97 protein-coding genes, 1 tRNA gene and 2 pseudogenes (1 of these 100 running past the window's edge) are annotated in these 115,343 nt (G+C 34.7%); 32 read left to right on the top strand and 68 right to left on the bottom strand.

All coding sequences use genetic code 11. The features are described 5' to 3' along the window. The 9 genes from thrA to rpsU form a co-directional block, all read right to left on the bottom strand. Positions 1-1,606, bottom strand: the 5' portion of a protein-coding gene (gene thrA, locus J3U59_RS05285) for a bifunctional aspartate kinase/homoserine dehydrogenase I (RefSeq protein WP_267333567.1). It extends 851 nt beyond the left edge of the window; only the first 1,606 of its 2,457 coding nucleotides appear in the window; the start codon lies at positions 1,604-1,606; its stop codon lies off the left edge, out of view. 346 nt (positions 1,607-1,952) lie between these two features. Then, positions 1,953-2,282, bottom strand: coding sequence for a hypothetical protein (locus J3U59_RS05280; protein ID WP_065633901.1), 330 nt, complete (start codon positions 2,280-2,282; stop codon positions 1,953-1,955). Between the two features lie 140 nt (positions 2,283-2,422). Continuing rightward, positions 2,423-3,178, bottom strand: a complete 756-nt coding sequence (locus tag J3U59_RS05275; RefSeq protein ID WP_267333568.1) for an SDR family oxidoreductase — start codon at positions 3,176-3,178, stop codon at positions 2,423-2,425. 183 nt (positions 3,179-3,361) lie between these two features. Further along, positions 3,362-3,814 carry a universal stress protein UspA gene (uspA, locus tag J3U59_RS05270; protein ID WP_267333569.1) on the bottom strand — a complete coding sequence of 151 codons (453 nt, stop codon included), beginning with the start codon at positions 3,812-3,814 and terminating at the stop codon, positions 3,362-3,364. A gap of 65 nt (positions 3,815-3,879) precedes the next feature. Next, positions 3,880-5,394: an inorganic phosphate transporter PitA gene (gene pitA, locus J3U59_RS05265; RefSeq protein ID WP_267333570.1), complete on the bottom strand. Its 1,515-nt coding sequence runs from the start codon at positions 5,392-5,394 to the stop codon at positions 3,880-3,882. 68 nt (positions 5,395-5,462) lie between these two features. Continuing rightward, positions 5,463-6,434, bottom strand: a complete 972-nt coding sequence (locus tag J3U59_RS05260) for a bile acid:sodium symporter family protein (protein WP_267333571.1) — start codon at positions 6,432-6,434, stop codon at positions 5,463-5,465. Positions 6,435-6,499: 65 nt separating this feature from the next. After that, positions 6,500-8,341 (bottom strand): RNA polymerase sigma factor RpoD, encoded by a 1,842-nt coding sequence (gene rpoD, locus J3U59_RS05255; protein ID WP_267333572.1) that lies wholly within the window; start codon positions 8,339-8,341, stop codon positions 6,500-6,502. An 85-nt stretch (positions 8,342-8,426) separates the two neighbouring features. After that, a complete protein-coding gene (dnaG, locus tag J3U59_RS05250; RefSeq protein WP_267333573.1) occupies positions 8,427-10,208 on the bottom strand; it encodes a DNA primase in 1,782 nt (593 codons plus the stop codon). A 141-nt stretch (positions 10,209-10,349) separates the two neighbouring features. Beyond that, positions 10,350-10,565 carry a 30S ribosomal protein S21 gene (gene rpsU / locus J3U59_RS05245; RefSeq protein WP_024495180.1) on the bottom strand — a complete coding sequence of 72 codons (216 nt, stop codon included), beginning with the start codon at positions 10,563-10,565 and terminating at the stop codon, positions 10,350-10,352. A gap of 185 nt (positions 10,566-10,750) precedes the next feature. Between rpsU and hemB the strand changes: the two genes are divergently transcribed. The 3 genes from hemB (at position 10,751) to J3U59_RS05230 (ending at position 13,890) form a co-directional block, all read left to right on the top strand. Next, positions 10,751-11,761, top strand: a complete 1,011-nt coding sequence (gene hemB, locus J3U59_RS05240) for a porphobilinogen synthase (protein ID WP_267333574.1) — start codon at positions 10,751-10,753, stop codon at positions 11,759-11,761. 301 nt (positions 11,762-12,062) lie between these two features. Continuing rightward, a complete protein-coding gene (locus J3U59_RS05235; RefSeq protein ID WP_267333575.1) occupies positions 12,063-12,833 on the top strand; it encodes a hypothetical protein in 771 nt (256 codons plus the stop codon). A gap of 91 nt (positions 12,834-12,924) precedes the next feature. Continuing rightward, positions 12,925-13,890 (top strand): hypothetical protein, encoded by a 966-nt coding sequence (locus J3U59_RS05230; RefSeq protein ID WP_267333576.1) that lies wholly within the window; start codon positions 12,925-12,927, stop codon positions 13,888-13,890. Positions 13,891-13,923: 33 nt separating this feature from the next. Here J3U59_RS05230 and nudC read toward each other — a convergent pair whose 3' ends face one another. The 6 genes from nudC to epmB form a co-directional block, all read right to left on the bottom strand. Further along, positions 13,924-14,727: an NAD(+) diphosphatase gene (nudC, locus tag J3U59_RS05225; RefSeq protein ID WP_267333577.1), complete on the bottom strand. Its 804-nt coding sequence runs from the start codon at positions 14,725-14,727 to the stop codon at positions 13,924-13,926. A 60-nt stretch (positions 14,728-14,787) separates the two neighbouring features. Continuing rightward, entirely contained in the window at positions 14,788-16,416 is a 1,629-nt protein-coding gene (gene yidC / locus J3U59_RS05220; RefSeq protein WP_267333578.1) for a membrane protein insertase YidC, read from the bottom strand. After that, positions 16,416-16,739, bottom strand: a complete 324-nt coding sequence (gene yidD, locus J3U59_RS05215) for a membrane protein insertion efficiency factor YidD (RefSeq protein ID WP_323849495.1) — start codon at positions 16,737-16,739, stop codon at positions 16,416-16,418. The genes yidC and yidD overlap by 1 nt, the downstream gene beginning before the upstream one ends. Next, positions 16,706-17,062: a ribonuclease P protein component gene (gene rnpA, locus J3U59_RS05210; protein ID WP_267333579.1), complete on the bottom strand. Its 357-nt coding sequence runs from the start codon at positions 17,060-17,062 to the stop codon at positions 16,706-16,708. The genes yidD and rnpA overlap by 34 nt, the downstream gene beginning before the upstream one ends. An 11-nt stretch (positions 17,063-17,073) precedes the next feature. Continuing rightward, positions 17,074-17,214: a 50S ribosomal protein L34 gene (gene rpmH / locus J3U59_RS05205; protein WP_025314679.1), complete on the bottom strand. Its 141-nt coding sequence runs from the start codon at positions 17,212-17,214 to the stop codon at positions 17,074-17,076. Between the two features lie 343 nt (positions 17,215-17,557). Then, on the bottom strand, positions 17,558-18,583 hold the full coding sequence (epmB, locus tag J3U59_RS05200) for an EF-P beta-lysylation protein EpmB (RefSeq protein ID WP_267333580.1): 1,026 nt from the start codon (positions 18,581-18,583) through the stop codon (positions 17,558-17,560). 33 nt (positions 18,584-18,616) lie between these two features. Between epmB and efp the strand changes: the two genes are divergently transcribed. After that, a complete protein-coding gene (gene efp / locus J3U59_RS05195; RefSeq protein WP_065633915.1) occupies positions 18,617-19,183 on the top strand; it encodes an elongation factor P in 567 nt (188 codons plus the stop codon). A 138-nt stretch (positions 19,184-19,321) separates the two neighbouring features. Here the strand turns inward: efp and trmL are convergent, their stop codons facing one another. From trmL to thiI, 4 genes are all read right to left on the bottom strand, one after another. After that, positions 19,322-19,807 carry a tRNA (uridine(34)/cytosine(34)/5-carboxymethylaminomethyluridine(34)-2'-O)-methyltransferase TrmL gene (gene trmL, locus J3U59_RS05190; RefSeq protein WP_065633916.1) on the bottom strand — a complete coding sequence of 162 codons (486 nt, stop codon included), beginning with the start codon at positions 19,805-19,807 and terminating at the stop codon, positions 19,322-19,324. Positions 19,808-19,819: 12 nt separating this feature from the next. After that, positions 19,820-21,199: an envelope stress sensor histidine kinase CpxA gene (gene cpxA, locus J3U59_RS05185; RefSeq protein WP_267333650.1), complete on the bottom strand. Its 1,380-nt coding sequence runs from the start codon at positions 21,197-21,199 to the stop codon at positions 19,820-19,822. Positions 21,200-21,234: 35 nt separating this feature from the next. Beyond that, complete coding sequence (locus tag J3U59_RS05180; protein WP_267333581.1) at positions 21,235-21,954, bottom strand: response regulator; 720 nt, start codon at positions 21,952-21,954, stop codon at positions 21,235-21,237. A gap of 122 nt (positions 21,955-22,076) precedes the next feature. Beyond that, positions 22,077-23,531 (bottom strand): tRNA uracil 4-sulfurtransferase ThiI, encoded by a 1,455-nt coding sequence (gene thiI / locus J3U59_RS05175; RefSeq protein WP_267333582.1) that lies wholly within the window; start codon positions 23,529-23,531, stop codon positions 22,077-22,079. 384 nt (positions 23,532-23,915) lie between these two features. Between thiI and secG the strand changes: the two genes are divergently transcribed. The 7 genes from secG to J3U59_RS05140 all read left to right on the top strand — a co-directional run bounded on the left by secG (position 23,916) and on the right by J3U59_RS05140 (position 27,391). Continuing rightward, complete coding sequence (gene secG, locus J3U59_RS05170) at positions 23,916-24,287, top strand: preprotein translocase subunit SecG (RefSeq protein ID WP_267333583.1); 372 nt, start codon at positions 23,916-23,918, stop codon at positions 24,285-24,287. 7 nt (positions 24,288-24,294) lie between these two features. Then, a tRNA-Leu gene (locus J3U59_RS05165) sits at positions 24,295-24,380 on the top strand. Between the two features lie 457 nt (positions 24,381-24,837). Continuing rightward, on the top strand, positions 24,838-25,158 hold the full coding sequence (locus J3U59_RS05160) for a chorismate mutase (RefSeq protein WP_267333584.1): 321 nt from the start codon (positions 24,838-24,840) through the stop codon (positions 25,156-25,158). A gap of 7 nt (positions 25,159-25,165) precedes the next feature. Beyond that, the gene (locus J3U59_RS05155) at positions 25,166-25,681 is read left to right on the top strand and encodes a ClbS/DfsB family four-helix bundle protein (RefSeq protein ID WP_267333585.1); all 516 of its coding nucleotides are present in this window, start codon (positions 25,166-25,168) and stop codon (positions 25,679-25,681) included. A gap of 50 nt (positions 25,682-25,731) precedes the next feature. Then, entirely contained in the window at positions 25,732-25,974 is a 243-nt protein-coding gene (locus J3U59_RS05150) for a hypothetical protein (RefSeq protein ID WP_267333586.1), read from the top strand. A 155-nt stretch (positions 25,975-26,129) separates the two neighbouring features. Beyond that, positions 26,130-26,651 (top strand): low molecular weight protein arginine phosphatase, encoded by a 522-nt coding sequence (locus J3U59_RS05145; protein ID WP_267333587.1) that lies wholly within the window; start codon positions 26,130-26,132, stop codon positions 26,649-26,651. A gap of 224 nt (positions 26,652-26,875) precedes the next feature. Beyond that, positions 26,876-27,391, top strand: coding sequence for an O-acetyl-ADP-ribose deacetylase (locus J3U59_RS05140; protein ID WP_065633924.1), 516 nt, complete (start codon positions 26,876-26,878; stop codon positions 27,389-27,391). A gap of 196 nt (positions 27,392-27,587) precedes the next feature. Here the strand turns inward: J3U59_RS05140 and mukB are convergent, their stop codons facing one another. From mukB to mukF, 3 genes are read right to left on the bottom strand one after another with little or no spacing between them, the layout of a single operon-like run. Then, positions 27,588-32,006, bottom strand: coding sequence for a chromosome partition protein MukB (gene mukB / locus J3U59_RS05135; protein WP_267333588.1), 4,419 nt, complete (start codon positions 32,004-32,006; stop codon positions 27,588-27,590). Between the two features lie 2 nt (positions 32,007-32,008). Beyond that, a complete protein-coding gene (gene mukE, locus J3U59_RS05130) occupies positions 32,009-32,794 on the bottom strand; it encodes a chromosome partition protein MukE (RefSeq protein WP_267333589.1) in 786 nt (261 codons plus the stop codon). Further along, positions 32,775-34,097, bottom strand: coding sequence for a chromosome partition protein MukF (mukF, locus tag J3U59_RS05125; protein ID WP_267333590.1), 1,323 nt, complete (start codon positions 34,095-34,097; stop codon positions 32,775-32,777). Before mukF ends, mukE begins: the two co-directional genes overlap by 20 nt. 405 nt (positions 34,098-34,502) lie before the next feature. Here mukF and J3U59_RS05120 point away from each other — a divergent pair, with 405 nt between their 5' ends. After that, entirely contained in the window at positions 34,503-34,664 is a 162-nt protein-coding gene (locus J3U59_RS05120) for a hypothetical protein (protein ID WP_267333591.1), read from the top strand. A 121-nt stretch (positions 34,665-34,785) separates the two neighbouring features. Beyond that, a complete protein-coding gene (locus J3U59_RS05115) occupies positions 34,786-34,908 on the top strand; it encodes a hypothetical protein (protein ID WP_267333592.1) in 123 nt (40 codons plus the stop codon). 324 nt (positions 34,909-35,232) lie between these two features. On the opposite strand, the gene J3U59_RS05110 is transcribed toward J3U59_RS05115, so the two are convergent. The 3 genes from J3U59_RS05110 to J3U59_RS05100 are packed head-to-tail and all read right to left on the bottom strand — an operon-like array spanning position 35,233 to position 38,141. Then, positions 35,233-36,627, bottom strand: a complete 1,395-nt coding sequence (locus tag J3U59_RS05110) for an MFS transporter (protein WP_267333593.1) — start codon at positions 36,625-36,627, stop codon at positions 35,233-35,235. Continuing rightward, entirely contained in the window at positions 36,624-37,580 is a 957-nt protein-coding gene (locus tag J3U59_RS05105; protein ID WP_267333594.1) for a nucleoside hydrolase, read from the bottom strand. Before J3U59_RS05105 ends, J3U59_RS05110 begins: the two co-directional genes overlap by 4 nt. 24 nt (positions 37,581-37,604) lie before the next feature. Then, positions 37,605-38,141 (bottom strand): hypothetical protein, encoded by a 537-nt coding sequence (locus J3U59_RS05100; RefSeq protein ID WP_267333595.1) that lies wholly within the window; start codon positions 38,139-38,141, stop codon positions 37,605-37,607. A 739-nt stretch (positions 38,142-38,880) separates the two neighbouring features. On the opposite strand from J3U59_RS05100, the gene pntA reads away from it, so the two are divergent. Beyond that, entirely contained in the window at positions 38,881-40,413 is a 1,533-nt protein-coding gene (pntA, locus tag J3U59_RS05095; protein ID WP_267333596.1) for a Re/Si-specific NAD(P)(+) transhydrogenase subunit alpha, read from the top strand. A gap of 15 nt (positions 40,414-40,428) precedes the next feature. Next, on the top strand, positions 40,429-41,823 hold the full coding sequence (pntB, locus tag J3U59_RS05090; RefSeq protein ID WP_267333597.1) for a Re/Si-specific NAD(P)(+) transhydrogenase subunit beta: 1,395 nt from the start codon (positions 40,429-40,431) through the stop codon (positions 41,821-41,823). A gap of 65 nt (positions 41,824-41,888) precedes the next feature. Here pntB and J3U59_RS05085 read toward each other — a convergent pair whose 3' ends face one another. From J3U59_RS05085 to oxyR, 3 genes are all read right to left on the bottom strand, one after another. After that, the gene (locus tag J3U59_RS05085) at positions 41,889-42,917 is read right to left on the bottom strand and encodes an alpha/beta hydrolase family protein (RefSeq protein WP_267333598.1); all 1,029 of its coding nucleotides are present in this window, start codon (positions 42,915-42,917) and stop codon (positions 41,889-41,891) included. Between the two features lie 192 nt (positions 42,918-43,109). Next, positions 43,110-43,754: an HTH-type transcriptional repressor FabR gene (gene fabR, locus J3U59_RS05080; protein ID WP_267333599.1), complete on the bottom strand. Its 645-nt coding sequence runs from the start codon at positions 43,752-43,754 to the stop codon at positions 43,110-43,112. Positions 43,755-43,793: 39 nt separating this feature from the next. Next, entirely contained in the window at positions 43,794-44,720 is a 927-nt protein-coding gene (gene oxyR / locus J3U59_RS05075; RefSeq protein WP_065633934.1) for a DNA-binding transcriptional regulator OxyR, read from the bottom strand. Positions 44,721-45,204: 484 nt separating this feature from the next. Between oxyR and pcnB the strand changes: the two genes are divergently transcribed. The 6 genes from pcnB to sppA all read left to right on the top strand — a co-directional run bounded on the left by pcnB (position 45,205) and on the right by sppA (position 53,799). Continuing rightward, positions 45,205-46,506: a polynucleotide adenylyltransferase PcnB gene (gene pcnB / locus J3U59_RS05070; RefSeq protein ID WP_267372816.1), complete on the top strand. Its 1,302-nt coding sequence runs from the start codon at positions 45,205-45,207 to the stop codon at positions 46,504-46,506. Between the two features lie 74 nt (positions 46,507-46,580). Beyond that, entirely contained in the window at positions 46,581-48,944 is a 2,364-nt protein-coding gene (gene lptD, locus J3U59_RS05065; RefSeq protein WP_267333601.1) for an LPS assembly protein LptD, read from the top strand. 81 nt (positions 48,945-49,025) lie between these two features. Then, a complete protein-coding gene (gene surA / locus J3U59_RS05060) occupies positions 49,026-50,339 on the top strand; it encodes a peptidylprolyl isomerase SurA (RefSeq protein ID WP_267333602.1) in 1,314 nt (437 codons plus the stop codon). After that, positions 50,332-51,129 carry a 16S rRNA (adenine(1518)-N(6)/adenine(1519)-N(6))-dimethyltransferase RsmA gene (gene rsmA / locus J3U59_RS05055; protein WP_267333603.1) on the top strand — a complete coding sequence of 266 codons (798 nt, stop codon included), beginning with the start codon at positions 50,332-50,334 and terminating at the stop codon, positions 51,127-51,129. The genes surA and rsmA overlap by 8 nt, the downstream gene beginning before the upstream one ends. 4 nt (positions 51,130-51,133) lie before the next feature. Then, complete coding sequence (gene apaH / locus J3U59_RS05050) at positions 51,134-51,952, top strand: bis(5'-nucleosyl)-tetraphosphatase (symmetrical) ApaH (protein WP_267333604.1); 819 nt, start codon at positions 51,134-51,136, stop codon at positions 51,950-51,952. A 23-nt stretch (positions 51,953-51,975) separates the two neighbouring features. After that, positions 51,976-53,799: a signal peptide peptidase SppA gene (gene sppA / locus J3U59_RS05045; RefSeq protein ID WP_267333605.1), complete on the top strand. Its 1,824-nt coding sequence runs from the start codon at positions 51,976-51,978 to the stop codon at positions 53,797-53,799. A gap of 43 nt (positions 53,800-53,842) precedes the next feature. Here sppA and J3U59_RS05040 read toward each other — a convergent pair whose 3' ends face one another. The 5 genes from J3U59_RS05040 to moaC all read right to left on the bottom strand — a co-directional run bounded on the left by J3U59_RS05040 (position 53,843) and on the right by moaC (position 57,789). Next, complete coding sequence (locus J3U59_RS05040; protein WP_267333606.1) at positions 53,843-55,663, bottom strand: sulfatase-like hydrolase/transferase; 1,821 nt, start codon at positions 55,661-55,663, stop codon at positions 53,843-53,845. Between the two features lie 179 nt (positions 55,664-55,842). Continuing rightward, entirely contained in the window at positions 55,843-56,541 is a 699-nt protein-coding gene (locus J3U59_RS05035; protein ID WP_267333607.1) for a Bax inhibitor-1 family protein, read from the bottom strand. A 59-nt stretch (positions 56,542-56,600) separates the two neighbouring features. After that, positions 56,601-57,044 carry a molybdopterin synthase catalytic subunit MoaE gene (gene moaE, locus J3U59_RS05030; protein WP_267333608.1) on the bottom strand — a complete coding sequence of 148 codons (444 nt, stop codon included), beginning with the start codon at positions 57,042-57,044 and terminating at the stop codon, positions 56,601-56,603. A 4-nt stretch (positions 57,045-57,048) separates the two neighbouring features. Beyond that, positions 57,049-57,294 (bottom strand): molybdopterin synthase sulfur carrier subunit, encoded by a 246-nt coding sequence (moaD, locus tag J3U59_RS05025; RefSeq protein WP_065633944.1) that lies wholly within the window; start codon positions 57,292-57,294, stop codon positions 57,049-57,051. Between the two features lie 18 nt (positions 57,295-57,312). Next, the gene (gene moaC / locus J3U59_RS05020; RefSeq protein ID WP_267333609.1) at positions 57,313-57,789 is read right to left on the bottom strand and encodes a cyclic pyranopterin monophosphate synthase MoaC; all 477 of its coding nucleotides are present in this window, start codon (positions 57,787-57,789) and stop codon (positions 57,313-57,315) included. Positions 57,790-58,013: 224 nt separating this feature from the next. On the opposite strand from moaC, the gene priA reads away from it, so the two are divergent. Next, a complete protein-coding gene (gene priA, locus J3U59_RS05015; RefSeq protein WP_267333610.1) occupies positions 58,014-60,185 on the top strand; it encodes a primosomal protein N' in 2,172 nt (723 codons plus the stop codon). Positions 60,186-60,240: 55 nt separating this feature from the next. Here priA and J3U59_RS05010 read toward each other — a convergent pair whose 3' ends face one another. From J3U59_RS05010 to accD, 21 genes are all read right to left on the bottom strand, one after another. Then, positions 60,241-60,546, bottom strand: coding sequence for a ComEA family DNA-binding protein (locus tag J3U59_RS05010; RefSeq protein WP_267333611.1), 306 nt, complete (start codon positions 60,544-60,546; stop codon positions 60,241-60,243). 154 nt (positions 60,547-60,700) lie between these two features. Continuing rightward, positions 60,701-62,557: a SurA N-terminal domain-containing protein gene (locus J3U59_RS05005; protein WP_267333612.1), complete on the bottom strand. Its 1,857-nt coding sequence runs from the start codon at positions 62,555-62,557 to the stop codon at positions 60,701-60,703. A 134-nt stretch (positions 62,558-62,691) separates the two neighbouring features. After that, positions 62,692-65,127 (bottom strand): endopeptidase La, encoded by a 2,436-nt coding sequence (lon, locus tag J3U59_RS05000; RefSeq protein WP_267333613.1) that lies wholly within the window; start codon positions 65,125-65,127, stop codon positions 62,692-62,694. Positions 65,128-65,322: 195 nt separating this feature from the next. Next, a complete protein-coding gene (clpX, locus tag J3U59_RS04995; protein ID WP_267333614.1) occupies positions 65,323-66,588 on the bottom strand; it encodes an ATP-dependent protease ATP-binding subunit ClpX in 1,266 nt (421 codons plus the stop codon). Between the two features lie 21 nt (positions 66,589-66,609). Then, positions 66,610-67,212, bottom strand: a complete 603-nt coding sequence (gene clpP / locus J3U59_RS04990; RefSeq protein WP_304364024.1) for an ATP-dependent Clp endopeptidase proteolytic subunit ClpP — start codon at positions 67,210-67,212, stop codon at positions 66,610-66,612. Positions 67,213-67,309: 97 nt separating this feature from the next. Then, positions 67,310-68,611 (bottom strand): trigger factor, encoded by a 1,302-nt coding sequence (tig, locus tag J3U59_RS04985; protein WP_267333615.1) that lies wholly within the window; start codon positions 68,609-68,611, stop codon positions 67,310-67,312. A 108-nt stretch (positions 68,612-68,719) separates the two neighbouring features. Further along, complete coding sequence (lpxD, locus tag J3U59_RS04980; protein WP_267333616.1) at positions 68,720-69,748, bottom strand: UDP-3-O-(3-hydroxymyristoyl)glucosamine N-acyltransferase; 1,029 nt, start codon at positions 69,746-69,748, stop codon at positions 68,720-68,722. Beyond that, positions 69,748-70,236 carry an OmpH family outer membrane protein gene (locus tag J3U59_RS04975; protein ID WP_267333617.1) on the bottom strand — a complete coding sequence of 163 codons (489 nt, stop codon included), beginning with the start codon at positions 70,234-70,236 and terminating at the stop codon, positions 69,748-69,750. Before J3U59_RS04975 ends, lpxD begins: the two co-directional genes overlap by 1 nt. Before the next feature lie 39 nt (positions 70,237-70,275). Next, entirely contained in the window at positions 70,276-72,699 is a 2,424-nt protein-coding gene (gene bamA, locus J3U59_RS04970) for an outer membrane protein assembly factor BamA (protein ID WP_267333618.1), read from the bottom strand. A gap of 25 nt (positions 72,700-72,724) precedes the next feature. Further along, positions 72,725-74,041, bottom strand: coding sequence for an RIP metalloprotease RseP (gene rseP / locus J3U59_RS04965; protein WP_323849497.1), 1,317 nt, complete (start codon positions 74,039-74,041; stop codon positions 72,725-72,727). A 14-nt stretch (positions 74,042-74,055) separates the two neighbouring features. Then, positions 74,056-74,898 (bottom strand): phosphatidate cytidylyltransferase, encoded by an 843-nt coding sequence (locus J3U59_RS04960; protein ID WP_267333619.1) that lies wholly within the window; start codon positions 74,896-74,898, stop codon positions 74,056-74,058. Beyond that, the gene (locus J3U59_RS04955) at positions 74,892-75,623 is read right to left on the bottom strand and encodes an isoprenyl transferase (protein ID WP_267333620.1); all 732 of its coding nucleotides are present in this window, start codon (positions 75,621-75,623) and stop codon (positions 74,892-74,894) included. The genes J3U59_RS04960 and J3U59_RS04955 overlap by 7 nt, the downstream gene beginning before the upstream one ends. A 62-nt stretch (positions 75,624-75,685) precedes the next feature. Continuing rightward, positions 75,686-76,315 carry a cAMP-activated global transcriptional regulator CRP gene (gene crp / locus J3U59_RS04950; protein ID WP_416379580.1) on the bottom strand — a complete coding sequence of 210 codons (630 nt, stop codon included), beginning with the start codon at positions 76,313-76,315 and terminating at the stop codon, positions 75,686-75,688. An 89-nt stretch (positions 76,316-76,404) separates the two neighbouring features. After that, on the bottom strand, positions 76,405-76,611 hold the full coding sequence (locus tag J3U59_RS04945; protein WP_065634209.1) for a YheU family protein: 207 nt from the start codon (positions 76,609-76,611) through the stop codon (positions 76,405-76,407). 155 nt (positions 76,612-76,766) lie between these two features. After that, the gene (locus J3U59_RS04940; protein WP_267333621.1) at positions 76,767-77,828 is read right to left on the bottom strand and encodes a hypothetical protein; all 1,062 of its coding nucleotides are present in this window, start codon (positions 77,826-77,828) and stop codon (positions 76,767-76,769) included. A gap of 116 nt (positions 77,829-77,944) precedes the next feature. Next, positions 77,945-80,644 carry an inverse autotransporter beta domain-containing protein gene (locus J3U59_RS04935; protein WP_267333622.1) on the bottom strand — a complete coding sequence of 900 codons (2,700 nt, stop codon included), beginning with the start codon at positions 80,642-80,644 and terminating at the stop codon, positions 77,945-77,947. Positions 80,645-81,098: 454 nt separating this feature from the next. Further along, positions 81,099-82,625, bottom strand: coding sequence for an amidophosphoribosyltransferase (gene purF / locus J3U59_RS04930; protein ID WP_267333623.1), 1,527 nt, complete (start codon positions 82,623-82,625; stop codon positions 81,099-81,101). An 18-nt stretch (positions 82,626-82,643) separates the two neighbouring features. Beyond that, entirely contained in the window at positions 82,644-83,129 is a 486-nt protein-coding gene (locus J3U59_RS04925) for a CvpA family protein (RefSeq protein ID WP_065634277.1), read from the bottom strand. 56 nt (positions 83,130-83,185) lie between these two features. Beyond that, positions 83,186-83,779 carry an SPOR domain-containing protein gene (locus J3U59_RS04920; protein WP_267333624.1) on the bottom strand — a complete coding sequence of 198 codons (594 nt, stop codon included), beginning with the start codon at positions 83,777-83,779 and terminating at the stop codon, positions 83,186-83,188. A gap of 4 nt (positions 83,780-83,783) precedes the next feature. Continuing rightward, positions 83,784-85,055, bottom strand: coding sequence for a bifunctional tetrahydrofolate synthase/dihydrofolate synthase (gene folC, locus J3U59_RS04915; RefSeq protein WP_416379584.1), 1,272 nt, complete (start codon positions 85,053-85,055; stop codon positions 83,784-83,786). 6 nt (positions 85,056-85,061) lie between these two features. Next, positions 85,062-85,952 (bottom strand): acetyl-CoA carboxylase, carboxyltransferase subunit beta, encoded by an 891-nt coding sequence (gene accD / locus J3U59_RS04910; protein ID WP_065634214.1) that lies wholly within the window; start codon positions 85,950-85,952, stop codon positions 85,062-85,064. Between the two features lie 311 nt (positions 85,953-86,263). Here accD and tmaR point away from each other — a divergent pair, with 311 nt between their 5' ends. Then, a complete protein-coding gene (gene tmaR, locus J3U59_RS04905) occupies positions 86,264-86,584 on the top strand; it encodes a PTS system regulator TmaR (RefSeq protein ID WP_065634215.1) in 321 nt (106 codons plus the stop codon). Between the two features lie 50 nt (positions 86,585-86,634). Here the strand turns inward: tmaR and yciH are convergent, their stop codons facing one another. The 8 genes from yciH to J3U59_RS04865 form a co-directional block, all read right to left on the bottom strand. Then, a complete protein-coding gene (yciH, locus tag J3U59_RS04900) occupies positions 86,635-86,955 on the bottom strand; it encodes a stress response translation initiation inhibitor YciH (RefSeq protein ID WP_267333626.1) in 321 nt (106 codons plus the stop codon). A gap of 7 nt (positions 86,956-86,962) precedes the next feature. Continuing rightward, the gene (gene pyrF, locus J3U59_RS04895; protein WP_065634217.1) at positions 86,963-87,667 is read right to left on the bottom strand and encodes an orotidine-5'-phosphate decarboxylase; all 705 of its coding nucleotides are present in this window, start codon (positions 87,665-87,667) and stop codon (positions 86,963-86,965) included. 34 nt (positions 87,668-87,701) lie between these two features. Further along, positions 87,702-88,877, bottom strand: coding sequence for a GDSL-type esterase/lipase family protein (locus J3U59_RS04890; RefSeq protein WP_267333627.1), 1,176 nt, complete (start codon positions 88,875-88,877; stop codon positions 87,702-87,704). Continuing rightward, positions 88,870-90,129, bottom strand: coding sequence for a DUF459 domain-containing protein (locus tag J3U59_RS04885; protein ID WP_267333628.1), 1,260 nt, complete (start codon positions 90,127-90,129; stop codon positions 88,870-88,872). The genes J3U59_RS04890 and J3U59_RS04885 overlap by 8 nt, the downstream gene beginning before the upstream one ends. A 69-nt stretch (positions 90,130-90,198) precedes the next feature. Further along, complete coding sequence (locus J3U59_RS04880; protein WP_267333629.1) at positions 90,199-91,599, bottom strand: MBOAT family O-acyltransferase; 1,401 nt, start codon at positions 91,597-91,599, stop codon at positions 90,199-90,201. Positions 91,600-91,662: 63 nt separating this feature from the next. After that, positions 91,663-92,649 carry a DNA polymerase III subunit delta' gene (holB, locus tag J3U59_RS04875; protein WP_267333630.1) on the bottom strand — a complete coding sequence of 329 codons (987 nt, stop codon included), beginning with the start codon at positions 92,647-92,649 and terminating at the stop codon, positions 91,663-91,665. Positions 92,650-92,656: 7 nt separating this feature from the next. After that, positions 92,657-93,289: a dTMP kinase gene (gene tmk / locus J3U59_RS04870; protein ID WP_065634222.1), complete on the bottom strand. Its 633-nt coding sequence runs from the start codon at positions 93,287-93,289 to the stop codon at positions 92,657-92,659. A gap of 75 nt (positions 93,290-93,364) precedes the next feature. Beyond that, positions 93,365-95,383, bottom strand: coding sequence for a KUP/HAK/KT family potassium transporter (locus J3U59_RS04865; RefSeq protein WP_267333631.1), 2,019 nt, complete (start codon positions 95,381-95,383; stop codon positions 93,365-93,367). Positions 95,384-96,003: 620 nt separating this feature from the next. Between J3U59_RS04865 and J3U59_RS04860 the strand changes: the two genes are divergently transcribed. Together J3U59_RS04860 and frdD are read left to right on the top strand one after the other, a co-directional pair. Continuing rightward, positions 96,004-96,408 carry a hypothetical protein gene (locus J3U59_RS04860; protein WP_267333632.1) on the top strand — a complete coding sequence of 135 codons (405 nt, stop codon included), beginning with the start codon at positions 96,004-96,006 and terminating at the stop codon, positions 96,406-96,408. Positions 96,409-96,422: 14 nt separating this feature from the next. Further along, complete coding sequence (frdD, locus tag J3U59_RS04855; RefSeq protein WP_267333633.1) at positions 96,423-96,791, top strand: fumarate reductase subunit FrdD; 369 nt, start codon at positions 96,423-96,425, stop codon at positions 96,789-96,791. Positions 96,792-96,861: 70 nt separating this feature from the next. Here the strand turns inward: frdD and J3U59_RS04850 are convergent, their stop codons facing one another. The 6 genes and pseudogenes from J3U59_RS04850 to J3U59_RS04825 form a co-directional block, all read right to left on the bottom strand. Further along, a complete protein-coding gene (locus J3U59_RS04850) occupies positions 96,862-97,725 on the bottom strand; it encodes a hypothetical protein (RefSeq protein ID WP_267333634.1) in 864 nt (287 codons plus the stop codon). A 207-nt stretch (positions 97,726-97,932) separates the two neighbouring features. Continuing rightward, positions 97,933-99,507 (bottom strand): annotated as a pseudogene (yejF, locus tag J3U59_RS04845) (microcin C ABC transporter ATP-binding protein YejF); the annotation flags it as partial. Further along, the gene (locus tag J3U59_RS04840) at positions 99,504-100,535 is read right to left on the bottom strand and encodes an ABC transporter permease (RefSeq protein WP_267333636.1); all 1,032 of its coding nucleotides are present in this window, start codon (positions 100,533-100,535) and stop codon (positions 99,504-99,506) included. The pseudogene yejF and the gene J3U59_RS04840, both read right to left, overlap by 4 nt. Further along, entirely contained in the window at positions 100,535-101,623 is a 1,089-nt protein-coding gene (locus J3U59_RS04835; RefSeq protein WP_267333637.1) for a microcin C ABC transporter permease YejB, read from the bottom strand. Before J3U59_RS04835 ends, J3U59_RS04840 begins: the two co-directional genes overlap by 1 nt. Position 101,624: 1 nt before the next feature. Beyond that, entirely contained in the window at positions 101,625-103,580 is a 1,956-nt protein-coding gene (locus tag J3U59_RS04830) for an extracellular solute-binding protein (protein ID WP_267333638.1), read from the bottom strand. A gap of 723 nt (positions 103,581-104,303) precedes the next feature. Continuing rightward, positions 104,304-104,792 carry a hypothetical protein gene (locus tag J3U59_RS04825; protein WP_267333639.1) on the bottom strand — a complete coding sequence of 163 codons (489 nt, stop codon included), beginning with the start codon at positions 104,790-104,792 and terminating at the stop codon, positions 104,304-104,306. A 510-nt stretch (positions 104,793-105,302) separates the two neighbouring features. Here J3U59_RS04825 and J3U59_RS04820 point away from each other — a divergent pair. From J3U59_RS04820 to J3U59_RS04790, 7 genes and pseudogenes are all read left to right on the top strand, one after another. Further along, entirely contained in the window at positions 105,303-107,774 is a 2,472-nt protein-coding gene (locus J3U59_RS04820; RefSeq protein WP_267333640.1) for a type VI secretion system Vgr family protein, read from the top strand. Continuing rightward, a complete protein-coding gene (locus tag J3U59_RS04815; RefSeq protein WP_267333641.1) occupies positions 107,774-108,631 on the top strand; it encodes a DUF4123 domain-containing protein in 858 nt (285 codons plus the stop codon). Before J3U59_RS04820 ends, J3U59_RS04815 begins: the two co-directional genes overlap by 1 nt. After that, positions 108,618-111,305, top strand: coding sequence for a T6SS effector BTH_I2691 family protein (locus J3U59_RS04810; protein WP_267333642.1), 2,688 nt, complete (start codon positions 108,618-108,620; stop codon positions 111,303-111,305). Before J3U59_RS04815 ends, J3U59_RS04810 begins: the two co-directional genes overlap by 14 nt. A gap of 1 nt (position 111,306) precedes the next feature. Continuing rightward, entirely contained in the window at positions 111,307-112,404 is a 1,098-nt protein-coding gene (locus J3U59_RS04805; RefSeq protein ID WP_267333643.1) for a DUF6708 domain-containing protein, read from the top strand. Between the two features lie 24 nt (positions 112,405-112,428). Continuing rightward, the gene (locus J3U59_RS04800; protein WP_267333644.1) at positions 112,429-113,526 is read left to right on the top strand and encodes a DUF6708 domain-containing protein; all 1,098 of its coding nucleotides are present in this window, start codon (positions 112,429-112,431) and stop codon (positions 113,524-113,526) included. Positions 113,527-113,570: 44 nt separating this feature from the next. Further along, positions 113,571-114,668, top strand: coding sequence for a DUF6708 domain-containing protein (locus J3U59_RS04795; protein ID WP_267333645.1), 1,098 nt, complete (start codon positions 113,571-113,573; stop codon positions 114,666-114,668). Between the two features lie 44 nt (positions 114,669-114,712). Further along, positions 114,713-115,343: pseudogene (locus J3U59_RS04790) on the top strand (hypothetical protein); the annotation flags it as partial.

The following is a 115,343-nucleotide window of genomic DNA, read 5'->3' as shown; positions in this document are numbered from 1 at the left end:
TATCTAAAGTATAGCTTGTTTCACTCTGTTTTATTTGCTCTCGCCAATTTGTCAGATTGATGCCATCTCGATTAAGTACACCGTGCTTAGAGTTAAATAACCCGCAAACATGCAGATCAACTTGTTTATTTTTGAGCCACTTTTGTTGTCGCTCAATTTGATCAATAAGCGCACCACCCACGCCGCCAACACCAATTACAAAAACATCCAGCATTTTATCGGTACCAAATAACATTTGATGAGTAACTCTTACGCCCATCACTGCAACATCATTATCAACTACAACCGAAATTGAGCGCTCGGATGAACCTTGAGCAATGGCAACAATATTAATATTGGCGCGAGCCAATGCTGTAAAGAAATTAGCAGAAAGTCCACGTAAAGTGCGCATTCCATCACCCACAACTGAAATAATCGCTAGTTTTTCGATGACTTCAATTGGCTCTAATAATCCATCTTTTAATTCTAAATAAAATTCATCACCTAATGCTTCTTCTGCTCGATAGAGCTCTGCTTGTGGTACACAAAAGCTAATACTATATTCTGAGGAAGATTGAGTAATGAGAACAACAGAAATACCCGCGTAAGACATAGCGGAAAAAACACGCGCCGACATACCAACCATACCTTTTAAGCCTGGGCCTGATACGTTAATCATCGCCATATTATTTAAGTTAGTGATGCCTTTTACTGGGGTTGTTGAATCAACAACATTTGCACCGATGAGTGTGCCGGGTGCATCTGGGTTATTGGTATTTTTAATTAAACATGGGATTTGGAATTGTGCAATCGGCAAAATGGTTCTAGGGTGAAGCACTTTAGCACCAAAATAAGACAGTTCCATCGCTTCTTGATAAGACATGGTTTTAAGCAATTTAGCATCTGGCACAATTCGCGGATCACAGGTATAGACGCCATCTACATCGGTCCAAATTTCACAACAACTTGCACGCAAACAGGCGGCTAATACTGATGCGGAATAATCTGAACCATTACGACCAAGCACAACAAGTTCGCCTTTATCATTTCCAGCGGTAAAACCTGGCATTAAAATAATATGATCTTGTGGAATATGCATTTCGCTAATGCGATGTGAGGATTCTGCTATATCGACGGTAGATTCTAGATAACCGCCTTCAGCAATGAGCATTGCGACAGGATTAATTACTGTGACTAAGTGCCCTTTTGCCTTGAGCAACTCTTGCATGATAGCAATTGATAGTTTTTCGCCTCGGCAAATAATTGAAGCGTTAATGCTATCTGGACATTGCCCTAATAAACGAATGCCTTCTAATAATTGCTTGATATTATTTAATTCATCTAAAGCAAAACTTTTCATTTTATCGTAGGCAAAATTAGGGTGTTCTTTTGCGATACCGGCTAATAGATCAGCAAATATTTTTTCAGCATCATAAATATTATTCTGTATATCTTGCCCTGCTACGGTTTTTTCAACCATCGCAACCAGATGATTAGTAATCTTAGCTGGTGCAGATAAAACTGTTGCAGTTTGTTCTTGCTTAGCATTATTTTCAATAATTTCTGCAACTCGCAAAAAACGTTCTGCGTTAGCGACAGAGGTCCCGCCAAATTTCAAAACTTTCATATCACACCTTTACTTATTATCCTAATTTATGCCAATTAAAATTCAAAATACCCGTTTACCTAAACCACTGAATAGTTTTTGAAAACAGGCGTATCATTTTGAGCTATATTATTTTTTTCAAATGCCTATTTTTAAGGTTCTTGAACATGTTTTATATAAACTAAAAACCCGCTTTTTTCAGCGGGTTTTTTATATTTTTTTAAGGAAAAATCAACCCGCCCTATAGTGAATAATAGTGCCTAAGGTGCCAATAATGCCTGAAATGATCATTAACATTGTCATCATTTTTCCTAATTAGTTTTTACTCTAAACAAAACAGCCCGACACTTTCATGTCAGGCTGTTATTTAAAATACTTTTTTGCTATTTTCGTACTCATTAACTACCTTATTCAAAGCTTGATAAAGAGTTTTAGCGTCTTGTTTTTTTAACGCTTCATCAAGAATATTAAGATAAGATAGCATAACTTTTTGATTCTCTTCGGCGAATTTTGGTGAAACTTCCTGATCTTCATATAACATGACATAAGTACGCGCAAAACCAAAGATCAAAAAATAAACTGAAGCATTGTTTGGATCTTCTTGAATCAATGTACGCATAGCTTTACGCAGTTTTACATAACTATCTGTACCCGGCAAGCTTGTCGCAAATGTTTTCGTTACTTCAGTAAATGTCATTACCATTAACCTCAATCAAAATTACAAGGGAAAAGGATAGCAATCCATTGACAGAAGTGCAAGTCTATTTTGTTAACCATATCTATTTTTTTAACATTAAACCGCGTCGATATTGTTTATCCAATATCGACGTCAATTATCTATTTAGTTTCTTTATAAACGGCTAATCCAGCAGAAGCTTGAGCAACTGGCATAATTTCGAGTGCATTGACATTAAAATGTGTTGGTGTGTTAACCAGCCATGAAACAGTGTTAGCAATATCTTCAGGTGTTATATAGTCAACCCCTTCATACACGGCTGCTGCTTGTTCATTATTACCATGAAATCTGACATTAGAAAATTCAGTCCCACCACACAATCCAGGCTCTATATTTGTGACTCTAATTTTTTTGCCTAACAAATCTGTACGTAAATTCGCACTAAATTGTTTAACAAAGGCTTTTGTTGCGCCATAGACATTTCCACCTTTGTAAGCATAAGTCCCTGCGACAGAGCCAAGATTAATTATGTAACCAAAGTTTCGTTCAACCATGCCAGGTAAAAGATGGTGAGTCAAATGAATTAAGCCAACTATGTTAGTTTGAACCATTGTTTCCCAATCTTCATAATTAGCTTGATAAGCGGGTTCTAATCCCAAGGCTAATCCTGCATTATTTATTAAAATATCGATAGGTTGAAACTCTTTAGGCAATTGTAACAAGATTGATTCTACGGCATCTTTTTTAGTGACATCTAAAGGCAATGCACAAAAATTAGCACCTAATTCTTCTGCTAACTTTTGTAATTTATCTGCGCGCCTTGCCACACCAATGACTTTATATCCATCATCAATCAATTTACGACAAATAGCCTGACCAAATCCAGAAGAGGCACCGGTAACTAATGCGATATTCATAATAAATCTCCTTATATTCTAAATATTAAATCTGAGTATATTCTTTAAATTATTAAATGAATAGACAAAAAGTGGCAATTAAATAAATAGATTAAGCCGTATTTTTAAAAAAATTTGTTTAAGATAAAAGGATTGTTAAAATATAAAAAAACCCGCTAGTTAAGCGGGTTGATATTTAGCGGTTCATTTGGCTGTTTCTTCAGAAGGCTCTTCATCTTTTAGAGGAACTATCAATGTATCAATATGGGTATTGTTGATAAGCTGACGAGCAGAAGACATTAACTTGCTCCAAAAGTCTTGGTGGTGACCACAAACGACCAAATCAATACTATATTCATGAATAGCTTCAATTAAGACTTGACCAAACTCGCCATTTCCAGAAAGAGTATGTGCAATCGGGTATCCAGCATCATCGGCTAATTTATTCAATGCAAGATGCGCATCTTCAGTAATACGATCTTTCATATCATTCATATTGATATCAACTAAACCAGTGTAAAGATCTGAATAGTTAATACCAACATGAATTAAGGATACTTGAGCATTATATGGTCTAGCCATAGAGACTGCTTTTTCGACAAGAACCTCACTTTCAGGTGATAAGTCAACTGCGACTAATATATGTTTATAAGCCATGATACTTTACTCCTTCTTATTGTTAACGTCCTAGTTAAGTTAAAATCAGTACTCTATTTTTACTACTAAATTAATTTTTGAGCAAGCCAAAAAAGTGAGCCAGATAACAAAATCGATATTGGTAGGGTTAATATCCAAGTTAACGCAATATTTTTAATCGTTTTACTTTGCACACCACCACCATCAACGATCATTGTACCTGCAACAGAGGAAGAAAGTACTTGAGTAGTTGAAACTGGCATACCGGTATAACTCGCAATACCAATAGATAATGCGGTAGTAATTTGTGCTGATACGCCTTGTGCGTAAGTCATACCTTTTTTACCAATTTTTTCACCAATAGTAATAGCGACACGTCGCCAACCAATCATTGTTCCAACCGCTAATGCAGACGCTACAGCAATAATTATCCAAATTGGTGCGTATTCAATAGTTTTAAGTAAATCATCATTTAATGATTTTAAATATTGTTTATCTTGTGAAGAGACATTCGGTTGCTTAGCCACGTGAGAAACCGTATCAGATAAGCATAATAATATACGTCGGGTTTGTGAACGTTGCTCGACGGTTAAGGATTCATAATCATTAATTTTATTGAATAAATTATTAGCAATACCTAAAGTGATAAATGAACGGGAATAATCACAATGGTACTTATTCAGGTCGCCTTCAGGAATACTAGTATCTAAAGCGGGTTGTTTACCAATAACATTCATCAGATCATCATTATGTGTTACAAAGTACTCTTGAATATTATGAATCGCATTACGGGTATTGGTAATTTCATAAGTAGATGCGCCCATATTAACAATAAACCCAGCAGGAGCAATGCCCATTAAGACCAGCATTAATAAACCAATACCTTTTTGCCCATCGTTAGCGCCATGTGAAAAACTTACACCAGCGGCAGATATAATAAGCATTATGCGGATCCAGAATGGTGGTTTTTTCTTACCGTAAAGTTTTTCACGTTGTTCTGGCGTCATAAAGATACGTTCACGTTTTTTACTGCTTTTTTTACTTTGGCTTTTACGAGTCCAATACTTTCGCAGTAAAAAAATCATTAATCCTGCAAGCACAAGCCCAACAACAGGAGAAATAATTAAAGACAAGAAGATTTGTAGCATTTTCGGAATATTTAATGCATCAATAATTGAGGTATCCATAATAAATGCATTTGCAATTGCCACACCAATAATTGAGCCTATCAGCGTATGTGAACTCGATGCTGGAAGCCCAACATACCAGGTACCTAAATTCCAAAGGATAGCGGCAAATAGAATAGAAAACACCATCGCAAGCCCATGTAATGAACTTACATTAAGCAATAAATCAGTTGGTAATAGGTGCACTATAGCATAAGCGACACTAAGACCACCGAGCAAAACACCAAAAAAATTAAACATACCTGCCATAAAAACGGCAAGCTGTTCTTTTAATGCTCTAGTATAAATGACTGTTGCAACCGCATTAGCTGTATCATGAAAGCCATTAATTGCTTCATAAAAAAGCACAAAAAATAGCGCCAAAACTAGTAATACAATGGTGGAAAATTCTAAATCAGCAAATAGATGTAACATAATATATCTTTCTGTTGTTAATAGCGCTTATATTATCCTTGAGAATTAAGCAATGAGCAAAACAATTTTTATATTTTTCGTTTGGCATAGCGAGCAGCTAATACTGCACAAATCATTAATTGAACTTGGTGAAAAATCATCAATGGTAAAATCATTATTCCCATAACAGAAATAGGAAAGATAACGCTTGCCATAGGAATACCACTTGCTAGACTTTTTTTTGAACCACAAAACACAATGGTGATTTCATCTTCTTTATTAAAACCAAGCAACCGTGAACCATACGTAGTAATAAGTAATACAATGGTTAATAACACAATTGAATAGAAAATTATTTGTACCAGTGATAGTAAGCTAATTTCTGACCAAATACCATTTGCCACCGCATCACTAAAAGCAACATAAACCACCAATAAAATCGAAATACGATCAGTTTTAGAAATGACACTTTTATATTTATCTACCCATTTACCAATAAAACGTCTGGATAAATGACCAAGAATAAAAGGTAACATTAGCTTTAACATGATAGATGAAATTGCATCAAGCATACTCATAGAGCCTGATGATTGTGTATTCATTAATAAACCCACTAATATTGGAGTAATAAATACACCCAATAATGTCGATGCCGATGCACTACAAATGGCAGCAGCGACATTACCTCTTGCGATTGAAGTAAACGCAATTGCAGATTGCACAGTTGCAGGTAATACACAAAGGTAAACAAATCCTTGATAAAGTTCTTGTGATAAAAAAGTGGGGACTAAAAAATGCATCATTATTCCCAGTACAGGAAAAATGATAAAAGTAGTGCTAAAAATGAATAGATGTAAACGCCAATTTTTTATGCCAGTTATGATGGCATCTAATGAAAGTTTTGCGCCATGCATAAAAAAAAGCAAACCAATTGCAAAGGTGGTCAAGTATTGAAACACAACTTTTGTTTGCCCTTCACAAGGAAAAAAGCTAGCTGTGATAACAACACAAATCAGTGTTAGCAAAAAAGGATCAATTTTAAAACGTTGTAGTATATTCATGGCGTTGAGTATAACAAGTCAAAAAAAATCGCCACAAAAGTGGCGATATAAATGGGTAAAAATAATTATTCTAAGAAGCTACGAAGTACGTCAGAACGACTAGGGTGACGTAGTTTACGTAAAGCTTTAGCTTCAATTTGACGAATACGTTCACGTGTTACATCAAATTGTTTACCAACTTCTTCAAGCGTATGATCGGTATTCATATCAATACCAAATCGCATACGTAATACTTTCGCTTCTCTTGGCGTTAATCCAGATAAGATATCACGTGTTGCACTTCGTAAACTTTCAGAAGTTGCCGCATCCAATGGTTGCTCAAGTGCAGTATCCTCGATAAAGTCACCTAAATGTGAATCTTCATCATCACCAACTGGTGTTTCCATCGAAATTGGCTCTTTAGCAATTTTGAGTACTTTACGGATTTTATCTTCCGGCATTTGCATACGCTCTGATAACTCTTCCGGTGTTGGTTCACGCCCTATTTCTTGTAACATTTGACGTGAAATACGATTCAATTTATTAATGGTTTCGATCATATGAACCGGAATACGAATTGTTCTTGCTTGGTCAGCAATTGAACGAGTGATTGCTTGTCTAATCCACCATGTTGCATAGGTTGAAAATTTATAACCACGTCGATATTCGAACTTATCAACTGCCTTCATCAAACCAATATTACCTTCTTGAATAAGATCCAAGAATTGTAATCCACGATTGGTATATTTTTTCGCAATAGAAATTACCAAACGTAAATTGGCTTCTACCATCTCTTTTTTAGCACGACGAGCTTTCGCTTCACCAATCGACATTCGTCGATTAATATCTTTAATTTGCTCTATCGAAAGATTGGTTTCAATTTCGATTTGCTGTAATAAGTTAATTTCAGCTTGGATGGGTTCTTCAAACTCTTTTAAGCTTGCCGCAAAAGCACCTTTAGCAGTTAATGCTTTATTGAACCAGCTCATATTATTTTCATTGCCAGTAAAATGCGTCATAAATTGCTTTTTCGGCATTTTGCATTGCTCAACACAGATCTTCATAATCGCACGTTCATGCGCTCTGACACGATCCATCATACTTCTCATATTGTTAACAAGAATATCAAATTGCTTGCCAACTAAACGGAATTGTTTAAATATTTCAGATAGATTTTCGATCTCTTGTTGTGCTTTTTTATGCGCACGACCATACTTTTTGATCGCTTCAGATGTTTTATCATGCTGTTCTTTTAATTCAGCAAATTTAGCTCTAGCAACTTCAGGATCGATAGATACATCATCATCGGCTGAAGAGTCTCCCTCTTCTTCTTCGTTTTCATCATCGCTATCATCAAGCTCAATTTCTGCTTCACTGTCTTCAAGTTCTTCAGGTAACTCTTCTGTTGACTCTTCAGCATTAGGATCCACAAAACCGGTAATGAGGTCAGATAAACGAACTTCACCACTTTCAATTAGATTATATTGTTCTAAAAGATAAGTGATAGCTTCTGGATATTCTGATACCGAAGTTTGAACTTGGTTAATCCCATCTTCAATGCGTTTTGCTATGTCAATTTCGCCTTCGCGAGTTAATAGTTCAACCGCACCCATTTCACGCATATACATACGCACAGGATCAGTTGTTCGACCTATTTCTGACTCAACATTTGATAATACTAATGCTGTTGCCGCTTCTACCGCTTCTTCATCAGGGACATTATCTGAAAGTAACAACTCATCAGAATCTGGGGCTTCTTCTAATACCTGAATCCCCATGTCATTAATCATTTGGATAATATCTTCAATCTGATCTGAATCAATAATTTCTTCTGGCAAGTGATCGTTGACATCAGCATAGGTCAAGTATCCTAGCTCCTTACCTCGGATGATCAGGAGTTTTAACTGTGATTGAGAATTTTGCTCCATAAAAGGTGTCCACATTTAGTTATTCGGTCATGTATATTGTATAGGTATAACTTAAAAAGTTTTATATTACCTATACCCAGTATATTTAGTCTTTTTTTGATAAAACAAGTATAAGCGTCGCTAATTCTTTTTTCTCTGCAGTACTTAAGCCTGAGACTCTCTCTTTTGCGATAAGTTCATCTTGTCTTTGGGTGAGTATATTATCATACAACTCTTTTAAAGTATGAGAAAAAATTGAGCTTACTTCCTCATCTTGATAATGGTACTCAAATGTTGCCAACCGGTTTAATTGCTTATAAAACGGTCTATTAATACATTCAGTCAATATCTGTGCAGTAGTTATATTTGGGTAACGCTGACATAATTCAAGCAATTCAATAAAAATATCAATACCAGCTAATTTAACTTGGCGCATAACTGCAATATCAGTCACTTGTTTGGCAAGATTCGGATATTGAATCAATAAACCAATCAAAATACGCATAGTGGTTAATTTCATCTGAGATGCAGGTGCTATCTCAGTCACTTTATCTTCGCCTTTTTGACGACTTGTCGACATTAATTGCTCTATTTGAGTTACATCAAGTAACCCCAAATAACGCCCAAGTTGTTGCAATAAATTTAATCGAAACGCTTTGGCTTTAATTTGATCTAACAAAGGAATCGCTAAAGAACTTAATTTTGCTTTTCCCTCTGCTGTTTTCAAATCAACTTGTTTAAGCAATTCATCAAATAAGAATTCAGATAAAGTTGGCGCAGTTTTCAGATAATCTTCAAATCCATCTTTACCAACTTTACGTACAAAACTATCAGGATCTTCATCCTGAGGTAAAAAAACAAAGGTAATTTTTTTACCATCAATCAGGCAAGGTAATAAAACATTCAATGCCCGCCAAGCAGCACTGCGTCCGGCATTATCACCATCATAACAAAATATGACTGAATCGCTTGCTCTAAACAATAATTTGATATGCTCTTCCGACGTCGAAGTACCTAACGCAGCTACCGCATAATCTATACCATATTGTGCTAGCGAAACCACATCCATATACCCTTCAACAACAATAAGTTTTTCAGGATTTCGGTTGACTTCTTGCGCTTCATAAAGTCCATAGAGTTGAAAACCTTTATGAAAGATTGGTGTTTCGGGTGAATTAATGTACTTCGCCGAATCATTAATGATTGTTCGCCCACCAAATGCAATTACATTACCTTGCCTATCACGAATAGGAAACATAATGCGTCCTCGAAAACGATCATATTGGTTGCCATTATCATTAGTAACTAACATTCCGGCCTGATTATACAATGTTGACTCGGCATTGCTTTTCACTACATTTTGCGAAGTTAAACGCCATTCATTAGGTGCATAGCCAATTTTATATCTAGCGATAATTTCATGATTCAGGCCTCGTTGCTCAAGATAATGTTGTGCATCAATCGAGGTAGGTAATGCTAACTGCTGTTGGTAAAAATGAGTGATTTTTGCCATCAGTGTATACAGGTCTTTACGGACATTACGTGATTCAATATGTTTCGCTTGATCATCTTGCTTATTATCCGTATCAGTATAAGGAACACGAATTCCTTGCATACTGGCTAACTCTTCTATCGCTTCAGGAAACGATAAACGATCATATTGCATTAAAAAATTAACAACAGAGCCAGATGCACCACAGCCAAAACAATAGTAAATCTGTTTTTTTTCACTGAGTGAAAAAGAGGCCGTTTTTTCATCATGGAAAGGGCAACAACCAAAGTAGTTATTTCCTTTCTTTTTCATTTTGACGCGTTTGCCGATCACATCAAGAATATTGGTGCGAGCAATCAAATCTAAAATAAAATCGCGAGGAATAAGACCTTTCATGATAAAAATTCAACCGATATCAATGTTGGCATTACACAAAGACAACAAGCCGTATCTATGGGTACGGCTTGTTAAAAATTCTTTATATCAAAAATAGATAAAATTGATTTTTTATATCAATGATAATTTTCTGTATAAATATTAGTATAGACGAGTGCGACGAGCGTTTTCTCTTTCTAATTTTTTAGCATGGCGTTTAACAGCTGCTGCTTTAGCGCGTTTACGAATTGTCGTCGGTTTTTCATAAAACTCGCGGTTACGAACTTCAGCTAAAATTCCTGCTTTTTCACAAGAACGTTTAAAACGACGTAAAGCTACATCGAAAGGTTCATTTTCACGTACTTTAATTACTGGCATGTGCCTCTCACCTCAAATTTGTTTAATATCACAAAGGACTAAAAATTAGTGCGCAATTTTACCTCTAATATAACTATGTTGTAAAGTAAAATATCGAATTATTACGCCATAACAAATTAATTTGCTAATCTCGTAACACAGTCCGATAATAAAGCAATTCTTTACAAAGATAGTTAGGTAGTGTTATGTCATTATTTTTTACTGGTCAATATCCGCAACGACGTTTACGTCGCAATCGTTATCAGGATTTTAGTCGACGTTTAGTTGCTGAAAATCAACTGACAGTTAACGATTTAATTTATCCTGTTTTTATTGTGGAAGGGAAAAACATTACACAGCCCGTTTCATCAATGCCTAAAGTGAATCGTATGAGTATTGACGTCTTATTAAAAGAAGCGCAAGAAATTGCTAAATTAGGTATTCCTGTTGTTTCACTTTTTCCAGCCATTGACCCTGCGCAAAAATCCTTACTGGCTGAAGAAGCTTATAATGAAAATGGATTAGTGCCAAGAGCGATACAGGCACTAAAAAAGGAAATACCAGAACTTGGCATATTAACAGATGTCGCGTTAGATCCTTATACAACTCATGGTCAAGATGGCATCATTGATGAACAAGGTTATGTACAAAATGACATCTCGGTTGAAACTTTAGTTAAACAGGCATTAATGCAGGCACAAGCAGGTGCAGATATTATAGCACCAAGCGATATGATGGATGGGCGTATCGGCGCTATACGTGATGCATTAGAACAACAGCAATTAGTTAATACACAAATAATGGCCTATTCCGCCAAATATGCATCTAGCTTTTACGGGCCTTTTCGCGATGCGGTTGGTTCTGCCAAAAATATCAAAGGTGGCAATAAAAAAACGTATCAACTTGATCCTGCAAATAGTGATGAAGCACTACAAGAAATCTATCAAGATATTAGTGAAGGGGCTGATATGGTTATGGTAAAACCCGGTATGCCTTATCTTGATATTGTACGGAGAGTAAAAGACAATTTTGCCGTACCGACTTTTGCTTATCAAGTATCCGGAGAGTATGCCATGTTAAGAGCAGCTATTGACAATGGCTGGTTAGATGAAAGAGCGGCCATAATGGAATCGTTACTTTGCTTTAAACGCGCAGGCGCTGATGGCATATTAACGTATTTTGCTAAACAAGTCGCAGAATGGTTAAATCATCAATAATTTTTCAAATTAACTAAAATCGACAATTAGCATTCAAACGTTAATGTCGATTTTACTTGCCGTTATAGGGGTTAAATTAAAGCAACTTACCATTATCAGTACTCAACTACCTTTTTATTTACTTACCAATCTAATATGCTGTGCATAGGCTCAATTTATTTCTTTGATTACTTGCTCAAGCTATTTATAACTTTCGTGCATCAGCGAGTTAAATAATGTAAAAAAGTTTAAGGAAAGCTATATGTTTATGTAAAAATCTGATAATATTTAGGCAGATAAGGGATAAGGGAGTAAACAATGAATGATCGATGAACTCATACCACTAGAATTGCATGAGCAGCTAAATGCTTTTCGTCACGATCTAGAAAAAATAACATCTCAACATATTGATGCTTGTCCATTTTGTGGCAAAAATGAATTTTATTTGATTCGCTCCAACCCCACCACAACTTATCGATGTAAAGCGTGTTATAAATATTTTACTGTAGCAGTCAATACACCTTTTAGTCGGCTAACGCCCTTTAATTGGTTAGAAATTATTTTTATTAACCGTATTCAAAATCAAAGCTATAATACCATAGCTAACAATTTAGGATGCTCAGTTGAGAAAGTGATGCGACGAGATCACGCGATGATTGATTATTTAAAATCGCATTATCACGCATTGTATCAATGGTATACCAAAAAACAACAGAGCTGCTTAAATCCGGTTTTGATTAAACAACATAAAGTCGTGAGTGAAAAAATAACAGCTTTGCTCAATGTACAAAACCCAACGTGTATACACTGTGGTTCAACCGATACCACCAAAGTTGGGAGTCGTACTTGTTATCGTTGCAAGCGATGCCGGCATAGTTTTAATATTTTAAACGGCACCAAATTAAATCGTTTGCCTAAACCCGAATTATGGTTGCAGTTTATCGATTTACTTGTTGCTGGCGAAACTAATGCACAACTTGAGAAAAAACTAAAATTAACCGATAACACAATAAGGAGCTGGCGATCAACCTGGTGCACCATGATGAAACAATGGAACTGTGATGCTCTGGCGATCTGGTGTCAAAGCCATTAAAAAGAATAGATGAATTGATGATTTGAAATATTAACAATTGAAACTAAAGAAATAATATCTTTTAAATATTAACATAAATAGAGCCAATAATATGAAAAATTACATAACTTATATCTCCATTTGTTTATTAGGCACCGCATTATTAATAGGCTGTGATGATAAAAAAAATGGCACAACAACCGACACAACAACCAATAAAAGTGTTGAGACTAACAACAATAGCAAAAGTAATACCGATCAAAACACATCTGCTGATACCACAAATACCGTAACGACATCTAATGCGCCTTCAACGGTAAACTCAGATGAACAAATAACCAAACCATCACAACAATCTACCCCAAAATTAACACTCAGTATTATTAATAGCTATCTTTTTCATACTGAACCAGAATTATTACCCAATAATAAACTGATTAAACAACAAAAAATCCAAAGTTCAGCAAAGAGTAATAAAATCATTAACTATAATGCACAAGGTTATGTAGCTAATTACAATTTAGAAGGTCTTCATGGTGAAGTCAATTATGATACAGCTAAATACATTTATGGCATGAACAATACCAAAAATGAATATGATATTACTTTTGATTCAGAAAAAAATATTTTGGGTATGAAAAACAATGATGGTGATATTGTTGCCAGTTCTGAATTTGATGAACAAGGGCATCTGATTGAAACAAATCTATCACATTTCGCCGAAAATAACGTTATTTTCAATAGTAAAATTGTTTATGAAAACGATCGTGTCGAACTCGTGTTGTATAATGCCTATGTACCTGTTGATAACAAAACAAGATTTCCTGTTTTAGCACAAGAAAAAGACATCGTGTACAACGCCAACAATCAACTTGAAAAAACGATTACCAAAACATTTAAATTAGCATCAAATGGTGACATCATTATTAATGATAAGAACCAACAGGAAGTAGAATTAACTGAAACATGTACTTACTCTGATTATAATGAAAACAGCGACTGGACCAAAGCGGTGTGCGTTACTTCAGGTGAAGAATCCAAAACCATTAACTTAACAAGAACAATTGAATATCAATAGACAATATGCCTATTGATATTAACGTGAATATGATTAATTTTCACCAAATTCGTCATATTCACGGCAAAGTACGATAGTATCTTCAATCAACCTTCTTGCTATGGTGCCATATTCCGGAATTTTAGGTAACTCGGTATAGTGATACCAATTAGCATCGACAAGCTCATTTTTATCAATAGTAATATCACCACTTTGATAATCAGCTAAATAAGCCATCATAAGTGAATTAGGAAAAGGCCAAGGTTGCGATCCGACATAACGAATATTCTTTATTTTGATTTGTGATTCTTCAAATACTTCACGCTCAACGGCCATTTCCATCGTTTCACCAACTTCTGTAAAACCAGCTAATACCGTATATAAATTATCTTGATTATGTCTGACATGCTTAGCTAATAAAATTTTATTTTTATCGCGAATAGCGACAATAATAGAGGGTGAGATTTGTGGGTAATAGCGCTCTTTACAATTCGCACACATACAGCACCACTCTGTTTTACTGATATACATTTCATGCCCACAATAACCACAAAATTTATGTGAACGATAAAATTCAGATAATTGTACAGCACGACCCGCCATGTTAAATAATGTCTGATCACTATTGCCCAGCAATGGTCTGATTGAACTCATTGAATGGCTCATTTCTTGGCAAATTAACCATGCAGTTTGTCCTTGCCATTGCCCTATCGGCTGAGCAAGTAAATCATTAAAACAGAAATCGTTTGCACGACCGACTGGTACTTCACCATTAGGTAACCATAGTCGTCCATTTTTACTCACAAACCAATAACCGCTTTCGTTACCAGTTAACTTAAATTGTTGCTGAATGTTCATATCAATTACACCAAAAATAACAATTAAAAAGGAGGGTTTTACCCCTCCTTACAATTAATATTATTTCTTTTTCTTTTCATGAAGTCCCTTTTTCTCAAGTTCCCAGTAAATTATACGTTGCTGAGCAATCGTAAATAAGTTACTTACGATATAGTATAAAACTAAACCTGACGGGAACCATAAGAAGAATACTGTAAAGATTAATGGCATATAAGTCATTAATTTTTGTTGCAATGGATCAGTCACGGGTGTTGGTGACATTTTTTGAATTAAGAACATAGTTCCGCCCATTAACAACGGTAAAATATAGTATGGATCTTGTGCGGATAAGTCATAAATCCAAAGCGCAAACGGTGCATGACGCAGTTCAACAGTATTACCTAACATATAGAACAATGACAAGAAAATCGGCATTTGGATAATTAAAGGTAAACACCCTCCTAATGGATTCACTTTTTCTTGCTTATAAAGTGCCATGGTTTCCATGCTCATTTTTTGTCTATCATCACCATAACGCTCTTTTAAAGCTTGTAAGCGAGGTTGCAGTAACTTCATTTTTGCCATAGAACGATATTGAGCACGCGTTAATGGGAATAAAATACCACGTACAATAAAGGTGATAACAATAATTGAAAAGCCCCAATTACCAATAAAACTATGAATAAATTTTAGTAGATAAAATAGTGGTTGTGATAAGAACCATAACCAACCATAATCGACAACTAAATCTAAGTGATTTGCCGTTTGTTTCAATTGGCTTTGAATTTCTGGACCTAACCATAATTTAGCTGCAATCGATTCTGAGCTACCCGCTTGAATCACTGTCGATTGCCCTTTAAAACCAATTGTTGCTTGTGAATTTTTAGCTGTAGCACGTGAATAAAAAAGATTGCTTTGATCTTGAGCCGGCACCCAAGCTGACGCAAAGTAGTGTTGCAACATTGCAACCCAACCTGTTTGAGTCTCGACCGCTAATGCTTTATCTTTAATATCATCAAAACTGTATTTGCTATAGTTGGTACTAGAGCTTGAGTAAGCAGTACCACGGAACGCACTTAACCCTAAGCCGCCGCCACCTTCAGTTGTTGCATCGTCAGGTAATTTTATAGTTTGTTTTAATTGACCGTACATTGAAACTTCAACAGGTGAACCACTTTGGTTGTTAATGTCGTATTGAACGTCGATAGCATAATTACCGCGATGTAAGATGTAGTACTTGGTATAAGTCACACCATTGACTTGATAAGTAAGTGGTACACGTAATTCATCTTGTCCATCAGCTAAAACATATTCTGTTTGCTCAGTTTGATATATCGGACGTTTTGAACCTTGAGAGGCATTATCTGGACCATCTTTACCGGTTAAGCCACTTTCAGCGATATAAATAAAATCAGGTCGTGAAGTCAGTAATTGAAAAGGCGTACCTGAATGTAAAGTCTGCTCATATTTTAATAATTGAGCCGCCTGCACATCACCACCATAGGTATTAATAGTTAGTGACAGCACATCAGATTTTACAGTAATTGTCTTACCTAATGTAAAATCTGTATTGGAATCTTCTTCACTTACCTGCTGAGTTAATTGATTCGTAATCGGCGGTTTAGGTGCATGATCATCTTCCCATGCTCGCCAAATTAAAAAAGATACAAAAAGTAAAACAATGACTAAAATATTACGTTGAGATCCCATTAGTGTTTTTCTCTATTGGTTTTAGTTTTTGGAGGAACAAGATCTTCTCCTCCTTCATGTAAAGGGTGACATTTTAATACACGTTTGACCGTTAGCCAACCACCTTTTATCACTCCAAAGCGTCTTAGTGCAATTATTGCATATTGTGAACATGTTGGCGTAAAGCGGCATTTAGGACCAAATAGTGGGCTTATAATACGCTGATAAAAACGAATAAATAAAATAAAAATGTTAACTATCAAAGTTTTACATGCAATAATGTGCTGTTTTATAATTAATACAATTTTATCTATACGCTTTGTTTTTCGATAATTCGTTGACATAGTTTCTCTAACGTCGCAACAAGTTTTTGATTATCTAATTCTATCGCTGGCGATTTAGCCATCAAAATAAAATCAATATTAGGAAACTGGTGTTGATGGTGACGAAAATACTCTTTCGCTAACCGCTTAATGCGATTACGTTCATGCGATCGTTTGATCTGCTTTTTAGCTATGGCAAAACCTAAACGACAATGGTTTAAAGTATTCTTTCGTGCAACTAAAGTAAGAAATGGCGAACCCGCTCGAACAGATTCTTGGAATACATAATTGAAATCAAAGGGAGTTAGTAAACGTAACTCCCGAGGAAAAGTGAATTTAATCACTCAACTTTAAATCAGCTAGCAACAGTTAAACGAACACGGCCTTTAGCACGACGGCGAGCAAGAACTTGACGACCATTTTTTGTTGCCATACGAGCACGGAAACCGTGAGTTCTATTGCGTTTTAATACTGATGGTTGAAATGTGCGTTTCATGACGATTTATATCCAAATCTAATTTATCAACAAGTTGTAGAGTTTAAACCCTACAGCATTAATTAAAGAGGTCGGAATTATAGAATCTATTTTAGATATCGTCAATGAGATTTTCATAGAGAATTTCATAGATGATACATTATCGTAATATTTTTATCACAATCGTTGGTGGTAAAAAAGATAGCTATTTGCTATAGCGTAAAACAACATTCAAGCCTTATCCATTTTACACATAATATATTATGTCAATATTAGCCTGTTAATAACATAGACAATATGGTTTGGATTAATAACATTTAGCCTAAAAGGTATTTAATCATGATTAAATACCAATAGGAAAACACTAATCATCAACAGCAAGTACGCGCTTACTTTTTTCACCACCAATTTCACGCGCTAACTTAGGTACTAAATAACCCGAGACTTTTTCAGCTAATTGTTTCATTATTTTTTTGGCTTGTTTATCTTCAACTAAAAAATGCGCCGCACCTTGCACTTTATCGAGTAAATGAATGTAATAAGGTAAAATACCGATATCAAAAAGTTTATTACTCAGCTCGGCTAAAATGTCTGCATTATCATTAATTTTTTTTAGTAACACACTTTGATTAAGTACTGTAACCCTATTTTGTTTTAACTGTTTGATTGCATCAGCAACATTATCATCAATTTCATTTGGATGATTGATGTGAGTAACCACGATTATTTGTAAGCGACTTTGCATAAACAATTGACAAAGCGTGGTAGTGATTCTGGAAGGAATAACCACAGCTAACCGAGTATGGATACGTAATCGTTTGATATGGGGAATTTTCGATAACGCATCAATTAAATTAGCCAGTTCGTGATCTTTTGCCATTAATGGATCACCGCCTGAAAGAATAATTTCGTCAAGTTCAGGATGATTAGCGATATAGTCTAGTGCTGCACTAACATTTTTTTTAGTACTTTGGTTATCATAGTAAGGAAAATGTCGTCTAAAACAGTAACGACAATTAATAGCACATGCCGTTTTAGTGATTAAAAGCGCACGATTATGATATTTGTGTAAGAGTCCAGCAATGTCATTATTTTGCTCTTGTAAAGGATCTTCACTATATCCATCAACTTTTAACATTTCGCTGTCACTACAAAGCACTTGCAATAAAAGAGGATCGTCGTTATCACCTTTTTTCATTCTATGAATAAATGCCATGGGGACACGCAGCGGAAATTGTTTTTTCGCCTGTAACATTGATAACGAAATAGCATTAGGATCCAAATCAAGATAACGATAAAGCTTTTGGATATCGGTTACGACATTAGCAAGATCAAAAATCCAGTCATCTTTGTTTGGTAGTTCAACTTTTTGCTGTATAATATGGCTCATTTTTTGTAATTCAGAATGATAGTTGGAGCTTTTATGGCATCTTATAGTACTAATGAGTTTAAAGCCGGTCTTAAAATAATGCAAGATGGCGAGCCTTGTGTAATAGTTGAAAATGAGTTTTATAAACCCGGTAAAGGACAAGCAATTAACCGCGTTAAAATTAAAAAATTACTTTCTGGTAAAACTGTCGATAAAACATTTAAATCAGGCGAATCAGTTGAAGGCGCTGATGTTGTCGATATGAACTTAACTTATCTATACACTGATGGTGAGTTTTGGCATTTTATGAATAATGAAACATTCGAACAACTATCTGCCGATGCTAAAGCGGTAGGCGATAATGCAAAATGGTTAGTTGATCAAGCAGAATGTATTTTAACTTTATGGAATGGTCAACCTATCGCTGTCACACCACCAAACTTTGTTGAACTCGAAGTTGTTGAAACCGATCCAGGTTTAAAAGGTGATACAGCAGGAACAGGCGGTAAACCAGCGACATTATCAACTGGCGCAGTAGTACGTGTACCACTATTTGTACAGATTGGTGAAGTTCTTAAAATAGACACACGTTCTGGCGAATACGTTTCACGTGTTAAATAATACGGATTTACTTAAACATAAAACTTGTTTTTGTAACATCAATGAATAAAGAGGTCTAATTAAGACCTCTTTATTTTAAATACACTAACTAATCTCAAATATTCAATTAACTACAACATTTAATCAAACTTTCACTGATTATTTAGCACCAATATAATTCAGCTGACGCCAAGATTCATAAACCACCACCGCAACAGAATTAGATAGATTCATACTACGGCTATTCGCTAACATCGGAATACGAATTTTTTTATCTTGCGGTAAAACATCAAGAATAGTTGCTGGCAAACCGCGTGTTTCAGGCCCAAACATTAAAAAATCATTGGGTTTATAACTCACATCACTATGTGGTTTTTGCCCTTTAGTTGTCAAAGCATAAATCTGAGTAAGCAAATCAATTTGATTACTATCTAAAAAATGATTCAAATTTTTATAACGCTTAACATCAACAAACTCTTGATAATCCAGTCCGGCTCGTCTCAATTTTTTATCATCCCAAAAAAAGCCCATAGGCTCTATAATATGTAAATTGAAGCCGGTATTAGCACAAAGTCGAATAATATTCCCAGTATTAGCTGGAATTTCGGGCTCAAATAAAACAATATTTAATGCAACATTAGACACAACAATATCTCTTTAGTGTTTTTGTTTTTGAATTGGCAATACTATCACAATTCTTAATCCACCTAAGTGACTTTTTTCAGCTTTAATTGTGCCGTTATCTCGTGTAATGGCATTAGAAGCAATAGATAGACCTAAACCAGTCCCGCCCGATTCTCGATCACGGGCCTCGCTTGTTCGATAAAATGGTCTAAAAATTTGTTGTAGCTCATTGTCGGCAACCCCTGGACCATCATCATCAATAGTAATGATGATGTCAGCCTGCTGAACAGTAAAACTGACTATAATTTGATGATGAGAATAACGAAAAGCATTACGAATCACGTTTTCAACGGCACTACATAATGCGATGGGATAACATAAAATACCCACATCAGGAAGCGCTTTAGCAATAGAAAAAGTCTTACCAATTTGTTCAGCTTCAAAAGTGGCATTTTCTAACACTGGCTTAAATAATAGATTAATTTGTTTATATTCTCGCACTTCATTATTTTTATATTGTTGCCTTGATAAAGATAATAAATCACCAATCATTGCATCAAGTTTAATCGCTTCATTATTAATTCGATTCACTTCATTACTTTCACCTTGTTTACGACGTAATAAAGAAACAGCTAGCTGTAATCGAGTTAATGGTGTACGTAATTCATGAGAAATATCGGAAAACAAACGTTGCTGTAATTCCTGCATTCGTTTTAACTCTCTTAACATATGGTTAAAACTTGCACCTGTTGCTTTATATTCCGAAGAACCTATCGTTTCAAGTTCTGGCCATTGTTGCAAGTTTCCTTTAGCAACTTCGTCTGCTGCTTGCTTTAAGCGTCTTGCTGGTTTTGCAATACTCCAAGATAACCATAGTAAAAATGGCGAACTTATTAACATCATGAGAGTTAATAGCAAAAGAGGATGATCAAAAATCAGATTAACAAATTGTGACTGCGCATCCGAGGAAGGTTGTAAAACATACAATCGATATTGATCATTAGCATAGTTAATCAAAAAAGGGCCAATGATTTCTTGTGAGTCATAAATTTTTTTAGCCGGATCTGCAATATTATGTGATATTTCACTAAAGTTTTTAACTAAATCAATATTTTTAGTATCCGCAGTTATAAATTGGTCATTGGGCGTAAGAATGAATAAAAATTGCCCAGGCTTCTGATAATTATCCATCACAACAATAAAACGCATCCACCAACGAAAGCTATCCTTGGGGATATGAGTAAATTCTTGTTCAATTTGATTAGCAAGTATATTACCTGTTTCTCTTTCTCTATTTGCTAAATAAGTCAAATTTCTCGAATCTAAACTCGGCAATAATACAATCAGCGCTAAAAAAAATGCGATAGTGAGTAGGAAGATAGTGAAAATCCGAATAGTTAAACGATCAAAAATCCACATATCACCAACACCTAAATTAAAATATTACGTCAATTTTGTAACAAATCATCATGACTATCAATAACAAACAAATATCCTTTTGAACGTAGCGTTTTGATCCAAGGCAATCCATCGCTACGCGGTGGAAGTTTTTTACGCAAATTAGATACATGTACATCAATCGAACGAGCTAGTGGAATAAACTCTTTACCTAACACAGTTTCGCTCAGCGTATCTCGGGATATTATTTTACCACCATTCTCAAGGAGCTTAAGTAAAACTTGAAACTCAGTGCCCGTTAAATCGATATATTGATCATCATAATAGGCTGATTGCTGTTTACGATTTACGGTAAGTTTATCAACAGTATATTGTAAAGGTAAATTACTATCATCATTTACAATATTATCCCAGCGCGTTCTTCGCAATAATGCATTTATTCTTGCAATGAGTTCCCGATCGTTAAACGGCTTTAAAATATAATCATCAGCACCCAGTTCAAGACCAATAATTTTATCCATTTCATCGTCTTTTGCTGTTAAAAATATAACTGGAACAGTACACTTGCTTCTAAGTTGGGATAACACATTAAGACCATTCAGTTCTGGCATCATTATATCAAGTAGAATCAGATCAAAAGTTGAATCAAACTTTTCTAAAGCTTCTTTACCATTATTTGCTGTTTCAACTTGAAAACCTTCTAATTCTAGTAGTTCGCATAATAATGAGGCGATTTCTGGATCATCATCAACTACAAGCAATTTACTCATTACAATCCTCTTTTATTCATTTATCGCATTTATTTTTTGGATTAAATATAAAATTTGTATTTTCACTCAATTATTATATATGCAAAAAATGATAGTCTGGTTAATAATATGGTAAATAATTGTTAATTTGCATAATTTAACACCTTTACATTATGAAAACCTTGTTCAATTAAATACAGTGCTTGTAATTTGCTCATGACACCCCTTGCACAATAAAGCAAATATTGTTTATTTTGATCCAAATCACCGAATTGCGTTGCCAATTTATAAAAAGGAATTAACTTAATTTCAACATCGGCTAACTGTAAAGGATTGTCTTCTTGCTCTTCAGATGAACGAATATCAATAACAACATGATTATTGTGCAAGGTAGAAACGGTCTCAACTTGCTCAATTGAAGTATCTGATTGCTTAGCTATTTCTCGAATATCAATATTTTCAGCTTGTTCGACGGCCTTATCAAGTATTGAAAAATCGAAATTTAGCTCTTCTGCTTCAATTTTCTCTTTCACGGCTTTTACTGTTGGGCTTTTTGAAATTACGCCACAGAATTCGGGCATGGTTTTAGCAATATCTTCTGTGCCAATTTGCCGCGCTAAGTTAATAATTGTTTCTTTATCATGGGTTATCAATGGTCTTAAAATTAATCTATCGCTAACATTATCAATTAAACGTAAGTTTGTTAATGTTTGACTTGATACTTGCCCTAACGCCTCGCCGGTAACAAGCGCTTCAACGTTATAACGCTGAGCTATTTTTGCTGCAGCACGGATCATCATCCTTTTTAAGATAACGCCCATTTGACCATCATCAATTTTTTCTAGAATCTCACCCACAACGTTAGAAAAATCAATGGCAATAAAGCGAACTTTATGAGATGAACCAAACCGTTCCCATAAATAGTGAGCCATCTGTTTAACCCCAATTTCGTGAGTTTTTCCCCCTAGATTGAAAAAGCAATAATGCACTCTACAGCCACGCCTAATTAACATATAACTGGAAACACCTGAATCAAATCCTCCTGAAATAAGTGATAAGACATCTTCTTGAGTTCCAGTTGGAAAGCCACCTATTCCACAGTATCGGCCTTTAACTAATAATAATTTATCTTTATCAATTTCAAGGTTCACCGTGATATCAGGTCGAGTTAATTTAACTTTGGCTGAGGCAACATGTTGATTTAATCCGCCACCAACATAACGCTCTACATCAATTGAAGTAAAATCATGTTTTCCTCGACGTTTAACTCGAACACAAAACGTTTTGTTTTCAATAAGAGGAGCATAGTAATTTAATGCTTTTTCGTAAATGTCATGGACGTCAACATAAGTGAGCTCTTCAACGGCTAAGATATGATGAATACCAGGAATACGCATTAGATATTCTAAAATTTGATTTTCACTATCGACAATTTTTGGGCGAACTTCAATATAATCCCAGTGACGAATAACCGCCACTTCTTTAATATGATTTTTGAGAATATTGCGAATATTACTGGTTAATATTTTAATAAAACGTAAACGTACAGAATCACTTTTGATGGTAATTTCAGGGAAAAGCTTAACAATAAATTTCATAAAACGAGCATGGACTATAAATAAAAATGGCGTCTATTATACTGATTTTCACAAAAAACACACAACCGAATATCGCGATATCAATTTAAACGGGTCGGCAATATCATTAAATTAGACTTAGCCATAATATAAAATTGTTTTGAAAACTGTTTACTATATTGATTATATGAAAAATATGAAGATTAATTTAAATTTTTAGTAAAAAAAGATTTTTATTAATTTTAATACCAACGCTAAAAAATATTAGTAGTCATCGATTTAAACACTTAAATCTTAAATTATACCAACAATAACTTAAATTTTACTTGCTTGTTGGCGAGTCTTTCGCTAATATTTCGCAAAATTAAATTCTGTTGTATAACACATAAAAATTGACAGGTTGAAATGTACGAACTTTTGATTATCAGTTATTTGATTATCGCAGTTGCGATCATCGTTTTAGTTTTAATCCAGCGAGGAAAAGGCGCCGATATGGGTTCGTCTTTTGGTGCTGGTGCATCTGCAACGTTGTTTGGCTCATCTGGAAGCGGTAATTTTTTAACTCGCACAACAACGTTACTCGGTGTTTTATTTTTTATACTAAGTATTATTTTATCTAATTTGGGCAGTCGCAGCCATATCACTTCTAGTGGTGAGTTCAATAATATTGAAGATAATGCTCCTGTAACCACGCAACAAACTACAGGTCAAGCACCGACAGTAGATCCTGTTATTCAATCTGAGAATAAAAATCCAACATCAGATATTCCAGAATAAAAACGGCGCCGTGGTGGTGAAATTGGTAGACACGCTATCTTGAGGGGGTAGTGCTCTAAGGGCATGCGGGTTCAAGTCCCGCCCACGGCACCAATTCAATATTCAGTAACATTCTTTAAAATTCTTTAAACCACATCAAAACCTGTATAAACAAGGCTTAAAGCCTGTTTTACTATTTCGTAAGCATCAGTAAGACACATTTACAACCACATTTTTTAGTTATATGTTTAGTTATACAAATCTCGTATAACTACCGTTTTAACAAATACTCAAATAAAAACAATCAAGCCTAGCGATAAAATTACTCATTGTTTGACAGTATAATAGATATTTACAAGTTAAAACGAGTTATAGTAAAAATAATCCCCCCAAAAAGCTACAAAGATATAATTCAAATATCCCGCTAACAATATAAAAAATAGATAAAATCGAGTAATTTTGGCGGGTTGCAGTTAAATATAATTCAAAATTAAAAATTATGATTAATAGTTTCATATAAAACAGCATAATGCTAGGATAGTCATTAATAAATTTTAACAGGCTAAATATCATGCAATATAATCCTAAGTTAACACCCCAAAAATGCTGTAATATGGACGATATTCGTTCAGAGATAGATCAGATTGATCACACTGTTATTAAGCTATTTGCAGCTCGCTTTGAATATGTTAAAGCTGCTAGTGAATTTAAAAAAAGTGCTAGTGCTGTAGAAGCCAAAGCCCGTTTTGACACTATGCTTGAGCAACGAAAGCTTTGGGCCAATGAGTTAGGACTAAATGGTGATATTATTAAAGCCTTATATGCTAATTTGGTTCGTTATTTTATTGATGAAGAATTAAAGCAATTTAAAAATAAAGCAAAAAAAGGATAGTTTGTCTATGGCTTATACCAGTAAACAACAGTTATTGAATGAAATAAACAAAACCGCTAAATTGTTTATTGAAGAATTTAATACATTAACAGAATCGCAAAAAGATCAGTTAATTCATGGTGTCGATCGTACTCCTGCGCAAATGATTGCTTATCAGTTAGGATGGTTGGATCTTGTTAAGTCTTGGGATGATGATGAACTTGCAGGACAAACCCCAACATTACCAGCAGAAGGCTACAAATGGAATCAGTTAGGCAAATTATATCAACACTTTTATGAGATTTATCAGGATTATTCATTACAAGAACTAATTACATTATTTAACCAGAAACTTGTTATCTGGAATAATTGGATTGAATCTTTGGATGATGATACGTTATTTATTAAAGATAGACGTAATTGGACTAAACCTTTCCCTGAATCTTGGACCGTAGCGCGCTTTATTCATATTAATTCTGTGGCACCGTTTAAATCATTTCGAACCAAAATCAGAAAGTGGAAAAAGTTAAGTGAACAAGTTTAAATATAAATATAAATTAAAATTAATATTAATGTAATCCAAATAGGAATGATATGGCTTTTTCAGAAACAGAGCGACAACAATTGTTACAGCTAAAATTTGTGGGTGGCAAAATTATTGACAGACTTGAACAAATGGAACTTGATTCTTTTGATAAATTACGCCACGCCACTTTAGATGAAATTCTAAGCAAAGGCGCATTATTAACAGGCTCAACTTGCTGGAAAAACAGCCATCAAGCTAAAACCGCCATAAATAATATTTTGTATTTAGTTAAACAAAACGACAACAGGTAAACATAATCGGCTTCTTGTTTTTTTATCATATTGTTATTTGATAAATCGAAAGCTAATGAGTTATAACACTATGATAAACATTGTATTTAATGTTATTTAGTATAAAATTTGCTTAAAATTGTAATAAGCCATTGATAAAGGATAAAGGAAATAGAATGTCTATGTTAAAAAAATTTTTAGTTTGTTTATTTGTATTTTTTAGTAGTTCTTGCTTTGCATTAGATCATATTGTTACATTTGTTTGTACTGGTAATACGGGACGTAGTCCAATGGCTGAAGCCTTGGCAAATGATTATGTAAAAAAACATAATCTAAATATTATCGTGCAATCAAGAGGTGTGAATGTTGATCCTAAAGAAACCGCACCAGAACAAGGGACAGTGACGGTATTAAAACAACATGGTATTGATATCTCATCACATAAAGCAACACAATTAACAAAAGCGGATATTGATAAATCAGAATATTTGCTGACTATGACACAAAAACACAAAGCAAAAATTTTAGAACAATATCCGCAAGCAAAAGGTAAGGTTTTTACATTATCTGAGTTTTCTACAGGTAAAAATGAAGATCTTTCAGATCCCTATCAAAAACCTTTAGAGGCTTATATCAAAGTAGAAAGTCAATTAAATGAATTTTTGCCATTGGCTTTAAACAAAATAGCTGACAAATAATCAATTAATCCCTTATTAACATAAGGTGCCTTGCTGCTTTAGAATAGCAAGGCAAAATTTTCTATATAAAATACCATAAAGTTCAAATAGCAATATCAAATTTCATTCATGTTTTAGAAGTTATAGCGATTGATAGATATTACTTGTTGACAGATAAGTGTAAATCTCAAACTCTAAAATTTAAGAATCTACCTATGTGAAAAATCAGAATTGGCGTTCATACCGTGAAGAATAAAATTGAATTACTGCAAGCTGACATTACTAAAATTTCGACAGATGCTATTGTTAATGCTGCTAATACCTCATTGCTAGGTGGGGGTGGCGTAGATGGAGCAATACACCGAGCTGGCGGTAAAACCATCCTTGAAGAATGTATAAAAATCAGAGAAAAACAAGGCGGTTGTAAAGTTGGTGAGGCCGTTATCACAACGGCTGGTAACCTTCCAGCTAAATATGTTATACATACCGTTGGTCCATGCTGGAATGGAGGTAAAAATAATGAAGAAGAATTATTAAAACAAGCTTATCTAAATAGTTTTAAGTTGGCATCTCAGTATCCAATTACCTGTATATCTTTTCCTAATATTAGTACTGGTATTTATCGTTTTCCTAAACCAAAAGCAGCACAAATAGCATTATCAACAATAAATCAGTGTTTAATGCAATATTCAATAATCACAAAAGTGAATATTGTCTGCTTTGATATTGAAAATTATCATATCTATCAAGCTATGATTTAGCATTAACTTTGTTAAAAAACAAAGAAAAAAGTTAATTATCACTGATTAAATATCAGTTATCCAAAAATAAGAGTAGAACACTTTTTAAAATGATAGATATTGACAAGGATTTATTACTAGTTAATTAACTAATAGAAAATTAGAAATAACATCTTCGTCGATTAAAATCGACGAAGATGTTAACCTTAAAAAATAGTTACGCAAAGCCTTTTAAACCAACCACATGTACATGTTCTTGGTTATTCATTACTTTACGCACCAGTTTATAAGTAGTCCCTTTTTCTGGGCTGATATTTTCTGGTGCTGCTATAATCAGTTGCATTTCGAGTCGTTCACACAGCTCAAATAACGTGGCAATCGATTTAGCATCTAGGCGAGCAGCTTCGTCTAAGAATAATAAGCGACATGGTAAAATATCTTTATTACGTAGACGTTTTGATTCTTCTTCCCAACTTTGAATGACCATCAAGAGAATTGACATACCGGTACCAATGGCTTCACCAGTTGATAATGCGCCACTTTCCGCACGCAACCAACCATCAGCACCACGATTGACTTCTACATCCAGCTCGAGATAATTGCGATAATCTAACAGCTCTTCCCCAATATTTTGTGCAGTTCGTTGCCCCATATCAATATGTGGATTCAAACGTTGATAAAGTTTAGCTAACGCTTCCGAGAAGGTAATACGATTATTACTAAACAGATCTTGATGCTCATTTTGATCATCGGCTAATGCTGCTAATAATGATGAGTGCGCTTCACGAATGGTAACATTCAAGCGTACACCATTAACTTGTCCAAATGCCACCGCCTGTAGACCTTGGTTGAGCATACGAATACGATTTTGTTCACGTTGGATAGTTTTTCGAATAATGTTTGCCACACTTTTCGAACTTATTGCTAACTGTTGCTCACGTGAGGTTAATTCTTCAGTTAAACGTGATAATTCAATTTCCATTTGCTCAATTGCTTCAATTGGATCATCTGTTTTGACAATATCTTGACGAATTCGTTCACGAAGATGTTTATAAACCGCAATATAAAATTGAATTTTGCGTTCCGGACGTTTTGGATCTTCAGATAATCGTAAAACATCACGTAAATGTTCATTATCATTCACAGCCAGACGTAATGAGCCCAGCGCCTTATCTGACATTGAGCGCAGTTCATCAGCACTTAAATAAGCTAATTCTCGACGATGTAATCGTCGTTCAACGCTATTTTCTTTGACGAGTCGTAAAACTAAGCACCAACCAGCTTTGGCTTCAACAACCTGTTCGCGTAATTGTTTATAATCACGGAGTGTTTGAGCTAAACGTTTTTGCATTTGCGTCATTTCGCTTTCACACATAATTAGTTGTTTTTCTAGCGAACTACAGTGCTGACGGTTACTGTTTAATTTTTGATGGATCTCATCACGACGTACCCTAGCCCTCTCTTCGGTGATGGCATCGGCTTTAACACCAATTTGTTCAATCTCTTTATGCAGTTCATTAAGCATGTCACGTTTAGTTTCAAATGCACTTTTTAATGAAGCTAATGTTTGATTGTACTGGTTATACTTATCTTGATACTGCTGCATTTGACGACGAGCATCGGTTCGCTGTGCTTCTACAATATCTAACCGAGCACGTAACTTTTCGTTCAAATCAGCATTTTCATTCAACATGCCGGCTGAATCTTCATAACTAAAATGGGCTCGGCGTTGCATCACTTCAGTAAGCGCAAACACCTGTTGACGAATCGTTTGTTGTTGCGACTTAACGGTATTATATTGCTCACGTAACGCTTCGTTCTGTTCTGGATCACTTTGTAAAACGGCCACAATAGGCTCAAGCTCAGAAACCGTGTGACGATTGCGACCAACATATTGTGCAGCATCTTGTGCTTCGGCAACTTGTTCGCGTAGATCATCAACTCGATCTGCTAAATCTTCATCAGCTAATAAATGCATTTGCGCAACTAAACGATTAACCGTTGTTAACTGCTCTTTGCAATTAGCTACCTGCTGTTGATTCTGCTTATCTATTGCTTCTTGCGAGGATAATTGACGCTCAATCTCATTGCGTCTTGTCGCTAATTTTTGAGCTTCAGCTTCGGGATCGATATCAAAGGCAACCGATAAATATTCACCAATAAATTGACCCACATTTTGTTCTATACGTTGTAATTTTTGTAAATCAAACGAGATAGTGGCATAACGTTCATGAAGTTCATCACGCTCTGCCGATAATTTTTCCAGATGAACTTCACGAGCAGCTCGGCCAAATAATGGTACCGTTGGAAAGCTGGAAAAGCGCCATTGACGATCACCAGTTTTAACCAATACCGCTTTATTCATCTCTTCACAATCAAATACACTGTCGTCAAATGAAGAAGGATCGCCTTCAATAAAATAGATATCTTCTGGGTAATCTTCTTCGCTAGCTGTAAGATTTTCGAGCTGGGTTTTGACTAACGACAAATCAGGTACCACAATCGCTTGTCTTGAAGGACCATATAATGCCGAGAAATAAGGCGCATCGTCAATAGTCACATCTTCATAAATTTCTGAAAGAAGAACACCATTAAACCGCTCAGCTAATGCCGATAAACGGCCGTCATCAACACCACTAGGTTGATTGAGTTGTTCTATTTGTGTATCTAATTGAGTTCGTTTAAAGGTTATCTGATCGCGCTCTGTAACCAATGTTCGTTCTTGCTCAAGCAGCTGCTGCATATGTTGCGTGACAGCTTGACTGTGGGTAAAACTTTGTCCGGTTTGTTCTTGTAAGGCAATTAAAGCATCTTGTGCTTTTATCCACATTGGTGCTTTTTGTCGATAATCGGCTATTTTAGATTGAATTTGTTCAAGTTCTTGTCTAAATTCAATGCGTTTTTCACTAGATTGATTAGCAAGCTCCGCATTTTCATCTAACTGAACTTCAAGTTCCTGTTTTAGTTCATCAAGTTCATCATAATTAACATGTCGACCAATACGTTTGCAAAATTGGTTTAATAATGATTCTGCTTCTTTTTGTTCAAAAAAGCGTTGTTCAAGCTCATCAAGCTGTAATTGTAAATGTTCAGCTTGTTCAGCTTGATAACATTGTGAAGGCCATTGTCTTAGTGCTTCTTTAGCAGCAGTAAATGCTTCACTACGAACAACATCACCAACCAGTTTTATTACAAGTTGATAAGCACGATCAAACTGATTAATTGCGGCATCAGAAACACTTAATCTTTGTTCAAGTTCTAAAACTTGCTCTGTAATCTCTTTTTGTTTTTCAGCAAAAACGTCAAAGTGATTTTCAATATTACTGATCCCCAATTTTGGTAATTGGCATAAAGACTGTGCATTTTTCAAAGCTTGCAAAGCTTGTTGATACTGAATTGCCCGTGTTTGCTGCACATCAAGAGCTTGTTGATAATCAGCTAATTGCGTTTTTATTTCATCCACTTCTTGTTCAGTTTGTTCAGCCTGATCACGGTAGCTTTGGTACTGTTCATTCGCTTCAATGACAACTTCATTTTGTTCTTCAAGTTTTAGATTAAGATCATCTAAGTCCGCTTGATAGCGATCAATTTTTTCTTGTTGGCGTAAAGCTGTTTGCGCTAGATTAAGATGGTCATTTGCCGCTTGTAAATCAGTTTCTAGGTCATTTTGCGCATCTTGAAACTCTTTGAGCTCTTTTGCCATTTCAACTTGACGATATTGATGACTGATTAACAAATCTTGCGTTTTAAACATATCTCGACGCAAACCAAGTACCGATTCAATATGAACACGACGCTCATTAGCATGGCGCATATAATCCGCTGCCACATAATTTGTTGATTCAGTAATCAGGTGTTTAAATAGATCGCGATCAGATTGCGTAACGCGAATCGCTTCTAATGTCATGCGATTTTCACGTAGTGCTGCTTCCATATCCTGAAAAGCTTTACGTACACCACTGTTTTCAGGTAATAAGTAATCACGAAGTGAGCGGGTAATGGCACTTGAAATCCCACCATAAAGTGACGCTTCAATTAATCGGTAATATTTACTACGATCAGATGAGGTACGTAATCGTTTTGGTAATATACCAAAATCAAACATCACTGAGTGATAATCAGTAATAGAGTTAAACTGTTTAAAAATCACGCCCTCTATTGATTCAATTTTATCTTTTAACTCAGGCAGTGATAAGATTCGTGCTTGTTTATCATTTACTCTTTCTGTCACAAATTCGGTTGGTTTGATTTCAACAGGTAAACCTTGTATTAAAAAAGGTTTAATATCGACTTTTTTATCACGACCCGCAACTTGCTGTAATCGAACACCACATATAATCCGTTGGTGACGTGAATTAATCACATCAAGCATCGAATAACAAACCCCGGGTTTTAATTTACCATGTAGACCTTTATCACGAGAGCCTGATGTTGCACCAGCTTCGGTAGTATTACGAAAATGTAATAAGGTTAAATCTGGAATCAATGCAGTAACAAAAGCTGCCATGGTGGTTGATTTACCAGCCCCATTCCCCCCAGAAAGTGTGGTGACAAGTTGATCTAATTCAAATGTTCTGGCAAAAAAGCCGTTCCAGTTAATTAAGGTTAAGGAGTGAAATTTTCCGTGTTCAATCATAATTATTCAATCTCCTCGTTAACTTCATCATCTTGTTCATCATTATTATCATCTAAGATAAGTGACGATTCAATTTTGATCGCTTCACCATCCCGAATTAAGCGTAATTGTGCTTCTTGCGCATCGTCACTACTGCGCACATCGGCGCCAAAACGGAAAATAGATTCATTAATTCGAAAACGGCTGCTGTCATTACCGACAATAAAAAAGATCATACCTAATCTACGCAGACGGTTTAGGGCTGTTTTAACTTTATCAAAAAGTTTTTGCCGATCTAAATCCGATCCGGTTGAACGTTGGTTGACTAATTTAAGTAATTTACTTTCGTCGGCTAACGAAACAAGCTCATCAAAGAGTTCTTGTAAAGTAAAAATGCCTTCATGCGCAAGTCGTTCGGGACTTAAATAGAGGTAACAAAGTACTTTACCAACAAGCATATCTAACTCTGATAGAACAGAACGAGGAATTAATGTTGTTGATCGAGGACGAAGATAGAAAAACCCTTCAGGTGCACGTATTAGCTCAACATTATAGCGTTGATAAAATTGTTCAAGTTCAAGTTGAAAATCCATTAAAAAGGCATGTTGATCGAGTTCATCAATACCTATATGACGCCCAGAACGAAGCAAACTATCCAACTCAGGAAAAATAGGATTAGCAATCGCTTGAGCTAATTTTACCGGCATGTATTTATCGATTGACGCTTGAGAGCTCGCTGCAATACGCCCTATAACCTCATCAATATGATGAGCGGTTTGTTCTAATTCTTTAATATCTGTTGATGACATGTGCTTGTACCTTAGCTCCATAATCGTTGATAGGTTTCCATTCGGCAGGAATACCGAGCAAATCATCTTCGGCAATACCTAGACGAATAGCTTGATCGATAAATAATCTTGCAATATCAAAATGTTGTTCACGTGGGAACTGTGCTAAATAGCTACGAATGGCAACACTTATATCAAGTGGTTTATTTTGTTGTTTAAAAACCAATAAATTTTGTTCAATATGCGCAATAATGTGTTCTTGAAGTTCTTCAATCATTTCATATTCAAGTTCTGATGGTAATTCACCTGTAACTTCAGCTTCATGTAAAGCAAGTTCTTCATCACGCATATCAAGTAGACGGTCGGCATTAGCAAAAGTCAGGGACCAGGGTAAATCAAAATAGCTCTGAATCGATTTACGTAATCGTTGAGAAAAGACGCGATTTTTATCTAAATCAATTGCTGTACGGATAAATTTATGAACGTGTCGGTCATAACCTATCCAAAGATCTATCGCTTTTTGCCCCCAACCAATAATTCGATCTAGCTTACCTTGTAGATCAATTACCACGTTATTAATTTTATCTAAATCAGGATTATCTAATGTCGCATCTTGAATTAACAATAAACTGGCTTGAAGTTTATCACCCGCCGCTGCCAGCGTATCTTGCAATTCGCGTAATGTTTGCGAAGTTTCGGTTAATAGCCCTTCACAACTGGTAATGGCAGCTTGCCAGTCTTGACTTAATAATGCCGAGATATTTTGTTTTACATCGGCTTGCTGCTCATCCATCACACGTTGAGTAATATCAATACTATCAAATATTTCAGCAACTGAATATTTTAGTGGAGCAAACACATTTCGATGCCAGTGTAAGTCATCACCACCTTCAAGTGCTGCATCAGCAGCTCGTTTTAACTCTTGAGCAACAATGGATAATTGGATAGACAAACGTAACGTTGAAAACTCCCGCTGACGAATATAGTAATCAGAAATACCAATACCTAATGGTGTCAAACGATAAATAGAATATCCATCAGTCATTTCGCTAGCAAAACGCGTAATTAGGCGCTGACGCACTAAGTCATTAATGGCATTATTTGCTCGAACAGTGATGGTGTCTTCACTCTGTTCAAAAATTTGTGAAACATGCCTGAAAGCATCAATTAATTCAGATTCGGTCATTTCACCATCAAAACGCTCGCTGTTTAATACGGCAATCGCCAATAAAAATGCAAGCCGTTCCACTGGCAAATTAATTGAAAAATCATTCTTTTTTGCCCAAGAGACCAATTCTGGCACTGATTGGGAAAAATCCATCATAGCGGTTCCTTAATTAAAGACACTCAATTTTTAAACGTATCTTAGAAATAATATGAGAAACACAATATATTGTGCTAAAGACAAAATATTATCGATTATATAACAATTTGTAGTAGTTAAAAATAACTAAGTTTGAGATTTATCATTTAACTTAATTAAAAAGCAACAAAGTCAATTTAATTAAAAATTACCTATAATAATTACGATTTTCTGTTTTTTATTTTCGCTCAATCCCATTTTTTGTCGTTAAAAATATCAATGACAACAAAAAAATAATTATCATAATTGAATTTTAATCTTAAATAATCTTGATATGTTATGGAATTAATTGTTTAATTATTGTACCATTTTTAACTTATAGTTATATTAATAATAATGGTTATTTTTTTATAAGGGAGAAAACAAATGAAAAGTCTATTATACATACTTTTAGCTGGATTTGTCGCATATGTTGTGTCAAAAGCCGTTTCTGCAAATGAAATCGATACAGTACACCGTGTTGTTCAGCAGCAGGGAGTTTTAAGTGAAAATCATTTAGAGAGTGGAGATAAACCAAATAGTCTCTGACAGTTCAGTCATTACTTTCATGATTAGTTAGGATTGTTGATCTTGTAACGCCTGCACGTTAATTTTGTCACAATTGGCGTGTTAATAATGCTGCTGCTTGTTGTAGTAGTTGAGTTTAATTGTGCATATTGATTTAATGGGCACGCAAGGTAAGACTGTTGTTTACCGCGTGTCAATAAATAAACCCAAAATCACCGAAGATATTGCACTCCCACTAGCTGAACAATCCATTCCACAAAATTAAAACTTACCGATGCTTTCTTAATTATAATCTTAAAAGAGAATGATCTAATCAGCAATATGCTTGCTATTATTGACGTTGTGAATAATGTCGATAAAGCAAATAATCAAATGATAAAAATCAAGTCATAATCGCGCTATTTAATTGAGTGTTAACTATCATTATTGTTATAAGTAGTTTTCAATTTGAAAAAACCACTCAGCCATTTGAGACAAGTTTTTAACAGCATAGTGTCTACACTTATGCACAACACAAAACTCATAAAATTGAATTTGATTTTGGTATTTTTAAAAAGGTAAAAACGGGATGGGTTATCCCGTTTTTTAATTAATGCGTTACTTCTGCATTGATTGGTCGAGGAATTAAGAAACTACTAAATAACGCTAAAATAGTAATCACTAATCCTACTAAAATACCATTAAAATACCCCGTCATTGTATTACCATTTATCATCTGAACTGCGGGTAACAACGCAAAACTTAATCCTGCACCTAAGTTAAACGCACCGGCATTCATTCCAGGTAAAAATCCTTGATTGTCGGCAGGTGATAAAACAACACCTAAACCATTTAAAATAATATTGGCCATGCCTGCGTAAAAAACACCTAGTGCAATTACACCGATTGATAAGATAGGTAAGGAATGCACACCATAAAATAAGATCACTAAGATACCAACAATACAACCAATCAAACCCAATTTGAGGACATTGTTATATCCGATCGTTGGTGCTAAGCGACCAGAAAATGGTCCAACAAACCAACCAATTAAAGCATAAGGTGTCAGCAAAATTAATGACGCCCAATCAGGATTTAGACCAAATCCTATATCATGATTTTGCGCAAGTGACATAACTAAACCATTGACTATGGCAAAAATACCTGTCATGGTTAAGGTTGTTGTTAACAATAAAGCCCAAGTAGCACGTTTTTTCAAATGCGTTGTTGTCACCAAAGGTTGCTTATTTCGTTTTTCGACATTCCAAAATAAAATAAAACAAACAATGGCAAACACGGTTAAGCCAGTAACAATTAACCAATTTGCATTAGCTAAATTACCCGCTTCATTAAGTGCCAATAATAATGCAGCAAGCGTTAGGACAATTAATATAACGCCTAACCAATCCATTTTAGTTCCTGCTGAAGGCTTGGATTCTGGAGCAAAACGATAGACAAGATAAGTCGAAATAGCTGCAACCACAGCAATTACCCAAAATACAGAACGAAAGCCCCAATAAGTAGCAAGTAAACCACCTGCTATCGCATCTACACCAGCAATACCACCGTTTACTGCGGTGATAATGCCCATTAACATGCCATATTGTTTGACATCTTTTACTTCGTAACTCAGCATAAGTAAGCAAAGTGGAACAACAGGACCAGATACGCCTTGAATAATACGCGCTGCATATAATACTTCAATATTAGGTGCAACAGCAGCCAATATTGTTCCTATTGTCATAATCAACAACATAACCGTTAATACTTTTTTACGACCTTTGATATCACTCAAACGAGGAAGAAAGAGTGAAAACAGTGCTGCCGCAGTAAAAAAAGAAGTTTGTGAAAATCCAACAGCTGCATCATTGGTGCCTAACTCTTTGGCTATAGTCACTAATACAGGACTTAACATACTTGCATTGAGCTGAAAAGCAACACAAGCTGCAAGTAAAGCAACCATTAATGTTAAAATACTTTTTTTATTGTTGCTTTGTGCAATCATACATTTACCTCACCAATTCGCTGTAACGCATCAACGATTAAATCCCAAAAACCTGCATGATCAAGTTTTGTCGCCACTTGTGTATGGCAAGTTTCATCGACTGGAAAACGAAAATCAGCAACAGTCATGCCTAAAGTTAATGTTCCTGTGAGCTCTATATCAACAGGAACTCGTCGAGTTTTAATTAAATCCGGATTAATAACATAAGCTACAGCACAAGGGTCATGTACTGGTGGATAAGTAAAACCTTGTGCTTGCTTATACATTTTTCCGAAGAATTCAAGCATTTCAAGTACAAATGTTGCTGGTTTTGTTTTGATTGCTGAGATTTTTTCAATTACTTCAGGCGTTGCGAGAGCTTGATGAGTCAAATCTAATCCCACCATAGTCACAGGCCATTTTTCATTAAATACTATATGGGCGGCTTCTGGATCGATTTTTATATTAAATTCAGCAACTGCACTCCAGTTACCAACATGATAGCCACCGCCCATCAAAACCACTTCTTTCACTCTTTCGACAATTTTGGGTTCTTTGCGCGCAGCCATCGCAATATTGGTTAACCCACCAGTTGGGACCAAGGTAATGGTTTTGGGTGGATGAGCCATAATCGTATCGATAATTAAATCAATAGCATGTCTAGAGTCCAATTGTATAGCAGGTTCGGGTAATACAGGGCCATCCAGACCTGAATCACCATGAATATCTGGTGCAATTTCAACATTCCTCACTAATGGTCGAACAGCACCAGCGGCAAAAGGAATATGAGTTATGTTAGCAATACGAGCAACTGATAACGCATTACGGGTCACTTTTTCTAATGTTTGGTTCCCGACTACAGTTGTTACCGCTAATAATTCAATATTAGGATTCCCATGCGCCAATAACATGGCAATAGCGTCATCATGACCTGGATCACAATCAAGAATGATTTTTTTAGGTTGATTTGTCATTAAGCGTTTTCCTCTAGTAAATTTTTAATTTGCCATTCTATCAAGTACATTTTGACAAGATGACATAGTTGATGTTCCTTCACGTTCAACCACTGAAAATGCAATAGCACCATCGGCTATCGGGTAAAAAAACTCTCCGTCAGCTTGTGATAAACTTAAAGCATAAATAAAATTGTTGGCCATGTTGAATATGCTAAGTAGGACAAATCCATAAATTTGAATATACCTATAATTTTTAACATAAAAAGCGAGAGGCCCATTACTATTGAATAGAATAATAATGGTTTGAATATCAAAGGAATGAATTTTAGTAACAATTAGTTTGAACGTATCAAAACGATTTACGTTAATGCCAAACATTAAACTTGTTTGAGTTTTATTAGATGTAATTTGATTGATATAAAGTAATAGTTGTATCATCTTGTTAAAATACGCATTAGGATTAACAATGACTTCAATGCCCAAAGCTTTAGCTAATGTTATTACATTAAAAACAGCATCACTAGTTTTTGCAAGTTGCGTTAATAAGATATCAGATTTTTTTAAGTTCGTTTCTAACATTACAATTTTTTATCAATCCTTGATTAAATTAGCCACTTAATTTGATTATTATTTTTACCAAAGTTAATTAAAGTATCTTTGGTTGCTTTATTATCATAATGATATAAAGAAAAAAATTCATACTTGATAGCAAATAATAAGGACGCTAACCCAATGATTCTTTGTACATCAAGTAATCAAATCCAATTAATTTTTGGCTACATTATTAATACTTTTTTACCTATACTTTTATATACTCAATCTAGTTAATTAGGTCGCGATAACAATATTCATATAACACAAAATACCGATATTACTCTGTAATTTTCTTTTCGCTTTTAGTATTTTATCTTTGCTATTTTTCCATTCATTATAACAATATGAAATACAACGATTTTTTATTATTCATGTTCATCTAAATATCCCAGAATAACCTTATTTTTTTCGAAAAAATAGACTCATTTTTTGCGTGTTATTTGATCAGTATAGCGCAGGTAAATGATAAAAAGAGTGACGAACATCATAACTTAGAAAATAAAAACAAAACTTAAATAATGGATGAAATCAATATATAACAACCATAAATCGGCAAACAATAAATTGATTATTGCTTCATTTAAGAAAGAATCGACAACCAACTTATTAGTTACAATAATAATGTGACTTGGAAGATAAAAAATAAATTCCTTACTCGCACTGCCGCTAATTTATGCTAAAATCGAAAATCATTAATAAACACTAAACATAAGGATGTAACGAAATGCATATCGGTATACCAAAAGAGCGGTTAGCCAATGAAGCTAGAGTTGCAGCAACTCCACAAACAGTTGGACAACTGTTAAAACTTGGATTTACAGTCTCTGTAGAACAGGGTGCAGGGCATGCTGCTCACTTTGAAGATCAAGCATTTATCGATGCTGGAGCAACAATTCAAAATACTCATGATATTTGGCAAAATGACTTAATTTTAAAATTTCATGCCCCAACAGATGATGAAATCGCATTAATGAAAGAGGGTTTAACCCTTATCAGTTATATTTATCCAGCTCAACATAAAGAACTATTAGAAAAATTAGCAGCCAAAAATATTACAGTCATGGCGATGGATTGTGTGCCACGTATTTCTCGTGCGCAATCGTTAGATGCACTAAGTTCTATGTCAAATATTGCTGGCTATCGTTCTGTGATTGAAGCTGCCAACCAGTTTGGTCGATTCTTTACAGGTCAAGTCACTGCCGCAGGTAAAGTGCCACCGGCAAAAGTGTTAGTCATTGGTGCTGGTGTTGCTGGCCTTGCAGCAATTGGCGCAGCAGTAAGCCTTGGTGCAATTGTTCGAGCCTTCGATACTCGCCCTGAAGTTGCTGAACAAATTAATAGTATGGGTGCTGACTTTTTAGAGTTAGATTTCGAAGAAGAAGCCGGCTCTGGAGATGGTTATGCAAAACAAATGTCTGCTGCCTTTATTGAAGCTGAAATGGCATTATTTGCAGAACAAGCTAAAGATGTTGATATCATTATTACTACAGCATTAATTCCAGGTAAACCAGCACCAAAACTGATTTCGAAAGAGATGGTTGAATCTATGAAACCTGGTAGTGTGATTGTTGATTTAGCTGCATTAACGGGTGGTAACTGTGAATTAACTAAACCCGGTGAAGTTTATGAAACAGATAACAATGTAAAAATTGTTGGCTATACTGATTTGGCAAATCGCATGCCAGCTCAAGCCTCTCAACTTTATGGTACCAATATCGTTAACTTATTAAAGTTACTGACTAAACAAAAAGATGGCAATATTGATATCAATTTTGACGATGTGGTTATCCGCGGAGTGACCGTTGTTAAAGATAAAGAAATCACTTGGCCTGCACCGCCAATTCAAGTATCAGCACAACCGCAGAAAAAAGTTGCAGCGCCGGTTGCTAAACCTGAACCTAAACCAATGGATCCACGCAAAAAATATGGCATTTTAGCGTTAATAATCATTGCTTTCTTCTGGTTGGCTAATTCTGTTCCTGAAAGCTTTTTAGGTCACTTTACCGTATTTGCTCTATCATGTGTAGTTGGTTATTACGTAGTATGGAATGTAACTCATTCTTTACATACACCGCTCATGTCAGTCACTAATGCCATTTCAGGCATCATTTTAGTTGGTGCAATATTACAAGTTGGTGATGATAATGGCTTAACTACGGCAATTGCCTTTGTTGCTATTTTAATTGCTAGTATCAATATTTTTGGTGGATTCTTTGTTACCCAAAGAATGCTAAAAATGTTCCAACGTGGCAAATAAAGGAGAGTATCAATAATGTTAAGTAATGGAATTATTCAAGCAGCTTATGTAATTGCTGCCTTACTGTTTATATTCAGTCTACGTGGTCTTTCCAATCAAGAATCCGCTAAATCGGGTAATATCTATGGCATGATCGGTATGGCAATTGCCCTTATTGCCGCGATTGCGAGTATCAATGGTGGATTACATTGGGTCATCATTGCGATGATTATTGGGGCGGCTATTGGTTTATATTTAGCCAAAAAAGTAGAAATGACACAAATGCCAGAACTCGTTGCACTACTTCATAGCTTTGTTGGTATGGCTGCGGTACTCGTTGGTTTTAATAGCTTTTTAGACTCACATATTTTTACCTTCTCATCGAGTGAAATTACCGTTCATTTGGTCGAAATATTTGTTGGTGTTTTTATTGGTGCGGTTACATTCTCTGGTTCGATTGTCGCGTTTGGCAAACTAAATGGTCGCATTAGTTCAAAACCATTATCTATTCCAAATAAACACTATTGGAACCTTGCTGCTATTGTAGTATCTGTAATACTCATGTTTACATTTGTCAATCTGCAAACAGGAGCTGGCGCGCTATTTTGTTTACTCATTATGACACTTATAGCATTAGTCTTTGGTTTCCATCTTGTTGCATCAATTGGTGGTGCAGACATGCCCGTTGTTATTTCGATGCTTAACTCCTATTCTGGATGGGCGGCTGCTGCGGCAGGATTTATGTTAGGTAATGATTTACTCATTGTAACTGGTGCTTTAGTTGGTTCTTCAGGCGCAATTCTTTCTTACATTATGTGTAAAGCAATGAATCGCTCATTTATTAGCGTAATTGCCGGTGGTTTTGGTAGCGATGGCAGTTCATCAAGCTCTTCAGAAGAAGAACAAGGTGAATATCGCGAAATCCAACCTGCTGAAGTTGCACAAACTTTAAAAGAAGCACGCTCAGTTATTATTGTTCCAGGTTATGGTATGGCGGTTGCACAAGCGCAAGGTGCAGTCAGTAACATTACTGAAAAACTACGAGCTATGGGAATTGAAGTGAGATTTGGTATCCACCCTGTTGCCGGGCGTTTACCGGGGCATATGAATGTATTATTAGCCGAAGCTAAGGTACCTTACGATATCGTACTTGAAATGGACGAAATCAATGACGACTTCCCTGATACTGATGTTGTATGGGTCATTGGTGCAAATGATACGGTTAACCCAGCGGCAGAAGAAGATCCAAATAGCCCTATCGCAGGTATGCCAGTTCTTGAAGTTTGGAAAGCTAAAACGGTTATCATTTCTAAACGTTCAATGAATACCGGTTATGCCGGCGTTCAAAATCCACTATTCTTCAAAGAAAATAGTTATATGCTATTTGGTGATGCCAAAGATAGTGTTGAAAAAGTGTTACAAAATCTTTAATGACAATTAGTCTTATAGAGAATACAAAATATTACTGCGGCCTAGCCGCAGTAATTTTATAAGCGTTAAGGGTTCAAATTTATTTGCGCTAAGAAAGTAGTAATTTCTTTAATTATTTCACGATGAATCTCGGCTCGAGTTCGTTTCCCACCATCCTTACAAATAATACCTTCACCTTGAGCTTCTTGCTCTAATATTTCTATTGCCTTAGGTTTACAAACTTGTATAAAACTAAAATGCATCGCATCTGGTATCACCGTATAAGTAGATAGTGATTTTGACAGGAACTGCATTAAATAGCCTGATTCAAGCTCTGCATCCATATCACCTACATCAACTCCTGCACCAATAATTAAAGAAGGGATGTTAATATCTTTTAAACTTTTTGACGTAAAACCTCTGACTAATCCTGCATCTAAAGAGATAAATGATTTTATTCTTGGATCGAATAAACTTTGATTTAATTTTGGATTATCAAGACCGAGTTCAGTCACTAATTGGCACGCTTTTAAATGGGAATGAATTGTACAGTCTTGCTTAAAAAGCTCTGTATCAAATTTTGCTCCAGCAAGTGCAATTACCGTCCAACCGCCAAGGGAATGCCCAATGGCTGATATATTATTCATATCAATAGAGTTTGCTAAAGTCTTATCCTCTATCAAACAATCAATTGTTTTACTCAAGTCTTGTGGGCGCAACCATAATTTAGAAGATTGATCAATATCTTTATTAAACAGTGTAGTCCCTGGATGATTTGGTGCGGCAACAATATATCCTTTTTCGGCCAGCGCATAAGCAAGCCAACTTAAATTTTGCTGGCTGCCCCCATAACCATGTGAGAGAACAATTAAGGGATGCTTACGATAATCTAAAACAGGGGGTGCATTGAATAGAACTTTATAACCATAAAAAATAGCACTATCGCCAACCATTACGTTATCTTGTTGATTATTTGCTTTATACCATATTGCGATATTCAACGGTCGGTTACTTTGTTTATCGTGATAGATTTGTTTAAACCCTACAGCTGAATAAGCATGATTGCTAAAGGTGAAGATTAAATAAACAATCAAGCCAATGTAGAATTTAGTCATTCAATTTATCTCTATTAAAAAAATTGCCTATTTGCAGCTGGAATGAATATGAAGACTTAACAATAGAATAAATAATACAATTTGTTAATCAATAATTAAATTTATCAGATTAAATATTTAACAAATAATATGACACATTAATTTATTAAAACACGTTAGATTCACTATACATGTCAGTATAAAAATTTAAAATCAGTGATTTTCTTGCTTAATCAATTCTTTGTGATAAAGGTAATAGGCACCGCGCGAAACCATACGAAGTTGAAATATAAGATTTTCGATCAATTTTTGGCGTTGTATTAGGTCAAAATCTAAAGCCTCGGCTCCTGCATTAAAAGCAATGGTAACCATTGCTTCAGCTTGAGCTTCATTATATTGATGAGGCATGTCATTAGCATTATCTAAATAATCAACCAATTCAACAATAAAATGTTGAATTTCTCGAGCAATAGCAGAACGAAAAGCCGATGATGTCCCCGCTTTTTCACGCAGTAATAATAAAAAAACTTTAGGATTTTTATCAATAAATTCAATAAAGGTTGTAACAGAGGTTCGTAACACACTTCCGCCCTTTTCAATACGTTTCCGTGCTTGTCGCAAAAGTTGGCGAAGGGTTAAACCACTTTCATCAACCATCGCCAAACCTAATTCATCCATGTCACGAAAGTGCCGATAGAAAGAAGTAGCGGCAATACCAGCTTCACGTGCAACTTCACGCAAACTTAGACTAGCAAAACCTTGTTCGGCATTAAGTTGATTAAATGCAGCTTCTATTAATGTGCGACGAGTTCGCTCTTTTTGCTGAGCTCGAACCCCCGAAGTTTTGGCATTTTTCATTATTTCAATCGATTTTGGTAATTTTAACTTAGTCAATCATTAATTCGCTTTTTCTAACAAACGCTCTTTTTCAGCAAATACTTTTGGCATGTGATCTCGAATTGTTTTAGCAATGGTTTCATAACGGGAACGTAATGGCGATCCCGGACGATATATCAGGGCAATGCTTCGCACTGGAACAGGATCAGTACAAGGAATATAGCAAATATTATCACGAATACGTTCATTTGGTGCCGCTAATTCAGGAAACAACGTAATACCGCGCCCAGCAGAAATCATACTGCGTAATGTCTCAAGACTTGTCGCTTTAAATTGTTTGTCTTCGTCAATTCCGACTTGAAAACAATATCCCATTGCATGTTCACGTAAACAATGACCATCTTCCAACATTAAAAACTTATGTCCTTTTAAACTAGAAAGTTTAATTGTCCTTTTGCTGGCTAGTTCGTCCGTCGCCGGAACCGCTAAAAACATCGGCTCATCAAATAATGGCAATTCTATAAATTGTGATGTTTCTTTAACCTGTGCAACAATGGCGCAATCAAGCTTGCCACTCTCAAGTTGGGCAACTATATTGGCAGTTTGCGCTTCATGTAGATAGAGTTCAAGTTGTGGAAAAGATTCGTGTAATACTGTTATTACATGTGGTAACAGATAAGGTGCAATTGTTGGTATCAAACCAATATGCATTGGGCCGGACATCTCTTCACCTTGACGACTGGCCATCTCTTTTAAAATTTGGATATTGCGTAAGATCTCTTTAGCCTGTTCAACAAGCATCATACCTGTTTGTGTAAATAGTACTTTGCGACTAGTACGTTCCAGCAACATTACACCAAGTTCATCTTCCAATTTTCTGATTTGTCCACTTAATGTTGGTTGACTCACATTGCAAGCATCAGCGGCTTTACGAAAATGACGAAATTCAGCTAACGAAACAAAATATTCCAAATCACGAATATTCATAATGTCCCCCAATAAGTTATCAGTTAATGTTATATACTCAATTGACTTTTTGTCAGAGCGATCTATTAAACGACTATTACTCACATTACTCAAAAAATTAAGCAAAATGTTTAATATGCTTCCTATATCTATTGTGTTCTACAATGAATTAAAAAAGACGTTTTGAGCATAGGTTGTAGTAAAACCTTAATCAGCTTGTTAAATAATGCATGAAATATGTATAAACAGGTATTGATGCCTTTTAAAGCTATATGACTAATTCTACTCTATAAACTGCTATTGTTGATAATTATTGCCAAAAAATCAAATAGAATATTCATTTAAAATTAGAAAATACCTGCTTTTCATCGAATTAAAATTCAGATAATAAGAAAAATGGAAAGTTATAAGCAATTATTATATAATCGCGCGCTATATTGCCATTTTGGTTCATACACGTTTGAGGTGCACTATTTTTAAACAAGTCTCTCGCTTTTATCGCAAAATGTTTCGCCATGAAGAACAAAAACAATCTCGCTATATTTCTATTTCTCGTAATGAACATAATATTTCTCGTAAAAATATCAGTGAAAATGCATTAAAAGTTCTTTATCGTTTAAACAAACAAGGATATGAAGCTTATTTAGTCGGTGGTTGTATTCGCGATCTTTTATTAGGAAAAATACCAAAAGATTTTGATATCGCCACGAATGCGACACCTGAACAAGTGCAAAAAACATTTCGAAATTGCCGTTTAGTCGGTCGTCGTTTTCGTCTTGCACACATTATGTTTGGTAAAGAGATTATCGAAGTTGCTACCTTCCGTGGCGAACATAGTTTTCAAGATGAACAAAGTAATGTTGCCAAACGATCGCAAACCGGTATGTTATTACGTGATAATGTCTATGGTACGATTGAACAAGATGCTTTGCGACGTGATTTTACAATGAACGCGCTTTATTACAGTGTTAAAGATTTTACACTGCGCGATTATTGTGGAGGCATAAAAGATTTACAAAATGGTATTATTCGCTTAATTGGTGATCCGCAAACTCGCTATCGAGAAGATCCTGTGCGAATGTTAAGAACCATTCGCTTTGCAGCAAAACTCAATATGACAATTGAGCAAGCAACGGTTGAACCAATTAAAGAGCTTGCACCATTATTAAAAAATATTCCTGCTGCTCGTTTATTTGATGAATCATTAAAGTTACTGCAATCAGGTCATGGATACAAAACCTATCTATTATTAAAAGAGTATCACCTGTTTGAACAATTATTTCCAGTCATTCAACGATTGTTTACCGGAAATAACAATAGCTATTTAGAAAAGATGATTGAACAGGTGTTAAAAAATACTGACTACCGAATTGCTCATAATCAACGTATTAATCCAGCATTTTTATTTGCTGCTTTCTTCTGGTATCCGATTATGGAACAAACACAATTAACGTGTGTTGAAAGTGGCTTACAATTCCATGATGCTTTTTCAATGGCTATCAATGATATTTTAAGTGAACAATGTCAAATTATTGCTATTCCAAAACGTTTAACATCAATAATGGGTGATATTTGGCGACTACAATTACGTATGAAAAAGCGTGAAGGTAAACGTGCATTTGCCATTTTAGAACATCCTAAATTCCGAGCGGCTTATGATTTATTAGAAATGCGGGCATCTATTGAAAAAGGGGAGTTATTGGATTTAGCAAAATGGTGGGATGAGTTCCAACATACCTCAATTGAGAAAAGAATTAGCATGGTTAACCAGTTGAGTAAAAGAAATAAACGCAGGGCTAAACATTAATTTTTCATTCGCACTTTTATAAATAACCGCTATAATGCTTAAATTAAAATAATCATCATTACTTTTAATCATTAATGAAAAAATTAGCGCCTTCATTTATCGCAATAACCGTTACTCTATGTCTCTATAATAGTAGCAGTTATGCTATCGGATTACCTAAAGCTATTATTAATAATCCACAATGCCTCATCGATGTGCCTAAATTCGATCGCCCATTAGTTGAGGGTGATATCCAAACACTGCCTGTTGATGCTGAAGCAAACCAGTTTGAAGCACTTTATCCAAACAAAATAATTTATCAAGGTGATGTAGTTGTCGAACAAGGCAATCGTACCGTACAAGCAGATAGAGTAACGATTGATTCTCATGATAAAAATAATCGACTTGTTACTTTGCAAGGCGATATTACTTATCAAGATAATTTGATAAGAATTAAAGGCAATGATGCCTTGATGAATCTTGATAATAATGATGCTAATATTACACCGAGTGATTATCATCTGGTTAACCGACTAGGCCGTGGTAACGCCGACGAGATGAAGCTTGAAAAAAATCGCTATGTTATTTTGAAAAATGGTAGTTTTACATCTTGTCCTGTCGATGACAGCACATGGAGTGTAAAAGGTAGCACAGTGATTCATGATAATGAAGAGCAATTACTTGAAGTATGGAATGCAGTATTTCGTATTGGGAAAGTACCGGTTTTATATTCACCTTATTTACAGTTACCAACTGGTGATAAACGCCGTTCAGGCTTGCTAATGCCTAATTTAAATTATGATAGTGTCGATGGTATTGATTTTTCGTTACCAATTTATTGGAATATTGCACCTAACTATGATGCAACATTTACCCCAAGAATATTACAGCGTAGAGGCGTTCAGTTACAAACAGAGTTCCGCTATTTAAATCAATTAGGTTTAGGTACTGTAGCTTTTGACTGGCTACAACATGATAACAAATATGATGATGATCGAGATAGATTATTAAATGGTCAAAATTATGATGATAACCGCCATCGTTGGTTATTCTACTGGAAAAACGATGAGTTAATTAATTACAATTGGCGTTTTAAGGCAGATACTACAAGAGTAAGCGATAATCAATATCTAACAGATTTGAACTCTAAATATGCGTCACAAACAGCTGGATATTTAACTCAATTTTATAAAATTGGCTACAATGATCCTAGTTGGGATATTACTCTGGGTTATAGACACTTCCAAGCATTCCATGATGGAGTTAGAGATTCACTATACCAAACTCAACCACAATTAAATATGAACTATTATAATTATGATTTTGGTCCATTTAAATTCAAAACCTTTTCACAAGTATCACGCTTTTTAAGTTCAGGCAAAAATAATCCGAAAGCTTGGCGTGCACATATTGAACCTACTCTTGATTATACTATCACCAATACATGGGCTTCATTAAGTGCGTCTGGTGGTTTAATGGCAACGCACTACAACCAAGATAATATAAAAAAATCTATTGAAAGATACCAAAACTTAGACAAGAGTGTTAATCGTTTTATGCCTAAATTTAGTATCGATGGAAAAGTCATTTTTGAGCGTGATTTTGATCTGATTGAGGGTTATACCCAAACTTTAGAGCCACGAGTAAAATATACATATATTCCATATCGCAATCAGTCAAATATTGGCAGCTATGATTCTACTTTCTTACAATACGATTATATCGGTCTATTTAGAGATCTCCCTTATAGTGGGTTAGATCGCATTGCATCAGCTAATAATATCGCGACAGGTGTGACGACTCGTTTTTACGATGAAAGCAAGGTAGAAAAATTTAATTTATCAATCGGACAAATAACCTATTTTACTAAATCAAAAACCAGTGAACACAATACCGAAATAGACAAAAATTCTGATACAGGTAGTATTACTTGGGCATCGGATAATTTCTGGCGTATTACTGACGATGTGATTTTTAGAAGTGGTGTACAATACGATACCCGTATTGATACTATTTCTTTAGCCAACACGATACTTGAGTATCGTCCTTCAAGTGAGAAATTACTACAGCTATCTTATCGTTATGCTAATCATAACTATATTAATACGGTAGATAAAAGTTCGTTATATAGAGGCTATAAACAAGATATTTCCCAAGCAGGTATTGTGACTACTTGGCCATTATCTCAAACTATAGATGCTGTTGGTTCTTATTATTATGATATTAAATTGGGGCAAACCGCAGATGGTTCAGTTGGATTACATTATAGTGACTGCTGTTGGGGTATGACTGTTCAATATGGACGTAAATTGACAGATTGGGATTGGATATCCCATGATAGTAAATATGAAAATAAACTTTCAGTTAATTTTGAGTTAATGGGCTTAGGCCATAATCGTGATGTAAAAGCAAAAATGTTGAATTTTGGTAAACTACCTTATACAACAGCGTTTGAATAATTATATTAGTAACGCACAACATAACTAATTAACTTAATTACAGTTATTGTCAACTGTAGCAAATAAAATGAGTTGAATAATATGAAAATATCTAAATTACTTATCGCTTTAAACTTAAGTTTAAGTATAGCAGTGATTAATCCTTTATCAGCTAATGCTGCCGCTAAAGTCGTTGAGCAAGTTGCTGCAGTAGTTAATAACAATGTCATATTAGAAAGTGACGTTAATGATATGTTAAAAACTATAAAAGCAAGCACCGATCCACGTAATTTACCGAATGATAACGTACTGAGGCAACAAATTCTTGATCGTTTAATTGTTGAAAATCTAATCTTGCAAAAAGCCGCTAAAGCTAAAATTACAGTGAGTGATGATCAAGTGAGCAATGCGATTGCTAAAATTGCAGAAGAAAATGGTATGACAATCGATCAACTTAGAAGCAAACTTTCAACAATGGGGATAAGTTATAGCGCTTATCGTGAACGTATACATAACGATATGTTAATAGACCAAGCCCGAATGAACGAAGTCAGACCTAGAATTAAAATCTCTGAAAAAGAGGTTGAAAACTTAGCTAAAAATATGTCTCAACAAACCTCTAACAATATAGATGTTAAAGTAAGCCATATTCTTATATCCGTTCCAGAAAAAGCCTCTAAACAACAAATAGATGATGCGACTAACAAAGCAACCGACATTATCCGTCGAGCCGAAAAAGGTGAAAGTTTTGCGAAATTAGCTACCTCATATTCAAATGATGATCTTGCTTTAAAAGGTGGTGATATGGGCTGGCATAAACTCAATGAACTGCCTACCATTTTTGAAGAAAGATTAATTCGAGCACCAAAAGGAAGTATTATTGGCCCAATTCGATCGGGAGTTGGATTACATATTTTAAAAGTTGATGATACACGTTCTGAAGCACCGAAAAAATTCACCATTGATGAATTTAATGCTCGCCATATCTTAATTAAAACTAATGTGCTTGTAACAGACCAAATTGCCAAACAAAAACTGTCTGATATCCGTAAATCCATAGTAAGTGGAGCGACAACCTTTGAAGCAGCAGCTAAAGCTAATTCTCAAGACCCTGGCTCTGCTGAAAATGGCGGTAATTTAGGTTGGAGTCGAGCCGATGTTTATGACGCTGGTTTTAGAAATGCATTAGTTCAATTAAAGAAAGGCGAAATTAGTCAACCAATCAAATCATCGTTTGGATGGCATTTGATTCAATTAATCGATACTAAACAGACTGATGGTACAAATGCAGTGAAACAAGATCAAGCCTATCGATTAATTTTCAACCGTAAATTTGGTGAAGAAGCGCAAGTATGGATCCAAGAATTAAAAGGCGATGCTTATATCAAAATCACAGGTGAAGAAAAACATGACTAACCGTGTACACCAAGGTCATTTTGCCCGTAAACGATTCGGGCAAAACTTTTTACATGATGATTATATTATTGAAAGTATTGTCGCTGCTATTCAACCTAAATCAGATCAGGCTCTTGTAGAGATCGGTCCTGGTCTAGCTGCATTAACAGTGCCAGTCAGTAAATATGTTGACCATCTAACAGTTATAGAAATTGATAGAGATTTAGCCAGTAGATTGATTGATAATCCTTTTTTAAAAACTAAATTAACTGTTATTGAACAAGATGCTCTAACCTTTAACTTTAATGAGTTAAATCAACAATTAGGTAAACCATTAAGAGTATTTGGTAACCTTCCCTATAACATATCTACACCGTTAATGTTCCATTTATTTGAATATGCCAATATCATTGATGATATGCATTTTATGCTACAAAAAGAAGTAGTCACGCGACTTGTCGCGGCACCAAATAGTAAAGATTATGGAAGATTAAGTGTAATGGCACAATATTATTGCCAAATTATTCCTGTGTTAGAAGTTCCGCCTACCGCGTTCAAACCGGCACCTAAAGTTAACTCTGCTGTTGTCAAGTTAATTCCCTACAAACAAAAACCTTATTTAGTTGATGATGTTAAAATACTTTCTCGCATCACTACAGAAGCCTTTAATCAAAGGCGCAAAACGATTCGCAATAGTTTAAGTAATATGTTTACAACAGACCAATTAATTGAATTAGATATTGATCCTAATTTACGTGCTGAAAATTTGTCAGTTCAACAATATTGTAAACTCGCAAACGCATGGAAATAATACTATGGCAAACCTGATCATTGGTGATATTCATGGTTGTTATGATGAGTTCATGCGTTTGCTTGATAAAGCGAGTTTTTCATCATCTGATACTTTGTGGTTAACCGGTGATTTGGTTGCCAGAGGACCAAAATCGTTAGACGTACTCAGATTTGTAAAAAATTTAAGTAGTCAAATTCGCTTAGTTTTAGGTAATCATGATTTACATTTATTATCGATTTATGCCAATGTAACATTAGCAAAAAAGAAAGATAATCTTGACAGTGTGATCAATGCGCCTGATTACGATGAATTAATGAATTGGTTACGTAAACAACCATTAGTTCAAATAGATGAAAAGTTAAAACTCATTATGACTCATGCGGGTATTTCACCTCAATGGGATCTCGATACATTAAAAAAATGTGCTAATGATTTAAATGTTATGTTATCGAGTGATTCATATCCACTTTTTCTCGATAAAATGTACGGTAATTTCCCTGATGAATGGTCTTGTGATTTACAAGGTTTAGATCGGTTACGTTACATTGCTAATGCACTCACACGAATGCGGTTTTGTTATGAAGATGGCCGACTTGATTTTTATTTCAAAAAATCACCAGATCAAGCGCCTTCAAAACTAAAACCTTGGTTTTTATTACCTTCAAAAATTCCAGCTCAATACAGTATCGCTTTTGGCCATTGGGCCGCTTTAAATGGTAAAGGTACTCCAGATAATATTTATGCTCTCGATACTGGCTGTTGTTGGGGCGGTAAATTAACATGCTTGCGTTTTGAAGATAAAAAATATTTCAAAAAACGAAATATAGAAGCGAAAAGCTAACATTACGACTAAAAGGGCTAATTATGATATCTGTATTATCAGTCATAAAATTAATTTGGAAAACCATCAACGTTTTTAGACAAATTTTTCTAAATATAATATTTTTTATTGCTATTATTCTTATTTTTAGTGGTATTGAACTGATAAAAGATTTGAAAAAACAGGATGTGGTTCCACAATATGGCACGCTTGTACTTGATTTAGAAGGTGTTATTGTTGATAGTACGCGATATGACGATGAAATTTATGCGTTACAAAATAAAATATATGGCAAAAAAGTAAATACTTCTCGTGAAAATAGTTTATTTGAATTAACACAAAAAATAGCGCAAGCAACAACAGATCCTAATATTGATGGTATGGTTTTAAAATTGGATAATTTTGTTGGGGCAGATATGAGCTCATTACAATATGTGGGTAAATATTTATCCAAATTTAGAGAAGCCAATAAGCCAATTTATGCAATTGGTTCCAATTTTAATCAAAGCCAATATTATCTAGCCAGTTATGCCAATAAAATTTATTTAACACCATTAGGTGCAGTCAGTGTATACGGGTTATCAGCCAATAATCTGTATTATAAAACCTTATTAGATAATTTAAAAATTAATACTCATGTTTTCCGAGTAGGCACATACAAATCTGCAATTGAACCATTCATTCGAGACGATATGTCAGATGCAGCAAAAAGCAATACGACGCGCTGGCTTTCAGCCATGTGGGAAAATTATCTTAATGATATTTCGGTACAACGTAAAAAAGCCCCTAGTCAATTAGTTCCCAATCCTGATGATATGTTATCAGAGTTAAAAGCATCTAAAGGAAGTATGAGTCAATATGCGTTATCTACTGGTTTAGTAGACGTTGTTGCATCCAATTATCAATATGATCTCGATATTGTTCAGAATCAACATCAATTAAGTATTTATGACTATAAATTGACAGAAAAAGATGAACAAACTGACGATAAACCATTAATCGCTGTTGTTTTTGTCAATGGTACGATAACTGACAGTGAAAATAATACTGATATAGCTGGCAGCCTAGATATTGTTGAACAGCTTAGAAATATCCGTAACAACTTGGATAATCAAAATGTTCAAGCTGTTATATTACGAGTTAATAGTCCTGGCGGAAGTGTTGACGCCTCAGAGGCCATTCGCAGTGAATTAGAAGCACTACGCAGTTATCAAATTCCTGTAGTAGTTTCAATGGGCGGAATGGCCGCATCTGGTGGATATTGGATATCGACAGCATCAGATTACATTATTGCTAGCCCGAATACAATTACCGGCTCTATCGGTATTTTTGGTATTATTCCAACTTTTGAAAAATCATTATCTCACATTGGTGTTTACAATGATGGAGTTGCGACATCACCACTTGCGAATAATAGTGTTACTCGAAATCTACCGGATGAAATGAGCCAACTTATACAAATGAATATTGATAATGGATACAATACCTTTATTTCATTGGTTGCTAAAGCAAGAAATATGTCAACAGAACAAGTGGATAAAATAGCCCAAGGTCAAGTTTGGTTAGGTTCAGAAGCAAGTAACATTGGTTTAGTTGATAAACTTGGTGATTTTGATGATGCTATCGAAACAGCCGCTACATTGGCCAATTTAACGGATTACAAAATTGACTGGCTTAAACCAGATGTCAGTTGGTTCAATAGTTTTTATTCTGAAATGCTAACAATGCTGCCAAAATCAACTGCCGAAATATTTTTTGATCAATTACCACAAGCTAAACAGTTAAAACAACAAGTGTCTTTATGGAATAAATTTCACGATAGCCAAAACCGCTATATTTATTGTTTAAACTGCGCTGATGTTCGTTAAGAATATCTTCTCTATCCTTTTGAATAAAAGGATAGAGAAATAACTAGTTCGAAGGTTGATAAAAATAACGCATATTGCCTATTGCCGCTTGGATATAGCTATAGTTAGGCGTTGCATCAATCTCATGATTGTGCGAATCCATATAATGACTAATACCTAGTCTGTTAACAAGATAAATATTATCCGGTGTGCGAACAGCATAGGAACTATAATTTGACATCAATAACCAGTTACGATTAGTGATTGGGTTAAATAAATCATACCCTGTTGAATAATCACTTATATCATTTTCCACATATAAATAATGTTTCATTAATGACGGTACTACATCTTCGTGACTAGTCAGTTTAGCGGCATTATCTTTTAACTGCTCTAAATTTTTAGCGCCAATAATGATAAACGGAACTTTGGTTTGAGCATCGGTATAATTACCATTGTGCCCCCAAAAACCAAGCTTATTATCATTCATTTCTTGACCATGGTCACCAGTAATAATAATTAACGTATTATCTAACGTTCCCGATCTAATTAGTTCATCATAAACATTTTGCAATAAATAATCATCATAATAGACGCTTTGTTTATAACGATTGAAAATTGGCACAGGATCAGTATTATTATTTAATGTCATATAATCAAGGTCACCAATTGGCTTAAATTTTACCTCAAAATCATCTGGAAAATCATAAGCGTGAGGTGCGTCATAAAATAAAAATGAGAAACTTGGTTTAGAGGTATCACGTTGTTTATACCATGCTAACCAATCGTTTGTGATCTGTTTATCGCGACTTGAAGCTCGGCCATCGTGACTACTTATTCTTAAATTTTTAATTGTTGCAAATACGGTGCGATCAAATTCAGGGGCAGTCACCTTAGCTGAGGTAAAAATACCAATATTAAAATTTTCTTTTTGTAATGTCGTAACGAACAAAGATGGAACACTATTACGCAAAAAGGCATCCCAGTAAGTACCAGGGATACCATAAAATAACCCAAAGATACCTGTCCGAGTAGCGTTACCTGTTGAATAATGATTATTGAAAATAACACCATTATTTTGTTGTGCAAAATGATAAGTATTAGGAGAAATTTGCTCACTAAATGTATCATAACGCCAAGAGTCTAATACAATAAACATAATATTTTGAGGTTTATTGTTATCAGAATTAATAATAAGCGTATGTTTAGGATAATGAATTCCTGTATGTTCATCATCTTTTTCATAAATAACTTTTCGTTGCCCTTGTTTATCAAAAAATTCCATTATTTTTTTTGATGTAAACGGACGATATAAGGGAATATATTCTTTTACTACCATAATTGGAGAATAAGCATAATAAAAAGCAATCATGTGCACAATATGGCTAATAAAAAAAGCAAAAATAAGAAAAATAGTAGATAAACGTAGAAATTTAGACTTAGCGTGTACTATTGCAAATTTGTTATTAATCCAATAAAGAATAAAGCACTCTAAGCAAAGTGAAACAATGATTAATGTCAACATCAAGCAATAAGTGAATAGCGAAAAATCCACCACCTGCCCAGAAAATACCATTGATAAAACAGAGAGATTTATGTGAAATCGGTATTGTTGAAAAACTATAGTATCAATAAATAATCCAATTTGAAAAAAACCAAATAATACAATCAAAATGAGATTACGAAGACATGGTTTTATCCAAAGCAGCGGAATACAAATAATTAAAAGCAATAAATAAACTGAGAAAAAGTGTCCAATTACTGCGAAAATTGAAAAGGTAATTCCGGTCCAATTAAATAACGCTCCAGGAACAACAAAATAACGAATGGCAATGATTGATGAAATAAAAATGTTTATTAGAACAAAGGAATATAATTTTTTCACAGTAATTCTCTAATATTAAACTTAATATTAAGTATATAAGAAATAAAAAACGGTATTCTATATTAAAACACAGTATTTTCCGCGAAAATTTTAATATAAAAGACTAAAAAAACAAATTACTAATAAAAAACTAACAAAAAAGGCTCTTAATAGAGCCCTTTAAATCTATAAAAATACCATTATCGACGATCGCCAAAAATCCTTAGCAGCATAATGAACAAGTTAATGAAATCAAGATATAAAGTTAATGCACCTAAAATGACAAAACGTCTAAATACATTTTGATCATCATAAGATATATTTTCACCTAACTCTTTGAGTTTTTGATTATCATAAGCAGTTAATCCTGCAAAAACAAACACGCCAATGTAAGTTACAGCCCACATTAATGGCTCACTCTTTAAAAAGAGATTAACCAATGAGGCAATCACAATACCAATTAGTCCCATAAATAAAAAGCGACCGAAGGCTGATAAATCACGTTTTGTGGTATAGCCATAAAAAGCCATCGCAGCAAACATGCCTGCTGTAATAAAAAATACACTCGCAATCGAAGACGAAGTATAAACTATAAAATAGATAGAAAACGTACAACCATTTAAAACAGAATAGAGCATAAACAATGTGGTTGCCGCTGCGCCAGATAAACGATTGATAAAACCAGAAATAACAAAAACAAGCCCTAGCTCAGCAATTAATAATACCCACATACCTCGATATAATAACTGTAATAATTGCAGATTAGTTGATGCATACCATGCAACTAAAGCTGTTAATAATAGTCCAACAGTCATCCAGCCGTAAACATGACTCATATAGGTTTGTACACGACTTGTCGATTTTTCGATTATTGAACTATTAGATGAATAATTTGCCATCCTTTACCTCTTATAAAATATTATGTAACATACTCAATCTATTATATATTAAATGGAGATTAAAGCCATTTTTTCAATGCTTGTATATCAGAATTTTTAGGCTCGACCCAATTATCCCCATTACCTGTACGTTCTTTTTTCCAAAAAGGCGCTTGTGTTTTTAATACATCCATTATAAATTCAGCCGCAGCAAAAGCATCCGCACGATGGGCACTACTGACTCCGACAAAAACGATTTGTTCATTATTATTTATTTCACCTACTCGGTGAATCACGGCCACACGACTTAATTGCCAACGCTCACGAGCTTGATTAACAATTTGACGTAGTACTTTTTCTGTCATGCCAGAATAGTGTTCTAAAAAAAGGCTAAGAGGCAGCTCATCAACTGAACGAACTTTACCTATAAATGTTACAACCGCACCGTCTTGCGATAGTTCTGATAACCAAGCACTTAATTTGTTGGCATCTATATGCTCATCACCAACTTGAATGATATCCATATTTTCAGCCGCCTGTCACAGGAGGAAAAAAAGCGATTTCATCATCAGGTTGTATTATATAATCAAAATCGACCAATGATTGATTAACAGCACATAATACAGTTTTTTCTGTTAATGCCATTGACCATTTATTGCCTTGCTGGCTTAATTTTTGTAAAAGGTCAGAAATCGACAATTGACTAACATCTAATAAGATACTTTCAACACCAATGAGCTCTCTTATTTGAGCAAAAAAAATAATTCTATTCATACTTTGACTATTTTAGTATTAGATTGCAAAATCACCCGATTTACCACCCGTTTTAGTTAATAATCTTACTTGAGTGATAACCATGTCTTTTTGTACAGCTTTACACATATCATATATCGTTAAAGCCGCTACAGATGCAGCAACCAATGCTTCCATTTCAACACCTGTTTGACCTTGCAATCGACATACGGACTCAATTCTAACACAAGAATTAACAATATCAGCTTCAATATTAACTTCAACTTTACTCAGTAAAAGCGGATGACAAAGGGGAATAAGTTCCCAAGTTTTTTTAGCGGCTTGAATACCTGCAATTCTAGCAGTGGCAAAAACGTCACCTTTGTGATGTTTACCTTCAATAATCATGTTTAATGTTGCTGAGTTCATCATAACCTGTGACTCAGCTCTTGCTTCCCGTGCCGTTATTTGTTTATTAGACACATCAACCATATGTGCATCACCATTATGATTAATATGTGAAAAGTTTTCTGGCATTTTGTACTCCTTAAAAAATATCACTAATTCTAATCTGCCAAGATAACAAATTTTATAAAACGATACCATATTTCGATCAATGGGTTACCATTTAAATTTTAAAGTTTAATCGCAAACTTATTAGATAAAATCCATAAAAAAACAAATGATGTCAGCTAGCTTTTGCGAGTTATATAAAAACTCAGTACAATATTGACCTTGATTAATTTTACTTGTGACACTTAATGCTGATCGCTCATGTAGCCTTACCGGTACCGCTTTACCAACTTTATGACTATTGCTTAACTTCACCTGCTCAAGTGGGTATGCGGGTAAAAGTCCCTTTTGGTAAACGTTTTGCTATAGGTATTATTGTTAAAATAGATCAGCAAACCGACATTGAAATTAAACACTTAAAATCGATTGTCTCAATAATTGACAAGCAACCGTTGTTCACAAATTCAATTTGGAAATTATTAAATTGGGCAGCTAATTACTATCATTATCCCATTGGCGAAGTTTTGTTTCACGCTATGCCTATTTTGCTACGCCAAGGTCGCAAAGCTTGCCAAGATGAAATTAAACAATGGCAACTGACGCAATTAGGTCAACATATTGATTTAAATACATTATCAAGAGCACCAAAACAAAAATTGTTATTATCTTTATTTAGAAATAATCAGTTGCATGATTCAGATTTAAGCTTAACTGTATATCATCAGTTACAAAAAAAACAATTGATTACCCAAATCAGTCAACAACCAAATAACATTCCATGGCAATCTAGTTTTTCAACTAATCGCAATACTATTGTATTAAATAACGAACAAATCCAAGCCATTAATACCATCAATCAACAAAATGATCATTTTTCAGTATTTTTGTTAGAAGGGATCACTGGATCAGGTAAAACGGAAGTTTATTTAAATGTCCTTACTGGCATTTTAGCAAAAGGCAAACAGGCTTTAGTATTAGTACCCGAAATTAGTTTAACGCCACAAACAATTAGACGTTTTGAACAACGCTTTAACGCACCGATTGATATTTTACATTCAGGATTAACCGATAAGCAACGGTTGAATGTTTGGTTAAGGAGTAAGAATGGTGAAAATGCCATTGTCGTTGGTACTCGCTCTTCAGTTTTTACACCGTTTAAAGACTTGGGCATAATTATTATTGATGAAGAACATGATAGCTCTTATAAACAACAAGAAGGATGGCGTTATAATGCAAGGGATTTAGCCATTATTCGTGCCAAATTCGATAATATCCCTATATTATTAGGTTCTGCAACACCGTCACTTGAAACCTTGAATAATGTCCAAAATCACCGTTATCAATTATTACAGTTAACTAAACGAGCAGGAAATGCACAACTAGCAAAACAATCTATCTTAGATATAAGAGGATTAGTCTTATCGGCTGGATTATCTCAACCCCTTATTGAACAAATAAAAAAACATCTAAACAATAACAATCAAGTCATGTTATTCTTAAATCGACGAGGTTTTTCACCTTTATTGATATGCCATGATTGTGGTTGGATTGCTGAGTGCCCACGTTGTGATAGACCGTATACCTTTCACCAACAGCAAAATAAACTCAGTTGCCATTATTGCGATACCCCAAGAGGGGTACCTAAACAATGCCCTAAATGCGGTTCAACGCACTTAGTACCCGTTGGATTTGGTACCGAACAACTTGAAAAACAATTAGCAATATTATTTCCAGAAATAAAAATTAGCCGAATTGATCGTGATACTGTATCTAAAAAAGGTGCACTCGATACATATTTACAAACTATTGAGCAAGGTGGTGCTCACATTTTAGTTGGTACCCAAATTTTAGCTAAAGGCCATCACTTTCCGAATGTTACTTTAGTTGGTATTGTTGATGTTGATGGTGCATTGTTTTCAAGTGATTTTCGCGCAACAGAGCGATTTGCACAAATCTATACGCAAGTATCTGGTAGAGCAGGACGTGAGGCCAAAGCAGGTGAAGTCATTTTACAAACCTATCATCCAGATCATCCTTTATTAAATATTTTGCTTCATCAAGGATATCAAGAGTTTGCCAAACAGACGTTGCTAGAGCGTCAAAAAACCTTATTACCACCATTTAGTTACCAGACATTAATTCGTGCAGCAGATCGTAATAATCAATATGCACCAGCATTTTTACAACGTATAGATGAGTGGTTAAAAATGCATTGTGACGATCCTGCTTTATGGTTACTTGGTCCAATGCCAGCAAATCAAGCCAAAAAAGCGGGGTACAACCGTTGGCAGTTATTAGTACAACATACTAATCGACAAAAGCTTCAAACTATTTTAGATCAATTAATTATAACAATAGAAAAATGGAATGAATCAAGCAAAGTTAGGTGGAGCATAGATGTTGATCCTATAGATAATTAATCGAAGCCATCTAGATAAACAGCCGACGAGGTTCTCAGTCGGCTGCCTAATTACGTTATAATGCTATTTTACCAGCATTTTTATCCAATGTTGCTTGACCAATACCTGATACCTCTTTTAATTGTTCTACTGAAACAAAAGGCCCAAATTTTTCACGATACTCAACAATTTTTTTAGCTTTACTTGCGCCTATTCCTGTTAATACTTTTGTGAGTTCCTCTGCCGAAGCGGTATTGATATTGACTTGAGTTATTTGTTGCTGATCTTGTTTAGCTACTTCATTAGGTAACATATCAGCTAAACTTACATTAGAAAACGCTAGACTCGATAATAAAAGACAGATTAGGGAAAATAGTTTCATTTGATTAACCTCTTAAATATAGTTATGCAATTAATATGCTTTATTACTATGTCATTGAATAAAACTATATGGCGTTAATCATTTAAAAAATGAGAAAAGTCACCTAAGTGACTTTTCTAAATTAAACAAATTTTCTGTAATTTTACGAACTACATCACAAATTTGCATCCGGCATTATTTCGATTTTAGCTTTAGAACGGATATCTTCAGCTAAATAATAATAGGTATTATTCATGAATAATGGTAATAATTCTGATGATATATCTTTCGATTCGCTAGGGGTATTAACACCCGTTAACACAACAACTGTTGCGCTTTTATCATTCAAATATTCTACGCCATACACGCGTTTAGATGTTGTTGAAGGTACCAGATCAAACACCATATTTATAACACGCGCATCGAGATCATTGTCATTACGATGTAGAGTATAATTTTTGGAAAATTGCACATTTGCCGAACTACCTTTATTATTTAATTGTTCCATTGTGCTATTAACAGTAGCTTGAAAACGACTATTGGCAATATCTTGATGTAATTTTTTATTAATTTCATCTTTAACTTCATCAAAAGGTGCAATACCTTCTGGTCGATAATCAACCACCTGAATGACAAAATCAGACAAATCTAAACCTTGTCCGACGGTTATCATTTCAGACACTTTACCTGTTACTTTACCATCAACTATCATTTCATCACTAAAAGCAACATCTCTAACTTCAGGATAACGTAAAATAGTTGATACATCATTAAAATAAGCCCAATCAGAATTAAATAGTGGTAAATCAGATTCTTTAGCAATCAATTCTAATGAATTAGGATTTTTGTTAACTGCAGCTTGGATTTTCTGTTCTACAGTTTCAAATGCATTTTTTATTTTCGAATTCTTAAGTTTTGATTCGATAATAGACTTAGCATAATCAAAATCCATTGCTTTAGCGGGTTGAATATCATCTAATTTGACAATAAGATATCCTTCATCAACAGCAATAGGATTAGATATTTGCCCTATTGTATCCAAATGTGCATCTTTAAATGCCTGTGGTAAAGAATCATCATCAACAAACCAACCTAATGAACCATTTTTACCATATGGAGATGCATTATCTTGATTAACAGTTTTAGCAATACTTTCAAAATTGCTACCTGATGCTAATTCATTAACAATATCATCAGCCTCATGTTTATCTTTGATATAAATTACACTATAAGATTTTTTTGCAGGAAAAGTATAATCTTTAATATTGTTATTAAATTCTTGTTTTACCTCATCACCACTGACATGAATTTTTTTATTATATTGATATTCTTCATTTAAAATATAATTAAATTTCACTCTCTCTTTTTTATAAAATTCACTTTGGTGTTCGTCATAATATTTTTGCTCATCCTCTAACGTAATTTTCACATCATCGAGATTAACAATATTGGGATTAATCGCTGCTGTATAAATGGTTCGAGTTTGCTCCTTCAATTTAGAAATTTCTGAGTCCACAGGTAAAACAAAACTCGAATTGATTAGAGCGTCTATGACTTGTTGTTGTTGTAAAGATGATCTTATACCTTCACCATAAGTATCTGGTGTGTAACCATTGGCAGCTAAGAGGTCTAAATATTTTTCATTACTAAATTTACCATTGTCAAAAAATACTCTTTGCTGTCTTATAAACTCTTTTACTTGGTCATTACTTATATTTGCACCAAGTTGTTGAGAAAATTTATAGGCTAAATAGTTGGTAATTTCAGAATAAAATACGTTCCGACGAAGTTGTTTAATAAATGCAGGATCACCCATTGACGTTGAGGTAACTTCTTTTGCGCGTGCTTCAAATTCAGCTCGACTAATACCTTCTCCATCAACTTTTGCAATATATAGTGTAGCATCGTTAGCTTTGTTACTACCACCAAACCCAAAAAAACCAATCCCTGTAAATATAAAAGATAAAATAATGATTGCAAAAATAATCTTAACGACAATATTATTTGCCGCTTTACGGATTGTATCCATCATTTCTTGCTTTTCTCCATACACCTTAAGTTTTAATTTGGCAAGTATAGCATATTTAGTTAAATTGGCTATTATCGGAATTATCCGAGATAAAAAAAAAGATCAACATCAGTTGATCTTTTTAATTTTAAGGATGATTAATTCAATCGGGCATGTGTAGGAATTTTAGTTTTCACTACTTTTGTAGCCTTTTTTGAAGAGGGTTTTAATTTAATGTTTTTTTTCAGTGGTTCGATACCAAATGGATTATTTTGTAATGCAATGGTGATCACGTCATCAATCCATTGAACAGGTCTGATATCAACTTCTGATTTTACATTATCAGGTATTTCCTCTAAATCTTTAACATTATCCTTTGGTATAATTACTGTTTTAATGCCACCGCGATGTGCTGCCAGTAATTTCTCTTTTAGTCCACCAATAGGTAACACTTCACCACGTAAAGTTATTTCACCTGTCATGGCAACATCTGACCGGACAGGATTACCCGTTAGTGTCGAAATTAATGATGTACACATGGCAATACCAGCACTTGGTCCATCCTTTGGTGTCGCACCATCAGGAACATGTACATGTATATCGCGTTTTTCGTAAAAATCGCTATTAATACCTAATTTTTCTGCTCGAGAACGTACCACCGTCAATGCCGTTTGGATAGACTCTTGCATAACATCACCTAACGAGCCTGTGTATGTTAGTTTTCCTTTACCAGGAACACTCACCGATTCAATTGTCAATAAATCACCACCAACTTCTGTCCAAGCAAGACCAATAACTTGCCCTACGCGATTTTCGTTGTCAGTTTTACCGTAATCAAACCGTTGAATACCTAAGAAATCCTTCAAATTATCTTGCGTAATAGTTACTTTTTTCAACTTACTGTTTAAGGCTAATTGCTTAACCACTTTACGGCAAATTTTGGCAATTTCTCGTTCTAAACTACGTACACCAGCCTCTCGAGTATAATAACGAATAATGCCGATAATCGCTGAATCATCAATCTCTATTTCTTTTGATTTTAATCCATTATTTTCAATCTGTTTCGAAATTAAATGCTGCTTTGCAATATTCAATTTTTCGTCTTCGGTATAGCCTGATAGACGAATGACTTCCATCCTATCTAATAAAGGAGCAGGAATATTCATTGAATTCGCCGTAGCAACAAACATCACATCCGACAAGTCATAATCAACTTCTAAGTAGTGATCACTAAATGCATTATTTTGTTCTGGATCAAGCACTTCTAATAATGCAGAAGCAGGATCACCCCGCATATCTGATGCCATTTTATCAATTTCATCAAGTAAAAATAACGGATTTTTGACACCGACCTTAACCATACGTTGTATCAATTTACCTGGCATAGAACCAATATAAGTACGTCTATGACCACGAATCTCGGCTTCGTCACGAACACCACCAAGAGCCATACGTACATATTGACGACCTGTTGCTTTAGCAATAGATTGACCTAACGATGTTTTACCTACCCCTGGAGGACCAACTAAACATAAAATTGGACCTTTGACCTTATTAACTCGTCCTTGTACGGCTAAGTACTCTAAAATACGGTCTTTAACTCGCTCTAAACCATAATGATCTTTATCCAAAACTTTCTGTGCTGCTTCAATATCTTTTTTGACTTTCGAACGTTTATGCCACGGAATCTGTATCATCCAGTCAATATAACCACGAACCACTGTTGCTTCAGCAGACATTGCCGGCATCATTTTGAGTTTATTAAGCTCCGCTAATGCTTTTTCGGTCGCTTCTTGAGGCATCTTTGCCTTAGTAATTTTCTCTTTTAGTTCTTCATATTCATCAGGTTTATTATCAATATCACCCAATTCTTTATGGATTGCTTTGATCTGTTCGTTAAGATAATACTCTTTTTGCGCTTTTTCCATTTGCTGTTTAACGCGCTGGCGGATATTTTTTTCAACTTGTAATAAATCAATTTCCGCTTCCATCAATGAGATAAGCAATTCAAAACGCTTTTCTAAATTAGCGGTAACAAGTAACTCTTGTTTTTGTTCAACTTTTAAAAATAGCGTAGCTGCAATTGAATCAGCAAGTTGAGAAGGCTCTTTGATTAATCGAATTGAATCGACAACTTCTTGTGTGACTTTTTTATTCAGTTTTGCATAATCATCAAAATTAGAAAGTACTACCCGCATTAAAGCTTCATTTAAATCACTATCTTTATTTTTTTCATGCAATGGTTGAATACTAGCAACGAAAAAATCATCTTCTTTTTGTTCAACAATATCAACAATTTTCGCTCTTTCGACGCCTTCAACTAATACTTTTACAGTGCCATCAGGCAGTTGAAGTAATTGCAAAATATTTGCTACAGTACCAATTTCATATAAATCATCAATCTCAGGATCATCTTGTGAAGGATTTTTTTGGGTTACAAGAAAAACTTGTTTGTCCATTTCCATTGCACTTTCAAGACAACGTATTGATTTATTACGACCAACAAAGAGAGGGATTACCATATGTGGAAAAACAACGACATCACGTAATGGTAAAATAGGCATAATCATTTGGTTAGTTTGTTTTGTTTTCATTTTATTCTCTCTAATAGTACAAAACCTATTATGTTGATATTGGGGTCGTTTTTAGATATTCAAGTCTATTATTTATGATTTAAATACATACTATTCCTGAAACATCTTGACAATATCTATACGATCTATACGTAATTATACCTAAACTATTTGAACTAATGCTTGTGAGTCAAAAACTAACAAGCATATCTAAAATTATGCTGAAAGCTCAACATTATCTCGGTATACTAAACTTGGCGTTTGAGACTGTTCAACTGTTTCTTTTTCAACTATCACTTTTTTAATATTTTTGTTTGATGGTAAGTCATACATAGTATCTAACAAAATATTTTCAACAATTGAACGCAAGCCTCGTGCTCCAGTTTTTCGTTTTAAAGCTTTAGTTGCAATAGCAGCTAATGCCTCTGGAGTGAATTCAAGTTCAACACCATCTAAATCAAAAAGTGTTTCAAACTGTTTTGTTAATGCATTTTTCGGTTCAGTCAATATACTAATTAAAGCCTCTTTATCCAGTTCAGACAATGTGCCAATCACTGGTAATCGTCCAATAAATTCTGGAATCAAACCAAATTTGACTAAATCTTCCGATTCGATTTGCGCCAATAATTCGGATTCTGTTGCTTTATTTTTAGTACTTTTAACATCAGCGCCAAAACCTATGCCGGTGTTAGTAGAAACTCGATTTTCGATAACTTTATCTAAACCACTAAATGCGCCACCACAAATGAATAAAATTTTAGAAGTATCAACTTGTAAAAATTCCTGCTGCGGATGTTTACGCCCACCTTTAGGTGGAACCGAAGCAATAGTTCCTTCAATAATTTTTAAAAGTGCTTGTTGAACGCCTTCACCAGATACATCTCGAGTGATAGATGGATTATCAGATTTTCGAGAAATCTTATCGATTTCATCAACATAAATAATTCCACGTTGAGCTTTTTCAACATCATAGTCACAATTTTGTAATAACTTTTGAATGATATTTTCAACATCTTCACCGACATAACCAGCTTCAGTTAGCGTTGTTGCATCAGCCATAGCGAAAGGAACATCTAAAAAACGCGCTAACGTTTCAGCTAATAATGTTTTACCACTACCAGTTGGCCCGATTAATAGAATATTACTTTTACCTAATTCAACATCATTACGACTAGCATGATTACGTAAGCGCTTATAGTGATTATAAACAGCAACGGATAAAACCTTTTTCGCTCGATCTTGACCAATCACATATTCATCAAGATGTTTTCGAATTTCATGTGGAGTTGGTAAAGGTTTGCTAATAAACTCTTCATGAGAAAGGAAGCTTTTAGTTTCTTCTTTTAAGATATCATTACATAATCCTATGCATTCGTTACAAATATAAATAGATGATGGACCAGCAATTAATTTACGAACTTCATGTTCACTTTTCCCACAAAAAGTACAATAGAGTAATTTTTCAGAACTTTCTTTATTCACTTTTACCACCTAATTTATTTATTATGATCGTTTACTGTATATGGCATCAACTAATCCATATTCAACTGCTTTTTCGGCAGACATAAAGTTATCACGATCGGTATCTTTTTCTATCACGCTGATATCTTGACCGGTATGCTTGGCTAAAATACTATTCAACCGACTTTTTACCTGTAAAATTTCCTGAGCATGAATTTGAATATCGGAAGCTTGTCCTTGAAAACCACCTAATGGTTGATGAATCATAACCCGAGCATTAGGTAAGCAGTAACGTTTACCTTTAGTGCCAGCAGTCAGTAGTAGTGACCCCATTGAACATGCTTGTCCCAAACAAATAGTGCTTACATCTGGTTTGATAAATTGCATTGTATCGTAAATAGCCATGCCTGCTGTGACGACACCACCAGGTGAATTAATATATAAATAAATATCTTTTTCGGGATTTTCAGCTTCTAGAAATAACATCTGAGCAATAATTAAATTCGCCATATTATCTTCAACTTGACCAGTTAAAAATATAACGCGTTCTTTCAATAATCGTGAGTATATGTCGTAAGCTCTTTCTCCTCGCGAGCTTTGTTCAACAACCATTGGAATAACGCTCATATATGGTTCTAAAGGCATTTTCATCTCCTAATTAAACAAAATAGCCCAAACAGACAATCCTTATTTGGGCTCTAAAGTGATCTTTTTGATTAAATGAAACAGATAATAAAAAAAACTAAGCTACTTGTTGATTCATTAATTCAGAAAATGAGTAATTTTTATCTGTTACTTTAGCGCTAGCTAATAATAAATCAACAACTTGATCTTCTAATGCTACAGAACGAAGATTATCCATAGCTTTTTTATCTTTATGATAATATTCTATGACTTCTTTTGGATCTTCATAAGCTGTTGCAATTTCATCAATTAATGATTTCACTCGTGTTTCATCAGCTTTAAGTTTATTACTTTCAATGATTTCACCAAATAGTAATCCCACCGATACGCGACGTTTCGCTTCTGCTTCAAAAAGTTCTTTAGGTAATTCCATTGCTTGTTTCACATTACCACCAAAGCGAGAGACTGCTTGTTGGCGTAATACATCAATTTCGCGCTCAATTAAGGCATTAGGAACATCAATTTCATTATTTTTAACTAAACCATCAATGACTTGAGCTTTTATTTTGTTACGAATAGTTGCATTAAGCTCACGTAACATATTTTTACGCACTTCTGCACGTAAACTTTCAACAGTACCATCAGCAATACCAAATCGTTTGATAACGTCTTTATTTAATTCAGGTAGTTCTAGCTCTTCAACTTTGTTTAAGGTCGCAGCAAAAACAGCCGGTTTACCTTTTAAGTTTTCAGCATGATAGTCTTGAGGGAAAGTGACGTTAATATCAAATTTATCACCAGCTTTATGACCAACAATTGCATCTTCAAAGCCAGGAATCATACGGCCTTGACCTAAAACTAGAGTAAAATTATCCGCTTTTCCACCTTCAAATTCACTACCATCAACTTGACCAACAAAATCTAAAGTAACGCGATTTTGTTCTTGTGCAGATTGATCTACCTCTTTCCAAGTGCCTTGTTGTTTACGTAAAGTCTCGATCATTGTATCAATATCAGCATCATTTACTTCAGCGACAGGTTTTTCAACTTCAATTTTATCTAAATCTTTAATTTTAACATCCGGATAAACTTCAAATTCAACCGTATAAGTATAATCTTGTCCTTCTTTAAACTGAGTAGGAGAATAAGTTGGTGCGCCAGCTGGATTGATTTTTTCTTGAATAATTGCATCAACAAAATTTCGTTGCATTAAATCACTTAATGCATCTTGTAAAATAGAAGCCCCATAACGCTGCTCAACAATTTTTAAAGGTACTTTTCCTTTACGAAAGCCATCAATACGTACTTTTTTTGCAGTATTAATGAGTTCTTTATCAACCGCTTTTTTAATGTCTTCTGCTTTAATTGTAATTGATAAACGTCGACCTAAACCTTGTGTTGTTTCTACCGAAACTTGCATCTTCATACCTCAAAATTATTAAATAATATCTGCTCAAAATTAGTTTAACTTAATAATTGAGCTAAAAAAATTGATAAAATAGGCAAGCATTATACCGACCGTAATCGCCTACGTCGAGACATTTAATAGTTTCTTCTCAAGCGCTTTCAAACGTTTATTCATTTCATCAATATGTAATACCAATGAAGCGGTTTTTCGCCATACTTTATTTTCTTGTAATGGGATCCCTGATGAGTAAACGCCAGGCTCTTTAATAGGGCGCATAACCATTCCCATTCCTGTTACGGTAACTTGATCACATATTTCCATATGCCCGTTAATGACGCTCGCTCCACCAATCATACAGTGACGACCAATAGTTAAACTTCCCGCCATAATAACGCCACCAGCGACCGCAGTATGATCACCGATTACATCATTATGCGCAATTTGGCATTGGTTATCGATAATCACGCCATCACCAATTACTGTATCATCGAGTGCACCACGATCAATTGTTGTTGAAGCACCAATTTCTACATTGTTACCAATGATAACCCGACCTAATTGTGGGATTTTAATCCATTTACCGCGATCATTAGCGTATCCAAATCCATCTGCACCAATGACGGTACCGGATTGAATTAAACAATTATCACCAATTATACAATTATGATATACAGAGATATTAGCCCATAATTTTGTCCCTGAGCCAATCGTCGTATTTTTTCCTATAAAACAACCAGGACCAATAATGCAATTATCACCAAGTACAACACCACTTTCGATAACAGCATTTGCACCAATCGAAATATTAGTACCTAATTTTGCTGTTGGATCTATTACAGCAGTCGTTGCTATACCTTCAGCGGGTACAGGTGTACTGTCAAGTAACTGAGCTAATTTTGCATAAGCGAGATAGGGATTTTTGACAATTAGAGCAGCACCCTTCCAATATTCAAGACTATCCTCTGTCATCACAACAGCAGAAGCTTTACATTCTAATAAGTTACTTTGCAATTTTTTATCAGACAAAAAAGTAATTTGTCCTGATTTTGCACTTTGCATTGAAGCAATACCGGTGATGGATAATTCACCATCACCATGTAACTTCGCATCAAGCTGTTGAGCTAGTTGTTTTAAACAAAAAGCTGACATTATTTACTAACCTTTTCCAATACTTTATTTGTGATATCTACAGCATCTGATGCTGATAATGTCGCTTCAGCTTTTAAAATGATATCGTACTTTTCAGTAGTAACAATGTCTTTAACCGCTTCTTGAATTTTAGTTAATAATTTGCCGGCTTCTTCTGTTTCACGTTTACGATAATCAGCTGAAAATGCTTTAGCTTTGTTTTCAAAATCAGAAATTGTTTTGTTTAATTTAGTTTTTTCAGAAGCAGATAAAGTCAGACCATCTTTTTTGAGACGAGCAGCAGCATCTCCTGCTTTCTTTTCTTCGTCTTGCAGAGATTTAGCTCTTGCTTCAAATTCCTTATCTAATGCTTTACCTACTGTTTCTCGTTGTGGCATTTTTTGTAAAACTGACATAACATCAACCACACCAATTTTCACTTCTGCATTTGCCATACCTGTAAACAATAATGCAGCACTTATACCTAGAACTGAAATAATTTTTTTCACTTTTATCACCTATGTCTATTTATTAATTTTGACATGGCATTACCATGTCGATCCTATATTAAACTGGAACTGTTGAGCCGAGTCTCCATTATATTTTTTAAACGGCTGTGCATAAGAAAAGACTAATGGTCCTAAAGGGGACATCCATTGCACAGCTAAACCTGCTGACATTCTTATATCAGATGGAGAGCTATAATCCGGAATATTATGTCCTTTAAAGTCCCATTCGGTATCCCATACTGTACCAGCATCAAAAAATACAGAGGTACGAACATTATCTACATATTTTTCACCAATGAATGGTGTTGGCACTATTAATTCAGTACTAGCAAAAGCAATAGCATTACCACCAACCGCATCTTTAGACCTTGTACATGTACTTGTATCATCTAAACCACTACAGCCTTTACTGTTATTGAAATATACAGCCTTAGGACCAACGGTATTTGATTTAAAACCACGAAGTACTGTTGAACCACCAGCATAGAAGTTCTCATAAAATGGTAATTCTTTACCGCCAAGACCATTACCATAACCTAAACGGCCACGAGTTAAAAAGACCCAATGATGTTCAGAATCAAATGGTAAATAATACGATGCATCAGTAACTAGCTTGTAAAAACGGTTATCAAATACTGGTGCAGAAATTTTAGCATTAGAGGTTATTTTTAAACCATCAGTCGGGAAGAAACCACGATCTAACGAATTATAAGTCCAATATGCATTTAATAATAAGTCATTGGTATCAAACGATATAGAGTGTTTATCTTTTGTTTTTTCGCCCATTTTATCAAAATATCGCCACATACCATATTGGGCTTTCATATCTGATAGCTTATGATTTGCGTATTCAGTACCAAAACGAACAAAATTATTCTCACTAATTGGAAAACCTAAATTAGCTGAGGCTCCCCATGTTTTACTCGAATATTCTGATTCATCTTTATCATCATCAGCTTTATAAGTATTATAATAAATACTTCCACCTAAACTGACACCATCCACCGTAAAATACGGGTCAACAATTGAGATAGATGCAGTTTTGTCAGTATCTGTAGTATTCACATCAAACGATACACTGTTACCTGTACCTAACCAGTTATCTTGTGAAATACCAGCATTGAAACTTATTCCACTATCTGAGCCAATACCAACACCAAATTTGATACTACCCGTATTGCGTTCACTCACTTTATAAATGATATCAACTTGATCATCAACGCCCGGAACACGTTCAGTGTTGGCTTCGACTGTATCAAAAAAGCCAAGTCGATTTAATCGATCTTTACCTAGTTCCACCAAACCGTTACTTAACCAAGCCCCTTCCATTTGACGAAGTTCACGACGAACAACACTCTCACTAGTAACAGTGTTACCAACGATTTTAATATTACGAACATAATAACGTTGGCCTACATCAACCATGACAGTTAATTTGACCTGATGGTTGGCATCATCCATCTCTGGTTGGATAGCCACTCGAGGATAGGCATAACCAAAATTAGCAAGTAAACGTTTAATATTATCTTCAACATCGGTAATTTTTTTGCCGTTATACAGCTCACCAATTGTTACGTTTTCTTTTGCTATTTTAGCAATAGCATCTTTATGACCAGCGAAATTGCCTTTAAAATCAAGGCCTGATAGTTTGTACTGCTCACCTTCATGAATATTAATGGTGACGTAAATGCCTTTTTTATCTGGCGTTAAACTTACTTGAGTTGATTCAATATTAAATCGAGCATATCCACGATTGAGGTAAAAACTTTGTAATTCATCTAGATCGTTAGCTAATTTTTGTTTTTGATATTTACGATCACCAAGCATATTCCACCAAGGAACTTCATCTCGCAAAGAAAAACGGGCAATAAGCTCTTCAGAAGAAAAAGCTTTCGCACCGACAATATTGATTTGATCGATTAATGCGGATTTTCCTTCTGCAATAACTAATTTCAGATCAACACGATTTCGAGATAATGGTGTAACAACAGCTTTGATTTTTGCGTTATATTTACCGACACTATAATAAAAATCTTCTAGCCCTTTTTCTATTCCTGAAAGCATTGTACGATCCAACGCTTCACCTTCTCGAATTCCAGAACTATCTAAATTCTTTTTTAACATGTCATCTTTGACTGATTTATTACCAGAAAAAGTAATACTTGCAATAGTTGGCCGTTCTTGAACATGAACAATTAATCGATCACCATCACGAGAAACACTAATGTTTTCAAAATTGCCACTCGCATAAAGTGATTTGATGATACGCCCTAGATCGGCCTCATTCACATAATCGCCAACTTGAACAGGCATTTCAAGCAATGCCGCTCCCGGAGTAACCCGTTGTAATCCTTCGAATTTAATATCCTTTACCACAAAATCATCAACACAAAATGCGTTAGAACTGTATACCGCTGTGGTACTAAACAGCAAAGATGCTATAAGTAATTTATTTATTTTCATTGTAAATGTTTATAACCTCATCCCATCACAATCGTAAAACATCATTAAATAGTGCAATTCCCATTATTACCATTAATAATAAAAACCCTATACGAAATAATCGTTCCTGAGTTATATTAGATAAAGCTTTTCCCTTAATCTTTTCACATAATAATAAGACAAGGTGACCGCCATCTAGCATTGGTAATGGAACAAGATTGATAACCCCCAAACTTATACTGATAAAAGCAAGAAAGTATAAGTAAGGTGTGAAACCATAACTTGCTGTTTGCCCTGCGCTTTTTGCTATCGTTATTGGCCCAGATAAATGCTTAAGCCCAATAACACCTGTCACTAGCTGATAAAGTGAACCTACAGTTAATTTTGTTGTTAATACTGTTTGCTCAATGCCTTTACCTAATCCTTCAAAAAAACCATACTGCTTAACTACCGCGTTTGAAGAAGGATATAAACCCGCTACACCTTCTCCATTTTTTTGAATGGTCGGTGTAAGAAGCAGTTCAACATCATGATTCTTCCGTTCGACCTTCAATGTTAGTTTATTTGCTTTTTTTATCTCAGCTGAAAAATCATCCCAATTAGTATAAAGTTTATTATTATAACTGATAATTTTATCACCAATTTGTAATCCTGCTTTTTCTGCTGCAGATTCTGGCACAATTTTACTCACAATTGGATAAATTTCCAACGCTTTAGGAATAAAACCAAATGTTGTAATTGCTGATTCTTTCTCTACATCAAATCGCCAATGGCTAATATCGACAGTTTTTCTAATTTCGTCTGTACTATTTTTGGTTGATACTAAGTAAGTTAAAGACACATCATGTTGCCCCATAACCGATATCAGAGCTAGATTTACATCATTCCAACTGTCTATCTGAATATCATTTACTTTTTTCAACTCTGCATCGACCGGTAGATTTATTGTCGATGCTGGCGTATTGGGTATCGTTTCTTTAATTTTGACAGGATAAACTGTCACACCAAGTAAAAAAATACCCCAATAAATTACTGCCGCTAGAACAAAATTAGCTATAGGACCTGCAAATACGATTGCAGCTCTTTGCCATAGTTTTTTATTATCAAAAGCCGAGCTTTTATCAATGGTTGCTAATTCTTTCGATCTTCCATCTAGCATTCTAACATAACCACCAAGAGGAATCATAGCAATAACAAATTCAGTTCCACTTGAAAATTTATGCGACCATATTTTTTTTCCAAATCCAATGGAAAAACATTCAACACGAACTCCACATAAACGAGCTACAAAAAAGTGGCCGAATTCATGTATAGTCACTAATATACTGATAGTAATGATAAATAACAACAGTGACCAAAGCAAAATCTATAACCTTTTTATAGTAAATGCAAAGATAATACAGTAAAAATAGGCACCGCAGCTGTTAAACTATCTATTCGATCTAAAAGACCACCATGACCAGGTATCAGATTGCCACTATCTTTTATACCTGCTTCTCGTTTAAACATACTTTCAGTAAGATCACCTAATACTGAAACCAAAATTGCCAATAATGAACTAATAAAAAATACATTAAATTTAATATTAATAAGATTCGAAAAATAAGCAAGAACACTAATAACCACTGCCAGACTTACTCCACCAATAAATCCTTCTACTGTTTTACCAGGTGAAACTTTTGGTGCCAATTTTCTTTTTCCAAAACTTCGTCCAGCAAAATATGCGCCTGTATCGGTAGCCCATACAAGAACAAATACATATAACAACAAAGTCGCTCCTGTATAACAATTTGAACTATAATTGACCGACCTTAACCCAACCATACCAAGGAAAAAAGGCACTAATGTAAAAAAAGCAAACAGTAATTTTAATGTAATTGAATTAAACCAATAATGTGCAGTTTTGGGATAAGTCATAACTAAAATTAGTGCAATTAACCACCAAATAATGGATAATGATAATATTACGCTATAGAGTGTTATTTTTAATTCAATTGGAATTGGAATAAAATAAAGTACAGCCAATATCACTACCATTAGAAGAGCAAAAAACAATTTATTTTGTTGGTTAGTAATATGTAAAAATTGAGCCCACTCCCATGCAGCGATACCACCAATTATCATCATAATAACAACAAAAACGGATAATGGAGCAAAAAAAAGTATAATTAACACAAGTGGAATGAGCGCAATTGCAGCCAATAATCGTTGAATTAACATGAATGTTCCTCTGCTTGAATACCACCAAAACGTCGTTCTCGGGTATTAAAAACATCAATTGCTTTATCAAATAAAGCTTGATCAAAATCCGGCCATAAAACATCAGTAAAATAAAATTCTGAATATGCTATTTGCCATAACAAAAAATTACTAATTCGATACTCACCGCCAGTGCGAATAACGAGATCGACATCGGGTAATTCGTTCATACTTATTTGTGAAGCAAAGTATGTTTCGGTAATATCATCTAAAGTGATTTTTCCATCTAAAACATGTTTAACCATTTTTTTCGTTGATTGAATAATATCCCATCGCCCACCATAATTAGCTGCAATATTCAATACTAACCCAGAATTGTCTTTTGTTAGTTGTTCCGCTTTAATGATCATAGTTTGCAATCGTTCATTAAATTGCGAAATATCACCAATAATATTTAACTTCACATTATTATTATGCAGACTTTTCATTTCACGATTTAACGCGTAAATAAAAAGTGAAAGTAATGCTGAAACTTCATTTTGAGGACGCTTCCAATTTTCACTACTAAATGCATATAAAGTCAAAGCTCTAACACCTAAGGTTGATGCATAACTGACAATTTTACGAACAGCTTTTAAACCAGCCCTATGCCCAACTGCGCGTAACTGCTCTCGTTGTTGGGCCCAACGACCATTGCCGTCCATAATAATTGCTACATGATTGGGAATAGATCTTTGTTGAATCATGAGACATGCCAATCCATATATAGCTTTTTATAAATGTTTTGATCAAATATAGCCATCATCAATTAACGGGTTCCATAAACCACAATGGTTTTACCATGTGCCGATATTAAATGTTGGTCTTCTAGCATTTTTAAAATTCGACCAACAGTTTCACGTGAACAGCCAACAATTTGACCTATTTCTTGACGGGTAATTTTGATTTGCATACCATCGGGATGAGTCATTGCATCGGGTTGTTTGGCTAGATTTAATAGCGTTTGAGCAATGCGACCGGCAACATCTAGAAAGGCTAAATTACTCACTTTTTCTGATGTTACTTGTAAACGGCTTGCCATTTGACTTGCAAGTCGCATTAAAATATCAGGATTGACTTGAACAAGTTGCTTAAATTTTTTGTAAGAAATTTCGGCCACTTCACAACTTGTTTTAGCTTTAACCCAAGCGCTTCGTTCTGTACCTTCTTCAAACAAACCTAATTCGCCCAAAAATTGATTTTGATTCAAATAAGATAAAATCATCTCATTGCCTTCATCATCTTTAATTAATACCGCAACAGAGCCTTTTACAATGTAATAGAGAGTTTCTGCTTTTTCGCCTTGATGAATGAGAGTGCTTTTGGCGGGATACTTATGAATATGACAATGCGATAAAAACCATTCTAATGTTGTATCCGTGTGCTGTTTACCAATCATTATTCCTTCCTCTCAATCCAATTTCCAATTTACACACTATAACAAAGTTGAGCGATAAATTATATACTAAGCTATAAGGAATTTAGTGATTATTTAACAAGCTTGATGTCGATCGTTTGGTGCAGTTCAGACCAAAAAATTGCCGCTTTTCCCGCAATCAATTGAGATTTAACATTATCTACTTTTTCTATAAGTGATATTTCTTGCAAACCGTAATCCGTACCTTCACGTAACACAAAATATTCAATTAAATTATTCAGCGTATTTGAATCTAGTTCTTGCCAAGGAATGATCATAATATTATCAAATAAGTGATTGTGATATTTATTCTATAATAGAAATAACATGCTATAAAGATAGTAACTAACAAAAAACTAATAAAAAAACCACTCTTAAGAGTGGTTTTTAATCTATTAAAAAACAGAACTATATTAATTCAATACGAATAATATTATCTGTCTGTTGAAACTTTCAACAAGTAACCTTGCGCACCAGCTTTGTATTTAGTGTTATAAAGCTCATTATTATTCTTGGTACCGTCTGAACTACCTAAATAGATTGTATCATTCGTACCTGTTGTAGTTGTGGTTCCGGTTAAAGTTTCGGTGGTTACAGCATCCTGATAATCAGCTGTCGCTGCTGGATCATTAGATAGCGTCCAAATGTATGCATATGAAGATGTTTTCACTAACTCACCTGCATCAGGAAGGTTGTTCTTGTTTGTGTCTTCCCATACTACAGCACCATATTTTTCGCCATATTTAGGTGTTGGAGCATCGCCTGTCGCAGGTTTAACTGTATAGTTAACAGTTAAATCTAAATTACCATCAGTATTATATTTGAAAATACCAACTCTATAGTTATCATCGATGAATGGACCTATACCAGGAGGAACATCACCAGGACCATGCTCGTCATCTGAAGGTTTTGTTGGCTGATTATTATCAACTTCAGGTGGCACTTTTGACCAGATATCAGATACGTTCAACCATTTATTCGTATTTGGTAAACCAAATTCTGTCTGTTCTTGTAAAGTGAAACCAACTTGGTCAGCACCACTAAATTCACTATTGATCTTGAATATAATTGTACCTTCAGACACACCATTTACATTTGGTCCTGCTGTTGATGTTAAACCTTCAAGTACATTGATTTTTTTCCAATCACCATAGTTACCAGTAGCATCTTTTTGTCTTACGAAAAAAGTAACTGTTGCTTGAATGTTTTTATTATCAACATCACCATCTTTATCTTTCAAATTATATGAAATTTTAAAATAGTTACCAATTTTAACCGGATCTTTATCTCCAATTGGTGTTAGACCTGCGGCATCAGTTGTAATTGTTAAGGACACAGTATGATCTACATCCCCACTTTTCTTTGAAAGTATTGGCGCATTACCATGAATTGGCGCTACTGTCTCCGTTGTTAGTACAGCAGCAAATGCGCTACTTGAAGCATAACCAGCTAATAATAAGCCGAATGCGACTTTTTTTAACGTTAAATTTTTCATGTTTAACTTCCTATTTTATTTCTAAATTAACATGTTGTATTTATATAAATACACCACTTTGGTTGGTGTTCCCAGTAATAGGCTGCCGATTAACTTCGACAACCTAAAATCTATTATTAATTAACAACGACTTGCAATTTAAATCCTTGATCCCCAGCACAAGCTAGTGGCGAGGTATTAAGTGTTGCTAAATTCAAATAAGTCGGCGCTCCTTCACTCTTTTCAATACTCATTCCTGAAGACGCATAACTTTGTGTTCTTAAACTTCTTAATGTGTAATGAGCATCAACACCCATAGCGACATTAAACCAAGGTCCATTAGGGTTCTTCACAAAATCTGGTAATGCACTTGTTGCCTTACTACCAGGACATGCAAGCTCATTTGAACCCACTAATGACCAAATTATAAATGGATTTTTAATTTCGTGCGCTTCATCTTCGTAACCCATAGGATAAGCTTTTACATAATATTCAGAATCAACTTTCCACTCATTTGGGCCGCTTGGGTCAAATTGAAGAAGATGACCTTCACTTCTTGCTACTAATACACCATCACTACGATAAACTTTTACTATTCCCGCTTTACCGCCAGAGAAATCTACGGTCGCTTTATTAAACGATGTCCCAAACTGATCAATTGTGATAGAAAACTCAACAACACCTTCAATGTTAGAAGCAACATCTAAAAGATAACTATCACCTATGACCTCTGTGCCTGCTGCTGTTGCTGACTTGGAAGAAGCTTTTTGTCCCATTTTTACTTTTTCAAAACCTTTAACAATAATACAAGGTTCTTGTGTCGGACAAGAGTTAACATTACCAGAAACACCATTAATTAAACTAATTTTTTTACCATTACTAGTCGCTGTCCAGCCTTTTAATACTGCATCAAAAGTTTCTGGAATACGATTCATTAAATCATCATCACTAAAACCTATTACATCTTGCGCAGAGGTAATTGAACCATTAATAACCTTTGGTTTAACTAACGTTGCTAATACGGTTATTGCACTTTGCCCATCTGCTGGATTCATTGCTAAAGCAGTTTTATTCCCACCTTTATCTACAGCCCAAACTCCAATTTTGCGCATTGAAGGATTAGGCAAAACTTCGAAAGTAACAGAGTTAGATGTCGCCGATTTACCTTTACCATCAGTCACTGTAACAGATAAAGTATATTTACCATTAGTACTGATTGGGTGACGCTGACCGTTTGCATCAACATAATTCGGCGCGACAATCTTCCAATTATTTGTATCAGCAGGAGGCGTCATCCAACTAGAAGCTGTACATATTCCAACAGTAGAGCATAGAAAGCCGCCTCCAGCATCAATTTCCATCATGTCACCAGACCATGAAAGGCTATTTAAACCTTTAGCATTATGTACACCAATAGTAACGCCGTAAGACTCACCTTCAAGTAACTGAAGTGCTTCAAGTCCTAGATCGACGCTCATTTTTTTATCTTTATATTCAAGTACAATATAGTTATTACGATCGACAAGATCATAACGGCTACCTTTAACTGAACGAGCAGCCTGAACCATATCAGGATCCAACTGATCTTTTAAAGGTGTACCAATACGATAGTTCATCGTCAATTCAGCTTTAGTTGCCTTTTTATTATCTTGTCCACGCTTATGTTCAGCTTTGATCGTAAAAAGCGGAACTGGCGTATAATCAATACTAGCCGTGATTGCTCTTGGGTCTTTTTGCAAATTATCTTTGCCAAACAATGCGACTTTATCACCATAGTATTGTTCATACATTAAAGAACCACCAAGATGTGGATATTGAGGTAAATAGCCTTGGAAACGGATATCAAATCCTCTAGCTGCTCGTTCTAAATAATCATCAAAGTCTTTAGATTCTTTCCAATCTGATAATGGATGATAATAGTTAACAGCAAACTTCATGTAATCGGTCCAAGCTTCAGCACCCACCCCTAAACGGTTATGAGATCGTTGAAAATCGTGGTCGAAAAATACGTTATAACCCAATAACCACTTTTTATCTGCTACATCCCAACGTTGACCTATACCAAAGTTACCAATACGCCGATTATGTTCATATTCTTGAAACGAAAGTTGAGTAAATATCAACGTATCTTCTGTATCCAACCAAGGGCTAAACAATTTAAGATTGACGTTATTAAACGTACCTTTATCGCTTAAATCGAATTGCAATTGCGCAGTACCAAATCGACCTAAAAAGTCTTGTGCTGCACTTTTGATTGGATCAACAATTTGGTTTCTAACACCACCGCGGACATAATCCTCAGCATAATCTTTAGCTTTACTCTTTATATGACCTGACAAACCGCCATTATCTGGAGAGGTTATCTGTTTCCAATCTTGACTTGCTAAAGTTTGAATTGTTGATGCAACTTGGCTGGCTAAAGCACTTCTATCCACTTTAGGATCATATGTATCATCGGATCCTAATTTAGGCAGATTAGCATATTTATTTTGGCTATCAGGATCCACTTTCTTTATTGCTGGTAATAATGGCGAATTTTCAGGAAGAACCAATCGTTCGCCAATCTCAACCACATCTTTCTTGTCATAACGACCAGCATTCATTGCTCTTAATTCAGCAATAGATATACTACTTAGTAAAGCAATTTGATATAAGCTTCGTTGTTGGTTATTCACCATTTCACGAACTTTAGTACCATCTTTTAACTCAATTATCTTATTGCTATCAACAGCAGTTACTGGGCTAGAAGTGTTACTACCCGTAGCCCATGTTGTTTGACAACCTAGAGCTATAACAATTAGTGCAGAGATAACTTTTAAATTAAGATTGTTTCTCATCTTAATTATTCCTTATATTTCACCGGCAACATTGCTACAAAGTAACAAGTTATTTTTATTCTAAATAAGCATAGTTATAATTAAACCTTGTACACTTACGGTTCAAATTTATTGTTTTTCTATACTTAAATTTATTTAAAGATTGTGGATTTTTTTACAAAACCTCTTATTGGGTAGGATCATATTACAAAACTGTCATTTATCAAAATGATTTTATAATTTTTTTTTGATTTTTTTTTGTAAAAATATTAAATATTGTTTTTTTTCAGGTAATTAATATTATTTAATTATTAAAAGGCTCTTTTACATAAAATTATAATTAATTGATTTATATGAATATTATTTTTATGACTTTTTTGTTATTGAAAAAAATCGAGAGGGAATAATAGAAAATAAATAAAAAAAACAGACAAATTAGCAAAAATTTATCTGTTTTTGAGATGTCTTCAACTGATCAATTATACGATTGATCTTCATTATAAATTTCTAAATTTTCCGATTCCTTTTGGCAAAACACTTTTTTATCATCGTTGCGTTTTTTTTCTAAAAGTGACAAATAAGTATCATTTATACCTTGAGTAATATACTTGCCATCAAAGACCGAACATTCAAAATGAGTAATGTTAGGATTTAATTCTCGTATCGCAGCAATTAAATCATTAAGGTTTTGGAAAATAAGTTTATCTGCACCAATATCTTTAGCGATTTGATCAACGTTACGATTATAAGCAATAAGTTCTCTGGCAACAGGCATATCGATGCCATAAACATTAGGGTGTCTTATTTCTGGTGCAGCCGAAGCCAAATACACTTTTTTAGCACCACAAGAGCGTACCATTTGAAGTATCTTTTCTGACGTAGTGCCTCGTACAATTGAATCATCTACCAGAAGAACATTTTTTCCTTCAAATTCTATACGATTGGCGTTGAGCTTTCTTCTTACTGAAAGTTTACGTGCACTTTGCCCTGGCATAATAAATGTACGACCAATATAACGATTTTTAACAAATCCTTGTCGATAAGGTTTATTTAAAATGCGTGCAATTTCGAGCGCAGCATCACATGAGGTTTCAGGAATGGGAATAACGACATCAATATCGATATCTTTCCATTCTCTCGCTATTTTTTGACCTAACTTTTGCCCCATTAAAATGCGAGATTGATAAACAGATACCCCATTCATTAGCGAATCAGGTCGGGCAAAATAGACATATTCAAAAATACATGGATAATATTGGGGGTTATCTGCACATTGTTGTGCATAAAATTGGCCATCTTGGGTAATGTAAATAGCTTCCCCTGGTTCAACATCACGCATCAATTCAAAATCAAGAATATCTAATGCAACGCTTTCTGACGCAACCATATATTCAGTTTTACCATTATCAAGTACGCGTTTTCCTATCACTAAAGGACGAATACCATATGGATCACGAAAAGCAACAAGTCCATGTCCAATAATCATAGCAACACAGGCATAAGCACCCTGAATAATATTATGTACTTGATGAACAGCCTGAAAGATATTATCAGCCGTTAACGGGTAAGTTGGAAATTTATCCAGTTCATTAGCTAAAATATTTAATAAGACTTCTGAATCCGAATTAGTATTGATATGGCGGCGTGCAAGTTCAAATACTTTATGGCGTAATTGGTCGGTATTAGTCAAATTTCCATTGTGTGCAAGCGCAATACCGTAAGGTGAATTAACATAAAAAGGTTGAGCTTCGGATGGACTAGAACTACCTGCTGTAGGGTAACGAATATGACCTATACCCAGTTTACCTTGAAGTCGTTGCATATGATGTTCTTGAAAAACATCTTTAACCAAACCATTAGCCTTACGTAGACGAAAGCGATTTTGCTCATCAATAGTAACGATTCCGGCCGCATCTTGCCCTCGATGTTGTAACACCGTTAGAGCATCATAAATTGATTGATTAACTGTACTACATCCTACAATACCAACTACACCACACATATAACAATTACCTCAAATCTAATGCGCTAAAAAAGAAGACGAATTTTGGATATAATCAAAAAACCAACGAATAATAAAATGAAAATGTGGAATAAGCTGAGACTGAGTCCAATATTGAGATTGTGATAAAGGAGTAAAAGTATCAATAAAGAAAAGTACTGCAGCGACGACTAAAATACCACGTAACACACCAAAACAAATCCCTAAAACGCGGTCTGTACCTGATAACCCCGTTTTTTGAACCAACTGACCAATAATATAAGACACTATAGTACAAACTAATAATGTAGCAATAAACAAAATAGCAATAGCAACCGCAATTTTAACCACATCACTATCAAAATAGGTCAAATACTGGGTAATATGAGAATAAAATCGGCTAGCAATAAAAAAAGCAAGTATCCAACTGATAAGGGATAACGCTTCTCGAACAAAACCTCGAACAATGCTAATTAATGCAGAAAAAACAATGACCCCAATAATCGTAAAATCAACCCAATTCATCATCATAATCACTCACAATCTTATGTTAAGAATTTATTTTATTATAGTTACTGTATTTAATTAGCCACTATAATACCTTTAAGTTTTGTCAAAGTATCTAGATCAACAATAACTTGTTCTGCTTGTTCTCTTTTAGCGTAAGGCCCAATCTGCAATTTAATAAGCTGGTTGGGTTCAGGATTTTTGGGAATTAGCCTAACGTTATAGTTATTTAATCGTAATAAAGCTACAAGCTCTTCTATTTTTTGTCTATTTTTTAACGCAGTAAGTTGAATCATGTAAGGTTTAGTTTCTTGACTTGATACAACTGACTTATTATTTACTGATGAAACACTATCATCATTTGTTGAAATATTATTTGAAGATAACGTATTTGAATTTTGCTCATCTTCCGGAATATAAGGAATATCAGCAACCTCATTATTTGGATTACCAAGTTGACTTCCAGATTCAGTTGATGATGTTATAACTTGATTTTGCTGGTTAACAATTTCAGGTTGTAAAATAGGCGTTGAAGAAGTGGGTAAATTTGATTTATCGGTTAAAATCGATGGCGCTACTGCTGCTAAAATTAACAATAAAGTGGCAAAACCGACCCATCGATTTCGAACCCTATTTGGTGTGCTATTATTATTTTTTTTATTTTCCATAAAATTAATCATCAATTTCAGCTAAGACTGCAGATACCGTATGAAAAGATCCACACACCACAATAATATCATTTTTTTGAGCATCTTGAAGTGCTGCTCGATAAGCATCACAAACATGATCAAATGTTAAAACGTTATGGGCATTATTCTCGACTAAATATTGTTTTAATACATCACAACCACATCCTCGATCGCCATAAAGTGATGCACAATACCAAGCATCTCCATTTAATAACGACAATGTACCTTTGATATCCTTATCTTTCAACATGCCAATTACAAACAGGACTCGACCAATATCCTTATTTTCGGTTTTTAAAGAATTTAACTGATTAGCTAAATAATGAGCAGCATGAGGATTATGTGCAACGTCTAAAATAACAAGTGGATGAGTTTTTACAATTTGAAATCGTCCCGTTAGGCTTGCTTTACCTAATCCTTCATTTATTTGTTGCCCAGCAATCTTGAATGATGAATAATTTAGGGCTGCAATAGCAGTGGCTGCATTTGCTAACGGCACATGAGGAGTCACTAAAGATGAATATTGACATTTGTCAGAATAAAATTCCCAAACATTTTTATCTTTTTGCTCATAAGACCAATTTTGGTTTACCGCATATAAAGGACAATCGACAGCATTTGCCACATCAAAAATTGATTGAGGAATGTCTGGCTCCCCAACAATAGCAATACTTTTAGGCTTAAATATACCTGCTTTTTCTCGACCAATGCTTTCACGAGTATTACCTAAATAATCGACATGATCTATAGCTATCGAAGTAATAATAGCCACATCAGCATCAACAATATTAGTCGCATCAAAACGCCCACCTAACCCGACTTCTAAAATAACAACATCTAAATTGGCTTGCTTAAATTGATATAAAGCCGCAAGTGTTGCAAATTCAAAATAAGTCAGTGATATATCACCTCGAGCATTTTCAATTTCAATAAATGCATTTATTGTTTCTGCCTCGGTCGATTCTTGATTATTGATTCGTACGCGTTCAGTAAAACGTAAAAGGTGAGGAGAACTATACACACCTACTTGCATATTTGCTGCAAGCAATATCATTTCAAGTGTTTTACACGTTGTGCCTTTACCATTTGTTCCTGCAACAGTAAATACATAAGGAGCTGGTTGTAATAAGTTAAGCCTTTGAGCAACGGCTCTAACACGATCTAACCCCAAATCAATGGTCAATGGGTGTAGTTGCTCTAAATAACTAAGCCATGATTGTAAATCAGACTTAGCATTAGGTTTCGTATTTTGTATGCTCACTTAATTTGTCTCATTATTGGTGACATCATAAAAAGGGCTTGGTAATTTCATTAATTTAGCTAATAAACTGGCAATTTTAGAACGCATGTCTTTACGATGAATGATCATATCTAACGCGCCTTTTTCAAGTAAAAATTCGCTACGCTGAAAACCTTCAGGTAAGGTTTCACGTACAGTTTGCTGAATGACTCTGGGACCAGCAAAGCCAATTAATGCCTTAGGTTCAGCAATATTAATATCACCTAGCATAGCTAAACTTGCTGATACGCCGCCCATAGTAGGATCGGTCATCACCGAAATATAAGGTAAACCTTCATCTTGCATTTTAGCTAAAATTGCACTTGTTTTTGCCATTTGCATGAGTGAAAAAAGTGCTTCTTGCATGCGAGCACCACCACTAGTTGAAAAACAAATTAATGGGCATTTATCAGCAATGGCTTGTTCTGCTGCACGTGTAAATAAAGCTCCTACAACAGAAGACATTGACCCACCAATAAAAGCAAATTCAAAACAAGCTACCACAACAGGAATCCCCAATAAAGTGCCTTTCATTACAACCATAGCTTCTTTTTCGTGCGTTTCTTTTTGAGCCGCTAATAAGCGATCTTTATACTTTTTAGTATCTTTAAATTTTAGAATATCTTTAGGCGCTAATTCAGATCCAATTTCAACATCAGAACCTTCATCTAAAAACCGATATAATCTTACACGTGCAGGAATATGCATATGATGATCGCATTTAGGACATACCTCTAAGTTACGATCTAATTCAGCTTGATAAATAATTTGCTCACAGTTACTACATTTGGTCCAAACACCACCAGGAATATTCGCTTTTTTATGATCTGACGATATATTATTTTTACTTAGAATTTTCTCAATCCAGCTCATTATGATTCTCTCATTTGATACGCTTTTAGAAATATCGGGGTATTGTATAATATTTTGGAATAATTCTTAATAGTTGTTTTAACTTTTATCTTTTTAATCAATTTTTTTCGAAAATTATCTGCATTTAAATATAAAAATAATCAAAATAAAAGCTATAAAAAATAAATATATCTATAACAGCATAATGACGAAATAAAATCACCATACCATCGTGACAACATTAAAAATATAATTAATATGATCTTGAAAAATTATTAGTATATAATTGCCTTTAATATATTTTTCCATTTTTTTGAAATAAGGGGTTACAGATGGACAAGGAAAAAGCAAGCGCACCATCGTTTCAAGATGTTTTAGAGTACATTCGTCTATCACGTCGATTAAATAAATTAAAACGTGAAATAGCAGACAACGAGAAAAAGATTCGTGACAACCAAAAACGCGTTCTATTACTTGAAAACTTAAGTGAATATATTAAGCCTGATATGACATACGAAGAGCTTCAAGCGATTATTGCTAACATGAAAAGTGACTATGATGATCGTGTTGATGATTATATTATCAAAAATGCTGAAATTTCTAAAGAACGCCGTGATATTAGCAAAAAAATGCGAACATATCGCTCAAATTAATTGCAATTAAATAACTCCCACAATGGGAGTTATTTTTTTAGCTAATAACGTTAACCACCTGCTAGTTTTACCTTAAAACCTTTTTCTTCTAACAATGTTTTCAGTAAATCTCGTTTATCACCTTGAATCTCGATGGTTTCATCTTTGATAGACCCGCCACAACCACAGCGTTTTTTAAGTTCTGCTGCTAACTTTGATAATTGGGCATCATCCAAATCAAAACCCGAAATCACACAAACACCCTTGCCTTTACGCCCCGAAGTTTGCCGTTGAATACGAATAATACCATCACCTTTATCACGAGATAATTGTGTCTCTTTCGGTTTTATTCGACCTTTATCGGTTGAATATACAACTAGATTATCAGACATGCTTTGCTTAGCTCTTAGTTAAATCAAGTGTAGTTAAAATGGACTGTAATGCCTTAGCAGGATCTTCAGCTTGAGTAATTGGTCGACCAATGACAAGATAATCAGCACCCGCAGCTTGAGCTCGTTGAGGCGTCATGATACGACGTTGATCATCTGGCGTCGAACCGGCTGGACGAATACCTGGAGTAACTAATTTAAAATCACTGCCAAGCCGAGTTCTAAAACTTTGAACTTCTTTCGCCGAACATACAACGCCATCAAGCCCACAATTCTTAGCTAGTATAGCTAATTTTGTCGCCTGTTCTAAAGGTGAAACATGAATACCAATTTCTTGAAGATCAGAAGACTCCATACTCGTCAATACTGTCACTGCAATTAATATTGGTGCTTGTTTACCATAAGGATAAAGTGCATCTTTTGCTGCTTGCATCATGCGAGCACCACCACTTGCGTGTACATTAGTCATCCAAACCCCTAAATCGGCAGCGGCAGAGACGGCTTTAGCTACCGTATTTGGAATATCATGAAATTTAAGATCTAAAAAAATATCAAAGCCTTTATTCATAATTTGTTTAATAAATTCAGGCCCGGCATGGGTAAATAACTCTTTGCCAATTTTAAGACGGCAATCTTTTGGATCAACACGATCAATAAAATTCCATGCTGATTTAACATCAGCAAAATCAACAGCAACAATAATTGGAGATGACATAACTTAGTTATTCCTTTTTAGTCTTAAATTTTGTCTATTTTTTTTGTACAAAGTCATTCAAATCAGCATAAAACATTCGAGCACTCTCTTTATAACCTTGTAATGTTTGATGAACTAAATCTGCACGAGCCAGTCCCCGCTGTCGCCACTCTTTAACTGCAAATTTACCCCCCATTGCCAGTTGCCAATCCCAAAATAATGTCTTTTCGGATTTAGCGACTTGTCTTTGAATATTTTTAATTGTTGAAAAAGATTTCGGGGTATCTTTTTCATTCGCCATGGTATCTGGAGGTGACATTAATAAAATCGTTGCATCAGGCAAAGATTTACGAATTTGTCTTATACTATTCACTAAATTTTTGCGATAAGCAGTAGGATCTAACGTTTCATCAAAACTCTCATTTGTCCCATATTCAAGAATCACTAAATCAGTTTTTGATAAAGCTAATTCTTTAAACCAATTAGGGCTCCATTTTTGCCATATGGTTTGCTTAGCGCCATTAGTGGCTATAGCCGATACAACTACGCCAGGTTGTTGATAACGCGTTAACCATATTCCACCGAGTTCAACATCATTTTGCCCTTTTATCATTAAAGGCATTTTCGACACAATAGAAGCCGTTTGCCACACATTCGCTTGAGGCACATAATTAAAATTAATCTTTTTATTATTAACATCATAAATTCCAAATACATTAGGCGTATTTTTTGATGTTTTAAAAGTGAATTTTACTTGCCAATCTTTATTGGCTAATGATTTTGGTGAAATTTGTATTACAGCAGAATCCTTCAACGGTTTGGCAATAAACCCCCCCATAGGAAAATCTAAATTGCTTAGTGTTCTACTACTTAATACATCCCAATTTTTATTTTTCCAGGTAACCGCTGCATGGCTTTGTCCTTTAATTGCAACAGGCGTTATCCAGCCAATACCCGCATCACCATATTTTCCTTGCATTAACGTTCTAAATTCACCAGTGAAAAAATCTGCTGCGGTATGCGAATCACCAAATTGGGTTATATTAACAACATCATCGCTATTTCTGTTCGCTGCTAACGATTTTAACCGTGTTGCAAATTGTTTAGCGTTGGGATCGCCAAAATCAATAATCCCCGATACAGTTGTTGTGGTCGTACTTTCTGCTACACTACATCCAACAGTGAATGTCACCGCAATAATAGCTAGAATATACTTTAAAAACTTAATCACTATGGGTACCCTCTAATTCTTTAAAAATTATTTTTTCCATAATGGCCTTTGCCAGAATTTTTTGGCCAGTTGGTGTAAAATGAACCCCATCATCCACCCTTACTTTTATTTTTTCATTATTTGTTTCAATAAAACTATTGAATTTTTCGTATGTACAACCGAGTAACTCATTGGTTGTTAAAAAATGCTGTTGCGTTTTGTCAATCTCAGATTTATATAATGTATTAAGGTAAACCATGCCATCATTTAATTTAGGTTTACGCATACATGGCGCAGCTAGCCAAAGCACTTGTATATGATGTTCACGAGCATTACTCAAAATATTGGCTATACGTAAACGGTATTGTTCTTCCCATAATTCAGATTTGAATTTCGCGTATTTAGCGTATCCTTTAACGGGAAAATCCCAAGGGTCATTTGGCCCTAAAAAAACCACAAGCAGCTTTATTGTAGGATCGTCGGCTAGTGTATCACTAATAGTTTTTGGCCAATCAAAAGCATTGGGATAAGCAAGTCCGGTGCTTTGTTTACTCAAATCTATACTTTCTATTTTATACTGTTTGAATAACATTTTTTTAACATATGGTGCAACACCTTGCATTAATGAGTCACCCGCAAAAAAAACCTTATCATTTTCAGTTAAAACAATTGGCAACGGTTGATGAATCAACGGGACATCATGTATTTGAACTTTTGGTAATTCATCTTTTTCTTTTGCTGGTAATAACGTTGGCGCTTTGATAGATTTTTCAAGTGGTTTTTTAATACTACTTTCAACCTGTTTATTTTTATCTGATAATGATTTATCTTTTGGTAAGATTTCATCTTTAATCTTATCTTTACTTAATCGTTTAATCGCATCAGGTTGAATAATTATAGGTTTAACAGTATGGCTTTGCTCTATTGGATTTACATTTTTATCAACTTGTGGTTCATGTTTACTATCTTTTGTTATAGTTGAATCTTGGGTTTGAGCTATAGCATCTTCACTCGATTCTTCACCTTGTTCTTCTGGAAAAGAGTCTTGTATTAAAGTATTAGAATGAAATAGATCAGAATGGTAAGTTTGCTGCCAATAAATCAGTATTGATTTATAATAAAGCACCATTAAAGCTATTCCAGTTACAAACAATAAAATAAAAATATATCTTGCTGATAAACAAGTATTGATATTTACCGCAACATCTCTCTTTTTATAAGACTTATTAGCTACTTCTTTTTTATTGATCGTATTATGACGTCGCCGTTTCACATTCGATCTGTTTTTTTTCTTATTTTTAGAAAACGATTTCTTATATAGCATAATGAATTAACATCATAATTAAAAGTTAGCATAAATAAAGTTTGGCACACCTGATGGTGCAATATATATAGTTACCCACAATATCAAAATAAAAATGAAAGGCAAATACCATGGTTTTATTTTACCTAATTGCAAAGTAAACCAATCAGGAATATTTTTAAACAATGGATAAGTAAAAAATATAATACATATAAATAAAAAAGCACCAATATAATTGGGTTCAATAAAGAAGTTATGTGTTAATGCAGTTAAATAATCGATGGCATCAGGCAAACTTTCACTATTAAAAAATAGCCATGTAAAGCAGACATAATGCCAAGTAATTAACCTTGCTATTATTGGTGAACGTGCAGTTATCCAATTTCGACCGAAATAACGATCACCAATATTAAGGACAATAATACCTATGCCATGACACGCACCCCAAATGATAAAGTTAATGCCTGCTCCATGCCATAACCCAGATAATAACATCGCTAACAAGACATTTATTTGTGTGCGAATAAATCCTTTTCGACTACCACCTAGTGGTATATAAATATAATCACGAATCCAATGTGATAAACTGATGTGCCAACGATCCCAAAATTCACGTAAGTTCAGAGCTAAATAAGGAAAGTTGAAGTTGATTGGTAAACGAAAACCTAATAATAAAGCTATTGCTGTCACTAAATCGGTATAACCAGAAAAATTCAAATAGATTTGCATTGCATAACCATAAAGGCCCACTAACAAATCAATAACACTAAATTCCAATGGATTAGCAAAAATTGGTTTTACCCAGTTTTCACTAACTAAACCACCTAAACAATACACTTTAATCACGGCTAAAATTATTAAAGTAAAAGCTCGAAACGGTTGTAATATTTCACGAGGTTGATTCACCGCAATTTGAGGCAGGAAATCTTTAGCACGATTAATTGGACCGGCAATAATACTAGGAAAAAAAGACAAAAACAGAGCAAAATCCCAAAATTTAGCTACAGGTAACGCTTTTTTTTGCACCGATACTAAGTAACTTACAGAATGAAAAGTATAAAATGAAATTCCGATTGGAATCAGTACGGTGATAACGGGTAATAAAATAGGTAAATGGCAAAAATTCAGTAATGCTTGTAATTCATATCGGAAAAAATCAAAATATTTAAATAAAGCTAAATTAATTATCGATACACACAAAGCCAAAATTAGCCATCGCTTTGCATGACGTTGTGATGAGGCAATAGCAAGTGAAAATAGATAAATAATGCAGGTGTAAACAAGCAAAATTAGCGCGAACTGCCAACTATAACTAGCAACAATCAAATAGCTTGCTATTAATAGTAATTTATTTTGTAAATTAGGTGAAAAACAGCATCCCCAATACAAAGCAAAGAAAGCAATAAAAAGTAGGCCAAATTCAATAGATAAATAACTCACAGTTATCCTTTTAACTTAAACATACATCAAACTAAAATGTAGTTACAAAATATAATTAGCTTATCATTGACTAATTAATTCCGATTGAGCAAGCACATTATAAACCATTAATTCTTTATTCAAACCTGTAACCGATAATAATAATATTCTTGCCTGCAACCATAAATCATAAAGAGCTAGAATTTTTTCATTATCCATTCTCGCCAATAACCTTACCAATGGCACCTGATCGCGATTAATAATAAAACGTCCCGCTTTTTGCTGTGCTTTTAAAGCATCACTTAACAAACTTGAAAACCAGATTATATATTCAATCACTTGCTCATTATTAAGTGTTTTGGCCAATTGCCAATAATCATTTTGTGGTAAAACGTTTAATAACTGCTCACAAAAAAGTTTTCGTTGTTGCCATTTTTCAGGCGCTAATAACGCTTCAGCTGTTATTGGTGCATTTTCGCTCAATAACAATGCACAGGCAAGTTCATTATCATTATACGGCTGAATGTGTTGTTTTTTTAACCACAAAACAGATTGTTCTAATTCAGGAACAGGTAAAAAATAACGAAAACACCGACTATGTATAGTCGGTAATAAATGACTATTATGCTCACTACTTAAAATAAAATAAGTATTTTCAGGGGGTTCTTCTAGCGTTTTTAATAATGCATTTGCTGCGGCCTCTGTCATTAATGCCGCATTCTTAATCCAAATAACTTTATTACCACCCTGTTGCGATTTTTCATAAATTTTAGTGGTAAGCGTTCGTATTTGATCGATACCGATGGATTGCTTACCTTGCTCATTAGTGACTATATAAAAATCAGGATGATGCTGCGATAAAAATAATCGACAACTGTGACAGTTTAAACATGGTTCTAACTGATGTGACGATTGACACAACAAACGATTAGCAAGCAAACTAACAAACTTATCTTCGCCACTGCCTTGTACATAATTGATTAACCAAGCATGATGAGCTCGCTGATGTAAAATACTATCAGCTAATTGTTGATAAGGTAAAGAAAGCCAAGGATAATCATTAAAAATCATATATATATCAAACCTGTGTTGACAACCATTGAGTTAATACTGTTTCAATCTGTTTAGTCACTACTTCAATTGATTGCGAAGCATCAATTGTTACAATAGTATTATCTTGTGCCGCAAGTGTTAAATAACGCTCGCGTATTCTATCAAAAAAAGATAAAGACTGTTGTTCAATCCGATCGAGTTCACCTCTCGATCTTGCTCGTAATAAACCAATTTTAGGTTCAATATCCAAATATAGCGTCAAATCCGGTTTAAAATTGCCAAGCACCTGATCTTTTAATGTTTTAATAAAAACATCATCTAATTGACGACCACCACCTTGATAGGCTTGCGTCGACAAATCATGTCGATCACCTATCACCCAATTCCCCAATTTAAGTGCAGGCTTAATCACATTTTCAATAAGTTGAATGCGAGCAGCATATAACATCAATAATTCGGCTTTATCTGTTAAAGGTTCATTATCTAAACCATTTTTAATAATATTACGTAGTGCTTCTGCAATTGGCGTTCCACCAGGTTCACGAGTAAATTGAATATCGCCAACGTTATGCTGACTTAAAATATGAGCAACAGTATCAATTGCAGTGGTTTTACCTGCCCCTTCCAGCCCCTCGATGACAATAAATTTACCTGTCATATTCATTTCCTACTATATTAATGAATGTTTATTGAATAATGACTATTGTACGCTATTTTTTAATTTTCGTTGAATTCAAATATGATCGGTATCGGGTATGGCATCGGCAATATCCTGATCAGTTGTAATTCCCAACTGTGATTGCTCAATAAGTTGTTTTAACGTTTCACAGTCTGATTCATACTCGTTAGCAATCATTGGCACAAATTCAACTAATGTTAATGTTGGATCGATATCAAACATTTCAGCATCAGAGGTAAATTTCATTTTAATAAAAGAGTAAATAGCCAGCATTGGGCGATTGATAAAATTGACATCAACATTTCGTAATGTACGTTCAACAATAACATATAAACTATCTCCTCGTTGATCTTTTATTGAAGGATAGCGTGATGACAAATTCACTAAATTTTGTTGCTCCATTCTAGTTGCAATTAATTGTACATATTGTTCAACGTGCATGTCGACTTTAAAACCAATATTTAAATCGATACGAAAAACTTTATATGGTACTAAAACTTCAACTTGATACTCAAATTTATAGGGTTCATCCATGCGATTAATTGAAACAAACCAATATGTATCAGCACGTTTAGGTTTCCGTTCAAATAACGAGTAAGTGATTTTACTTTCAACTGCATGTAACCCTTGTGCTCGGGTTAAGTAAAAAAGATGGGTTGCGGTTTTATCAATAGTTTTATCATGGCTAATTGCTACAATTTTAGATAAATATTCAGCATCTAATTTGACAAATGAATTATGCTCACGTTTCAAACGACGCCCAGTAAACCATGAGTACATAATAATAAATATAAAACCAGCAATTAAAATAGAGGCAAACCCACCATGGAAGAATTTTTGGATATTAGCGACAAAAAAACCAATTTCAATTACCATAAAAAATAATGTCAATGGGACACTATACCAAAGTGGCTTATTATTTTTCATAAAATAGAAGAATAACAATACAGTGGTCATCAACATGCTAAGAGTAATGGCTAATCCATAAGCCGCTTCTAAATTAATTGAGGATTGGAAGCTTATTACCATCAATGCAGAAAGGGTAAACAATATATAATTAATTGATCTTATATACATCTGGCCTTTAATCAAAGTTGGATATTTTACCCGCACATTTGGCCATAAATCCAATGAAATAGCTTCGCTAATTATGGTAAAGGCACCGCTGATTAAAGCTTGACACGCAATAAACGCAGCCAATGCCGACATAATAATTCCCGTTAATCTAAACCACTCTGGCATCATCATAAAAAATGGATTGACTTCAGGACCAATTATTTGCGGATGAGAAATCACCCACGCCGCTTGCCCCAAATAATTGATAATCAAGCAGCTCTTTACATATCCCCAAGAAATACGAATATTTTTCAGTCCGCAGTGGCCTAAATCAGAATAAAGTGCTTCAGCCCCTGTTGTGCACATAAAAATAGCACCTAAGATAACTAGTGCATCGGGCGCTTCAATAATAAATCTTACCGCATACATAGGATTAAAAGCGGCTAATACATTCAAATGCGGCAATAATCGATACAGTCCTAAAATACCCAATGTTGAAAACCAAATCAGCATGCCAACGCCAAAAAATCGTCCTAAGGAGCCCGTGCCAAAAGGTTGGATAAAAAATAGTACTGCAATTAAAAGTAAGGTGACTGGAATGATTGGAATACTAGAATAAATAACATTTAGTCCTTCAATTGCAGTGATAATGGTAATAGCAGGTGTGATAGCGCCATCGGCTAGTAACGCTGCTGCCCCAATAATTGCAATAATAAATGTCCACTGGTAACGCCGCCGAATTAAAGCATATAAGGATAAAATTCCTCCTTCACCTTTATTATCAGCTCGCAATGTGATAATCACATATTTTAAGGTAGTTTGAATAGTCAATGTCCAAATTACACAAGACACGGCGCCCAAAATATAGAAAGGGTTTGCCCATTGATTATTAGGTAAACCATGAATGATAGACTTTAGCACATATAGCGGCGATGTACCGATATCCCCATAGACAATACCAATGGCACTAATAATACCCACAATTCCGACCGGAATTTTATGACTTGAGTTGTTCATTTTCGTTTAAATCAAAACATCCTTGTTATAACTAGCATAATATCGAGGATGCAAATAATATCGCGTTAGTAAGTTTTGTTGCTATATTATTCAATTATCCAAAAAATACAAATAATAATTAACCGTTGCATAAAATTTGTGACAGTTAATACTAAATTACATCTATCCTTAAAATAATTAACTATATCTTTATGAAAATATTTGATATTTTCTAAATTATTAATTCTAATAATCATCATTAATACAGATATTTTATTGGTGCAACTATATGAATAATAATGGTTGTTTTTTTTACCTCTATTATATCTGTTTAGGAAAAAATTAAGTAAATCGAAATAGTTTAGTATTCTGCTCTGTGTCATCTGACAAGATGTTTTCCATCTAGCTTTTATCAAATGAATAAAAGAATCTGTGTTTTTAATAACACAAGGTAAACGCACGATTCAATAACTTGTATTTGCGGCACGATATGCAAAGCCTAATTATCGTGAAAATCGCTATGATAAATAAGCTTAAATTAACGACATGAATTGGATTTACGATTATAATGAATAATCCAACTTCAAATTACACCAACATAATAAATTACCTAATTTAAAATAGGCAATGTAAAAAAATTTATGAATAAAAAAAATAACAATCAATATCCTATAGAAAGTTATCTTAATAATCTATCACCAAAACCGAATTGGCTATTATCTATCATACAAAAATTGGTCCCCTTTTCTATGATTTGGGTAAGTCTTGTATTAATGTACGGGGTCATTTGTATGTACACCAATATGATGGGGCAAGATGAGTTTTATCGTTTTATCTTTTTTTTACAAAGTCCTTTTGTGATTGTACTTAATTGTATTGCCTTGCTAGGAGCAATTTACCATTCAATACACTGGTTTAATTTAGCCCCAAATGTAGTTTTTTCGGCTAATTCAACTAAAACAACCAAGTGTTACCTACTTACAGCAGGTTTATGGTTCGTTTCGATCATCATTACAATTTGCTTACTGTTATTTATTTTAAGATAAACGGTCTTTACATCATGAAAAATCAACAAATCCAAACACAGCACTTAGAACAAAAAAAGCAAGGAAAAGTAGCAAAAGGATTGTTTGCTTTAGGGGGAATATGGGCAGCAATTTTTTCGCCAGTGATTATTATCATAATGGCTTATATTATTCCTTTTGGTGATGCAACAACGCGTTCTTATATCTTAAAAATAGCAAATACAGAAGTAGGAAAACTATTCTTATTTTTGATGATATCTCTACCTATTTGGTGTGGATTACAACAGATATTAACGATATTACATCAATTTAATATTTACCCAAAACGTGAAAAAATACTAACTTATGGGCTAGCTCTTGCCTGGACTTTACATGCAATTTATATTCTTTTTATACGAATATAAATCAAATAAAATTTTTATAATTAATAAAAAGGGTTATTTAATAAATAACCCTCAGTTAGAACGGTAAAGATCAGTAATAACTAATTTGCCTACTAATTTGAGTTTGTTTATCACTTTGATCGACTTTCACTTTACTGGCTGTAAGCCAATCGTTTTTATCATTAAACGTTAAAAAATGAGTCATATAATTTGCAACATTCTTACCACTTGACCAATAAGAAGTTTGTATTGAGCTTAAACGGTGATTATTATCAAACTGATATAAAAAATCATTTTCATTTTTCATATTGTTACTAAATTGATACAAAACTTTAGCCAATTGCTGTTGCTGGTAAGCAAAAGTATAAGATGAACCACCATTTTGATCTACACCAGTAAATTTTCCTTTTTCATCAACACCTTTAACTTTCCATTGTACATTTTTACTAATTAGACAATTATTCGCATCATACTGATAGCTGTCAGTTTCAATAAAGATAAAATCAACTGCTTTTTTGGCTTGTTGCGATTCAACAATTTTACCTTGGCTATCGGTTTTAAATTGAATGATACTATTTGTTCTATCTTCCACATCTTCAATAATATTTTCCCATCCAACATTGGTTTTTTGCAGATGTTCTGAATAAACGCGTTGATTTTTGTTTGAAAACAGCTCATATTGACTCTGTGTTATCAGTCCATTCGAGTCATAATCTAAGGTATGCTTAGCAGTAGAACTGATACTATTTCCCTTATCAAGTTTAGTTGCTATAGTGCGTATTTCTTGCTTAATACCTTTGGTTGGCAAATCAATATAATCTAAAATTTGAAAAATATAGTTATTGGCTGAAACCAAATTCTCAGCAGGATTATCGTTACAAGTCAAAGCGGTTGCATTTAACGAAATCAACGATAAGCATGGTGTGAATAAAAAAGGTAAAATATATTTATGCATGATTATCCTATAAAATGAATTAATTTATTAATCGTGTTATCAACTTGAAGTAATTTAATTATCGACATAGCGATGACTTTTTCCCATTAATAAAGCATCGGTCCAATCGACTTGTTCTTCTACTTTTGCCTCATTTTTATCTTTATTATTTACCATATCTGCATGAATAAATGTTTTATTTTTAGGTTTAAGTGGTTTATCTAAAAACGAAAGTAACGTTTTGGTATATTCATTTTGCGCAGAATAAAAGATCTTCTCTCGCGAGCCTTGCTCGACAATTTTACCCTCTTTCATCACAACCACTTGATGACACATTGAATAAACTAAGGCTAAATCATGACTAATAAATAGATAACTAAGCTGGTGCTTTTGCTGTAATGATTTGAGTAAATGAATTATTTGTTTTTGAATTGTATGATCTAAAGATGACGTAGGCTCATCTAGAATTAACAATTCAGGTTTTAAGATTAAAGCTCGCGCAATCGCTATTCGTTGACGTTGTCCCCCAGAAAACTCCGTTGGATAGCGGTATCGCATATTAGGATCAAGCCCGACTTCTTGCATTATATCGATTAATGCCTGCTCTTGTTCTGCTTTAGTCAATTTTTTATGAGTCGTTAAACCTTCACAAATAATCTGTTCTATATTAAAACGAGGATTGAGTGACGAAAATGGATCTTGGAATACCACTTGGATTCTGCTACGAAATGGCAGTAATTTTTTTCCCGTCAAATGTTGTATTGGATAACTATCAAATAAGATATCACCGTGTGATTTTATCAAACGCAACACCGCTAATGCGGTAGTTGTTTTACCCGAACCTGACTCCCCAACAATGCCAACTGTTTCACCTTGATGCACAGTAAAACCAACATTGTCGACAATTTTCTTTTTCTGGCTATTTAAAAGTCGTTTTTTAGTAGTCACTTCAACATCAAGATGATTAACATTCAATAATATTCCGGGTGTATCAGGTAATGGAACAGGATCGCCACTCGGTTCTGAATTAAGTAATGTTTGCGTATATGCATGTTCCGGCCGTAAAAAAATACGCTGCTTATTATTATATTCAACAATGTCACCTTGCTGCATAACAGCAACTTTATCGGCTAATTTTTTGACAATACCTAAATTATGAGAAATGAATAACATACTCATGTTTAACTCATTTTTTAGCTCTTTAAGTAACTGAATGATCTGTGCTTGTACTGATACATCTAATGCAGTTGTAGGTTCATCAGCAATCAATAATTTAGGATGAGTCAAAATTGCCATCGCAATCATCACTCGCTGCCGTTCGCCGCCAGACAATTGGTGGGGAAGAGCTGACAATTTATTTTTTGGATCTTTTATTCCAACTCGATCAAGGTATTGTAAAATTTCGCTTCGAGCAGCATTAGCGCGCATACCCCGGTGCAAAGATAACACTTCGTACAACTGTTTTTCTACCGTGTGTAGTGGGTTAAGCGATACCATGGGTTCTTGGAAAATCATACTGATTTGATTGCCGCGAATCTGACGAAGTACTTTATCAGGTGCATGTAGTAAAGATTGATCTTCAAACACAATATCACCGGTAGGGTAAGACACTAAGCTTTTAGGTAGCAAACGCAAAATAGACAAAGCGGTCACACTTTTACCCGAACCTGACTCACCGACTAATGCTAGCGTTTCTTGCTCGTGAATATCAAAACTTATATTATTTACCACTTGCAATAATGTGTTACTTTCATGTTTAAAAGCAATACTTAAATCCTCAACAGATAGTAAAGGAGAACTCATCGATACCCTCCTTTGTTAGGATCGAATGCATCTCTAACTGCTTCTCCAATAAAAATAAGCAGCGAAAGCAAAGTAGCAATAATCAAAAATGAACTAATACCAAGCCATGGAGCCTGCAAGTTATTTTTTCCTTGTAACAATAAACGCCCAAGTGAAGGGGAATCAATAGGCAAACCAAATCCCAAAAAATCAAGCGAGGTTAAAGTAGTAATTGAACCACATAAAATAAAAGGTAAAAATGTCAATGTTGCTACCATTGCATTCGGTAGAATATGACGAAACATAATTTTAACATCACCGACTCCCATGGCTTTAGCTGCACGTACATAGTCAAAATTACGTGTTCGTAAAAATTCAGTTCGTACAATACCCGATAAAGCCATCCAACCAAATAGTACCGTGATGGCCAATAACCACCAAAAATCAAGGGGCAAAATACTGGCAAGAAGAATAATGACAAACAACTCTGGTAATCCACACCAAATTTCAATAAAGCGTTGTCCGATTAAATCAATTTTACCACCGTAATAACCTTGTATAGCCCCAATAATTACCGCAATAATTGTGGTAAAAACGGTCAGTAAAATGGCAAAAAACATCGAAATACGAAAACCATATAAAATATTAGCAAGCACATCAAAACCTGCATCAGTTGTCCCTAACCAATGCGACGCTGAAGGTGGGGTTGGAAACGTCGTTGGCGTGTCATAAATTAACGTATTATAACTATAGCGAAAAGGTGCCCATAAAATCCAACCATTAGATTCTATTTTTTGTTGTACTTTTGGATCTAAATAATTTGTTTGAGTGCTAAATTGTCCACCAAATTCAGTTTCGGGATAAAAGTGAAAAATAGGCGAATAATAGTTATCTTGGTATTTGATAAAAATCGGTCTATCATTGGCGATAAAATCAGAAAACAAGCTAATAACAAACAACAAAGAAAACAGCCAAAGCGAATAGTATCCACGTCGATTATGTTTAAATCGTTGCCAACGTTGCTGATTAATAGAATAATGGCTGTTCATCAGTTGCGTGCCTCAAAGTCAATGCGTGGATCGATTATCATATAAGATAAATCAGATAACAGTTTGGCAATTAGCCCAATTAACGTAAATATATATAGTGATCCAAAAATGACTGGGTAATCACGTTGAATAATGGCTTCATAGCCTAATAGCCCAAGCCCATTGAGTGAAAAAATAATTTCGATCAATAACGAACCGGTAAATAAAATGCCAACAAAGGCAGCAGGAAAACCTGACACAATTAATAGTGTCGCATTACGAAACACATGTTTATATAAAATTTGTCGTTCACTTAAACCTTTTGCTCTTGCGGTAAACACATATTGTTTACGAATTTCATCTAAAAATGAATTCTTAGTTAGCATAGTCAGTGAAGCAAAACCACTAATAACCATCGCAATAGTCGGTAGGCAAATATGCCATGCGTAATCTTTTACTTTTCCCCAAAAATCGAGTTGCTCAAAATGCGTTGAAACTAACCCTCGCAATGGAAAAATATCCCAATAACTACCGCCCGCAAATAATATTATTAACAATACAGCGAGTAAAAAAGCAGGTATTGCATATCCTATAATGATTAATGTACTTGACCAAAAATCAAATACCGAGCCATCTTTAACAGCTTTTTTAATACCTAAAGGAATTGAAATAAGGTAAACAATCAACGTGCTCCAAAGACCAAGCGAAATCGAAACCGGTAAACTTTTAGCAATTAAACCTAATACCGATTCACTTTTAAAAAAGCTGTCACCAAAATCAAATAACACGTATTTTTTTAAAGTATCAAAATAACGTTCAATAATGGGTTTATCAAAGCCATACTGTTTTTCAATCATTGCAACAATTTGTGGATCAAGCCCGCGCGCCCCACGATAATTAGACTCATTTTTATGCTGTGATAATTTTACCGCTGCATTATCACCTCCCGGTAATAATGCTTGACCAGAATCTGGACCATTTTCAATCATCGCTAGTGCTTGATCGACCGGACCACCAGGCGCAATTTGTACAATAAAAAAGTTGATCGTTAAAATCACAAACAACGTTGGAATAATCAATAATAAACGACGAATAAGATAATTGAGCATATTAATGTTTCCGATTCTTTGTCAGGTTAGCTGCTTTGTCAGCATCGTACCACCAACTATCGACACCAATAGCGTAAGTTGGCTGAATCGCTGGCTGCCCAAATTTGTTCCAATAAGCATAATAGGTTTTACTGTTATACCACATTGGAATCATAGGATACTCTTGCGTTAAGATGCGATCTAGCGCTCGACCAAGCGAAATTAACTCAGCTTGATTACCAACATTCTTAGTTATTTCATCAATAATACTATCGATTGCTTGGTTATGTAGTCCTGAACCATTCCATGATGAATTGAGATACTCACTACCCCATAAAATCATCAAATCTGATGTTGGATAATTAAACGCATTATAAGTCCGTGGCATCATATCGTAATCGCGTTCACGTAAGCGACGAGTCACTTGAGTGTAATCAAGTGAAACAATCTTCATGGTAATACCTAAACGGGCTAAATTTTGCTGAAAAGGAATAGCATATTTAATATCATCGCCAAGATAGGTAACCAATTCAAACTCAAAAGGCTGATTGGTTGTTGTATTCACTAGTTGACCATTTTTGATGATCCATCCCGCTTGTTTTAATAATTCAGCTGCAGTTAATAAATTATTGCGATTAAAACCCTGACCATCACTTTTAGGCACATAATAAGCATCACCAAACACAGCATCGGGAATAATGTTTTTATACGGCATTAACCACTTTAATTCTTGTTCGCTTGGCTTACCAATCGCTGCATAAATGGTATTTTCGAAAAAACTATAAGGCCTTTTATAACTATCGTAATAAAAAGCGTGATTTAACCATTCAAAATCAAATGCCAGCGTAATGGCTTTACGTACATTAATGTCTTTAAACAGATCTTTTTGCAAGTTAAACGCTAACCATTTGCTATCGGTTGCTGTTTGTACAGATTTTTCTTGTTTGATAATATCCTTTGCATCAAAATACTGCCCCTGATATTGGGTAAACCAATTTTTGGGTTGGCCTTCTCCACGAAAATCATACTCACCGGCTTTAAATGCTTCTAACGAAACACTGCTATCCATATAATACTCAATACGTTTTTCATCAAAATTATTCATTCCTCTATTTACCGGTAAATCCACAGCCCAATAATTAGGATTACGTTTATACACAACAAATTGCCCCATTTTATAATCGCTAATAAAATAAGGACCACTGCCAACTGGAGGAATAGTTAATGGTTCTGAAAAATTACGATCTTGCCAAAAATGTTTTGGAATAACCGGCAGATTACCAACGAAGGATAGCAATTTTTCACGATCGCTTGCTGGTAGCTCAACGCGCAAATGATAATTATCAATAGCGTTAACACTAATGCCCTGATTATATACTCGATACTGTGGAACACCTTCTGTCATAAATTTATGAAAGGTAAATTCAACATCTTGTGCGGTGATAGGTTTTCCATCTTGAAAACGTGCCTTGGGGTTAATTGAAACTTCAGCCCAACGATATTTGTCGGAATAAGTAATCGAGGTAGCAATAAGCGGATAAAAACTTGTAATATCATCAGCTAAATTTGTGAACAAAGTATCATATAATGATCCTGAGTTTTTTTCTGGGGCTCCTCGACTAGCATAACGATTAAAATTATCAAAAGTACCAATTTCTGCTAATTTAATTATGCCACCTTTTGGCGCATAAGGATTAACGTAATTAACATATTGAAAACCATCGTGATATTTAGGTTCACCTAATAGCGAAAAAACAGTTTGGTGATAAATTTTTTCAGTTACTGGCTTTGGACCAACAAAATCTATTAAGTTATTGTCATTAGATTCATTTATTGAAAGTACATTCGGTGCAGCGTTGCTTTGGGGTATATTTTGTTGATTTTCTTGAGCATTAACCGCTAACGAACACATGACCAACCCACTCATACAACTTGATACAAGTATTGTAGATAATTTTTGTTTGATTTGGTTGATCATCCTAATGCTATTCCTATTCAATTAGCTTAATAAATAGTTTTAAGCTTAACACTTTTATCAAAATTATAGAGTTAATAGACTATTGATAATAATGTTATCTATTTTGCCAAACTTCCATTAAATGAGCAAAATTAAATTATTCAATTTAATCATAAATGCCGACAATAACATCAATCAATTTTCGTTATCATGATAACGTCGCTATATTAAGTTTATTTAGTAAACACTAAAATTAAATAGGGTGTTATATCTTGTGCTATAGCAGTATTTAAATCTCATTATCCATGATCAACCGTAATAATTGATAAAGTTAGCCATAGTACATAATAATTAAAATAACATTTGAAATTAAATAATATTATGGATACAGGTGAAAAGAGTATGTATTTGCCGGAGTCTATTTAGATTGTTAACAATATCAATTGAAATATGTTAATAAGAATAGACGAATCTTTAGTACGCAAATAACAATAACATTTTGTGCAGTTATTTAACACTAATTTAGTGAGCAACCACAACAATGATAAAAATGATAAGATATTCTATGTAGCTAAATGCGTTATACAATTTAACAATATGATCAAATACTCAATATAAAAAATTTCGATATCAAAAAATTTCGCGTAAGTTAATATAATTAAAGATTAAAAAATTAGATTTATTAAATTTTATCTACATTATATTAACTTAGCGACCAACCAATAAAATGAACCGGTAATATTATTAATAAAGACTTAAATCAGATTGCCAAAGAATATAAGGATCATAATCATCATCACCATTCGGTAAAGCACCTGTCAGTGGCGTTTGTAAAAAGTCAGTTTCATTTAATTGATTATTATCAATATATTCAATCTTCCATATCAGTAAATCTTTTCTATTTTCGGGTTTATCTAAATTACTTGTGATATGAGATAAAGCGTTGTGATAAATGATTTGCCGCCAACACTCATCAGTATTTTTAATACAATATTTAATACTAATTGGTTGGTATTTTTTACCCTCTTTGATTAAAACAGGAACCGCTTTTTGTTCTTGATCATCAACAAAAAAAGACAAAAATAAATCATTAGCTAATTGAGCTTTATATTCAGTAAATTTAGGATTACTGGAGGATAAAGGCTGTTTTTTAAAACTTTCTTGTAGTGAATCAGCATAACTATAACTAATACATGTCATAAACAAGAAAAATACTGATATGAATTTTTTCATAAGATATTCCTTTTGTTAGATTAGTAAAATAATTGAAGGTCAGCGAATAGATAATTAATGTCGTGAAATTATAACATAATTACACTTTACCAAGATTAAAATTTAAAAAGGTAGTTCACTAATTATAATCATTATAGAAAAACGACTAAATAATTTTTAAGCATTGCCCACTAAAATAAGCATTAAAATTTCACAAAATAATGAGCAACAAGATTAAATGCTATGAAATTGCTCGTGTACTGACTCTCAATGAATAAATCTACTCGCAAAAAAATAATTTTATCGAATAAGCTTTAATTTTTTTGATCCCAAAATGGGATTGAACGGTTACCGGTTAATTTCAAGCATACAACAATACATTCAATTCTATATAAATAACATTAAATATTTTATAACGTTATTTACTAAAATTAGTTATTGCAAATTCTTTTAAAAAAAGTAATTATTTACTTGGTTTAGATAATCACTATCGAATAATACTTAATAATAAGTGTATAAAAGGACCCAAAAATGGCGAACAAATTATTCCCACTTATCAATCAACTTGGTGAAGGGTTATTGAATGAATTAACGGGAGAGGTGAGCCACAATCGCTACACCTTAACGGTGGATAACCTAATTTTGCCTATTTCTGTTTTACGCGTTCAAGGGAATGAACAGCTTAATCAACCATGGCATTACACCATTGAATTCACTAGCATTGATAAAACCTTATCACCCGATACGTTACTTAACCAAAATGCGTCATTTTCTTTTAATCCTACTATTAAAAACATGCTGGGAACAGCAATTCGTTCCTTAAGTGAGCTACCTGTTCAATGTGACTTACGTAAAATTTATGGTGTTATTACCCGTTTTAGTTTGTTATCGGTAAGTAAAGAACAGGCACATTATCAGATAGTGTTGTCTCCCCGTTTAGCAAAATTAGCACTGAATCGTAATAATGCGATATACCAAAACCAAAGTGTGATTAGTGTGGTTGAAGAAGTGCTACACAGTCACGGTTTTACTGGCATTGATTATCGGCTAGAATTAAACAATCGCTATCCTGAACGTGAATTTATTACTCAATGGCAAGAGAGTGATTTAAGCTTTATACAACGTCTGTTAGCCGATGTTGGTGTTTGGTTTCGTTTTGAAACCCATGCCGAACACAATTGTGATGTGATAGTTATCGGTGATTACGAACAAGGTTATGAGCAAGTCAACAACATTGATTATCGATTACCCAATGGCACATTAGATGGCGGAACAGAAAGTATCTGGGATATTCAGTTACGCAGTCGGGTTGTGGAGTCATCGGTTAAGGTTCAAGATTACAACTACCGTGACGCCAAAGCCAATTTACTGGGTTATGTCAATACTCAACCCAATGACAGCACCACTTATGGAATTGATTACCGTTATGGTGAGCACTACAAAGGGTCAAGCCCGAATATTCAAGAAGATAAACAACGTGGCGATAAAGATAACGTCAAAAACCAAATCGAACAACACTATTTTATTGAAAGCGGGCAATGGTATGCCCAAATTCGACATGAACAGGCAATTAGTCAAAAAATAGTAATTAGCGGAAAAAGCAATCGTGCAAATTTGACACCGGGACAACGTATTCAGATTAACGGCAGTCCGCTAGTTGATATTGATGATGGTGTAATTATTTTAAGCGTGGAAGGTAAAGGCAATCGCACAGATGCTTACGAACTAAGTTTTACCGCCATACCATATCAGGTATTAAAACCATACCGCCCTGCGCCCTTAATGTGGCCACAAATCATGGGCTCTTTACCTGCACGGGTGACCAGCCCAGACAATGATACTTACGGCTATATTGATACCCAAGGACGGTATCGGGTTAAATTTAATTATGACCTAAAAGAGTGGAAAAAAGGTTGTGAAAGTTTATGGGTCAGACTGGCAAAACCGTATGCAGGTGGCACCTATGGTTTCCACTTTCCGCTAATAGACGGCACGGAAGTTGCCATTGCGTTTATGGACGGTAATCCAGACCGCCCGTATATTGCCCATGCCATGCATGACAGTACGCACCCCGACCATGTAACTACCATAAACAAACATCGCAATGTGATTCGTACACCAACCAATAATAAATTACGCATGGATGACAAACGAGGGCAAGAGCATATCAAGCTGGCGACCGAATACGGCAAAACACAACTCAATATTGGACATCTTGTTAACAATAACAAAGAACAACGGGGTGAAGGGTTTGAGCTACGTACCGATGAATGGGGGGCAATTGCGGCGAACCGAGGATTGTATCTGACCAGTAAAACCGAGCCGAAAGCACACGGCAATCAACTAGACATGCAAGGTGCGATCACCCAACTAGAAAACGCCTTATCGATAGCCAAAGCACTGCAAAATGCTGCCAATCAATCCCAAGCACACGGTGCAGACACCGGCAGTCAAGACCAGCTCAAGGCAAATTTAACCAACTTAACCCTCAGTGGCATTCTCGCATATGCACAAGAAGGCATTGCGTTAACTAGTCCAGAAAATATTCAATTATCGACGGATAACAGTGTGACGGTCACGACAGAAAACCAAACCGACATCACGGCATTAAAAAACATCACATTATCATCGGGTGAAGCGATAGGATTATTTGCCCACAAATCGGGGATGAAAGTATTTGCTAATCAAGGCGATATTAACGTACAAGCCCAAAATGCCAATCTAAATATGGCGGCTAAACAAGATATTAAAATTGATAGTGTTGACGGTAATGTTGAGTTTACAGCAACACAAGAAATGACATTAATTTGCGGTGGTTCGTACATAAAAATCAACGAAGCAGGTATTGAGTTAGGTTCGCCAGCTAATGCCTATTTTAAATGCAATGCGATGCAAAAAATGGGAACAGCGCAAACAAATATTCAAAATGAATTGCCTCCAATTTGCAATGGAGTCAAGCAGGACGAAGCTGAAAAACATGCAATTGTTGTGGAAAGGCAATAATGATTGAACTCATACCAGAACAGGAAATCAATAAAATAATCGCAAAACAAATTCAGCGATTTGGACAAATACATTTTTTAATTGATCCACAAATTAATGACAATTTTTTTTGGGAACATAATGTTGAATTCGATTCAATAGTACCAATCAGAGACAGGCAAGACACCGTATCCTCTGATCATGAATGTTTGCAATTATGCACAATAAAAAAAGGGTCTGCTGATATTAATCCACTAGTAGCGGAGTTAAAAAACAATCAAACATCACTAATCGCATTAATCGCTTCACCTTATACGATTAAAGACATACAACAACACATTAGCAATGCAATGTTTATGTCATATCAGGCAAATTATTTTATATTACGCTTTTACGATCCTCAGGTTCTTAAGCATCTAGTTAATATTTTTGACAAACAACAAATAAGCAAAATGTTAGGTTGCGTGCAATATTGGTACTACTGGCAAGATAATTATGTGCAATTGCACCATAAGCCCGAATTAATACTGTGGGATATCAACTATAAAATAACGACCACACAATGGCAACAAATCAAACTAGCACAACACTATAACGCTTACGAACATCAAACAGTAAAAAAGCAAAAAAAACCATTAACTAATAATCAGAAAAGCACACTTTGGCAGTTACTGGATTGGATTTACACGGTAACATTTAATAAACCTGATCAGCAAAAAATGGATTATATAGTCAACTATTCAATGGTTAAATCGGAACACGTTTTCCAACAAATTGATCATGATTTATTTATCGATCTAATCAGAAATCAGACAGTTAGCCAATTGGAACAATATTTTAATAGTTTAGATAAGGAACATGAAGATGCCAGCGATTGATCAATTATTATATACAATATTAATGGCAAAAGCCTACGAAAATAATTCTGGCAAACGCTGCCCAAAATGCCAAGAAAAAGAAGGCGATTTAATTGTTCTACCAACTCGGTTATCAATCACAGGCTATTTAGCCCAAAATAAGGTATTAAAAGATGGTTCTGAGGCAAAAATAGAATTGCCTCAGTTACCTGATTTTGCCAAAAAAATGGTGTCAGACATACCATTAGAACACTCTAATTATTGTCTACAAATATTACGTCAAGGGTATTTATATGTGCTTGTAGATTTTAAAAACGGGCAAAAAAAGTGGCGAATATTTTCGTCCAGCTCTGAGGGGTGCTTAACGGAATATAGCGACAACAACACCATACCGAATATTCCCCCCACATATAACTGTAACATTGCAACTGACGGCGCCGATGCATCATATATTAGTTTTGAAAACAGTAAAGACATCTTTAAAATCTATTTTGTATTCAGTCCAAATAAAATCAGTAATGCCAGATTAGAACTTTATCAAGATACCCCAGAATTTGAACTGTCAGGCATGACACCAGACCAGATTCGTAATGGCCAAACTTCGTTAAAAACCCAAGATATTCTGACAAATATTCTCGAAATATCAACAGCAATTGATATAGCTAAGCAAGAAGCGTTTTTAAACAGCAAACCCGTGTTTGAATTTAGAACAGGGGAACGAGATGCCGCAAATAGGCAATTACAAGTTATCCAAGATATTTATACTACTCGCACCACCTATTATGATAAAGATATACTACGAACTTACATGCGTTATATATCGCTATATAACAAGTTAAGAAAGCGTCAAGGTGTGGCAATAGTCGTTAATGATGCAATTGGCATAACCCAAAGTTTAAATAACCGATATCATCAAGCACTTGAAAAAGAGATGAAACCTTGGATGGAAAGCAAAGATTCGGAAGGCATATCCAACGAACACCGCTTAATTATCTTAAGACAGCTATTAGGTTTTAAAGAATCATTTCGAGAAAGACGCATTAAAGAAATGATAAACAAACAAGATCAATATTATGATTACGTTATAACATTTGGTGATGACGCTGAGTTATCAGATGAAATGAAAGAAGCTCTAAATAGAGAAATTGAAAAAGACAGAAAACAGTATGTTGAAAATATTGATAACGTTTATACCCAAAAGCTATCAGAAGATGAATTTAAAGAAAAATATTGGAATCGCTTATCACAAGATAAGCTTAAAAAATTTGAAGAAGAATTCAATAAACACAGCAAGTTCGCCGAACAGCTTGCCGCAAAGCGTATCGATGATTACTTAAAATGGTTAAAATCACAACAATTAATCTCGGCTTTATATTTATATGATGATACCATTCCTTTAGACGGAATTATGTTTCAATTACAAATGGGAGTTTGCCTGTGTGGTGCAAATAGTTCATCAAAAGTTAGAAAAGTTTTGGACGAATGGTGGCTTGAACCGCAAATCACCCCTACAAATTTAAGTATGCGAACCTATCTTTTTAATAATAAAACCTTAATCACCGATATTAACGAATATCTGGACATTCAACAAAATATAGCAATTAACGAATCTGACAATAAAGGACATCTGCCGGATGTGGATACCGCCATTAACCTACTTAACAAATTGACAGAACATGTTAATCAGACAGGTCCGCTTATAGAACAATTAGCGCAACGAGGCTTTCCCATAGCGTTATTATCGGTTACTTTTGCTGATTTAGTCAGAAGCTTTTTAAGCGTCACAACTCAAAAATTTAATCAAAATATTAAAAACCGCTTAGGTAACCTAATTTTTGCACATATTAGAAATAAAGCTTTGGAGATGTATGACTCGGGCTATAATATCAATGGCCATTCTTTTAAAGCCACGCCTAAACGGGGAGCTTCACAAATAACACGAGTTGCGCGTGAAAATTTTAATAATGCCGATTTAGTTAATACCAAAATTGCCATGATGATATTTGCATTCAGTAGTTACGAAACACTCAAAAAATTAATTAATGGTGAATGGAAAAATGCCCGGGAATTAGCCGAATTAACCGCATCCCTAATGGCAACTACAGCAGCAGGCGCGCAAATCCTAACCAGTGCAATAAAGTGCTGTATCGAAAACAACCCAACATCAAAAACCGCCACCGTCACCTATACTGCTTTTGGGCGGTTATTTTTATGGTCGGCAAGTTTATCGTTGATTGCAGGGGGAATATCGGCGGTATTAGATTTTGTAGATGCAAAGAAAGCGAATATTCGGAAAAATAAAGTTATAGCTTTCGCATATTATGCAAGAGCAACAGCAACCTTAGCACTAAGTATTTCTCAATTTGTAGTTACTCTAGGGGCAATAGTGCCATGGTTAGATAATATTATCAAGACCAGTATCGAACGGACTATTTGGGTCAAAGTGGCTGAAATCGGGTTAGTCATAGGTCGCTTTGCTATCGGTCGAGCTATGGCGGCGGCGCTGGCAGCGATCAGTTTTTACTTTTCTATGATTATTATTGTGGTCAGTATCTACCTGATTATCGTTGATATCAATGCCATGCAAAAATGGTTTGATCGCTGCTGTTTTAGTGGCAAACTTGAACGTAAACCCTTTGATGATCTCGGCGAAGAACTCACCGAATGGTATCAAGCCATACAGGAGACTTTTTAATATGTACGTAGGCGAATTTTTATTATGGTTCGGTAACGCCATGAAATCCGAAACCCGTAAAAAATTGAAAATGGGTTATATCAATGCCGATATGACACTCAAAGAGGTGCAAAAAGACTATACCCAAGAATCGGTCAGTGATAATCCCAGACCAATAGGACCTTACTACGCGTATAACGATCGCTATTTAGAAATTCGAGGTGGAATGTTTGAGAATTTTCGAGGGATTTTGACATGGATAAGTTTACTTATATTTATAGTTCCATTTACAAGCTATGAATTAGGAATTGAGATAGCTTTAAATTTATATTCTCAGAAAGATGATGATATTGTATTAGGAGTTATTTTTATAATTATATATTCAATCATAACTCTAATTTTCAGCTATTTAATACTTCGCTATTTCCGTTATATCTATCGTTTTGAACTTTTTACCATACGCCATATTCGGGTACGCTTTAATCGGGTAACAAGGCAAGTCTATATTCAGCGCCCTAAATACTGTGGTGGCACAGTGGTGTTTAAATGGGAGCATATTATGCCATCTAACTTTGGCGAGAGCGGCTCGGATATGAATGGCACCAATATGGTCAACCTAATGACCTTTCACCCGTATAAAACCGGCTTTCCGGTAGCCCACTCAGTGGGCATCGGTAAAAACACCTATAACGGTCAAGACTATAAAGACGAATGGGAATTTATCCGCCGTTATATGGAGCACGGACCGGATAATCTGCCTAAACCCCGTTTAAGTACCCATTTACCCATGCCTTTTCACGGTTTAGAGGGGCATATCAAACCCATGATACACGCAGCAAAAAACGCCCCAACTTTTTGGATGTATATTTTGTTAATCCCAGTATTTTTAATTTTATTGCCCTTTTATACCGTAGGCTACTTTATTTCGGAGTGTTTATGTTGGCAACCTCGCTGGCCTAAGGTCATTCGACAAGCAGGCAAAAAAGGCAAACCGATCCCAAAAGAAACCACCTTATCGGACTATCCCCCAAAAGTACAACAAGCCATATTAGAGAGCCGCTTAGAGTGGGGAGTACGTGACGAAAAGACAGGTAAATGGGTTGATTATGGCAACTCTTAAAATGAAAAATAGGATATAAGGTAAATGTACGTAGGCGAATTTTTATTATGGTTTGGAAACGCCATGAAATCCGAAACCCGTAAAAAATTGAAAATGGGTTATATCAATGCCGATATGACACTGAAAGAAGTACAAAAAGACTACACTCAAGAATCGATCAGTGATAATCCTAGGCCGTTAGGTCCCTACTACGCATATAACGGTCGCTATTTAGAAATTCGAGGCGGGATGTTTGAGAATTTTCGAGGTATTTTAACATGGATATCTTTACTTGTTTTTTTTATTCCTTTTAGTTCAGGGTATTACTGTATTGATAGCTTTCTAGTATTATATTTTGGCGAAACAAATAATGCTGTTTGGCATGTTATATCAATAATTTTCTATTCAATTATTTGTTTACCTACATCATATTTATGCATCCGCTATTTCCGTTATATTCACCGTTTTGAACTTTTTACCATACGCCATATTCGGGTACGCTTTAACCGAGTGACAAGGCAAGTCTATATTCAGCGCCCTAAATACTGTGGTGGCACAGTCGTGTTTAAATGGGAACATATTATGCCGTCGAACTTTGGCGAGAGCGGCTCGGATATGGGCGGCACCAATATGGTCAATTTAATGACCTTTCACCCCTATAAAACCGGCTTTCCGGTAGCGCACTCAGTGGGCATCGGTAAAAACACCTATAACGGTCAAGACTATAAAGACGAATGGGAATTTATCCGCCGTTATATGGAGCACGGACCGGATAATCTACCCAAACCCCGTTTAAGTACCCATTTACCGATGCCTTTTCACGGTTTAGAGGGGCATATCAAACCGATGATACACGCAGCAAAAAACGCCCCAACTTTTTGGATGTATATTTTATTAATCCCAGTATTTTTAATTTTATTGCCCTTTTATACCGTAGGCTACTTTATTTCGGAGTGTTTATGCTGGCAACCTCGCTGGCCAAAGGTCATTCGACAAGCAGGCAGAAAAGGCAAACCGATTCCGAAAGAAACCACCTTATCGGACTATTCCCCAAAAGTACAACAAGCCATATTAGAGAGCCGTTTAGAATGGGGGGTACGTGACGAAAAGACAGGTAAATGGGTTGATTATGGTAATTCTTAAAATAAAAACATAATGTTTAAAATGAAAAATAGGATATAAGGTAAATGTACGTAGGCGAATTTTTATTATGGTTTGGAAACGCCATGAAATCCGAAACCCGTAAAAAATTGAAAATGGGTTATATCAATGCCGATATGACACTCAAAGAGGTGCAAAAAGACTATACCCAAGAATCGGTCAGTGATAATCCAAGACCAATAGGGCCTTATTACGCGTATAACGATCGCTATTTAGAAATTCGAGGCGGGATGTTTGAAAATTTTCGAGGTATTTTAGCATGGATTAGTTTACTTATATTTATGATACCTGTGAGTTCTGCTTATAATTCTATATATTGTTTTATTTTATTGTATAATCATAAAACAGATAAAATTGCTGGTTATACAACAGCTTTTACATTTTTTACATTTATATTTTTAGTTTCAATTTATTTATGTATCCGCTATTTCCGTTATATTTACCGTTTTGAACTCTTCACCATACGCCATATTCGGGTACGCTTTAATCGGGTGACAAGGCAAGTCTATATTCAGCGCCCTAAATACTGCGGTGGCACAGTGGTGTTTAAATGGGAACATATTATGCCGTCGAACTTTGGCGAGAGCGGCTCGGATATGGGCGGCACCAATATGGTCAATTTAATGACTTTTCACCCGTATAAAACCGGCTTTCCGGTAGCGCACTCAGTGGGCATTGGTAAAAACACCTATAACGGTCAAGACTATAAAGACGAATGGGAATTTATCCGCCGTTATATGGAGCACGGACCGGACAATCTGCCTAAACCCCGTTTAAGTACCCATTTACCTATACCTTTTCACGGTTTAGAGGGGCATATCAAACCGATGATACACGCAGCAAAAAACGCCCCAACATTTTGGATGTATATTTTATTAATCCCAGTATTTTTAATTTTATTGCCCTTTTATACCGTAGGTTACTTTATTTCGGAGTGTTTATGCTGGCAACCTCGTTGGCCTAAGGTCATTCGACAAGCAGGCAGAAAAGGCAAACCGATTCCGAAAGAAACCACCTTATCGGACTATTCCCCAAAAGTACAACAAGCCATATTAGAGAGCCGTTTAGAATGGGGGGTACGTGACGAAAAGACAGGTAAATGGGTTGATTATGGCAATTCTTAAAATAAAAACATAATGTTCAGAATGAAAAATAGGATATAAGGTAAATGTACGTAGGCGAGTTTTTAGCATGGTTTGGAAACGCCATGAAATCCGAAACCCGTAAAAAATTGAAAATGGGTTATATCAATGCCGATATGACACTGAAAGAAGTACAAAAAGACTACACTCAAGAATCGGTCAGTGATAATCCTAGGCCGTTAGGTCCCTACTATGCGTATAACGATCGCTATTTAGAAATTCGAGGCGGGATGTTTGAAAATTTTCGGGGAATTCTGACTTGGATTTATTTATTTTTTTTCTGGATTATCTATTCTTGTTGGGAATTGGGATTTGGAATAGCATCAGATTTATATAATCATGAGAGTGATAATATTGCTTCAGGAATATTCGCAATAATTTTCTTTTCTGTTATTTTTTTGATACTTACCTATTTATGTATACGCTATTTCCGTTATATTTACCGTTTTGAACTTTTTACCATACGCCATATTCGGGTCCGCTTTAATCGGGTGACAAAGCAAGTCTATATTCAGCGCCCTAAATACTGTGGTGGCACGGTGGTATTTAAATGGGAACATATTATGCCGTCGAACTTTGGCGAGAGCGGCTCGGATATGGGCGGCACCAATATGGTCAACCTAATGACCTTTCACCCGTATAAAACCGGCTTTCCGG

The sequence above is a fragment of the Gilliamella sp. B3783 genome (genome assembly GCF_026536125.1).
Classification (GTDB): domain Bacteria; phylum Pseudomonadota; class Gammaproteobacteria; order Enterobacterales; family Orbaceae; genus Gilliamella.
Note: the sequence above shows the minus strand (reverse complement) of the source record. Positions and strands in the feature narration are given on the sequence as shown.

What these genes read in the sequence shown, in the direction of transcription:
- J3U59_RS05280 (WP_065633901.1), bottom strand. Translation starts at nt 2,282, where the DNA reads ATGACATTTACTGAAGTAACGAAAACATTTGCGACAAGCTTGCCGGGT.
- clpP (WP_304364024.1), bottom strand. Translation starts at nt 67,212, where the DNA reads ATGCCTTTAGAACCATATATGAGCGTTATTCCAATGGTTGTTGAACAA.
- pcnB (WP_267372816.1), top strand. Translation starts at nt 45,205, where the DNA reads ATGTTTCGCCATGAAGAACAAAAACAATCTCGCTATATTTCTATTTCT.
- J3U59_RS04960 (WP_267333619.1), bottom strand. Translation starts at nt 74,898, where the DNA reads ATGTTAATTCAACGATTATTGGCTGCAATTGCGCTCATTCCACTTGTG.
- mukB (WP_267333588.1), bottom strand. Translation starts at nt 32,006, where the DNA reads ATGATTGAACACGGAAAATTTCACTCCTTAACCTTAATTAACTGGAAC.
- J3U59_RS04810 (WP_267333642.1), top strand. Translation starts at nt 108,618, where the DNA reads ATGCCAGCGATTGATCAATTATTATATACAATATTAATGGCAAAAGCC.
- moaD (WP_065633944.1), bottom strand. Translation starts at nt 57,294, where the DNA reads ATGAATAGAATTATTTTTTTTGCTCAAATAAGAGAGCTCATTGGTGTT.
- J3U59_RS05110 (WP_267333593.1), bottom strand. Translation starts at nt 36,627, where the DNA reads ATGATTGCACAAAGCAACAATAAAAAAAGTATTTTAACATTAATGGTT.
- crp (WP_416379580.1), bottom strand. Translation starts at nt 76,315, where the DNA reads ATGATTGGTAAACAGCACACGGATACAACATTAGAATGGTTTTTATCG.
- bamA (WP_267333618.1), bottom strand. Translation starts at nt 72,699, where the DNA reads ATGAAAATAAATAAATTACTTATAGCATCTTTGCTGTTTAGTACCACA.
- tig (WP_267333615.1), bottom strand. Translation starts at nt 68,611, where the DNA reads ATGCAAGTTTCGGTAGAAACAACACAAGGTTTAGGTCGACGTTTATCA.
- frdD (WP_267333633.1), top strand. Translation starts at nt 96,423, where the DNA reads ATGAAAAATCAACAAATCCAAACACAGCACTTAGAACAAAAAAAGCAA.
- J3U59_RS04850 (WP_267333634.1), bottom strand. Translation starts at nt 97,725, where the DNA reads ATGCATAAATATATTTTACCTTTTTTATTCACACCATGCTTATCGTTG.
- holB (WP_267333630.1), bottom strand. Translation starts at nt 92,649, where the DNA reads ATGATTTTTAATGATTATCCTTGGCTTTCTTTACCTTATCAACAATTA.
- J3U59_RS04865 (WP_267333631.1), bottom strand. Translation starts at nt 95,383, where the DNA reads ATGAACAACTCAAGTCATAAAATTCCGGTCGGAATTGTGGGTATTATT.
- rpsU (WP_024495180.1), bottom strand. Translation starts at nt 10,565, where the DNA reads ATGCCAGTAATTAAAGTACGTGAAAATGAACCTTTCGATGTAGCTTTA.
- J3U59_RS04835 (WP_267333637.1), bottom strand. Translation starts at nt 101,623, where the DNA reads ATGCTCAATTATCTTATTCGTCGTTTATTATTGATTATTCCAACGTTG.
- sppA (WP_267333605.1), top strand. Translation starts at nt 51,976, where the DNA reads ATGATATCTGTATTATCAGTCATAAAATTAATTTGGAAAACCATCAAC.
- thiI (WP_267333582.1), bottom strand. Translation starts at nt 23,531, where the DNA reads ATGAAATTTATTGTTAAGCTTTTCCCTGAAATTACCATCAAAAGTGAT.
- J3U59_RS05100 (WP_267333595.1), bottom strand. Translation starts at nt 38,141, where the DNA reads ATGTTAGAAACGAACTTAAAAAAATCTGATATCTTATTAACGCAACTT.
- tmaR (WP_065634215.1), top strand. Translation starts at nt 86,264, where the DNA reads ATGGACAAGGAAAAAGCAAGCGCACCATCGTTTCAAGATGTTTTAGAG.
- dnaG (WP_267333573.1), bottom strand. Translation starts at nt 10,208, where the DNA reads ATGAAAGGTCTTATTCCTCGCGATTTTATTTTAGATTTGATTGCTCGC.
- priA (WP_267333610.1), top strand. Translation starts at nt 58,014, where the DNA reads ATGCTGATCGCTCATGTAGCCTTACCGGTACCGCTTTACCAACTTTAT.
- J3U59_RS04795 (WP_267333645.1), top strand. Translation starts at nt 113,571, where the DNA reads ATGTACGTAGGCGAATTTTTATTATGGTTTGGAAACGCCATGAAATCC.
- J3U59_RS04935 (WP_267333622.1), bottom strand. Translation starts at nt 80,644, where the DNA reads ATGAGAAACAATCTTAATTTAAAAGTTATCTCTGCACTAATTGTTATA.
- J3U59_RS05005 (WP_267333612.1), bottom strand. Translation starts at nt 62,557, where the DNA reads ATGATGGATACAATCCGTAAAGCGGCAAATAATATTGTCGTTAAGATT.
- accD (WP_065634214.1), bottom strand. Translation starts at nt 85,952, where the DNA reads ATGAGCTGGATTGAGAAAATTCTAAGTAAAAATAATATATCGTCAGAT.
- pntA (WP_267333596.1), top strand. Translation starts at nt 38,881, where the DNA reads ATGCATATCGGTATACCAAAAGAGCGGTTAGCCAATGAAGCTAGAGTT.
- uspA (WP_267333569.1), bottom strand. Translation starts at nt 3,814, where the DNA reads ATGGCTTATAAACATATATTAGTCGCAGTTGACTTATCACCTGAAAGT.
- J3U59_RS05035 (WP_267333607.1), bottom strand. Translation starts at nt 56,541, where the DNA reads ATGGCAAATTATTCATCTAATAGTTCAATAATCGAAAAATCGACAAGT.
- J3U59_RS04805 (WP_267333643.1), top strand. Translation starts at nt 111,307, where the DNA reads ATGTACGTAGGCGAATTTTTATTATGGTTCGGTAACGCCATGAAATCC.
- efp (WP_065633915.1), top strand. Translation starts at nt 18,617, where the DNA reads ATGGCATCTTATAGTACTAATGAGTTTAAAGCCGGTCTTAAAATAATG.
- fabR (WP_267333599.1), bottom strand. Translation starts at nt 43,754, where the DNA reads ATGAAAAATGCCAAAACTTCGGGGGTTCGAGCTCAGCAAAAAGAGCGA.
- J3U59_RS04825 (WP_267333639.1), bottom strand. Translation starts at nt 104,792, where the DNA reads ATGAAAAAATTCATATCAGTATTTTTCTTGTTTATGACATGTATTAGT.
- pyrF (WP_065634217.1), bottom strand. Translation starts at nt 87,667, where the DNA reads ATGTCATCTCCAATTATTGTTGCTGTTGATTTTGCTGATGTTAAATCA.
- epmB (WP_267333580.1), bottom strand. Translation starts at nt 18,583, where the DNA reads ATGAGCCATATTATACAGCAAAAAGTTGAACTACCAAACAAAGATGAC.
- hemB (WP_267333574.1), top strand. Translation starts at nt 10,751, where the DNA reads ATGTCATTATTTTTTACTGGTCAATATCCGCAACGACGTTTACGTCGC.
- rpmH (WP_025314679.1), bottom strand. Translation starts at nt 17,214, where the DNA reads ATGAAACGCACATTTCAACCATCAGTATTAAAACGCAATAGAACTCAC.
- J3U59_RS05230 (WP_267333576.1), top strand. Translation starts at nt 12,925, where the DNA reads ATGAAAAATTACATAACTTATATCTCCATTTGTTTATTAGGCACCGCA.
- mukE (WP_267333589.1), bottom strand. Translation starts at nt 32,794, where the DNA reads ATGTCATCAACAGATATTAAAGAATTAGAACAAACCGCTCATCATATT.
- J3U59_RS04860 (WP_267333632.1), top strand. Translation starts at nt 96,004, where the DNA reads ATGAATAAAAAAAATAACAATCAATATCCTATAGAAAGTTATCTTAAT.
- apaH (WP_267333604.1), top strand. Translation starts at nt 51,134, where the DNA reads ATGGCAAACCTGATCATTGGTGATATTCATGGTTGTTATGATGAGTTC.
- J3U59_RS04820 (WP_267333640.1), top strand. Translation starts at nt 105,303, where the DNA reads ATGGCGAACAAATTATTCCCACTTATCAATCAACTTGGTGAAGGGTTA.
- J3U59_RS05180 (WP_267333581.1), bottom strand. Translation starts at nt 21,954, where the DNA reads ATGAGTAAATTGCTTGTAGTTGATGATGATCCAGAAATCGCCTCATTA.
- J3U59_RS04840 (WP_267333636.1), bottom strand. Translation starts at nt 100,535, where the DNA reads ATGAACAGCCATTATTCTATTAATCAGCAACGTTGGCAACGATTTAAA.
- mukF (WP_267333590.1), bottom strand. Translation starts at nt 34,097, where the DNA reads ATGATGGATTTTTCCCAATCAGTGCCAGAATTGGTCTCTTGGGCAAAA.
- nudC (WP_267333577.1), bottom strand. Translation starts at nt 14,727, where the DNA reads ATGAACATTCAGCAACAATTTAAGTTAACTGGTAACGAAAGCGGTTAT.
- yidC (WP_267333578.1), bottom strand. Translation starts at nt 16,416, where the DNA reads ATGGGATCTCAACGTAATATTTTAGTCATTGTTTTACTTTTTGTATCT.
- J3U59_RS04955 (WP_267333620.1), bottom strand. Translation starts at nt 75,623, where the DNA reads ATGATTCAACAAAGATCTATTCCCAATCATGTAGCAATTATTATGGAC.
- rsmA (WP_267333603.1), top strand. Translation starts at nt 50,332, where the DNA reads ATGACTAACCGTGTACACCAAGGTCATTTTGCCCGTAAACGATTCGGG.
- J3U59_RS04830 (WP_267333638.1), bottom strand. Translation starts at nt 103,580, where the DNA reads ATGATCAACCAAATCAAACAAAAATTATCTACAATACTTGTATCAAGT.
- surA (WP_267333602.1), top strand. Translation starts at nt 49,026, where the DNA reads ATGAAAATATCTAAATTACTTATCGCTTTAAACTTAAGTTTAAGTATA.
- lptD (WP_267333601.1), top strand. Translation starts at nt 46,581, where the DNA reads ATGAAAAAATTAGCGCCTTCATTTATCGCAATAACCGTTACTCTATGT.
- purF (WP_267333623.1), bottom strand. Translation starts at nt 82,625, where the DNA reads ATGTGTGGTGTAGTTGGTATTGTAGGATGTAGTACAGTTAATCAATCA.
- J3U59_RS04815 (WP_267333641.1), top strand. Translation starts at nt 107,774, where the DNA reads ATGATTGAACTCATACCAGAACAGGAAATCAATAAAATAATCGCAAAA.
- moaC (WP_267333609.1), bottom strand. Translation starts at nt 57,789, where the DNA reads ATGCCAGAAAACTTTTCACATATTAATCATAATGGTGATGCACATATG.
- J3U59_RS05085 (WP_267333598.1), bottom strand. Translation starts at nt 42,917, where the DNA reads ATGACTAAATTCTACATTGGCTTGATTGTTTATTTAATCTTCACCTTT.
- J3U59_RS04920 (WP_267333624.1), bottom strand. Translation starts at nt 83,779, where the DNA reads ATGGAAAATAAAAAAAATAATAATAGCACACCAAATAGGGTTCGAAAT.
- J3U59_RS05275 (WP_267333568.1), bottom strand. Translation starts at nt 3,178, where the DNA reads ATGAATATCGCATTAGTTACCGGTGCCTCTTCTGGATTTGGTCAGGCT.
- moaE (WP_267333608.1), bottom strand. Translation starts at nt 57,044, where the DNA reads ATGGATATCATTCAAGTTGGTGATGAGCATATAGATGCCAACAAATTA.
- J3U59_RS05155 (WP_267333585.1), top strand. Translation starts at nt 25,166, where the DNA reads ATGGCTTATACCAGTAAACAACAGTTATTGAATGAAATAAACAAAACC.
- pitA (WP_267333570.1), bottom strand. Translation starts at nt 5,394, where the DNA reads ATGTTACATCTATTTGCTGATTTAGAATTTTCCACCATTGTATTACTA.
- J3U59_RS04940 (WP_267333621.1), bottom strand. Translation starts at nt 77,828, where the DNA reads ATGAAAAATTTAACGTTAAAAAAAGTCGCATTCGGCTTATTATTAGCT.
- pntB (WP_267333597.1), top strand. Translation starts at nt 40,429, where the DNA reads ATGTTAAGTAATGGAATTATTCAAGCAGCTTATGTAATTGCTGCCTTA.
- oxyR (WP_065633934.1), bottom strand. Translation starts at nt 44,720, where the DNA reads ATGAATATTCGTGATTTGGAATATTTTGTTTCGTTAGCTGAATTTCGT.
- J3U59_RS05260 (WP_267333571.1), bottom strand. Translation starts at nt 6,434, where the DNA reads ATGAATATACTACAACGTTTTAAAATTGATCCTTTTTTGCTAACACTG.
- J3U59_RS05120 (WP_267333591.1), top strand. Translation starts at nt 34,503, where the DNA reads ATGAAAAGTCTATTATACATACTTTTAGCTGGATTTGTCGCATATGTT.
- J3U59_RS05160 (WP_267333584.1), top strand. Translation starts at nt 24,838, where the DNA reads ATGCAATATAATCCTAAGTTAACACCCCAAAAATGCTGTAATATGGAC.
- J3U59_RS05150 (WP_267333586.1), top strand. Translation starts at nt 25,732, where the DNA reads ATGGCTTTTTCAGAAACAGAGCGACAACAATTGTTACAGCTAAAATTT.
- J3U59_RS04800 (WP_267333644.1), top strand. Translation starts at nt 112,429, where the DNA reads ATGTACGTAGGCGAATTTTTATTATGGTTTGGAAACGCCATGAAATCC.
- lpxD (WP_267333616.1), bottom strand. Translation starts at nt 69,748, where the DNA reads ATGTCAGCTTTTTGTTTAAAACAACTAGCTCAACAGCTTGATGCGAAG.
- rpoD (WP_267333572.1), bottom strand. Translation starts at nt 8,341, where the DNA reads ATGGAGCAAAATTCTCAATCACAGTTAAAACTCCTGATCATCCGAGGT.
- yciH (WP_267333626.1), bottom strand. Translation starts at nt 86,955, where the DNA reads ATGTCTGATAATCTAGTTGTATATTCAACCGATAAAGGTCGAATAAAA.
- tmk (WP_065634222.1), bottom strand. Translation starts at nt 93,289, where the DNA reads ATGACAGGTAAATTTATTGTCATCGAGGGGCTGGAAGGGGCAGGTAAA.
- lon (WP_267333613.1), bottom strand. Translation starts at nt 65,127, where the DNA reads ATGAAAACAAAACAAACTAACCAAATGATTATGCCTATTTTACCATTA.
- J3U59_RS04945 (WP_065634209.1), bottom strand. Translation starts at nt 76,611, where the DNA reads ATGATCATTCCTTGGCAAGAACTAGATTCAAATACGCTGAATAATTTA.
- J3U59_RS05105 (WP_267333594.1), bottom strand. Translation starts at nt 37,580, where the DNA reads ATGACAAATCAACCTAAAAAAATCATTCTTGATTGTGATCCAGGTCAT.
- J3U59_RS05235 (WP_267333575.1), top strand. Translation starts at nt 12,063, where the DNA reads ATGATCGATGAACTCATACCACTAGAATTGCATGAGCAGCTAAATGCT.
- yidD (WP_323849495.1), bottom strand. Translation starts at nt 16,739, where the DNA reads ATGTCAACGAATTATCGAAAAACAAAGCGTATAGATAAAATTGTATTA.
- J3U59_RS05145 (WP_267333587.1), top strand. Translation starts at nt 26,130, where the DNA reads ATGTCTATGTTAAAAAAATTTTTAGTTTGTTTATTTGTATTTTTTAGT.
- secG (WP_267333583.1), top strand. Translation starts at nt 23,916, where the DNA reads ATGTACGAACTTTTGATTATCAGTTATTTGATTATCGCAGTTGCGATC.
- J3U59_RS04925 (WP_065634277.1), bottom strand. Translation starts at nt 83,129, where the DNA reads ATGAATTGGGTTGATTTTACGATTATTGGGGTCATTGTTTTTTCTGCA.
- J3U59_RS05010 (WP_267333611.1), bottom strand. Translation starts at nt 60,546, where the DNA reads ATGAAACTATTTTCCCTAATCTGTCTTTTATTATCGAGTCTAGCGTTT.